This is a genomic window from Microbispora triticiradicis (assembly GCF_005864065.1).
Taxonomy (GTDB): domain Bacteria; phylum Actinomycetota; class Actinomycetes; order Streptosporangiales; family Streptosporangiaceae; genus Microbispora; species Microbispora triticiradicis.
Genome location: NZ_VANP01000003.1, coordinates 113,120 through 228,462 on the forward strand (window position 1 = coordinate 113,120; position 115,343 = coordinate 228,462).

The following is a 115,343-nucleotide window of genomic DNA, read 5'->3' on the forward strand; positions in this document are numbered from 1 at the left end:
ACAGCGTGGCGTCGTCCAGCATCGCCGCCAGCCCGGTGCCCCCACGCGTACGGCCCTCCGCCGGAACGCGGACGAGCCCGGCGAGGTCGAGCAGCCCGCGCTCGGCCTGGCGGTGCAGTTCCAGCAGCAGGGGCAGCTTGAAGACCGACGCGAGCACCACCGGCTCGGCGGCCCGCAGGCCCACCTCGCGCCCGCCGTCGACGTCGACGGCGTGCAGCCATCCGGTGACGCCGGCGTTGCGGAAGACACGCTCCAGCGGATCCACGCCGGGGCTCACGCGAGGAACCCGGTCGCCGGGCGCGGCGCCACACGGGGCGTGGGCGGCGCTCCCTCGTCCACCATGCCCGCGCTCTCCTTCAGCACCCGTACGGCCACGGCCGTGAAGTCTCGCACGTACGGCCCCGGCTCGGCCCGCCAGGCCGGGAGGCAGCGCCAGGCCAGGGGCGTGCCCGCGAGCGGCCGCCACACCACCCCCGGCGTCTCCGCGGGTGCGCCGAACGCGACGGCCGTGCCGGACAGGACCAGGCCGAGGGCGAACTCCACGCGGTCTGTGCAGGTGATCGCGGTGGGGACGAATCCGCCGCGGCGGCAGGAGGCCAGCGTGTCGTCGTACAGACCGGGCTCTGCGTCCCGGGGGAACAGCACCAGCTCCCGCCCGGCCAGGTCGCCGAGGTGCACGGACGCCCAGGCGGTGAGCTCGTCGTCCTCGGCCAGCAGGACGCCCGGATGACGGACGAGCACGGGCCCGTAGGCGAGCCCGTCCGCGGCGACCGGATGCCGCAGCAGCCCGACGTCGAGCCTGCCCTCCAGCAACGCGGCGACCTGCGCGGCCGTGCCCATCTCGGCGGGCGACAGCCGTACGTCGGGGCGCCGGTCGCGGAACCCCGCGATGAGCGCGGCGAGCACGGGTGCGCCCAGGTCGGCAGGCACGCCCGCACGCACGACCGCCGCGTCGCCGCGCGCCAGGTCGGCCATGAGGTCGCGCATCCGCTCCACCCTGGCGACGATCTCACGGGCCTCGGGCACCAGCAGCCGGCCCGCCTCGGTCAGCGCGACCCGGCGGCTCGACCGCTCGAACAGGCGCATGCCCAGCTCCTCCTCCAGACGCCTGATGCGCTGGCTGAGCGGCGGCTGGGCCATGCCCAGCCGCGCGGCCGCGTTCCCGAAGTGCAGCTCTTCCGTCACGACGAGGAAGTAGCCGAGATGCCGGACAAGGTCCACGAGCTGGGAGCATATCCAAATCGCACATGAAGCGCGTTCATATCCATATTGGACATACTCCCGGCCGGTCTGCTGCCCTTGACGCGCACTCGACTCGAAGGGGGACGCATGAGAGAGCGAAGGCGGTGGCCGTACGTCACGGCGGGGGTGCTCGTTCCGGTGGTGGCCGCGGGGGCGACCATCTGGGCGCTGCGGACGAAGGGCTCACCCGAGGAGACCGCGCGGGACTTCCTCGCGGCCTGGTCACGCTCGGACTACGCGGCGATGCGCGCGCTCACCGCCGGCCCGCCGGCCTCTTTCGAGAGCACCTACCGCCGCTTCCACGACGACCTGAAGCTGACCGGGCAGCGATTCCAGGTGAGGGACGTCCAGGAGGAGACCGTGCGGTTCCGGGCACGGCTCACCGGCCCGCTGCCCATCGCGTACGACGGCAGGCTGCGGCTGGTCGAGAGCGACCGCGCCTGGAAGGTGGCCTGGACCCCGGCGGCCGTCCACCCGCGGCTGACCGGCGGCGTGCGGGCCAGGCTCACCACGGTGCCCGCCGAACGTGCCCCGACGACCGCCGCGGACGGCACCCGCATCGACACGCCGGACGCTCCGGGCTCCGTGCAGCAGATCGTGGAGGCACTCCGGGCTCAGTACGGCTCCCGCCTGGACGGCACCGCGTCCGCGCGGGCCGACCTCGTCGACACGCGGACGGGCTCGAAGGTCGTCACCCTCGCCGAAGGCGGGGCGAAGCCCGGCGAGCCGCTGCGGACCACGCTCGACCTGCGGGTGCACCGGGCGGGGGCGCGGGCCCTGGACGGCGTGGCCAAACCCGCCTCGCTCGTCGCGCTGCGCCCGTCCACGGGCGAGGTCCTGGCGGTGGTGAACAAGCCGGGCGGCTACAACCGCGCCCTGCTCGGCGCGTACCCGCCCGGCTCCACCTTCAAGGTGGTTACGGCCTCGGCCCTGGTCGCCGGTGGCGTCACGCCCGGCCAGACCGTCGAGTGCCCCGCCGAGAAGACGATCGGCGGCTTCCCGTTCCACAACGCCGAGCACCACGACTACGGCACGCTGCGCTTCGTCGACGCCTTCGCCCATTCGTGCAACACCACGTTCGGCGCCATGGCGGTGGACCGCCTCGGCGCGGACCGCCTGACCAAGGTGGCCGCCGACTTCGGGTTCGGCGCCACCATCAAGATCGGCGTGCCGGCCGTGGACGCCGCCTTCCCCGCGCCGCGCGACGAGACCGACCTCGCGTCCGCCGCCATCGGCCAGGGGCGCGTCCTGGCCAGCCCGCTGAACATGGCCGCGGTCGCGGGCGCCGTCGCCGCGGGCACCTGGCGCCAGCCCCGGCTGGTCCCGGCCTCACTCGTCCCGGACGCCACTCCTCCCCGCCGGCTGGAGCCTGCGGTCGTGTCCGCGCTGCGGAGGCTGATGCCCGCCGTGGTCAGCGAGGGCACGGCGAGCGGTGTCTCCTTCCCGCCGGGCGCCGCGGGCAAGACCGGCACGGCCGAGTACGGCTCGGGTGAGGCGGGGTCGGGCGAGGCGGGGTCGGGCAACGAGCCGCCCACCCACTCGTGGTTCATCGGATACAGGGGCGACCTGGCCTTCGCGGTGGTGGTCGAGGGCGGCGGCACCGGCGCGGAGGTCGCCGCCCCGGTCGCCGCCCGCTTCCTCAGGGCGCTCTGAGCGACGACCGTACGCTCGTCGGCCTCCTCCGCAGCGGCCGGAAGGCCGGCTCCGATCGTCGGAACCGGCCTCTCGGCCCGGCAGGCGAGCCGGGGTGGTTCAGTACACCTCGCTCCTGTTGTTGTTGATCTCGTCCAGGATCCGGATCGCGTCGCCGTAGCGATCCCCGTTGCCCGCTACGGGAAGGGCGAGCGTTCCGGCGGCGAAGAGAGCCGCGTCACGGACGGTGTGGACGCCGTTCCGGAGGCCCGCCGCCGAGGAGACCGTCGTGTCGGCGTTGACGCGCCGGGTGGCCAGGTTGAAGTAGCCGGCGAGAAGCTGGGTGCGCAGGATGTTCACCTGCGGGCCGCCCGCCGTCAGGACGGCCGTGACCTCGGCCGGCGACAGGGCGCCGTCTGCGGTCGAGCCGTCCGCCCTCTCGAAACGCTGGTCGGTCGCCTGGATGCGGGCGAGGATCTCGCCCGTCCACTGCTGCGAATGGTTCTTCCAGTACCCCTGGCTCAGCGGGTCGCGCGTCGCGGGCACCTGGGTGATCCTCGTCGTGGCCGACGCGGTCACGGGCGCGTACGTGCAGCCGTTGGCGTTGGTGAACGTCACCCGGGCCGTGTTCGCGACCGTGCTTCCCGGCGCGGCGAGCAGGCTCGGCCGGGCCGTGTACTCGATCGCCTTGCGGCCCGAGGCGCCGGCGACGCCGCCGACGTGCCAGACCAGGGTGCGGGTGCCGTCCCCGTTGAGGGTCACCTCCGGCGCGGGCCCGGCTCCCGTGTCCAGCGCCCTGCTGTAGTACACCCCGGCGGGGAGGACGTCGGTGACGACCACGTCGTCCGCGCCGCCGCTGCCCGTGTTCTCGTACGTGATCCGGTAGGTGATCGCCTCGCCCGCGTTGACCGACGGGGTGGCGGTCTTCGACACGGCGAGCACCGGCGCGTGCACGGTGGTCGTGACCGTGCCGGAGCCGGAGAAGGCGTTGCCGAGCATGTCCTTGGCCGTGGCGGAGGCCCTGTTGGTCAGGACCGTGCCGTCCTCGGCGGTGCACGGCACCTCCACGCTCACGTGGCGCGTCGCACCGGCTCCGACGGGGAGCAGGCCGATGTCGAAGACGGCGCGCGTACCGTCGGGTGCGACGTCGGTGAGTTCGGTGGAGAGCGCCGGGCCGCGGCCCGTGTTGGCGACCTTCGCGTCGTAGCCGACGGTGTCACCGGGGTTGGCGCCTGCCGGGCCGGTGGTGTCCACGGCCGGTTCCGGCCGGACCAGCGGGGCGAGGAACGCGCGGTTGTCGCGGACGGCGTCGGGGTCGGGCTCGCCCTCGGTGGGCCTGCCGGCCGTCGGGAAACCGTCGATGGTCCGGAACCCGTAGAAGATCCTGTTCCAGTCCTCGGAGCCGTTCAGTGTTCCCAGGATGGCTGCCTCGCCGGGGTCCTGGGTGCCGTTGCCGTTCGCGTCGTTGAAGTCGCCGTTGATGTTCGCGGACACGTTGGCGGTCGGCAGCGGCGGCCCGCACGTCGCGCCGGACAGTCCGCCGCCGTCCCAGTCGTTGCCGCCCGCGCCGGCGACGCCGATTCCCGCGCACTCGTCCAGGCCGGGCGGCAGCACCTCGTTGAGCGGCGAAAGGGCGACGCGGGAGTAGTCGCAGCCTCCCGGGACGACTCCGGGGAACGCCGGGACGCTGCAGTCCTGGAAGGTGTAGTTCATGAGGCTCAGGTAGTTGGGTTTGTTGTTGACGCTGTCGCCGCCGCCGTGCTGCAGGCCGAGGGTGTGGCCGAACTCGTGCATGAGCGTGCCCGCCTGCTCGTTCTGCGTGCCGACCGAACGGCCGCCGGCGTCGGTGCCCCAGCAGGCGCCGCCCCCCGCGTTCGTGCCGCCCAGGGCGACGATGAAGTTCACGCCGGGGATGCCCTTCGCCCAGCCGCTCGTGCAGTCGTTGGCCGCGGACCGGTAGTTGGTCTGGTGGACGAACAGCGCGTAGCGGAAGAGGAGGTCGCGGGCCTTGTTCATGTTCTTCAGGGTGAAGAAGTTAGTCGCCGGCCTGCCGGCGGCTCCGTCCCAGTCGACCACCGTGTTGCCGGCCTCCGCGATCCGGTCGCCGCCGCCTCCGTAGTTGCCGAAGGTCCCCACCGGTGCCGCCGTCCCTGCACGCGGCACCGTGGTGGCGGTTCCCGGGGCCTGGCGGAACATGTTGCCGACGTCGACGTGCAGTTGGAGCCCCTTGGTGCCGTCGGCGTTGTCCACGGGAGCGTCGGCGAACGCCTGGACGACCGATTGGACCGCCCCCTGAGCCGGGCAGTGGTCGTGGTCGGCGGCGGCCAGGCAGTCGACCTCCAGGAACAGGTCCTTCCGCAGCGGGTCGGCGCCCATGCCGGGGAGATCGACGTCCACGGTGCCGTCGCCGTCCGCGTTGTAGCCGTTGCGCTCCCATCCGTCGAGCAGGAAGTCGCCGTCGGAGTCGCCGCTGGTCGACTCGGTGCTGACGTCGAAGCACACCTTGACGCGGGGTTCGTCGTCGTCTCCGCCGTCCCCCGTCGAACACGACTGGGGCCAGTTGACCTGGTCCTCCTGGCCGGTGTGGTCGATCCACTTGCCGTTGTAGTAACTGACCCTGAAGTCGAGGTTGTTGTCGTCGTCGCGCGGGCTCGCGTCGCCGAGGTCGTCGCCGGAGCTGTCGTCCCTGTCCCAGATCTGGATGGTGACCGGCACGTTCACCACGCTGTCGGGAACCTGCGTCGACACCACCCAGAACGGGTCGATGCTCCCGTTGTTGTCGATGATGGGGGTAGACGGGTCGTCGTCGCTGCTACCCGGTGGCTGTTTTACGCCGTTTATCCACACTTTGGCGTAGAAATCGGCGTGGCCTTCCAGCGCGGCCTCCAGCCCCTCCTCGTCACAGTCGTCCACGCACTCCACATGGGTGATGGTGACGGAGAAGGGGCGCGTACCGGCGGCTCGGGCGGTTCCACCGGCAAGGTTCATCGCGAGCATCCCGAGGAGAAGCACCGCGACGGCTGAGATTCGACTGATCATCGCGAATCCTTGCGTAGGAGATTTGCGCTCAGGATCGATCGCGTGATCAGGCCTGCCAAGAGTATCCGTATACTCACCTAACTCTGCGGATCACCCGCATTCCGCCTAGTGCTCCAGTGACACATCGAGTTCGTGTTCGGACCTGCGCTGGTAGAGGAAGGCCAGGGCGAGCGTCACCCCAGCCTGGCGGCCAGGTTCCCGGTGAGCTCACGTCACCTGTCACCGCTGCCTGGTGGACGGGTGTTCAGCCGCCGATGCCGACGACGTCGACGTGTACCCGCCACAACCTCTGCGGAAGTGCACACCGGGGCGTGGTGTGCAGGCAGGCGTAGTCGGTCATGGTGCTCACGTCGGCGGAACCGGCGGTGCCGGTGCGGTACACCTCGAACAGCGGCTGATCGGTCGGGTATCCGCCGCGGGTCAAGGCCTTCACGAGAGCCGGTCCGCTGACGGCGGTCGGGCGGTACGCCGCGGGGAGGGAGATGCCGAGGGTCTGTCCGATGCGAAGGGTGATCGTCTTGCCGTTGTCGGCCTCGGTGAGCGTGACGCTCGGCTCACCGGTGATGGCGTCGTCGACGCAACTCGCCGTCGGGGCCGGTCCAGTGCCGGTGACGTGCGTCCCGGAGGTGGTGGCGGCGCACCCGGCCGGCTGGGCGGCCGCCACCGCCGCTCCTCCGGCGACTGCCGGTGTGGCGAGCATGGTCAGCAGGCCGACGATCGTGCTCAGGCCCAAGGTCATCCGTCTTGTCCAAGCCACGGCTACGCACCTCTCAGCGCACGCGGGACGGTGCCGACCCAGGCCGGGACACCGCACGATGGAATTCCGGCAGACGCATAGTCAATGACGACCTTGCTGGTGTCAAGGATCGGTGAATATTTCAGGAATCGCCCACTCGCGGCTCGCCCCTTGACCGGCACCTGCCGCTCTGACGTGCACGTTCGTTCTGCCGGGCAGGAGAACGCGGCTACCGGGATCAGAACCCGGCCCAGTACTCCAGAGGCAGGGTCGTGCCGGGCACCGGCACACGCCGACGTCTCAGCGGCCCGTACGGCCGGCCGGGGTGGTCAGGCGGGCGACGGCCGCGACGACCTCGGAGGGGTTGGCGAGGTCGGGCAGCACGATGTCGGCGCCCGCCTCGTGCAGCTCGGCCGGGGTGGACCGGCCCGAGGCCACGGCGATCATCGCCGCGCCGCCGATCCGCGCCGCCTGGACGTCGCGGGCGGAGTCGCCGACGAGCACGGTGTTGCCCGCGGTGAAGGCGGCGCCGTGCCGCTCCCTGGCCCGGCCCTGGGCGACCTGCAGCAGGGTGGCCTTCGGATAGACCTCCTCGCCGTACCCGCCCACCTCGAAGTCGATCCACTTGTCCAGGCCGAAGGCCTTGAGCTTGTGGACGGCGTTGCTCTTGACGGTCCCGGTGAGCACCGACTGCACGACGCCGTCGAGACGGGAGACGGCCTTGAGCGCGTCCCGCGCCCCGGGCATCGCACGCCCCTCCCTGGTCAGACGGTCGCGCCGTTCGGCGAAGCAGACGGCCAGCGCGTCGAGGAACCTCGGCAGGTGGTGGTCCTCGACGGCGATGCCGTTGACGGCCAGGGTCTCGAAGACGATCTCGGAGTCGGGGCGGCCCGCCGCCGGCGCGAGTTTCACCAGCGGCCGTCCCGTCACCATCCGGAAGGCTGCCGCGTAGGCGTCGCGGGTGACGATGGCGACGTCGACGAGCGTGAGGTCGACGTTCCAGAGAACGAGGCGGTTGATCGCGGCCTCCGTGGGGGGGTGCGTCGGGGATCGTGCCCAGCGTACGGCCCACGGGCGGGGCAGACGATGCCGCGGCCGTCACCGGCATACCGAATGTGCGATCCGGCGCCCGCGGGTACGCGACCCGGACCGGCACGGCGCCGCGCCGTGCCGGGCTTCGATGGCTCCTCGACGTGGAGGAACGCCAGGCCCGCCGGGACGCGTGAGCCCGGGCGGCCGTCAGACGAAGTCGAGTGCGTCGGCCAGCGAGTCCACCACCGGGACTCCGACGCCCTCCAGGTCGGACCGCCGCGTCATGCCGCCCGTGTAGAGGACCGCGCGGGCGCCGACGTGCAGTGCGGCGTGGGCGTCGTCCACGCTGTCGCCGATGACGACGACCTTCGCCGAGTCGATGCCCAGCGCGCGCAGGTGCTCGACCATGTGCTCGGCCTTGTGACCCCCGGACGCCGAGCGCAGTCCGTCGACCCGCCGGAAGTGACCGTCGATGCCGAACTCGCCGACCTTCCGGACCAGCCGCTCGTGGCCCCACATGGACAGCAGCGACTGCGTGCGGCCCGACTCGTCCCAGGCGCGCAGGCTCGACAGCGCGCCCTCGGCGAGATTGCAGACCTCCATCAGCCGGTGATAGTGCTCGTGGAAACCCGTGTCGAGCAGCTCCCACTCGCCCTCGCGCAGCGGCCGGCCGAGCATCCGCTCGTACGCCACCCAGATCGGGCGGGTGTAGACCTCGCGGAAGCCCTCCACGTCGTACGGACCGAGGCCGTACGACTGGAAGAGCTCGTTGGTCGCGCCGATGACGGCGTCGACGTCGTGGAAGAGCGTCCCGTTCCAGTCCCAAACAATGTGTGTCATCGCGTCTCAAGCTTAGACGGCGCCTGTGACGAAATCGTGAACTGCGCCGGTCAGGTCAGCAGATCGGGGATCTCCTGCGTGGCGTACCAGAGCAGTTCGTGGTCCTCCACGCCGTCCACGACGAACCGCGCGTCGTCGTCCCCGCCGTCGGCGGCGGGCAGCACCGCGATCGCCGCCTCGACGTCCGGCACGGCGGCCGGATCGTCTACGTGCACCGCGGCGAGCAGCTTCAGCGGAACCGGCTCGACCACCCGGACGCGGGCGCGCTCCTCCAGGCCGCCCCCGGCCTTCACGGTCTCGTCCGGCACGTCGGCCGCGAGGACCACCCGCCGGGCGGCGCCCTCTCCGTCACCGGCCGCCGGGCCGGCGGCCAGCAGGCGCAGCGAGGCGCGGGCGGCCTCGGTGAGCGCGACGTACTCCAGTTCCTCGGTGTCCCCCGAGGCGTACCACTCGATCAACGCGGGGGTGACCGCGAAGCCGGTCAGCGGAGCCGGACCCAGCTCACCGGCGGCGACGACGCGCGCCAGCGCGGGCAGCGTGGACGGCAGATACACGCGCATGCGTTCCTCGACTCGATATCGGTGCGGCCGGGACACCCCCGGCCCGTCCCTGCGGCTGAATCTACAGACCGGGCGGCTGCTCCGCGGAGCGTGCCGCGCGCAGCGGCACGCCGAACAGGCGCTCCATCTCGGCGATGGTCGCCGTGGGATCGGTGTGGTGGACGCCGACCAGCCCGAGGGCCCGCGCCGCCGTGATGTTCGCCTCGATGTCGTCGACGAACACGCACTGCCCCGCCTCCAGCGCGAGCAGGCCGAGCGCGTGGTGGAAGATGCGCTCCTCCGGCTTGCGCATGCCGACCTCGCCGGAGATGACGACCGCGTCGAAGATGGCCTCCCAGCCCTCGCGCGTGTAGTGGTCGCCCCACGAGTTCGACACCAGGCAGGTGCTCAGCCCCGCGACGCGGGCCAGGCGCAGCATCTCGTTCATCTCCTCGACCGGCCGGAACCCGGCGAACATCCGGGTCAGCAGGCCGTCGGCCTCGGGCTGGCCGCCGTCGAGGGTGACCAGGCGGGCGGCCAGCTCGCGCTCGAAGTCGAAGATGGGGATCTCGCCGCGCTCCAGCGCGTGGATCGGGTTCTCTCCGCCTGACTGGACACCGGCCTGGTAGGCCTGGGTGACCAGCGCGCGCATGACCTCCCGGTAGTGCCGGGGGTCGATCCGGTCGGCCTCGATCCACTCCACGATGGACTCGGTCAGGCTCGTCGTCAGAACCCCGCCCCAGTCGATCAGCACACCCTTGAGCACCGCGCCTCCCAGCCGACGTGCCTTCCAAATATAGGTCTCCCCCGGCGACCGCCCCGCCCAAGCCCGCGCGAGACCAGGCGGCCAGGGGCTCAGGCGCGCAAGGGCTCAAGCGGGCAGGGCTCAGGCGGGCAGCGCTCAAGCGGGCAGCGCTCAAGCGGGCAGGGGCTCAGCGGGACTGGGCGAAGACGCGCTGGGCCACCTTGAGGTGCTCGGGGGACCGCAACGCGCCGGGGTCGGTGCGGATCGGCCCGAAGAGGCCGCGCCTCTCCTTCAGCCGCAGGATCCGCAGCACCGACTCGTCGATCCTGCTTTCGGAGATCCGCCCCGACCTGACCGCCTTGAGGATGGCGTCGTACGCCTTCGGGAGGTTCGGCGGCATGAGGAGCATGTCGGCCCCGGCGAGGACCGCCCGCACGACCACCTCGCTGTCGCCGTACTTCTTGCGCACCCCGGCCATGTCCAGCGCGTCCGTGCTGATCACGCCGCCGAAGCCGAGTTCGTCGCGGAGCAGGCCGGTGAGGATGCGGTGCGACAGCGTCGCCGGGTCGCCCGAGGGGTCCAGCTGCGGCATCACCACGTGCGCCGACATGACGACGTCCACGCCGTGGGCGATTGCCGTGCGGAACGGCGGCGCGTCCAGCGTCCGCCACTTGGACATCGTGTGCTTGATGACCGGGAGGCCGGTGTGGCTGTCGACGGAGGTGTCGCCGTGGCCGGGGAAGTGCTTGGCGACGGAGGCCACCTTCGCCGCGTGGAAGCCGTCGACGGCCGCGCCGACCATCGGCGCCACCTTCTTCGGGTCCGAGCCGTAGGCGCGCGGCCCGATGACCGGGTTGCGGGGGTTGACGTTGACGTCGGCGACCGGGGCGAAGTCGAGGGAGATGCCGAGGGCGCGGAGTTCCTCACCCGTGACCCGGGCGACGTCCCGCGCGTTGGCGGGCTGGCCGGTCGCGCCGATCTGCGCCGCGCCGGGAAGCTTGGTGACCAGGGCGCGGAGCCGGGAGACGATGCCGTTCTCCTGGTCCACGCCGATCATGAGCGGCGCGCCGCCGTCCTCGCGGGCCGCCTCGCGCAGGCCGGTCGTGAGCGCCGCCACCTGCCCGGCCCCCGACACGTTGCCCGCCCAGTCGAACAGGATCACCCCGCCGGGCCGGAACTTCTCCACGACCTCCGCCGGTGTCGCCACGCCGTACCGCGCCTGGTTCTCCTTGCTCGGCCCTCCGGCCTTCGCGCCCCAGACCACGACGGTGAACAGCTGCGCGACCTTGTCCCGCAGGTTCATCGAGGAGAGCGTCCGCTCGGCCAACCCCTTCGACGCCCCCTCCGCCGACGCCTCCGACGACGACGCGGCCGGGGTGGCGGCGGTAGAGGCGGCGGAGGATGCCGCCGCGGACGCGGACACCGGCGCGGCCGCACCCCGCGAGGCCTGCGCGCCGGCGGCGCCGGTTCCGGACGAGCATCCGGCCACGAGGAGGGCGGCGAGCATGACCCCGCCTTGTCTGAGTCCTGGCACGCCTTTTACCGTAACCGCACCTCCGGCCTGCTCACCCACCGGCTCGCGGACTGGCATGGGCGGCGGGACGAGGCGCCCGCCGCCCACGCCGTACGGATCAGAGCCCGAGGTCCTCCAGGCCGGGCAGCACCGCACGCGCGGCGGCCTTGGCGTCCCGCGCGGAGGTGGCGGACCGGGCCGCGGCGGCGGCGGAACGGCACTCGCCGAGTGTGTGCCGGGCCAGTGCGGCACGCACCCACGGGAGCGCGGGAGCGCCCATCGACAGCGAGGTCACCCCCATGCCGACGAGCACGCAGGCGAGCACCGGATCGGCCGCCGCCTCGCCGCAGACCCCGCAGCCCTTGCCCGCCTCGGTGGCGGCCGAGGCGGCCATGGCGATCAGGTCGAGCACCGCCGGATGCCACGGGTCCTGCAGCCCGGCGACGGCGCTGACCTGGCGGTCGGCCGCGAGCGCGTACTGCGTGAGGTCGTTGGTGCCGATCGAGAAGAAGTCGGCGGCCCGGATGAGGTCCGTCGCGCGGAGCGCCGCCGACGGCACCTCGATCATGATTCCCGCGCTGTCCAGCCCCGCCGTACGGCAGGCCTCGGCGAACCACTCGGCCTCCTCGGCCGTGGCCACCATCGGCGCCATGACCTGGACCTTGGCGGACGTGCCCGCCGCGGCGGCGGCCAGCGCGCCGAGCTGGGCGGCCATGATCTCGGGGTAGCGCCGGAACATGCGCAGGCCGCGTTCCCCGAGCGCCGGGTTCGGCTCCTCCTCCGGCGGCGGCAGGAACGCGAGCGGCTTGTCGGCCCCGGAGTCGAGCGTGCGCACCACCACCCGGCCGCGGGGGAACGCCTCGAACACCGCGCGGTAGGCCTCCTCCTGCTCGTTCGCGGACGGCGCCGACGCGCGGTCGAGGAAGAGGAACTCGGTGCGGTAGAGACCGACGCCCTCGGCGCCGTGTTCGAGAGCGCCGGGCAGGTCGCGCGGGCCGCCGATGTTGGCGAGTAGCGGCACGGGGTGACCGTCGGCGGTCGCGCCGGGGCCGTCGGCCGCCGACAGCGCCGCGCGCCGAGCCTCGACGGCCCGGCGGGCCGCCGCGACCCGGTCCGGGCCGGGGGAGAGCAGCACCTCACCCGAGCCGCCGTCCACCAGCACGGGAGTGCCGGGGGCGATCGCGGTGGCGCCCGCGCAGCCGACGACGGCGGGCACGCCCATCGCGCGGGCGAGGATCGCGGTGTGGCTGGTCGGCCCGCCCTGCTCGGTGACGAACGCGGCGACCACGTCCTTCGACAGCAGCGCGGTGTCGGCCGGGGCGAGGTCCCTGGCGACGAGCACGAACGGCTCGGCGGCGCTCGCCGGCACGCCGGGCATGGGCAGGCCGGTGAGCACGGCGATGGTCCGGTCGCGGATGTCGTCGAGGTCGGTCACCCGCTCGGCGAGGTAGCCTCCGGCCGCGGCGAGCAGGTCGCGGTACTTGCCGAAGGCGTCGAAGACGGCGCGCGGGGCGGCCACGCCCCGGTCGATCAGCGCGCCCACCTCCGCCGCCAGGCTGGGATCGCGGGCCATCAGCGCCTGCGCGCCGAGCACCTCCTGGGCCTCCCCGCCCGCCCTGGCGCCGCGCGCCTCGAGGTCGGCGGCCACCTCCTCGACCGCCCGCTCGGCGCGGACCCGCTCGGCGGCGGCGTCGCCGCCGTGGCGCGACTCCTTGTCCGGCTCGGGGATCTCCCCCGCCAGCACGTGGGCCGGGCCGTATCCGGCGCCGGGGCTGACCGCCGTGCCGGTGAGCGACCCCGGGCCGGTCACCGTCCCTCCCCTGCCGGGCGCCTCCCGGCCCGTCTCCCCGTCCCCCGTGAGGGCCGCCGGACCGGTCACCCCGTCCCCCGCTCCCGCTCCCGTGCCCGTCGCCTCGCCGCCCGACGGCGTCCGCCGTGTGCTCACCGCGCGTCCGCCGGCGTCAGGGGGCCGCGGCGATCTGGGCGAGTTCGTCGAGCAGCGCGTCGGCCCCCTCGCCCTCCGCGCTGATGACGATCGACTCCCCCTGCCGTACGTCGAGCGCAAGCACCGACAGGATGCTCTTCGCGCTCACCGGCGCGCCGCCCGCCTTGGCGATGGTGACGTCGAACGACGCCTTCGCCGCGGTCTGCACGAACGTCGCCGCCGGGCGGGCGTGCAGCCCGACCTCCGACGTGACACTGACTCTGCGCTCGGCCACGTTCTCTCCTCACTCCGCGCGGTGGTCTAGACCGCGGGTGGTTCCGTCAAAGGCCAGTCAATACCCGACATGTCTGGGATTACCAGATCAGCATGCGACAGTTCATCCGGGTGATGCGTGGTGGCCACCGCGACGCAGGTCATACCCGCCGCCTGGGCCGCCTCGATACCCGCGAGCGAGTCCTCGAACACCACGCACGCGGCGGGGTCCACCCCGAGAAGGTCCGCGGCCAGAAGATAGCCGGACGGATCGGGCTTGCCCACGGTCACGTCCTCGGCGGACACGATGGTCCGGACCACCTCCAGGACCCCGATCTCGGTCAGCCGTTCCACCGCCCAGTCCCGATCCGCCGAGGTCACCAGCGCGAGCGGCGACCCGTGCCCGGCGACCCGCAGGACCAGGTCGGCCGCGCCCGGCACGGGCACGATGCCGGGCAGGTCCGGATGGCCGTAGTAGGAGGAGATCTCGTCCATCAGCACCCGCGCGTCCATGTCGGGGAACACCTCGGGGATGACGTCGGAGCCGCGGCGGCCCATGAAGCGCCGCAGCAGCGTCTCGTCGTGGGCGATCCCGTGGCTGTCCAGGAGCATCCGCCACAGGGCCCGGCTGCGTATCTCCGTGTTGATCAAAGTGCCGTCGAGATCGAAGAGCGCGGCCTTCACGACGGCCTCACGCCCACTCGAACAGCGTGTCGCCCGCGTTCACGCTGCCCTCGGCGATCCCGCCGACCGCGTCCCGCACCGCGTCGAGCGCCACTACCGGGCAGACCGGCGACCGGCCGCCCGCCTCCACGACCGCGGGGTCCCAGGCCACCACCGGCTGACCGGCCCGTACGCGGTCGCCCTCGGCGGCGAGCAGGCGGAAGCCCTCCCCCTTGAGCTGGACGGTGTCGATGCCGAGATGCACCAGCACGCCCCTGCCGTCGTCGCCCACCACGACGTACGCGTGGGGGTGCAGTTTCACGATCGTGCCGTCGATCGGGGCCAGGGCCTCGACGGGCTCCCTGCGGGGATCGATCGCGGTGCCGGGGCCGACCATCGCCTGGGAGAACACCGGATCGGGCACGGCGGACAGCCCGATGGCCGCCCCCGCGACAGGGGCGAGAACAGTCGTCAATGAAGCGCCCTTCCCTGAGGTTCCGGGCAGGCGTCACGCAGGGGCCGCCGGAGACCCGTGAGGGACGGGCGAGGGACCGGCGGGCCCGTCGTGACCTGCCGGTTCAGCCGATGATGTCCTCGATGTCGCTGGCGATGGTGTCGGCCTCGGGGCCCACCACGACCTGGACGACGTTGCCCGCGGCCATCACTCCGTGGGCGCCGGCCGCCTTGAGCGCGGCCTGGTTCACCTTCGACGCGTCGTGCACCTCGGTGCGCAGCCGCGTGATGCACGGCTCCACCTCGATGATGTTGTCGGCGCCACCGAGCCCGGCGATGATCGCCTCGGCGTCTGCAGCCATGGGGGTCCTCCTGGTATTCGGTCGGTCCGTCGTTCAGTCGGTCTGGGTGACCTTCTTCAGACCGCGGGGGGAATCGGGGTCGATACCGAGCCTGCGCGCGAGCGCCTCGGTGAGCAACTGCCCCGGGACGATGAGTCCCAACGGCGCCACCCACTCGGGCAGGTCCGGACCGTTCAGCGCGGCGGTCGAGGCCGCGGCGAGCCGCTCGCCGCCCCCGACGCCGTACGCGGCGGCGCCCGCGCCGGTGACCCGCTCGGCCAGCGCGACGGTGCCCGCGAGTGTGGGGCCCTGTCCGGACGCGACCAGGATCGCCGGGGTGTCGGCGTCCACGACCGCGATCGGGCCGTGCAGCAGGTCGGCGTACGAGAGGCCCATCGCGTGCAGGTAGCACGCCTCCTTGAGCTTGAGCGCGAGCTCCAGCGCGGTCGAGAACGCCAGGCCGCGGCCGGAGACGACGACGCCGGGCTTGTCGGCCAGGCCCTCGACCACGGCGTCCAGGTCGCCGGGGTCGGAGACGAGCTTCTCCACCGCGTCCGGCACCCGGCGCAGGTCGTCGGGGTCGACGTCGGCGCCGAGGCCGATGGCGAGCACGGCCAGCGCGGCGAGCTGGGTCGTGTAGGTCTTCGTGGCCGGGACGGCCTTCTCCTCGCCGGCGAGCGTGCACAGCGCGAGGTCGGCCGCCTGCGCCAGCGGCGAGTCCTCGCCTCCGTTGGTGACGGCGACGGTCCGCGCGCCGCAGTCCTTCGCCCACTGGAGGGTCTCGACGATCTCCTCCGTACGGCCGGACTGGGACAGGCCCACGGCCAGCACGCCGTCGAGGTCGAGTCTGCGGCGGTAGGTGGTGGCGATCGAGGGGGCGCCCAGCGCGGCCATCCGGCCCGTCCGCGCCTCGATCAGGTAGCGGCCGTACACGGCCGCGTTGTCCGAGGTCCCGCGGGCGACGAAGAGCAGGTGCCGGGTGCCGCGGGCGACGGCCTCGACCTCGCCGGTCCGCGGGAGCAGGGCGTCCAGCGTCGCCCGGATCGCCGCGGGCTGCTCGGCGATCTCACCGCGCATTCTGGTCGTCATCAGTGATCATCCCCTGCTTGGCGAGATTTGTCTGTTATGGATCCGTCGCCGGCCCATACATTGACACATATTTCCCGGCTGTGGTCTAGTCCGGACTAGACCAGTAAGAACCTTAACTTATCCACACGATCCGGAGCGAGAGGGGAGGGATCAGTGGCCCAGATCGATCCGGACAGCCCGGTGCCGAAGTATTTCCAGCTACGGGAGATCCTGCTCGACCTCATCGAGAACAACGAGCTGCCGATCGGCGCGGCGATCCCCTCCGAACGCGACCTGAGCCAGCGCTTCGACCTGTCTCGTATGACGGTACGGCAGGCCGTCGACCACCTGGTGTCCGAGGGGCGGCTGCACCGTGTGCCGGGCAAGGGCACGTTCGTGGCGCGGCCGAAGATCGAGCTGGCCCTCCAGCTCACCTCCTTCACCGACGACATGCGGGCGCGCGGCATGGAGCCGGGCTCCCGCGACCTGGACCGGCGGGTGGTCCGGGCCAGTGCCCACCTCGCGCGGCAGCTCGGCATCCAGCCGGGCGACGCCGTCCACTTCATCGAGCGCCTGCGCACGGCGGACGGGGAACCGCTGAGCATCGAACGGGCCCACATCCCGGTCAAGCTCGCGCCCGGCCTCGATGAGTTCGACCTGACCGGACGATCCCTGTACGCCCTGCTCGAGTCGCGCTACGCGCTCGTGATGGACGCCGGGGAGCTGACCATCGACGGCGGCGTCGCCGATCCAAGCGACGCCGACCTGCTCAAACTGCCCCGGGGCGGGGCCGTGCTGCTGCTGCAGCGCCGGTCCTTCGCCGGCGGGGTCTGCGCCGAACTCGGCGTCTCGACCTACCGGGCCGACCGCTACCAACTCCGGACGCTCCTCGGAGCCCCGGCCAGACGCCTCTAGCTACCCCCATCCTGGAGGAACAGCCCATGAGTTCCACCTCCGCCGACGCGGGCCTGCCGGCCGCACCCTCGGGCCAGAACGCGGTGATGACCGCACTCTCCCGCATCGGCCGCTCCCTGATGCTTCCGATCGCGGCGCTGCCCGCCGCGGCGCTCCTCCTCCGGATCGGCCAGGACGACCTGCTCGGCCGTACGGACAACGCGACCCTGGACAAGATCGCACAGGTCATCGGCGGCGCGGGCGGCGCCCTGTTCGACGCGCTGCCGCTGCTGTTCGCGGTGGGTGTCGCGGTCGGCTTCGCCCGGCGGGCCGACGGCTCGACCGCCCTGGCGGCCGTGGTCGGCTACCTCGTCTGGGACCGGGTCACCCACCTGATGTTCTTCGACGCCGCCGCGGACGCGGCGGTGCACAAGAAGGTGGCGCAGTCCGTCCTGGGGGCGGACGGCAAGCCTGCCGAGGCGCTCAACCTGGCGTCGGCCAACCCGACCGGAGTGCTCGGCGGCATCCTCATGGGCCTCGTCGCGGCCGTCCTGTGGCAGCGGTACTACCGCACGAAGCTGCCCGCCTACCTGGCCTTCTTCGGCGGGCGGCGCTTCGTGCCGATCCTCACGGCGCTGGCCGGGCTCGTCCTCGGCGTCGTCTTCGGCCTGATCTGGCCGCCGATCGGTGAGGGGCTGTCCAACTTCGGCAGCTGGCTGGCGAACAACTCGACGCTCGGCGCGGGCATCTACGGGATCGTGAACCGGGGCCTCATCCCCTTCGGCCTGCACCACTTCGTCAACTCGATCGTCTGGTTCACCGTGCCGGAGTGCACCGTCGGGGCCACCCACGCCGCGGGCGACCTGAACTGCTACTTCGCCGGGCAGGACGGCGCCGGCGCGTTCATGGCGGGCTTCTTCCCGGTCATGATGTTCGGCCTGCCGGCCGCCGCCATCGCGATGTGGCGGGCCGCCCCGCCGCACCGCCGCGCCACCGTCGGCGGCATCATGATCTCCTCGGCGCTGATCTCCTTCGTCACCGGCATCACCGAGCCGATCGAGTTCGCGTTCATCTTCGTGGCGCCGGTGCTGTTCGCGGTGCACGCGCTGCTCACCGGCGTCTCGATGGCACTGGTCGCGTTCCTGGACGGACGCCTCGGCTTCGGGTTCTCCGCCGGAGCCATCGACGCCGCGCTGAACGCGACGAAGGACAACACGCACAACTTCTGGCTGATCATGCTGATCGGCGTCGTCTACTTCGTCCTCTACTACGTGATCTTCAGCTTCCTCATCAAGAAGCTGAACATCCTGACGCCCGGCCGGGAACCCGAGCCCGATGTGGACTCCGGGGAGAGCGCCGAGACGGCGCGCGCCCGCGCCTGACGCGTCACACCCCCTTGCGGGGAGCAGGGGCGCCCGGCGATCCCGGGCGCCCCTGTCGCGTTCTCCACGAATTCCGGATGACCTCAACGTTCTTCGCCATGTTCCGGTAACAGGGGATGTTCCCCCAGCTCCGCCGGATCTTCCCGGACGAACGGCGGCACACGGCGGCGATTCTCGGCAAAGTTGGCGACCCCGGTATCAGGCGGGATGACCGAAATCTCTATTAGGCGTCAGAACCCGGCGCGCGAGAGCGGAGTCCCGATGCCCAAGCCCGTCCCCCTGCCACGGCTCGCGTCCGTCCCCCCGGCCGATCCTCCGTACGACGACCGGGACGGCGGCCCGGTCACCTACGGCGCGCTCGCCCTCGCCCCGGCGACCCTTCCGGCGCCGCCCGTGTCCTACCCGTACGGGCGGCCGGGGGGCTCCCTCACCGACGAGCGCCGCCTGCGCGGGCTCGGCCAGGCGCTGGCGGAGATCCTGGCGGGCCGCAGACCGCCGGAGACGGTGGCCGGCCGGCTCACCGAGCGGGCCTACCGCGAGCTGGTCCGGGCGGGAAAGATGATCGACACCGAGCGGCCGCCGCTCACCGGGCTCCCGCACGTGCAACGGCCTCTGGAGGGGGTCATCGAGATGTGCCTGCTGGTCAACTGCGGGCCGCGCAGCCGCGTGCTCGCCGTGCGGCTGGAGCGGCAGGGCATGCAGTGGCTGGTCACCGACTTCGAGACCGCCTGACCCCGCGCGTCCCCGGCCCCCGACGCCCGGTCATGAGAGGACCCCGCCGGACATGTCCGGCGGGGTCCTCCTCAGCTCAGGTCACACCCGGCGGTCAGGCCTGCTGGTTACGCGGGTCGCCGTGGCAGCGCTTGAACTTCTTGCCCGAGCCGCAGGGGCAGGGCGCGTTGCGCTCGACGTCGCCGTACGCGGCGCGCTGCTCGGGGGTCGACCTGACCCGGCTGACCTCCACGTCGCCGCTCTCGCCAGGCGCGGTGTAGACCATCTCGGTCGGCCGCGACGGCTGCCGCAGCGCCCTGGCGATGATCGACCCGGTCTCCGACAGCGCCGTGTCCTCCTCGGCGTTCTCCTCCACGATCGGGTTGGCCTGCACCTCGACCTCGAGGTTGAACAGGTAGCCGACCGACTCCTCCTTGATGCCGTCGAGCATCGCGGAGAACATCTCGAAGCCCTCGCGCTGGTACTCGATCAGCGGGTCCTTCTGGGCATAGGCGCGCATGCCGATGCCCTCCTGGAGGTAGTCCATCTCGTAGAGGTGCTCGCGCCACTTGCGGTCGAGCACCGAGAGGATGACCCGGCGCTCCAGCTCGCGCATCGCCTCGGGGCCGAGCTGCTCCTCGCGGCGGTCGTACGCCTGGAGCGCGTCTTCCTTGATCTTGTCGGCGATGAACTTGGCGTCGAGGTCCTCCTTGGCGCCGCCGGCCTCCTCGACGAGCTGCTCGACCGTCACGGAGACGGGGTAGAGCTGCCCGAAGGCCTTCCACAGCTTGTCGAGGTCCCACTCCTCGGCGAAGCCCTCGCCGGTGGCGCCCTTGACGTAGTCGTCGACCACGTCGACGACGAAGGTCCGGACCTGCTCGTGCAGGTCGGCGCCTTCCAGCACCCGCCGCCGCTCGGCGTAGATGACCGTGCGCTGGCGGTTCATCACCTCGTCGTACTTCAGGACGTTCTTGCGGATCTCGAAGTTCTGCTGCTCGACCTGGTGCTGGGCCGACGCGATGGCCTTGGACACCATGCCCGACTCGATCGGCACGTCGTCCGGGATGTTCAGCCGCGTCATGATCATCTCGACCCGGGCGGCGTTGAACAGGCGCATCAGGTCGTCTTCGAGCGACAGGTAGAAGCGCGACTCACCGGGGTCGCCCTGACGGCCGGAACGGCCGCGGAGCTGGTTGTCGATGCGCCGCGACTCGTGCCGCTCGGTGCCCAGCACGTAGAGCCCGCCGGATTCGACGACCTGCTCGTGCTCGGCCTTGACGGCCTCCTTGGCCTTCTCCAGCGCCTCGGGCCAGGCCTTCTCGTACTCGTCCGGCGTCTCGGACGGCGACAGGCCGCGCTGCTGAAGCTCCAGGTCGGCGCGGAACTCGGGGTTGCCGCCGAGCATGATGTCGGTGCCTCGACCGGCCATGTTGGTGGCCACGGTGACCGCGCCCTTGCGACCCGCCTCCGCGACGATGGCGGCCTCACGGGCGTGGTTCTTGGCGTTCAGCACCTCGTGCGGCACGCCCTGGCGCTTGAGCATGCGCGACAGCTTCTCGGACTTCTCGACGCTCGTGGTGCCGACGAGGACCGGCTGGCCCTGCTCGTAGCGCGCCTTGATGTCGTCGACGCACGCCTGGAACTTGGCGTCCTCGGTCTTGTAGACGACGTCGGCCTGGTCCTGACGGATCATCGGCCGGTTGGTCGGGATGGGGACGACGCCCAGCTTGTACGTCTGGTGGAACTCGTTCGCCTCGGTCGCGGCCGTGCCGGTCATGCCCGCGAGCTTCTCGTACAGGCGGAAGTAGTTCTGGAGGGTGATCGTGGCGAGAGTCTGGTTCTCGTCCTTGATCTTCACGCCTTCCTTGGCCTCGATGGCCTGGTGCATGCCCTCGTTGTAGCGGCGGCCGTGCAGCACGCGCCCGGTGAACTCGTCGACGATCAGGACCTCGCCGTCGACGACGATGTAGTCCTTGTCCTTCTTGAACAGTTCCTTCGCCTTGAGCGCGTTGTTCAGGAACTGCACGAGGTGGGTGTGCTCGGGCTTGTAGAGGTTGTCGATGCCGAGCCAGTCCTCGACCCGCTCCACGCCCGCTTCCAGGATGCCGACCGTGCGCTTCTTCTCGTCGACGACGTAGTCGCCGGTGCTCTCCTCGCCGTCCTTGCCCTCGGTGCCGCGGCGGAGCCTCGGCACGATCTTGGCGAACTCCTGGTACCACTTGCCCGACTGCTCACCGGGGCCGGAGATGATGAGCGGGGTGCGGGCCTCGTCGATCAGGATCGAGTCGACCTCGTCGACGATGGCGTAGTTGTGGCCGCGCTGGACGCACTCCTCCATGGACCACGCCATGTTGTCACGCAGGTAGTCGAAGCCGAACTCGTTGTTCGTGCCGTACGTGATGTCGGCGTTGTACTGCCTGCGGCGCTCGTCCGGCGCCATGTTGGCCAGGATGACACCGACCTCCAGGCCCAGGAAGCGGTGCACGCGGCCCATCGTCTCGGCGTCGCGCTTGGCCAGGTAGTCGTTGACCGTGACGACGTGGACGCCCTTGCCGGAGATCGCGTTGAGGTAGGCGGGGAGCGTACAGGTGAGCGTCTTGCCCTCACCGGTGCGCATCTCGGAGATGTTGCCCATGTGCAGGTTGGCGCCGCCCATGAGCTGCACGTCGAAGTGGCGCTGCCCGAGGACCCGGCGGGCGGCCTCGCGCACGGTCGCGAAGGCCTCCGGCATCAGGTCGTCGAGGGACTCGCCGTCGGCGTGCCGCTGCTTGTACTCGGCGGTCAGCGCGCGGAGCTCGGCGTCGGACAGGCTCTTGAAGTCCTCTTCGATGGAGTTGACCTGCTCGGCGATGCGCTTGAGCTTCCGCAGAGTCTTGCCTTCGCCGGCGCGAAGGATCTTGTCGAGAATGGCTGGCACTTTTAGTAAAGCTCCTCGCAGGTCTCACCCCGGTCGATCACCGGGGTGTGAGGACGAGACATACTTCCCCGCTAACCATCGTAGGCGGTTCCATCACCAGACACAGCCACCCTCAAACGACGGAGCGCCGCGCAACAATCCCCTATCTCATAAGGAGAAAACCGCCCAGAAGGTTCCCCCGATGTCCCGACCGCCCGGCCCATCAGGTAGAAAACGGGGTATGGCACAGAGCGGACACCAGGGCAGCCACGCGGGAAGCGCCAAATCATGGCTCGCCGTCAGCATCATCCTCATCGGCTTCACGATCGGGGGCGTGGCGCTGACCCTCGGCCCGAACTGGCTCTTCGTGTGGATCGGCGCGGGCGTCTGCGCCGTGGGCGGGCTGCTCGCCCTCGCGTTCGACATCTTCTCGGACGTGATCGTGGACGCGCCCCGGGAGATCAACGTGCAGGAGCACCACTCCCCGTTCGAGCACCGGTCCATCGGCTCCTGAAGCCGGAGAGGAGGCCGCTGAAGCTTTCAGCGGCCCATCCGCCCCCGAACCGCCGTAGGCGTTTTGTCGGTCACCGCGTCTACCATCTCCTCCTGTGACCGACCTGACCGCCGACGAGGCCCGCAGGATCATCCTCCGGGCCCAGGGTTTCCTCGGCGCCGCCGCGCGCGCCGGCGGGGTTCCCGCCATGCTGCGGCGCGTCGGCGCCGTCCAGCTCGACACCATCTCCGTCCTCGCCCGCTCCCACGAGCTCGTCGCGTACGCGAGGCTCGGCGCGGTCGGCCGGGACGCGGTCGAGCGCGCCTACTGGGACGCCCCCGCCCGCGCCTTCGAGTACTGGTGCCACGCCGCCTGCGTCCTGCCCATCGAGCAGTGGCCGCTGTACGACTTCCGCCGCCGCGCGTTCCGGGAGCGGCGGTTCCGGTGGCACGAGGTGCCGCCCGTGGTGGACAAGGTGCTGGAGCAGGTGCGCTCCGACGGCCCGCTGACCACCGCCGACATCGGCGGCGCCAAGAACGGGGACCCCTGGTGGGACTGGTCGGACACCAAGATCGCCATTGAGTGGCTGCTCGACATCGGCGAGGTCGTCTGCACCCGCCGTGTGGGCTGGCGGCGGGTCTACGAGCTCGCCGAGCGCGCGATCCCTGCGGAGCTGCTCGGCCGGGACCTGTCGGACGCCGAGTGCGTGACCCGGCTGACCGGCATCGCCGGACGCGCGCTGGGCGTGGCCACCCGGGCCGACCTCGCCGACTTCACCCGCGTCAGGGGCGCGCACGCCGCCCTGCTCGACGAGGCCCTGCTCAGCGGGGCGGCCGGTCTCGTGCCCGTACGGGTGTCGGGCTGGCCCGCCCGGCGCGGCGCGGGCGCGGGCGGGCCCAACGCCTGGGCCGACCCCGCGGCGCTGGACGGCGAGCCGCGCGGGCGGCACCGCACGACGCCGCTGTCGCCGTTCGACTCGCTGATCTGGGAGCGGGCGCGGGCCGAGCGCGTCTTCGGCCTCAGCCACCGGCTGGAGGCCTACGTGCCGAGGGACAAGCGGGTCCACGGCTACTTCGCGATGCCCGTGCTCGCGGGCGGCCGGATCATCGGCCGGGTCGACCCGGCCCGCGAGGGCGCCACCCTGGTCGCCCGCCAGGTCGGCTTCGAACCGGGCGCACGGGCCCGCCACGCGGAGGCGATGAGCGACGCCCTGTGGGAGGCCGCGAGCTGGGTCGGCTGCACCGGCGTACGTGTCGAGCGCGTCGGAACGCCCGAACTGGAGGCCCCGCTGCGCGCCGCCGTGGCCCGCGGCTCTCACCGGTGACAGTGATCAGGTGACAGTGATCAGGAGTGCTCCACGGCTCCCCGCACCGAGGCGTTCACGCACGTCGCCCGTCCGGCGGGCTGCCGGACGGCGCACCTGTCAGCGGGGGTTGAGAACCGGCGCGGGGCCGGACGCCTGGTGCTGATGCCGCACCAGGTGCGCGTAGTGGCCGTCGTGGATCATCAGCTGGCGGTGGGTGCCGGCCTCGATGATCTGACCTCGGTGCAGCACGACGATCAGATCGGCGTCCTGGATCGTGGACAGCCGGTGGGCGATGACGATCTGGGTCTGGCCGAGCTTGAGCAGGTTGCGGCGGATGCGTTCCTCGGTGACCGCGTCCAGCGCGGCGGTGGGCTCGTCCAACAGCAGGATGCGGGGGCGGTGGACCAGGGCGCGGGCCAGCGCCAGGCGCTGGCGCTGGCCGCCGGACAGGCGCGTGCCGCCCTCGCCGATGTGGGTGTCGTAACCCTGCGGGAGGCGCACGATCTCGTCGTGGAGTTCGGCCAGGCGGGCGGCGTGCTCGATCGCCTGGTGGCTGAGGTCGGTGAAGCCCGCGATGTTGGCGGCGATGGTGCCGGCGAACAGATGCGGCTGCTGGGTGACCACGCCCACCTGCCCGCGCAGCCACTGCCGGTCGAGTTCCCGCAGCGGGACGTCGTCGAAGCGGATCTGCCCGGAGACCGGCTCGACCAGGCCGATGAGGGCGCGGCCGAGGGTGGTCTTGCCGGATCCCGACGCGCCGACGATGGCGACCCTCGCCCCGGGCGGGATGCGCAGGGAGAGGTCCCGGAGCACCGGCGTACGGGCGTCGTAGCCGACGCTGATCTTGGTGACGGTGACGCCGCCGCGCAGTCCGCCGTCCGGGCGGAGGCCGCCGGTGCGCTCCGGCGGCGTGCCCATGAGGTCCGCGATGCGGCCGAGGTGCGCGGCGGCCAGTTGCAGCTGGTAGACGATGCCCAGGAGGGACGCGAGGGGGGTGGTCGCGGCGACGGCGAGGGAGACCAGCGCGAGCCGGTCGCCCAGCGTCCCGCCGGTCGAGGCGAACACCGTCACCAGCAGACCCAGGTGGAGCGCGGTCTGCAGGGCGGTGGTGGCGGTCTGGACAGTGGCCACGTGCCGGTCCCGGGCCGCCCCCGTGGTCAGTTCCTCCTCGTGGTGGACGCGCCAGCGGGCCACGGCCGCCGCCTCTCCGCCCGACGCCTTGACCGCCTCGATGCCGGCCAGGCTGTCGACCATGGTGGCTTGGGTGGCGGCAGTGGTGTGCAGGGCGGCGAAGGCCAGGTGCATGCCGCGGCGTGCGGTGGCCAGCACCACACCGGCCTGCAGCGCCGCCGCCACCAGCGTCACCAGCCCGAGCCCGGGCGCGGCCACGACGAGCAGGGTCAGGTACGACACCGCGGTGGCCAGGTCGAACAGGAAGGCCAGCGACTGTTCGGTGAGCAGATCGCGGAGCATGGCCACGCCGCTGAGCCGGTTCAGCAGGTCGCCGCTGGAGCGGCGCTGGAAGAAGCGGTACGGCAGCGCCAGAGTGTGGCCGACGAGCGCGCGCATCCCCTCGGCCGCGACCGAGGTCTGCAACCGGATCAGCGTCCGGGCGCGGATCCAGGACGTCAGCCCGTACACGAGCACGACGCACAGCGCGGCGGCCGCCAGCGTCGTGACGTCCATCGCCACCGGGCGGTCCACCACGAGTTTGGTGAACAGCGGCACCGCCAGCCCGAACAGCTGCGCCGCCAGCGAGGCCAGAACCACCGCGGCGATCAGCCGCCGGTTGGCGAGCGCGGGTGCCAGGAGCGGGCGCAGCACGCGCCAGGGCCGGTGCCGGGCGGCGGGCGCGAGCCCGGCGGGGGCGTCGGCCAGCAGGACCTTGCCGGAATAGCCGGCCCGGAACTGCCGCTGCGACAGTCGTCGCCGGCCCCGCGCCGGATCGACCACGGTGGCGCCGCGTGGGCCGGCGTGCTCGACGACGACGAAGTGGTTGTTCTCCCACATGGCGATGAAGGGCGCGGGCAGCGCGCGGACGGTGTCGATCGGGGCGCGGCAGGCCCGTAGCCGCAGTCCGAAGCGGGCTCCCGCCTGGATCATCTCCCGCAGGCTCACCCCGTCCACGCCCTCGGCCAGATGCTCGCGCACCTCCGCCAGGCCGGTGCGGCGGCCCAGCGCGCTGAGCACCATGGCCAGGCACGCGGCGCCACAGTCACTGCGGGCCAGTTGCATCCGCAACGGCACGCGGCGTCTCACCGCCGCACCTCCCCTATCTGGGCCGCCAGCAGGAACCGTCTGATCTTCCTCACCGTCGCATCCGCCCGATCACGCTCAGAGCCAGAACCACCGGATCTCCGCCGTGCGCCGCCGCTCGTCCAGCCACGCCTGGAAGGCCGCGTCCCGCGCCGCTTCCATCACCTCCGGCGCGTCGGGGTCGGGCGCGACGACCTCGTAGACCACCCCGGCCAGGTGACCGCCCTCATAGGGGACGGGCCCGATCGCCGTCTTCTCGGGCACCGTCCGCAACGGCTCGGGCAGCCGTGGGCTGAGCGCGGTCGCGGCGTGCAGCTGCGGTGTGTCGCCGTACGGCCCGGCCGGGAGTTGGATGGCGGCCAGGCACCGGGCCGCGAAGTCCTCCACCGGGCCCTCCAGCAGGGCGCCCAGGTCATCGGCATGGCGGCCCGTCACCCACACCGCGCGCCGCACCGTGAAGTCCTCCGGGTGCTCGGCCAGACGGCGGCGGGCGGGCTCGCCCGCGAAGCGATCCCGGACCCGGGCGACGAGTGCCTGCGTGCGGGCGTGGGTCTGGAACATCTCCGGCGACATGCCCGCCTCGGCCAGCCACTCCAGCGTCTGCGCCCGGCCGGTGAGGCCCCGGCGCCGGCGGAACTCGTCGGCGGCCGCCTGGATCTCGGCCGTGGTCGGCTGCTGCAGGGCGCCCTCCAGCTCGTTGAGCACGATGCGGTGGTCCACCAGCCGCTCGTGGAGCTGCCGGTCGCGCACGCCCAGAGCGCGGATCGCGGAGAGGGCCCCCGCGATCGACAGGCCGGCCCCGTCCACGCTGAGGATGTTGGCCGCCGCCCAGTGGGTGGAGTGGTCCACCAGCCACGGGATGCCGTCGTCCACCTCGGCCGACAGCGCGACGGTGCCGCCCTCCGGGTGGTCGAGGAGCAGGTCGTAGCCGACCCGGGTCGTCCCCGGCGGCTCGTCGACGGCCAGTTGAGCGCGCAGGTGCGGCCGCGCGGCGGCCCAGTCGAGCACGCTCCGCCGTGCCTCGCCCACCGCGTCGCGCGCGGTCGGCAACCCCCGCAGGAGCACGACCGCCTCGGCGAGGTCGTCGGCGAAGGAGGCGGTGCTGGTGGAGGGAGAGGTGGCGGCCGCCGGGCCGGACGGGCTCCGGTCAGTGAGCATCGGTGAGTCCTTCGGGTCGGGACGAGGAGCGGCCTCCCGGCTGGAGCCCGGCGCTGGTGGCGAGCCAGTCAGCGATGGCGTCGCTGATGGGCATGCCGGTGCGGAGCTCGACGAAGGCCCATTGGCCGTTGACGTTGAGCTCCAGGAAGACGTAACGGCCGTCCGGGGTGACGATGAAGTCCAGCGCGCCGAAGCTCAGACCCAGCCCGGCCACCAGGCGGACACAGCGGTCGGCGACGTCCTGAGGCAGGTCGTAGGCCGTGTAGCCCACGTTGGTGTCGTGGTAGTGCCGCCAGTCCACAGCGGTCGACCGTGAGGCCTGGGAGTCGATGCGGGCGGCGAACACCCGCTCGCCGACCACCGTGACCCGCAGCTCGTACGCCTTGGGCACATTCGGCTGCAGCATCGCCGGGCCGTGCCGGAGCCGGTGCCGCCCGGTCAGCCGCCGCCTGGGCACCGTCGCGGTGAACAGGTGCCCGGCCTCCCCGTCCCGCTCGAACGGGTGGAATCCGAGCGTCTTGGTGATCACCCGGCCGCCGGCCCGGTTCCACAGCGGCACCAGGGCCTCCGGGTCGTTGGTCACCACCGTGTCGGCCACGGTCAACCCGAGCTCGGCGGCCCGGTAGAGATGCAGCAGCTTGTTGTCGACGGCCGCGGCGTGCTGCGGCGGAGCGGGCATCCAACGGGCCCCGACCATGAGGTCGTACGCGCCGGTGACGGCGATCCTGGCGGTGTGCTCGGCGAAGGCGCGCTGCGACGGCTCCGGCACCTCGACCGCGGACGGCGGGTCGGGGCGCCGGTCCCACACCGCGCTCACCTTCGACAGATCGTAGGTCTCGCCCCGATAGGTCAGCACCTGGTGCCAGCGGCCATCGAGACAGCTGGTGGTGAGGGTGGAGTTGCCGGGGTAGTCGGCCTCGTCCCACCACAGCAGCGGCACGCCGCGCTCTCGCAACTTGGGCAGCACGACGTGCACCGAGTCGTCGCGATGACTGCTGATGATCAGTAACACGGTCGTATGGTCCTTCGCTGTCGCAACAGCGGGGAGCCGCTCGATGGGCTCCCCGCTGCTCACCAGGCCGCGGTCATCGCGGTCGGATCAGGTCTTCCAGCAGTCGCCCTTCTGGCTGGCGGTGCACACGTAGGTGCTCCAGTCCGGCTCCATGCCTGCGATCAGCTCCAGCTCCTCGCCGTCGAGCTGGGAGACGCCGGCGGGAAGATCCTCGATGTTCAGCATGCCTTCACCCCCCTTCTGGTTTCGCGGGGCCGTGATCGGCGGCCCTGCGAGGGATGGTGGTGATCACGACTTGTGATCCACTGCAAAGGGAGCTGGAAGTGACTGCGGAACCCGGTCGGCGGCCCGCGTCAGCCCGCGGCGGGGGTGGCGGTACCGCCCGGCTGGGCATGGACGCGCCAGGACGAGCCGGTCCGCCCGGCAACCGCCTGGAGCCGGGGTCGAAGGCTGAGGCGTCGGTCCTCGTCCGCGCCCGGCCTCGGCTCCGGAACCGCAAGACGCCGCGCCGCGCGCCCACACCGCGCCCACACCGTGGCCTGCCGCGACGACGGTGGCATGGTTCCGCTCAGGTGTGACGACGGCGGCAGGGTTCCGCCCACGGCGCCCGGCACGCGGCCCTTCGGGGCGGCTCGGTCAGGTGATCTCGAGCAGGCGCTCGCGTACGGCGTAGACCACGGCCTCCATGCGTGAGTGGAGCTGGAGCTTCTCCAGGATGTTGCGCACGTGGTTCTTCACGGTGTTCTCGGAGATGAACAGGTCCTTCGCGATCTCGCGGTTGTTCATGCCCTTCGCCACCAGGCGGAGGACCTCCATCTCGCGCTCGGTCAGGCGGGGGACGGGAAGCTGCGGGGGCCGCTCGGCCTCCTTGCGGCTCATGTTCGCGAACTCGGTGATCAGCTTGGCCGCCATGGCCGGGTTGATCAGCGACTGCCCCTCGTGCACCCCGCGCACCGCGTCGGGCACCTCGTCGATCTGGACGTCCTTGAGCAGATAGCCGGTCGCACCCGCCTTGATCGCCTCGAAGAGGTCCTCCTCCTCGTCGCTGACCGTCAGCATGATGATCCGGGTGCTCGGCACCGATTCCTTGATCTTCCGGGTCGCTCCGATGCCGTCCAGCTTCGGCATCCGGACGTCCATCAGCGCCACGTCCGGCATCAGCCGGTCGGCGAGCTCCACCGCCTCCTGGCCGTCGCTCGCCTCGCCCACCACCTCGATGTCCGCCTCCGCGGCCAGCGCGAGCTCCAGGCTGCGGCGGATCAGTGCGTGATCGTCGACGATCAGGACACGGATCGGCTCGCTTCTACCGGCTGCTCGAGCCGCCTCGTCGGGTCGGGACACGGAACCTCCTTGCGGGGGCCAAGGACGCTGGATCGCCATCATTACACGGGTTCCGGAGTGTTAGGGATCTTCGTCGCGCCGGTCCGGCCCTCGACAGGGGGTCGCACGGCGCCCCGGCCCGTGTCCGTCCGGGCCGGGGCACGGCGGCCACGCCGGCCGGAGCGGCCGGGGACCGCGCGACGACCTGTGTCAGGGCTCGACGAGCCTGAGGAGCCCGTAGTCGTAGCCGCGCCGCCGATAGACGACGCTGGGCAGGCCCCCCTCCTTGTCACGGAAGAGGTAGAAGTCGTGACCCACCAGCTCCATTTCCAGGAGCGCCTGGTCGATCGTCATGGGGTCGGCCTTGTGGAACTTCTCGCGTACGATCAGCGGTCCGTCGCCGTCCATCTCGATGGGCACGATGGGCCCGGAATCCTCGACCCGCTCCGGCTCCGGCTCCCACTCGGCGACCGCCTGGACCGCCTGGACCTCCGCGACCGGCCCGGGCTCCTCCCGGGTGGTGCGGACCACCCCCTGCGCGTCCTCCATCACCGCCGTGAGCTCGGCCGTCGAGGGCGGGCAGTTCTTCCCGTGGTGGATCTTGCGGCGGTCGGCGAGCCGCCTCAGCCGCTCTTCGAGCTTGCCGATGGCGATGTCCAGCGCCGAGAAGCGGTCGTCCGCACACGCCTCGGCGCGGATGACGGGGCCACGTGAGTGGATGGTGAGCTCCACCCGTTCGCGTTGCCCGCTCTGCCGGTGGTTGGACTCCTTGGAGACCTCCACATCGGCCTGGATGAGCTTGTTGTCCAGTCGTTGGATTCTGGCCAGCTTGGACGTCACATGATCACGGAAACGGTCACTCACTGTGGTGTGCCGTCCCTTGACGATGATTTCCACGCAAAGCCTCCCTTCGCACATCGACTGCGTTGCACGGCTTACGGAGCACCCGTCCGGCCGACCTGGTCTTCGTCCCCACATCCGCCTGCTGAGGGGTTCGCGGCTCAGTCGCCACTACTGCCCTTCTCCTCTGGCGGGGGACATCTGGACCCCCGGGAGGGCAGGACTTACCTCTAAGCCGCACCGTGATCGGTCGACCAAGAGTCGCCTTACGTGGGCCGTTTCGCCTGCGGCTGGCATCGGCTTGCCAGGCCGGACCCCACGAGGGAGTCGGCCCGGCGCAACCACGGACCCGGACGGGTGCCATGTCTGAACGCTAGTCGCTGCCGACAGGAATGTCAGCCAAGAGGAGAGCCGGACGATCACTTTGCGTGATCCGGGTTGCCGTCTCACCCTTGTAAAACTCGCGGTCATATTCCTGGAATCCCCGCCGATCCGGGGTCCACACCTCTGTGGAGCAGGTGGGTCGCGGAATCCGCCGTCTCGTCCACCTACGCGGCGGCGAGGAGCGATCCTGCCTCAGGATTTACCATCCGTGATTATCGCGAATGTGGTGCTTCCGGCGTGTCGCGACGTACGGAACGCGCCTGGGGGTCGCGGCGATCGTCACCGCCGCGGACGGCGTGACGCCCGCCGCGCGCAGCGCCCGCGCCGCCTCCGCCAGCGTCGCCCCGGTCGTGACGACGTCGTCCACCAGGACGACCCGGAACCCCACAGCACGCCCTGTACCGCTGTGAGGCGGCCACAGCGCCCCCACGGCGCGATCCCCGACCTCGAAGGCTCCGGAGAGGTTGGCGGCCCGCTCCAGCGAGCCCAGGCCCGCCTGGTCGGCCACCCGTCTGCGCTGCCGCAGCAGCGGCGCGAGCACGGCGGCGCGGCCCCGCCCGCGCAGCTCGCGGACGGCGGCCGTCGCGACGGCGCGCACCGGGTCGTGACCCCGTCGGCGGACGGCGGCCCGGGCGCTCGGCACCGGCACCAGCCACGTGACGGCCGCCTCCCCCTCCGCCTCGGCTTCGGTCTGCCAGGCGGCGACGCAGGTCGCCACGCAGGCGGCCAGGGCCGGCACGAGAGCCGTACGGCCGCGTTCCTTGCAGGCGAGGATCATCCGGCGGGCCGCGCCCTCGTAGGCGGTGGCCGACCAGCAGTCCGGCAGCCCGGGCGGCGCCGGGTCCGGCGGCCGCGGAGTCGGCTCCCCGAGCAGCTTCACCAGGCAGGAAGGGCAGGCCACCGCGCCCCACGCGCCGCATCCGGCGCAGCGGGGCGGGAGGATCAGATCGAGCAGCGCCGGCACCACGCGCCCAGCATCCCGCCCGCCACCGACATTCCGGCGGACGGGCCGGTCAGCCGAGGGGATAGACGGGAGTGGTGGCGCCGTCCTTGGCGAGCTGGTTCCAGGCCTGCTTGTCGGTGCTGTAACTGATCACCTGGCCCTCGTCGGCTCCGGCGATCACGTGGTCGGGGGCGGCGGCGATCGAGTCGATCTTCGAATCCAGCTTGATAGGCCCGGCGTCCGGGTCCGTCCTGCCCTCCATCACCGACCACGGCGTCAGTTCCTGGCCGCTCTTGACCTTGGACAGCACGAGCAGATCGGTGGCGTCCCGCCAGGCGATGTCCTCGATCTGCTGGTCGTCGCGGGAGTCGATGAGCGTACGCACGTCGTCGATCCGCACCTGCTCGCCGAGACGGAGAATCGTGCCGATCCGCACGGAGGTGCCGAGCCCGTCGTCGAGGATGGCGGCGACCCTGGCCCCGTCGCGGGAGACCCGCAGCTTGATGATGCGCCCGTACGACAGTTCCTCGGAGATCTCGACCCTGCGCGGCTGGCCGCCGACCGCCGTCCAGACCCGGCTCTCGTGCGCGCTCACCTTCTCGGCCGACCAGACGGCGCCGTACCGGTCCCAGGAGGGCGGGCTCATGTTCTTGCCGGCGATCCACCGCTGCCACGCGCTGCCCGCGGTCATCGGCGCGACGTAGACGCCGTCACCGTTGACCAGGGCCGCCACCAGGACCGGATACTGGGTCAGGACGGCCGGCTCGGTGAACTTCCCGGGCTGCTCGCCCGCCGCGCCCGGCACGGGGGTGCCGGCGCCCTTCTCCTTGTACTGCAGCAGCCTGCCGCCCTGCATGTAGTAGGCCTGCGGCGAACCGGTCAGCACGTTCGGGTCGTAGGCGTCGTAGTCGGCGGGCCGGAACCGGACGCCGGAACCGCCGCCGTTGACGCGGATCTCCACCGTGCGGCCGGTGACCAGGTCGCCGAGCGTCCAGACGAGCTGCGCCTTCAGCGCGTCGAGGCGGTCGGACGGCACCGCGTCCACCTGCGAGGTGAAGTCGACCACGACGGTGTCGCCCTCGACGGAGATCCGGTTGAGATCGGTGCCGGCGGGGAAGGCGCTGCGCACCGCGCTCGCGATCGACGAGGTCGGCCCGGCGAGCAGCCGGCGGACCCGTGTCTCGGGCACCCCTCTGCTGGGCTCGATGGGCACCCACACCCGGTCGGCCACCAGCCCCGTCGCCGGGGTGGCCGGGGGGTAGTAGAGGTCCACCCGCCGGTAGGCCCGCCGCACGTCGTCGCTCGACAGCAGGCGGGCGTCCGGCGGGATGTCGATCCGCCACTCGGCGCCCACCTTGACCAGGGTGAACGGCTCGACCAGAGCGCCGGTCGCGGGGGTGTACCTGCCCTCGGAGTCGATCGTGGCGACCTTCGTCCCCTTCAGCGTCACCGTCGTCCGGGTGGCGTGTTCGAGGTCCTGCGTACGGTCCGGCTCGATCTTGCCCTCGTAGACGCGGGTCTGCCGCCTCGGGTTCCAGCGCTGGGACGCGCCCGGGGTGAGGTACTGCTTGGCGACCCGCAACTCGGCGTCGTCGAAGGAGGCCATGGCGGCCTGGAAGCCCTTGACGATGTCGTCGGGCGGCGCGCCCGGCTTCGGCGGCTCCGCGATGATCCGCACGTACGGCTCGCTGAGCGTGTCCTTGCTCTTGTCCTCCTGGGCGACCCGGGGGCCTCCGCTCGTCGGCACGGTGGCACAGGCCGTCCCGCCGCCGGCCAGCACGAGAACCACGCCCGCGAACGCCGCGAGGCGGCGGGTCACCGCGGCGCGCCGCTCAGTCCGCATCGAAACCGCCCGCCTCGGCGCTCTCCCGTACGCGGGGCCCGGCCTCGGAGATCGCCCCGACGGCGGGGGTGAGCACCGGCGTGGCGTGGCTGCGCCAGGTGCGCCGCATCTCCACCTCCGGCGGGACCAGCGGGAGCGGCGATCCGCGCAGCGGCGTCCCCGCGACGCGCGGCAGCGACAGGCGGAACTGGCTGCCCTCACCGGCCGCGCCCCACGCCTGGAGCCAGCCGCCGTGCAGCATCGCGTCCTCCCGCGAGATCGCCAGCCCGAGGCCCGTGCCGCCGATGGTGCGGGCACGTGAGGGATCGGCCCGCCAGAAGCGGTCGAAGACCAGGTTCTCCTCGCCCGGCTTCAGGCCGACCCCGTGGTCGCGTACGGCCACGGCCACGGCGTCGCGGTCGGCGCCGAGGGTGACGACGACGTCCCGGCCCTCGCCGTGCTCGATGGCGTTGAACAGCAGGTTGCGCAGGATGCGCTCGACCCTGCGGCTGTCCACCTCGGCCATGCACGGCTCGTTGGGCAGGCGCAGCTCGAACCGGGTGGCCTGCCGTTCCGCCAGCGTCTCGGAGTCGCCCACCGCGCGCAGCACCACGTCGCGCATGTCGACGGGGTCCAGGTCGAGTGTCGCGGCCCCCGCGTCGTAGCGGCTGATCTCCAGCAGGTCGGCGAGCATGGACTCGAAGCGTTCGAGCTGGTTCTGCATCAGCTCGGCCGCCCGCGCCGACGAGGGGTCGAAGTCCTCGCGGCCCTCGTACAGCAGGTCGGCGGCCATGCGGACGGTCGTCAGCGGCGTGCGCAGCTCGTGCGAGACGTCGGAGACGAACTGGCGCTGCACCTGGGAGAGCTCCTCCAGCTGGTGGATCTTGAGCGCCAGGTTGGAGGCCATCTCGTTGAACGAGGTGGCGAGCCGGGCGAGGTCGTCCTCGCCGCGCACCTTGAGCCGCTCCTCCAGGCGGCCGGCCGCCAGCCGTTCCGCCGCCTGGCGCGCGAGCCGTACGGGGATGACCACCTGGCGGGTGACGAGCGAGGCGACGCCCGCGAGCAGCAGCACGAGCGCGGCGCCCGCGCCGATCAGCATCCGCTGGACCGCCTGGAGCGTCTTCTCCTCGTCGCCCAGCGGGAAGACGTGGTAGATCTCGTAGCTCCCGTTGACCATGGCGCCGACCACCAGGGCGGGCCCGGGCTGCTTCGCGCCGATGTAGCGCACCGTCACGGTCTGGTGCCACAGAGGGTGGTCCTCGTCGCTGTTCCGGACGTCCGCCCGGAGAGAGGCGGGGATGCTCGACGGGTCGATCTGGCTGGAGACCCTGCCCTGCCCGACCATGCTCGTGTTGTAGATGACGACGTCGTAGCGGCCGCCGGAACGGTCCGCCAGCGCCTGGGCCGCCGTGTCGACGGGATCGCCCACCGGGCCGGGCGCCGAACCGTCCTGCCCGCCGTCGCCGATGTCGGAGAGCCGGCTCAGATAACCGCTCGCGGTGGCGTTGTTGGCCTGCGACTCCGCCACCGCGGACACCTCGCTGGCGTTGTGCACCGAGGCGTAGATCGATTGCATCAGGAACACGCCGAGGACGACCACGACGGCCATCGACAGCACCAGCGTGCTGGTGACGACGCGGAGCTGGAGCGAGCGCCGCCAGACACCCCGCAGCCGGCCCGCGAGACGGCGCGCGCGTCTGCGGACCCCACGGGCGATCTGGCCAGGGGTCCGGCGGCGGGACTTTCTCGCGGGTACCGGCATGGTCGGAGCGGGCGCCTACGCGGGGCCGGCCTTGTAGCCCACCCCGCGCACCGTGACGACGATCTCCGGGCGCTCCGGGTCCTTCTCGATCTTCGCGCGGAGGCGCTGGACGTGCACGTTCACCAGGCGGGTGTCGGCGGCGTGCCGGTAGCCCCAGACCTGCTCCAGCAGCACCTCGCGGGTGAAGACCTGACGGGGCTTGCGCGCCAGCGCGACCAGCAGGTCGAACTCCAGCGGCGTGAGGTTGATGGTCTCCTCGCCGCGCTTGACCGAGTGACCGGCCACGTCGATCGTGATGTCGCCGATCTGGAGGATCTCGGGGGTGGGCTCGTCGGTGCGGCGCAGGCGGGCGCGCACCCGGGCGACGAGTTCCTTGGGCTTGAACGGCTTGACGATGTAGTCGTCGGCGCCGGACTCCAGGCCGAGGACCACGTCGATGGTGTCGCTCTTGGCCGTCAGCATGACGATGGGGACCCCGGACTCGGCGCGGATGCGGCGGCAGACGTCGATGCCGTCGGCGCCGGGGAGCATCAGGTCGAGCAGGACCAGGTCCGGCCGGGTGTCCCGGAAGGCGTCGAGTGCCTTGTCGCCGTCGGACACGAACGACGGTTCGAAACCCTCCCCGCGCAAGACGATGCCGAGCATCTCGGCGAGAGCGGCGTCGTCGTCGACGACCAGCACGCGACCTTTCATGGCCCCTCATTCGTACGCGTTTGGGAGATTTGGGCGTTTGTCACAGGTACCCCCGCAGGCTACCGGTGGCCGCCACTCGGGTGTTACACGACCATGACAGAGGTTGGAGTTTAGGCGGGATGGAGTTTAGGCGCAGCACACCAAGCGCGCGATTATCTGACCAGATGCGGTCACACCGGGGGGAATCCCGTGGTGCGGTCACGTTCCAAGTGTGCTCCCGCGCCCCGGTTTCGGCCATCCCCCGCCGGGGCTCGCTTCCGCCCGCGAGGGGACACCGGCGCCCCACCTGCCTGCCCGCCGGGCAACCCGGCGGTGGCGGCACTTGGTGATCGCGCGGCACACGCACGTACATCATGCCAGGATTGGGACATGACAGACGGCCCCGGCTCCTCCCCCGACGTGCCCTCCGGCTGGGCGGCCGAGCAACCTCCGCCGTACGGCGGAGCCGCCGGGACCGGCGGGACGGGCGAGTCCTGGGCCGCCCCCGGCGGCCGGGAAGGCCCGGCCGGCCCACAACCCGGCCCACAACCCGGCCCGCAACCCGGCCCGTACGGCCAGCCCATGTCCCATGAGCAGTATGGCCAGCCCGGTCAGTACGGCCAGCCCGGCCCTTCCGGCCCTTCCGGCTCTTCCGGCCCGTACGGCCAGCCCGGACAGTATGGTCAGCCCGGCTACGGCCAGTACGGACCGTACGGTCAGGGCCCGCAGGCGGGCGGGCCGCACTACGGGTCCGGTCCCTACGGCCAGGGCCCCTACGGCCAGGGTCCCTATGCGCAAGGTCCATACGGACACCGGCCGCCCGACGCGCCGCGGCCGGGGATCATCCCGCTGCGCCCGCTGACGCTCGGCGACATCTTCGACGGCACGATCAAGCTGATCCGCTCGAACCCGAAGGCCACGCTCGGCCTGTCGGCGATCGTCGCGGCCGTCACCGCGATCCCCGGAGCGCTCGGCCAGGCGGTCGGCCTCGGCATGTTCGGGACGGCGCTGGACGGCTACGGCTCCGGCTCCTACGAGACGGCCGCCTCGCCCGCGCTCCCGGTCGTCGGCCTGGCCGCGCAGTACATCGGCGCGATCATCACCTATGTCATGACGTTCCTGGGCACCACGATCCTCACGGGCATCCTCACCCGGGTGCTCGGCCGCGCCGTGTTCGGCGGCCGGATCACGGTGGGCGAGGCGTGGCAGCTCGCGCGGTCGCGGGTGCTCGCCCTGCTGGGGCTGGCGCTGCTGCAGGCCCTCATCCTCATGGCGCCGGTGCTCGTACTCGCCGCGCTGCTCGTGGCCCTGGGGCTGGGCGACGCGACGGCGGGCGCCTTCGTGGCCGTCAGCCTGCTGTTCGTCCTGGCCTACATCCCGTACGCCGCCTTCTTCTACACCCGCTTCTCGCTGGCGGCCCCCGCGGTCGTGCTGGAGGGCCGCGGGGTCACCGACGCGATGGCCCGATCGTGGCGGCTGGTGAAGGGCGGCAGCTGGCGGGTGTTCGGCATCCTGGTGCTCACGGCCGTGCTCGTGGGCATCGCCTCCAGCGTGCTGGGAGTCCCGTTCACGATCGGCGGTTCCCTGCTCGGGATGTTCGGCGGGGGCACGGTCGCCGCCACGGCGCTCACCACGATCCTCCTGGCCGCGGGCAGCGTCGTCGCCTCCATGATCACCTATCCCTTCCAGGCGGGCGTGGCGGGGCTCCTCTACGCGGACAGGCGGATGCGGGCCGAGGCGTTCGACCTCGTGCTGCAGACGGCGGCCGCGCAGAACCAGTCGCAGGGCTGGGTCCACACCGGCGTCGACGACCTGTGGCACCCGAGTCACGCGGCGGCGACGGGACCGGCGCCCGGCCCCGGCTCTCCGCCTTACGGGACCCCGCCCGGAGCCTCGCCCTACTACGGAACCCCGCCGTACGGACCCCAGGCGTGACGGCGGTGCTGCTCGCGCCGCTCGCGTCGTCGCTCGCCTCCTTCTCGTCGCCCGTCGACGTCGGCCGCGACCAGGCCGCGGACGAGGCGGCACGGGAGCTGTCGAGGGCGGGCTACCAGCACGAGCCGTTGTTCGACCGGTTGCGGCGGGAGTTCTCCCAGTTCATCGGTGACCTGATGAGCGGCGACGGCACGGGCACGGGCGGCGTGCTGTCGCTCGTCGTGATCGTCGTCGTCCTGGTCGTCCTCGCCGTGCTGCTCCTATGGGCCCTGCGCCGCTTCTCCGGCTCCGCGAGGACGGAGCCGGGAGCCGTGTTCGGGCGGAGCGAGCGGACGGCCGCCGAGCACAGGTCGGAGGCCGAACGCCTGGCGGCGGCGGAGGACTGGGCCGGGGCCATCCGGGAGCGGTTACGCGCCGTCGCCCGCGACCTGGAGGAACGCGCCGTCGTCGCCCCCCTGCCGGGCCGTACGGCGATGGAGCTCGCCGAGGCCGCCGGGCAGGCGCTGCCGTCCCACGCGGCGGACCTGCGGGCGGCGGCACGCCTGTTCGACGACGTCACGTACGGCGAGGCAGACGGCACCCGTGAGGGGTACCTGACGCTCGCCGCCCTGGACGAACGCCTGCGATCGGCCCGCACGGGCGTGACGGCATGACCGCGCCCACAAGCCTCCGAGTCCGGCGGCACACACGAGGGATACCTGACCCGCGCCGCTGTGAACGTCCTGCAGCCGGCCCGCACGGGCGTGACGGCATGACCGCGCCCACAAGCCTCCGAGTCCGGGGGACGGCGAGGACGGCACCGATGACGCTCGCGCCGGACGTGACCCCGTGACCGCGACCACAACCGGGACCACGACCGGGGCCCGGCGGGGCCGGGGGCGGGAGGCGGCCTGGATCTCGCTGGTGGTGCTGCTCGTGCTGGGCGCGGCGGCTCTGCCCGCGTTGCTCGCGCCGGACCGGCCCCCCGGGCGGCTCCTGGACCCGGCCGACACCTCGCTCGGCGGGAGCGCCGCCCTCGCCCGGCTGCTGGAGGCGCACGGGGTGGAGGTCGTCCGGGTGGAGACGCCCGGCGCGGCGGTGGCCGCCGCGGGGCCGGAAACCCTGCTGCTGGTCACCGAGGCGAGCATGCTCGGCGACCATGACGCCGCCGTCAGGCTGGCCGAGGCGCCCGGCGACCGGCTCATCGCCGGGCACGCGTCCTACCTCGACGTGCTCGCCGCGGGCCTGCACAGGAAGGGCGTCGAGCGCACCCGCTCCCGGCCGCCCCGGTGCGCGCTGCGGGAGGCCGTGCGGGCCGGCGACGTCTACACCGGCGGACTCTCCTTCTCCGGCCCGCCCGGATCCACGGGCTGCTATCCGGCGGGCGACGGCCACACGCTGGTCCGTTACACCGAGGACGGCCACACGGTGACCGCGCTGGGCGACGCGTCGTTCCTGACCAACCTGCGGCTCGCGGACGACGGCAACGCGGCGCTCGCGCTGAACCTGGCCGGCGCGCGGCCGAAGCTCGTCTGGCTCACCTGGCCCGACGATCCCGACGACGCCGCCGACGGCGGAGACGGCGCCACAGGGGCGGACGGCGAACCGGCCAGGTCGCTCGGCGACCTCATCCCGGGCGGCGTCAACTGGGCGGTCTTCCAGCTCGTCGTCGCGGTGGCCGTGACCGCCCTGTGGCGGGGGCGCCGCCTCGGTCCGGTCGTGACCGAGCGCCTCCCCGTGGTCGTACGGGCCTCGGAGACCGTGGAGGGGCGGGGCCTGCTCTACCGGTCGCGCCGGGCCAGGGACCGCGCCGCCCTCGCCCTGCGGGCCGCCACCGCCGACCGGCTCGCCCCTCTCCTGGGCGTGCCGCGTACGGCGACGGCCGAGGAGGTCGCCGACGCCGCGGCGGCGCGTACCGGGCAGGACCCGGGACCGGTGCGGGCGCTGCTGTGCGGTCCCGAACCGGCCGACGACGCCGCGCTGGTGGCCCTCGCCGCCCATCTGGACACACTGGAAAGGCAGGTTCGAGACTCGTGACCACCCCCGGACCGGGCGCCGCCCCCTCGGCGTCGTCCCCCGTACCCCCGGCCGCCTCGCCGCCGCCCCCGTCGGGCCCTTCGGCCCCGTCGCTTCCGCCGCTGCCGGCGACTCCCGGGGCCGACGCCGCGCGGGAGGCGCTGGCGGCGCTGCGCGCGGAGGTCGGCAAGGCGGTCGTGGGCCAGGACCCGGTCGTCACCGGACTGGTCATCGCGCTGCTCTGCCGGGGTCACGTGCTGCTCGAAGGCGTGCCCGGAGTGGCCAAGACCCTGCTCGCCCGCACGTTGTCGGCCACGCTCTCGCTCGACTTCAAGCGCGTGCAGTTCACCCCCGACCTGATGCCGGGCGACGTGACGGGATCACTGGTCTACGACGCGCGGACGGCCGAGTTCGAGTTCCGTGAGGGGCCGATCTTCACCAACCTCCTGCTCGCCGACGAGATCAACCGCACGCCACCGAAGACCCAGGCCGCCCTGCTGGAGGCGATGGAGGAACGGCAGGTGAGCGTCGAGGGGGCGGCCCGCGCGCTGCCCGATCCGTTCATCGTCGTGGCGACGCAGAACCCCGTCGAGTACGAGGGCACCTACCAGCTTCCCGAGGCGCAGCTCGACCGGTTCCTGCTCAAGCTCACCGTGCCGCTGCCGCCGCGCGAGCAGGAGATCGCCGTCCTCGAACGGCACGCGCTCGGCTTCGACCCGCGCGACCTGTCGGAGCTCAGGGCGGTGGCGTCCGCGACCGACCTCGCGGCGGGACGGCGGGCGGTCGCCCAGGTCCACGTGGGCCCGGAGGTGCTCGGCTACATCGTGGACCTCGCCCGGGCCACCCGGCAGTCGCCCTCGCTCCAGCTCGGCGTCTCGCCGCGCGGGGCCACCGCGCTGCTCGCCGCCGCGCGGGCCTGGGCCTGGCTGTCGGGCCGGTCGTACGTGACCCCCGACGACGTGAAGGCCCTCGCGCGGCCCGCCCTGCGGCACCGCGTGGGGCTGCGCCCGGAGGCCGAACTGGAGGGGGCCACCCCGGACGGCATCCTGGAGGGCATCCTGTCGGCCGTACCGGTGCCCCGGTGAGGGCCGCGTGGCGCTGACCGGGCGCGCGGGACTGCTCGCCGCCCTCGCCGCGATCGTGGTGCTCCTCGCCCCCGAGCCCGGCCTGGTCGTGCTGGCCGCCGCGCTGGTGCTGGCCGCGCTCGTGACGGCCGACCTGCTGCTCGCGGGCGGTGTGCGCGGGCTGCGTTTCCACCGGGACGGCGACCGGCGCGTACGGCTCGGCCAGTCGCTCGTGATCGGGCTGGTCGTGGACAACCCCGGCCCGCGCCGGCTGCGGGGCGTGCTGCGCGACGCCTGGCAGCCCTCGGCCGGGGCCGCCCCGCGGCGGCAGGCGCTCGACGTGCCGCCCGGCGAGCGTCGGCGGCTGGTCACGACGCTCACGCCCGTACGCAGGGGTGACCGGGAGGCGGTGGCCGTGACGGTGCGCTCGGTCGGGCCGCTGGGCCTGGCGGCGCGGCAGCGGACGTTCGAGGCGCCGTGGACCGTGCGGGTGCTGCCGCCGTTCCTCAGCCGCAGGCATCTGCCGGCGCGGCTGGCCCGCCTGCGGGAGCTGGACGGACGGCACCCCGCGCTGGTGCGCGGCCAGGGCACCGAGTTCGACTCGTTGCGCGAGTACGTGGTCGGCGACGACGTCCGCTCCATCGACTGGCGGGCGAGCGCCCGGCGCAGCGACGTCGTCGTGCGCACCTGGCGGCCGGAACGCGACCGCCGCGTGCTGATCGTGCTCGACACCGGCCGCACCTCGGCCGGCCGGATCGGGACGGCGCCACCGGGCTTCGGGCCGGGCTTCGCGCCGGACTCCGGTGCGCCAGGCTCGGAGGCGGACGCGGGGCCGGGCCCGGGACGAGGTCGGGGGGCCGGTTCGGGTGCCGGTTCGGGGGCCGCCGGATGGCCGCGGCTGGACTGGTCGATGGACGCCGCGCTGCTCCTCGCCGCGCTCGCCGCGCGGGCCGGCGACCGGGTGGACTTCCTCGCCTACGACCGGGCCGTACGGGCGCAGGTGTCCGGCGCGTCACGCACCGAACTGCTGTCGTCGATGGTGAACGCGATGGCGCCGATCGAGGCGGAGCTGGTCGAGTCCGACGCGGCCGGGATGGCGGCGGCCGTGCTGTCCCGGGCCCGCCGCCGCTGCCTGGTGGTGCTGCTGACCGACCTGAACACGGCGGCCATGGAAGAAGGGCTGCTGCCCGTGCTGCCGCGGTTGTCGGCGCGTCACCTGGTCCTGGTCGCCGCGGTGGCCGACCCGCGGGTGGCCGAGATGGCGGCGGGCCGGGGCACCGCCGAGGCGGTGTACGACGCCGCGGCGGCGGAGCGGCTGCGCGGCGAGCGGCGTGAGGTCACGGCGACGCTGCGCCGCCAGGGTGTGGAGGTCGTCGACGCCCTGCCCGAGGACATCGCACCCGCGCTCGCCGACGCCTACCTCGCGCTCAAGGCCGCCGGCCGGCTGTGACCCGTCAGGCCGTGGGGGCCAGGTCGGGGGCGCGTTCGATGTCCCCCGTCTCGTTCCGGCGCTCCGCCCGGCGGCCGAAGACGACGACGTACGTGAGGAACAGCGCCTCCGCGAGCGCGCCGATGGCGATGCGCGCCCAGGTCGGCAGGCCCGAAGGGGTGACCCCCGCCTCGATGAGCCCGGAGACGAACAGCACCACGACCAGGCCGAGCGCGACGCTCATCACGGCCCTGCCCTGCTCGGCCAGCGCCTCCGCCCGCCGCCTCGGGCCGGGGTCGACGACCGTCCAGCCGAGCCGCATGCCCGCTCCCGCCGCCAGGAACACCGCGGTGAGTTCCAGCATGCCGTGCGGCAGGATCAGCCCCCAGAACACGTCGGCCCTGTCGTGGGCGTGCATCAGGCCGCCGAGCACCCCGACGTTGGCCGAGTTCTGCCACAGAATCCACGGGATGGGCAGGCCGAGCAGGATCGCCGACACCACCACCTGCATGGACAGCCAGGCGTTGTTGAGCCACACGTGGCCGGCGAAGGACGCCGCCGGGTTCTCGGAGTAGTAGTCGGCGAAGTCGTGCTCGACGATCTGCCGGATCTCCTCCGGCGTGCCGACGACGCCCTGCACCGCCGGGTCGGTCGCCACCCACACGCCCATGACGTACGCCACGACGAGAGAGGCGACCGTGGCGCCGATCCACCAGCGCCGAGCCCGGTAGGCGACGACCGGGAACGACACGGTGAAGAAGCGGACCACCTCCCGCCAGGCCGGGCTGTGGGCGCCGGTGACGGCCGAGCGGGCCCGCGCGACCAGCGACGACAGGCGACCGGCGAGCAGCGCGTCGGTCGACGCCGACCGGACGATGGACAGGTGCGTGGCCGCCTGCTGGTAGAGCTCCACCAGTTCGTCGATCTCCGCGCCGCGCAGCGTGCGCCGCCGCCGTACGAGGTCGTCCAGCCGGTCCCAGGACGGCTTGCTCGCGGCGACGAACGCATCGATGTCCACGGATCGGACCCTATCGACCACGGCGCAGTAGGGTGCGCAGTGTGTCCGAAGTCGTGACCGGTGAGGCCGTCGTCGTCGAGGTCCGCGTGGCCCAGCTGCCCAGCCGCGCCCTGGCCTTCCTGATCGACTTCGTCGTGCAGTGGACCGTGATCATTGTGGCGTCCGTGCTGGTCTCCCACGCCTCGTCGCTGACCGACGACTCGCTGTCCGTCGCGCTGCTCATCCTGTTCATGGTGCTCGTCACGGTGGGCTACCCGGTCGCGTTCGAAACGCTCACCCGGGGCCGCTCATTGGGCAAGCTCGCGCTGGGCCTGCGGGTGGTGAGCGACGACGGCGGGCCGGAACGCTTCCGGCAGGCGCTGTTCCGCGGGCTCGCCGGGTTCCTGGAGTTCTGGACGCCGTTGTTCGGCGCCCCGGCGCTCATCACCTCGCTGCTGAACCCGCGCGGCAAACGCCTGGGCGACGTGTTCGCCGGGACGATCGTCATCGGCGAGCGCGGGCCGGGCGAGACCCCGCCCCCCGAGATGCCGCCGGCGCTGGCGTCCTGGGCGGCCACGCTGGAGCTTTCCGGCCTGTCCGGCGAACTCGCCGCCACCGCCCGGCAGTACCTCGTGCGGTGGCACCAGCTCAGCCCGCCGATGCGCGAGGAGATGGGGTTGCGGGTGGCCGGTCAGGTGAGCGCCCGCATCGCGCCGCCGCCCCCGCCCGGCGTCCCGCCGTACGCCTATCTGGCCGCCGTGCTGGCCGAGCGCAGGCGCCGCGAGGAGGCGCGGCTCGCCGCGATTCGCGAGAACCGCGCGCGGTACGGCGCGCAGAGGCACGGCCCGCGTGTGTACGGCACGCACGCGGAATCTCCCCTGGTCAGCCGTGGGGTGGAGGTGCGTCAAGCCGCGCCTGTCACCCCTCGGGGAGAGGCGCCGGAAGGGTCTGCGACGACATCCGGCGGATTTGTTCCACCGATTTAGGTGTAGACCCGCGATTGGGGGGCACCTGTGGCAATTGCAGGTCATGGGGCATCCTGCAGTGGGGTTGAGGCGGGCGCCGCCGGTGTGTTGAGGGAGAGGTCACACCGACGGTGCCCGCCTCCGTGTCGTCCCGGCCGCCACGGTCGCGGCGCCGGGCTGGTTCGGTGTTGTCGGCGATCAGGTATTCCCGCTCGGTTCTCCAGCCGCGCTGTCGGCGATCAGAAATCCGGTGCCGTCGAGGCCCACTTCCAGATGCCACCCGTCCGGCCACACGTGGTCGCGCGTAGGCGTGGCCCTCGCACCGGTGAATGTGGCCTCGGAGAAGGCTTCGCCGCTCTGCCAGGTCGTGAAGAAGGTCTGATCGTCGGCCGCGGCGCCCCGGGAGAATGCCACCCCGCCGAAGTTCGCGGCTCCGGAGAAGACCGCGCCGTCGAACTTCGCGTCCTCGGAGAAGACCGCCGAATCAAACCACGTATCCTCGGAAAAGCTCGCGTCCCCAGAGAAGACCGCCCCGTCGAACCGGGCGGCCCGGGAGAACATCACCCCGCCGAACCTGGCCTCCCCGGAGAACGTCACCCCGTCGAACCGGGCGGCCCGGGAGAACGTCACCCCGCCGAACCTGGCCTCCCCGGAGAACGCCGCCCCGCCGAACCTGGCCTCCCCGGAGAAGATCGCCCGAGCGAAATCGGCGTCCCCGGTGAAGGTCACCCTGTCGAATCCGGCGTCCCCGGAGAAGGTGACGAAATCGAATCCGGCCCTTCCGGAGAAGGTCACTCCGTCGAAACTGCCGGTGAAACGGGCACGGGTGAGCTCGAAATCGATCAGGGTGGCCCCGGTCAGGTCGAGTCGCATGCCCTCCCAGTACCGAGGGCTGGGTGGGGACTCGTCCCAGGTGCTGAGAGGGCGGTCGTCACGCAGGTGCTCGGCGAGGACGCGCTGAGCGGTGAGGCGGACCTGCAGTTCGCCTTCCCGGTCGGTCTCCTGCCGGGGTGCGTGATCAGGAACGGCGAGGGCGCCGAGACGAGCGGCCCGGTAGCGGCGTCGGGCCGCCAGCAAGGCCGCCTTGCGTTCGCTCTCGCGAGCCGAGGCCGATTCCGGCGCGGCGTACGGCATGCGTAGATAGGCGCAGATGACATTGACGATGGTCTGCCGGTGGAGTGGGTTGTCCTGCGCGAGACGCTCCAGGGCGTACAGGCCGGCCAGACGTACGGCGGCTCTGTCGTGACCGAGTTGTTCGGCGGCCTTGGTGTACAGGTCGGTGACCCGGCGTTCGGCGGCGTCGTGCTCGGTGGCGGTGGCCACCCGCTCGGCGTGCCGGGCGGTGATGAAGCTGTGCAGCTCCTGATGGTTCTGCCGCCGGAAGGCCAGCGCGAGGGTGATGGCGGCGCCGACTCCGGCGCCGGCGGCCAGCGCGGTACGCAGTATCTCCCCCCGTGCGCTACCGGCCCCGGGAGCGGATTGCCCGGCGGACTGATGGGCCAGGTCGGCCAGCAGCCACCACAAGGTGCCGCCGACGGCGGCACCGACCAGGAGGACGGCCAGCACGATCCACCAGGCAGCAGCACGCGGAGGACGCAACGCCGGAGGAACCGGCACGGGATCGTCCAGCGGACGGGCTGCGCGGCGGTGCGGCAGTAACGGCATACCTCCCATTGCAGCCGCACCGGGCCCGCCCCTGCCTCATGCAACACCTGATCGTTACCGGCGCGGCCCCTGACCGGTCCCGGCCGTCCGGCCGGAATAGTCGTCCCGACCGCGCGTCAGTACGTCACTGGTCGGTGGTGCGACGGCGCCGGGTACGGCGCGGATAGGCCTTGGCCGTCTCGGCCAGCCGTGCGGCGTGCTCGGCCTGCTTGCGCCAGTGCCCGTAGGCGTCGCCGCGCTGCGCGAGCCGGTCCAGTTCGCGCATGGTGGCCAGCGGGATGAACGCGGGTTCGGCGTCCCGCCACGGCGTGCCGGGCAGCGGCATGAACGTGTGGGTGTGGATGCGCGCCCCGAGGTCGGCGAGGTCGGCGGCCAGCCGCAGAGACGCCTCCTGGTCCTCGGCCGACTCGCCGGGCAGCCCGAAGATGAAGTCGACGTTCGGCCGGAAGCCGAACTCGGCGGCGATGCGGACGGCGTCGCGGACCGGTTCTGCGCCGTGACCGCGACCGGCGGCGGCCAGCACCCGGTCGGAGCCCGACTGCGCGCCGATGATGATGTTGTCGTTCGCCACGTACCGCTTCAGCAGCCGCATCGCCTCCGGCGTGACGTGCTCGGGCCGGATCTCGGAGGGGAAGCTGCCGAAGAACACCCGGCCGCCGGCGGGCAGTTCCTCCTTCACGCCCGCCAGCAACTCCTCCACGGCGTCGAGCGCCGGGTCCGGCCCCTGCGTGCCGTACGAGAGCGAGGTGGGGGTGATGAACCGGACGTCGCGCAGGCCGTGCGCGGCCATCCGCCGGACGTGCTCCCGCACACTCGCCACGCCGCGGTGCCGGAACCTGCCCCCGAACATGAAGGGCGTCTGGCAGAAGCGGCAGGTGTACGCGCAGCCGCGGGTGATCTCGATGGGCCCGAAGGCGCGGCGGCGGTCGGGGAAGGACGGGAAGGCGTCCAGCGGCAACTGCGGCGCCGGCGGCGTGCGCAGCGCCATGCCGTCCGCGTCGCGCACCGCCAGGCCGGGCACGGTGGTGAGCGGCGCGTCCGCGCGCAGCGCCTCGACCAGGGCGACGATCGTCGTCTCGCCCTCGCCGATCGCGGCAAGGTCCCAGCCTGCGTCGATGACCTGCTGTGGTTCCGCGGTCGCGTGGACGCCCCCCGCGATGTGCAGGACGCGCGGGTCGTCGGCGAGGGCTCGTACGGCGGCCAGTTCGGCGGCCATCGCCTCGGCGTCCGGGGAGTAGAACGACCACAGCACCAGGACACGATCGGCGGTGCTCGCCGCGATGTGCGCGGCGGTCTCCTCGGCCGTGACGCCGAACCGCAGATCGCATTCCGCTTTGGCGGTCTCCAGCGCGCCGAGCAGCGCGTGTACGCCGTACGTGACGGCCTTGCGATAACGGACGACCACCGACACATCCACACTCACCCTGGCAGGGTAGTGCCGGCGCGCCCTGAGAGGGGCCCGGGCGACCCGCCCCAGGCGGCGCGGGCGGTCCGGGGAGCGGGTCAGGACCCGAGCCGCCAGGAGTGGAGATACTCCTCCTGCTCGGCGGTGAGCGCGTCGATCGAGATACCGGCGGCGGCGAGCTTCAGACGGGCCACCTCCACGTCGATGCCGGCCGGGACGTCGTGGACGCCGGGCGGCAGCCGGGACGGCTCCTCGACCAGCCAGGCCACGGTGAGGGCCTGGGCGGAGAACGACATGTCCATCACGGCGGCCGGGTGGCCCTCGGCGGCGGTCAGGTTCACCAGGCGGCCCTCGGCGAGCAGCAGCAGCCTGCGGCCGTCCTCCAGGACGTACTCGTCGGTGTTGGGCCTGATGCCGAAGCGGACCTCCCGGGCCATCCCCTCCAGTGCCCGCACGTCGATCTCGACGTCGAAGTGGCCCGCGTTCGCGAGGATGGCGCCGTCCTTCATGACGGCCAGATGCTCGGCGCGGATGACGTCGCGGTTGCCGGTGACGGTCACGAACACGTCGCCGATCTCGGCGGCCAGGCTCATCGGCCGTACGTCGTAGCCCTGCAGGGCGGCGTCGAGGGCCTTGACCGGGTCGATCTCGGTGACGACGACCCGCGCGCCGAGGCCCTTGGCCCGCTCCGCGACTCCCCTGCCGCAGAAACCGAAGCCCGCGACGACGACGGTGCGGCCCGCGAGCAGCACGTTGGTGGCGCGCATGATGCCGTCGAGCGTCGACTGGCCGGTGCCGTAGCGGTTGTCGAACATCCGCTTCGTCCGGGTGTCGTTGACCGCGACGACCGGGAAGCGCAGCGCGCCCTCCGAGGCCATCTGACGCAGCCGGATGATCCCGGTGGTGGTCTCCTCGCAGCCGCCCATCACGCCGTCGAGAAGCCCGACCCGCTCGGTGTGCAGGATGTTGACGAGGTCGCAGCCGTCGTCGAGGACGACGTGCGGCTCGATGTCCAGCGCCTGGTTGATGTGCCGGTAGTAGGCCGCCCTGTCCACCCCGGCGCGGGCGTGCACGGCGATGCCGTACTCCCCCAGCGCCGCGGCGACGTCGTCCTGCGTGGACAGGGGGTTCGAGGCGGCCAGGGCGATCTCGGCTCCGCCCTGCCGCAGCGCCCCCATGAGCACGGCCGTCTCGGCCGTCACGTGCAGGCAGGCGGCGATGCGCAGGCCGTCGAGCGGCCGGTCGGCGCCGAACCCGGCGCCGATGGCCTGGAGGACCGGCATCGACCGGGCCGCCCACTCGATGCGCCGCTCCCCGGCCTCGGCCATGTCCGGCTGGATCACGCCGGCCCTCCGTCTTTCGTGCAAGCTCTCGTGCAGGCTTTCGTGCGAGCCTTCGTGCGGGCTTTCGTACGGGCCGTGGGGGCGCGGCGCCCCCACGGCCGTCCCCGCCGTCAGTAGCGGTAGTGGTCCGGCTTGTACGGGCCCTCGACGTCGACGCCGATGTACTCCGCCTGCTTCTTGCTCAGCGTGGTCAGCTTCACGCCGAGCGCGTCGAGGTGGAGGCGGGCGACCTTCTCGTCGAGGTGCTTGGGCAGCACGTACACGCCGGTCGGGTACTCGTCGGTCTTCGTGAACAGCTCGATCTGCGCGATGACCTGGTTGGTGAACGAGTTCGACATGACGAACGAGGGGTGGCCGGTGGCGCAGCCGAGGTTCATCAGCCTGCCCTCGGCGAGCACGATGATGGAGTGCCCGTCGGGGAACACCCACTCGTCGACCTGCGGCTTGATGTTGATCCTCTTGATGCCGTCGATGCGGCCCAGGCCGGCCATGTCGATCTCGTTGTCGAAGTGGCCGATGTTGGACACGATCGCCTGGTGCTTCATCCGGGACATGTGCTCGGCGGTGATGATGCCGTAGTTGCCGGTGCAGGTGACGAAGATGTCCGCGATGCCGACGACCTCCTCCAGGGTGGTGACCTGGAAGCCGTCCATCGCCGCCTGGAGCGCGCAGATCGGGTCGATCTCGGTGACGATGACCCGGGCGCCCTGGCCGCGCAGCGCGTCGGCGCAGCCCTTGCCCACGTCGCCGTACCCGCAGACCACGGCGACCTTGCCGCCGATCAGCACGTCGGTGGCGCGGTTGAGACCGTCGATCACCGAGTGGCGGCAGCCGTACTTGTTGTCGAACTTCGACTTGGTCACCGAGTCGTTGACGTTGATGGCCGGGAAGAGGAGCGTGCCGGTCTTGTGCATCTCGTACAGGCGGTGCACGCCGGTCGTGGTCTCCTCGGTGACGCCCTTGATGTCCTCGGCGACGCGGGTCCACCAGTTGTCCCCGGAGACCGTGCGGCGGAGGGTGTCGAGGATGACCGCCCACTCCTCGGGGTCGTCCTCACCGGCGACCGGGACCGCGCCGGCCTTCTCGAACTCCACGCCCTTGTGCACCAGCAGCGTGGCGTCGCCGCCGTCGTCGAGGATCATGTTGGGGCCGGAGCCGTCGGGCCAGCGGAGCGCCTGCTCGGTGCACCACCAGTACTCCTCCAGCGTCTCGCCCTTCCAGGCGAAGACCGGGACGCCGGAGGGGTTGTCGGCCGTGCCGTCCGGGCCGACGACCACCGCGGCGGCGGCGTGGTCCTGGGTGGAGAAGATGTTGCAGCTCACCCAGCGGACGTCGGCGCCCAGCGCGACCAGCGTCTCGATCAGCACGGCGGTCTGGATCGTCATGTGCAGCGAGCCCATGATCTTCGCACCCCGCAGCGGCTGCGCCGCGGCGTACTCCTCCCGGGTCGCCATGAGGCCCGGCATCTCGTGCTCCGCGAGGCGGATCTCTTTGCGGCCGAACTCCGCGAGCGCAAGGTCGGCGACCTTGAAGTCCATGAGTGTGTCCCTCTCCGTTGTCTGTCGGTGCGAGTTTAGGCGTCGCGGGACGCGGGACGCATACGCGAGAGCGCAAACCTGACACAAGAATGTGAGATTCGGTCGTCCGCGGGTGCCGGAAGGCTCCGGGACTGTCTAGCGTGGGGTCCGGGAACGTGGACCGGAGGCATGATGCGCATCACCGAGGCGGCACGGCGGCTCGGCATGTCCCCCCGCATGCTGCGCTACCGGGAGGCGCTCGGCCTGCTGCCGCCCGTACGCGACAGGGGCGCCCACCGGCGCTTCGGCCCGGACGAGATCGAGGCGGTGCGGCAGGCGGTGGACCTGGAACGCCGCTTCGACGTCTCGCCGGCGGAACTGGCCTTCGCGCTCCGGGCGCTGTCCGAGCCCGCGGTGGCCCAGGCCGTACGGGACCTCGGCGTGCGCATCGGCCGCATCCAGGCGCCGCGCCGGGCGCTGGACTTCGAGAAGGAGAAGGCCCTGCGGCTGCTGCGGCACCGCTGAATCCGGCACCGGCGGCCCAGTGGCGGCGGCCCAGTGGCGGCGGCTCAGTACCGGCGGCTCAGGCGCCGACCACCAGGTGCAGATCGTCCGCGCGCAGGGAGTCGGCCGTGACGTACGGCTGCTCGCTGACGACGTCGGTCATCGTCAGCGGGACGTTCAGGGACGGCACCAGCTTGAGCGCCCGGACCAGGATGTTCGGGTGCTCGGCGGTGAACTGCTGGGGCACGCCGAGGAGCTTCGCGGTCATCTTCGTCGTGCAGATCACGACGTTGCCCTCGAAGGTGAAGGTGCTGCCGACCAGGGTCGTCGAGCCCATGGTCTGCACGGGCCGCTCCAGCACGGCCTTGTGCATGGTGAAGCGGAGCATCTTGACCGTGCCGGTCGCGGTGGGCATCTCCACGACCCCGGTGAACTTCATGCCGGTCATGGTGAGGGAGGGGGCGCGGACGGCGGCGGGCTCGACCGCCACCCTCGCCTGACCGCCCGCGGATCCGGAGGGCGGGCCCTGGCCCTCCTGGTCGTCCTCGCCCGGGGACGGCGACGCGCCGGGCGAGCGGGACCGCCCCCCGGTGAGGGGGGCCAGCGGGTTCGCCGATCCCAGGGCTCCCGGTAGGTCGGTGGGCACGACCGTGGGCACGACGTCCGGGACGACGTCGGAGACGGCGCTGGGCACGGCACCGGGAAGCAGGCTCGGCACCGCGCGAGCAATCGAGTCGGACCCGCCCCGGTGTCCGGCTTCGGGCACCGCGCCCCGAGCGGCCGCGGGAGCGGCGCGGGAAACGGCGTTCTGTACGCCCCTGGGGGCGACAGCGGGAACAGCGCCGTAAGCGGCGGCGGGCACCGCACCGTGAGCGGCAGCGGGAACGGTGCGGGAGACGGTGCCGCGCTGGGCGGACACGCCGGGGTCCGCATGTGGCACGCCCGTCCCCGTCACCAGGAGGACGGGCAGCATCGCGATGGCCAGCGCCCTGCCCGCCGGACCCGGACCCTGCCCAGCACCCGGATCCCCGCTCCCCTCGTCGCCTACCCGCGCGCCCTCGTCACCCCCGTCACCGCTGTCGCCGTCCGAGGCACTGTCGCCTGGACCGCTGTCCGGGCCCACGTGCCCGGGGCCGGAGCGGGCCCTGGTTTCCTCCGCCCGCCTGTCATCGGCGGGGACAGCGGCGGGAGAGGAGGAACCCGCGGAGCACCCGCTGCCCGCACCGGCCTCCGGGCCGGAGGCGGGGCGGACGCGGCCGACGAGGACCTGAGGGCCGTCGCCGGTGGGCGGCGCAGTGGGCGGTGCGTCGGGCAGCCCCGGCCGGGCCGACGTGTCGGTTCGCGGGCCGGGCTCGGCGGCGGGCGGCTGGGGCTGGGTCCTCGTTTCGGCCTGCGCGCCGGTCCGCGAGTCGTCCTGTGCGACGGGCGGCTGGGGCTGGGTCCGTGGGCCGGTTTGGACGTCCGCCGGCCGCAGGTGCTCGTCGCGGCCGACCACCCGGCGGGCGGTGAAGGTGATCTCTCCGCCGGCGGACGCGGGCGGGGCGGCCGCGCCGGAGGGCTCGGCGTCGGTTCCGGAGACGCGGGGGGCCGTCTCCCCCGGAGCCCAGGCGACCGCGAGCGCGCCTCCCACGAGGCCGAGCAGCATGCCGATCAGGAAGCCGCCCAGGTTGGCGTAGACGAACGACGCGATCGAGACCAGCACGGCGACCACGCCGAGGAAGGCCCGCTGGCCGGGCTGGAGCCAGATCATCAGGCCCAGGATGACCAGCACGAGCGCGACGAGGTAGGTGGCCCCGACCGTGCCCGACTGGATGACGAGCGGCAGGGCCTTCGTCACGAACGGGATGCTCAGCAGTTCCAGGCCCGCGGCCAGCACCAGCAGGCCGCCCCAGAACGGCCTGGACCTCCGCCAGGATCCGTTCATCGCCGCCCGCCGGGGAATTCGACCGGCCTCCGCATCAGAAGCACTCGTGCTCGCCGGGTTCGACGGTCAGCTTCAGCCCCGGCAGCTTGAAGGTCGCCGCGTTGACCGACCAGGAGACCTGCCGGAAGTTCTCGATGGAGACCGCGCTCGCCTGCTGGCCGAACATGCCCGCGGCGCCCTGCGCCTCCGGCACCTGGTCGAGCGTGCTGGCGTCGCGACCGGCCTCGATGTCGGTGAAGACCGCGTTGCCCTGGATCTGCGAGGCGTCGACGATCATGTTCTCGGCGGTCACCGGGTCCTTGCCGGTCCCTGCGGTGATCCGGAGCGTCACGGCGCCGACCGGCGACTTCATCAAGACGGTCTGGCACATGTTCGTCAGGGTGGCCTTCCGGATGCCGGAGACCGCGACGGGGATCTTCTGGCCCTTCTTGTTCTCGGTGACGCTGCCGTACTGCACGAAGCCCTGGCCCTGCAGCTTGTCGGCGGAGACCTTGAACGTGTCGCCCGAGACCACGAACGATGCGCCGATGGCGCCCTGGGCGGTCGCGCCGACGAGCACGGAGGCGACCGCGAGCGCGGGTACGAAGACGAGCGCGAACCGTTTCCAGCGCACGCGTCCCTGCTGAATCATGAGTCACCTCCGGAGGGGGGAACCGGTCGGATGCCTATGTAAAGTTACCGATGGGTACCACAGAGGTTGAAGTGACTCAGGATCACATTTCAATCACGGTGCGCAGTGGGAAAGTGACCGGGCGAAAAGACGATCACGCGCCGGCGGGCTGCGCCGAGGCGGCGTCGGCCCGGTAGAGGTCCGGCTCCAGGTAGATCACGCGGGCCATCGGCACGGCCTCGCGGATGCGCCGTTCGGCCTCGTCGATGCCGCGGGCCACCTCGCTCGCGGTGTCGTCGTGCTCGACCGCGATCTTGGCGGCGACCAGCAGCTCCTCGGGGCCGAGGTGCAGGGTGCGCAGGTGGATCACCCGGCTGACCTCGGGAGCCGACTCGAGCGCCGCGCAGATCTTCTTCTCCATCTCGGGAGTGGCGCTCTCGCCGATCAGCAGCGACTTGGTCTCGACGGCCAGGATGACCGCGATCACCGCGAGCAGCAGGCCGATCACGAGGCTGCCCACGCCGTCCCACATGCCGTTGCCGGTGATCACCGCCATCGCGACGCCGAACAGCGCGAAGATCAGGCCGAGCAGCGCGCCGAAGTCCTCCAGCAGCACGACGGGCAGCTCGGGCGCCTTGGCCCGGCGGATGAAGGACACCCAGGACTCCTTGCCCTTGTGCTCCCTCGACTCCCTGATCGCCGTGCGGAACGAGAACCCCTCGGCGACGATCGCGAAGATCAGCACGCCGAACGCCCACTGCGGCGACTCCACCGGATGCGGGTCGGCGATCTTGTGCCAGCCCTCGTACAGCGAGAACAGGGCACCGATCGTGAACAGCACCACCGCCACGACGAACGCGTAGAAGTACCGCTCGCGCCCGTAGCCGAACGGGTGCTTGCGGGTGCTCCGCTTGGCCGCCCGCTTGCCGCCCAGCATCAGCAGCGCCTGGTTGCCGGAGTCGGCCACGGAGTGGACCGACTCGGCGAGCATGGACGACGACCCGGTGAAGAGGAACGCCACGAACTTCGCCACAGCGATCGCCATGTTGGCGCCGAGCGCCGCGAGGATCGCCTTGGTACCGCCACCCGCACTCACGTTGAACTCCTCATATCTACCGGCCGAAGCGATCCTAGTGCCCCTATTGGGAAATCCGGGCTCGGAGTTCCGTGGATACGGCCACCGACGCCGGGTCGATCCCGTACCCGAGAGCAAGGTAGACAGTCGCGTAGTCGACCAACCCGGCCAGGGCAGCGAGCCGCTCCAGCGGGCGCACGCCGTCGGCCGTGATCTCCGACACCGGAACCCCGCGGTCCTCGGCCATCCGTACGGCGGCGGTGCGGGACCTGGTCACCTGCGGGTGTTCCTCCACGTCACGCAGCAGGAACAGGCGAAGCCGCGGGCCGCCTCCCGGCTCGTCGGCGAACGGGTCGGCGAAGATGTCACGCCCGGCGAGGGGACCGTCGAACGTCCCGATCTGGTTGTGCGCCGCCTCGGGCAGCTCACCCCAGATCGCGGGATATCCCGCGTACGCGCCGAGCCGGGCGGCCAGGAGGTGGGCCGCCACCGCGGCCATCGGAGAGGTGCCCCAGACGACCGGGACCGTGCCGGCCAGTTCCATGGCCAGCGTCTTGCCGGGGTTGATGAACGACTCGCTCGACGGGCGGCAGCGGTGCGCGAGGTCCTCCAGCCGCCTCGCGACCGACTCGAACTCGTCCTCGTCCACCGAGACCAGCCCGAACGCCGCCGCCGCGAGGATCGGCGGCACCATCAGCGACCACAGGGTCGCCTCGGGCCGCCCGGCCACCCCGCCGACCGGCACGTACGGCCCGCCGGCCCGCGCGACCAGGGCCGCCAGCGGCGTGTCAGGCGCGCCCACGCCGACGAGCCCGCAGCCGCGCCGTACGGCCTCGGCGGTCACGGCGACGGTCTCCTCGGTCGTCCCCGAGCGGGAGACGGCCACGACGAGATCGGCGGCGCCGACCCAGCCGGGCAGCCGGTAGCCGCGCACCGTCACGACCGGACCCGGGGCTCCGTACCGGCACAGCGCTTCGAGCACCTCGCCGGCGAGCCCGCTCGCGCCCATGCCCGCCACCACGATCGCCCGCGGACGTCCGTCGCGGCCGATCCGCGCGAGGCCGCTCTCCACGGCCGCCCGGTACGCCGTGCGTACCTCGGCGGCCGAGGAGGCCACCGTGCGGAGCATTCCGGAGGGGTCGCCCTCCACCAGGTACGCCTGGTCGTCGAGCCGGTCGGGCTCGAACCGGGCCCCACCGGCGCCGGTCATGCCCGGCGGGCCTCGTCGACGAGGAGGACCGGGATGTCGTCACGCACCGGATAGACCAGGCCGCACGACTCGGAGGAGCACGCCAGCTCGTCCGCCTCCGGCACCGCGCGGAGGGGGGACTTGCACGCCGGGCACGCGAGGATGTCCAGCAGCCAGTCGTCGATCTTCAACTCGTCAGCTCCTTACGACGGCGAGCACTTCGTCGCGGACGGCGGCGACCTTCTCCTCGTCCGAGGCCTCCGCGTTGAGCCGCAGCAGCGGCTCGGTGTTCGACGGACGCAGGTTGAACCACCAGTCCGGACCGCTGACGGTGAGTCCGTCCAGCTCGTCGAAGGTAACACCCTCCCGCGCCGCGAAGGTCTCCCGTACGCGGGCCAGGGCCGCCGCCTGGTCCTCGACCCTGCTGTTGATCTCTCCGGAGGCGGCGTAGCGCGAGTAGCGCGAGAGCACCTCCGAGAGCGGCCGGTCCTGCTCGCCCAGCGCGGCCAGCACGTGCAGCGCGGCCAGCATGCCGGAGTCGGCGAACCAGAAGTCGCGGAAGTAGTAGTGGGCGGAGTGCTCGCCGCCGAAGACCGCGCCGGTGCGGGCCATCTCGGCCTTGATGAACGAGTGGCCGACGCGGGTGCGGACCGGCCTGCCGCCGTGCTCGGCGACGATCTCCGGCACGCCCTTCGACGTGATCAGGTTGTGGATGACCGTGGCGCCGGGGTCCTTGGCCAGCTCGCGCACCGCGACCAGCGCGGTGATCGTGGACGGCGGCACCGACTCGCCCCGCTCGTCGATGACCCAGCAGCGGTCGGCGTCGCCGTCGAAGGCGATGCCGATGTCGGCGCCCTGCGAGACGACCGCCTTCTGCAGGTCGCGCAGGTTCTCCGGCTCGATCGGGTTGGCCTCGTGGTTGGGGAAGCTGCCGTCGAGCTCGAAGTAGAGCGGGGTCAGCTCGATCGGCAGGCCCTTGAATACCTCGGGGACCGTGTAGCCGCCCATCCCGTTGCCGGCGTCGACGACCACCTTCAGCGGGCGGATGCCCGACAGGTCGACCAGGGTCTTGAGGTGGGCGGCGTAACCCTCCAGCAGGTTGCGTTCCGTCACCGTGCCCGCGCCGGGAGTGCCGCCCAGCCCGCTGTCGAGCAACTCGGCCGCGCGGTCACGGATCTCCAGCAGCCCGGTGTCGGTGCCCACGGGAACGGCTCCGGCGCGGCACATCTTCATGCCGTTGTACTTGGCCGGGTTGTGGCTCGCGGTGAACATCACGCCCGGCAGGTTCAGGCTGCCGCTGGCGTAGTAGAGCATGTCGGTCGAGCCGAGGCCGGCGTTGACGACGTCGGCGCCCCGGGAGGTCGCGCCCCGCGCGAACGCCGCGGCCAGCGGGCCGGAGGAGGTGCGCATGTCGTGAGCCATCACCACCGACGTCGCACCGGTCAGCTCCACGAACGCCGCCCCTACGGCCTCCGCGATCTCCTCGTCGAGCTCGTCGGGCACCACACCGCGCACGTCGTACGCCTTGAAGATTCTGCTGAGGTCGGCCACTGCACGCCCCTAAAAGTCGTTAAGTCTTCGCACCTGAGCCTATAGCGCCTGATTGCCCCCACAACGGGCGATCCAACGCGGTGCGCGCGATCTCGTCGCGCGGGGTCTGATCGCGCTTCCTCAGCGCTCCCGATTGGGCTGTGCCGACTTGAGCACGCGCAGATGGCCCCGGCGTCCCACCTCGACCGCCTGGCCGACCGGCTCTCCCGCAGCGGGGGCGGGGCGGGCGGCCTCGCGGACCGCGTTCGCCAGGGCCTCCAGGTCGTCTCCGCTCGGGGACGCGGCCTCGGACGGAAGGCGCACGACCTCCCAGCCCCTGGGCGCGGTGAGCCGTTCCGCGTGCTCCGCGCACAGGTCGTAGCAATGGGGCTCGACGTACGTCGCCAGAGGGCCGAGTACGGCGGTCGAGTCGGCGTAGACATACGTGAGTGTGAAGACGGCAGGCTGCCTGCAGGCGGTACGGGAACAGCTGCGGACGGGGCTCACGGAGGGACCGTATCCGGTCCGCGTTCACATTGCCACCACCCCGCCGCTCTTATCGAGCGTGTCGCCACAATTCAGCGTTCTGAGAAGTCCTCATGAGATTGTCGGGCAAAGCGGACACAACGCCGCGCAGTCCGTCGTACCTGCGGAAGGTGCTCAGGCGGTGTCCCTCGGATCACGCCGGTCACGCCTTAAGCTGACTCCGTGAGCGATCGGAGCGGTGACAGGCCGGACCCTCGGCGGCGGGTACGCCGGCGCGACCGGCACGGTCGCGGCATGCGCGGCCCGCTCGCGCCCTCGCACGTTCCCATCGCCAAGTCCCGCGGGGAGCGTTTCGACGACCTGGTGCTCGACGCGGTCGACCGGCTCAAGCCCCGGTGGGGCGCCCAGCTCGCTTCCGTCGAGTTCGCCGTCGAGGAGGTGCCGCCGGCCGACGAGCTGGTGGACGGCCCGGCCCGGTTGTCGTCGGACCCGATCCCGCTGGGACGGGCGGACTCTGCCTCCGGGGACGACCCCGCGACCGTCGTCCTGTATCGCAGGCCGCTCGAAGCGCGGGCCCGCGACCGGGACACGCTCGGCACGCTCGTGCTGGACGTGGTGGTCGAGCAGGTGGCGAGCCTGCTGGGCCTCACGCCGGAGACGATCGACCCCGGCTACGACGACCGCCACTGACGCACCGCTGATACCACCACTGAGACCGCCCGAGACCGGCACAGGCACCCGGCACCGGGGTTCGGCCCTGAGGTCGGCATTGAGGGTCGGCATGCCCCTCAGCCTGATCGGCTTCGGCGTGCACTTCAGCGGTGACCGGGTGCAGGGCGATCGGCTACACAACCCGTCAACGGCGTAGGCGGCCGTGACCTCGGCGGGTTGCCCCAGATGCTCGGTTCGCAACGCGGCTTCGATCCGCGAGGCCCGCTCGGCAAGGTCGCCACGGCGACGCGCCCGCTTCAGCACGGTCGTGATCTGCCCGATGGTGAGCCTGGCCGCCACAGCCGGATCGGGTGCCTTGGCCAACAATTCCAACATCGATCTCATCCGGCCCGCAGCCGCGGGAGAACCGTCTGCGACCTGGGCGTCGCGCCTCTGGTCGCGGTGACGTTGCGGGGCCGTCCTCGTCGCGGGTTGCCGCGACGAGGACGGCCCTCGACCGTGATCGTGGTCGAGGGCCATACGCGGGTCATGGCAAACGGCCGGCGCCCGGCTGGATTCAGCGCTCGGCCACGAAGACGTGCGCGGCGGTCTGCGTGGGGAGTTCGGCGGCCTTCCCGCTACTGCCGACCATCACGCGGCCGGGTGACGACGTCACGCTCACGACCGCGCCGGGCCGCACCCCGGCGTGGCGCAGGGTGTACATCAGCTGGGGATCGGCCTGAATCGGCTCCCCGATGCGCCGTACGACCGCACTCGCGCCGTTCGGCCCGGGCTTCAGACAGTTGAGGCTGACGATGCCGTCGTCGAGGAACGGATCCGCGACGCCCTCCTCGCCGAGCTCCTCCAAGCCCGGGATCGGGTTGCCGTAGGGCGACTCCGCCGGGTGTCGCAGCAGTTCGAAGACGCGGCGTTCGACGGCCTCGCTCATGACGTGCTCCCAGCGGCAGGCTTCGGCGTGGACCTGCTCCCAGTCCAGCCCGATCACGTCGACGAGCAGGCACTCCGCGAGCCGGTGCTTGCGCATCACGCGCGTGGCGATCCGCCGGCCCTCCTCCGTCAGCTCCAGGTGCCTGTCGCCGGCGACGTGCAGCAGACCGTCGCGTTCCATGCGGGCGACGGTCTGGCTGACGGTGGGGCCACGCTGGTTCAGGCGCTCGGCGATGCGGGCACGCATGGGGATCACGCCTTCCTCCTCGAACTCCAGGATGGTGCGCAGATACATCTCTGTGGTGTCGATGAGTCCGGACATGCTGTTCGTCAGGCGGGGGTTTCGGCGGTGGCGGTCAGCACCGCGCGGCCGAGGGTGTGGCCGGCCATGGTGAAGCCGAGGAGGGCCGGGGTGGCGTCGGCCGGGACGCCGATCGATTCGATGTCGAGGGCGTGCACCACGACGAAGTAGCGGTGCGGGCCGTGCCCGGCCGGCGGGGCGGCGCCGATGAAGCGGGCCGCGCGGACGTCGTTGGGCAGTTGGAAGGCACCCTCGGGCAGGCCAGAGCCGGTGTCGTCGCCGGCGCCCTCGGGCAGTTCGGTGACGGCGGCGGGGATGTCGGCGACCGCCCAGTGCCAGAAGCCGGACCCGGTGGGGGCGTCGGGATCGTAGACGGTGACGGCGTAGCTCTTGGTGCCCTCCGGGGCGCCGCTCCAGGACAGCTGCGGGGAGATGTCCTTCCCGCCGGGGACGCCGGAGGAGAACTGCTCGCGCCCCCAGGCGGCGCCGTCGGTGACGGTGGTGCTGGTGACGGTGAAGGAGGCCGCCTCGGGGAGGCGGGCGAAGGGGTCGTTGGCGCTCATCGCGTCGTTCCTTTCAGGCCGTGCTGCGGGCTGGCGGTGCTGCGGTCGGCGGAGAGCCCGCGGTTTGCGTAGAGGCATCGCCGTCGCCTCTTGCCGACCAGCGAATCGACTCTAACACGAAAAATCGATTATCTATCGAATCCTCTATGATGACCGCATGACCCAGACGGTCCACCCCCCGAACTCGTCGGGGAAGCAGATGCTCTCCGAGCAGGTCTACGCGTACCTGCGGGATGCGATCATGCGCGGGGACTACGCCCCCGGTGACGCTCTCAAACCGCAGGGCCTCGCCAAGGAACAAGGCGTGAGCCTGGCCGTCGTGCGCGAGGCGCTCGTACGGGTGGTCGGCGAGGGCCTCGCCGACCGGCTGCCCAACCGCGGCTTCGCCGTCCCGGCCTTCTCCGACCGCCGCTGGCAGGAGATCGCGGAAGCCCGCAGGACCATCGAACCGGTCGTGCTGCGCATGTCCATCGAGCGAGGCGACGTCGACTGGGAGGCCCGCGTACGAGCCGCTCACCACCGTCTGGCCCGCACCCCGGCGTTCGTGCCCGAGGAGGGCGAGCACTACAGCAGCGCATGGTCCGAAGCCCACCGCGTCTTCCACCGCACCCTGCTGGAGGGCTGCGGCAACCCCGTCCTACTGGAGACGTTCGACCGGATGTGGACCGCGAGCGAGCTCGCTCGCCGCTGGGCGGCGCAGCGCAACCCGAACCGGGACGCCCTCGGCGAGCACCGCCGCCTGGAGGAGGCGGCGCTGGCCCGCGACGCCGACACCGCGGCCGAGGTGCTGGCCCAGCACCTCACCCTGACCGCGGCCGCACTGACCGGCTGTACCCAGCGGCAGGGCTGAGCATGCCCAGGGTCGAATGGCGGCGGCGGGGGTTGTAGAACCCTTCGATGAAGTCGAAGCAGGCGGCCTCGGCCTGGGCACGGGTGACGAGGTGATGCCGGTCGAGCAACTCGGCTCGAACGTCGTGATCAGATCGCGACCCATCTCACCATCAGGCCCAGCCCATCGGGTGATCTTGGAACGCCGTGGGGTCGGCATTGAGGGTCGGCAGAGACCCCGTGCCGGGAGCCCGGACCGCCGCCGTTCAGGGGAGGCCGTCAGGGGGGACCTCAGGGGAGGACAACTCCTGGTGCGTCGACGGCCGGGGGCACCAGGGCCCAGATGCGGCCCACGGCCAGCGGCTGCGCGGTGACCAGCTGGCCGTCCTTGGTCGCCTCGTCCAGGACGCGGCCGCCGTACACCTGGCCGGAGCCGGGCAGGGGACGCACGACGACGCTGAAGGCGTCCTTGCTCCCACGCGGCGTGAGCCTGATCTCCTGGGTGTGGGCTGCGGCCAGCTTCACCTCGACGGGGGCCGGCGCCTCTCCCTTGGCGGGCAGCAGCCGCACCTCCACGGTGGCGGGGGCGAAGGGCGCCGACAGCACCAGCCGCGAGACCTGCTTGCCTCCCGTCGCCTGGGCGTCCGCCACGACGCTGCCGAGATCGATGGAGTCGGCGCCGGCCGTGAAGGCGACGTCCTGCCGGGCGCCGGTTCCGGTGATCTTCAGACCCGCCACGATCGGCACGTCCGACTCCAGCACCAGCGCGGCGGGCTGCCCGCCGATGCCGGTGGACAGGTCGAGTGAGGCCGTCGATCCGGCCGGGACCTCGATCGTCTCCTTGTTCTTCAGCGCGTAGGAGCCGTCCTCCAGCACGGCCTTGATCCGTACGACCGTGTCGCGCTCCCCCGGCGCGGCGACGTACAGTTCGCGTTTCCCCGCGGTGCCGGGGATGCCGGGGACGACGACCCGGGTGGCGGGGGCGGCGGCGACGGGCAGCCAGTCGGCGCCCCGGCCCTCTCCGAGCACGGCCTTGACGGCGGCGGCCACCCGGCCGCTGCGGGTGCTCACCCGCAACGCCATGATCAGCGGAGACGGCGCCAGGTCGCGCAGCCTGATCACACGGTGCCCGCCGGGCTTGACGACCGCGCCGTTGCCGCGCTCGCTCAGCACCGGGCCCTCGCCCGAGTAGACCATGAACGTGATGTCGGCCGGGGCGGAGTCGGGGTTGGCGAGGTAGAGGGTCATCTCGGCCGCGGCGGGTCCGGGCCCGATGAACCACGTGTCGGCGCCCGGCTCGACGCAGCGCACCCCGGCGAGGCCCCGCTGGGCGCCCGAGGTCTCCCTGGCGGTCTGCGCGCTCTCCAGCCCGGCGGCCATCGAGCCGGTGGCGTCGACCATGAGAGGGCCGCCTCCGGAGGCGATCTCCCGCTGCCACAGCAGGCCCGGCCGGTCGATGACGGCGTCCTTCTCCCCCGGGTCCTTCCCCCCTGAGTCCTTCGCGTCTGTGCCCTTCGCGTCCGGGGCGGCGATCGCCGACAGGGTGGCGCTCCCGGGTCCACCGGCGCCGGGCGGGGTGATCACGCTCACCCTGCTGCCCGCCGGAGCCGGGCACACGGCCGTGACCGACTCGACGGGCGCCCTGACGGCCTGCGGCCGCACCTGGGCCACCGGCGCGGGCCTGCTGACGAAGGCCACGCCGAAGAGCGCGCCCGACGCGATCAGCACGAGGGCGAGCAGGCCGAAGCGGTTCTCGATCAGTCTTCTCACGCGGGCACCGTTTCTTCCCTGCCCTTGTCGTTCCGGCCCTTGCCGTCCCGGCCCCTGTCGTTCCGGGACTTGTCGTCCCGGGCCCGGCGGCGACCCCGCGTCCCCTCCTCGGCGGAGGCGTCGGCGAAGTCGCCGTCGGGCTCCGTCGTACGGGCGCCGGGCGAGGCCAGCACGAGCACGAGCACGAGCAGCGCGCCCTGCGCCCACAGCCACCCACGGTGCAGGGCGCTCGCGGGCGCCGCGGGCGGCGGCACCGTGACCTCGCCCGACATGCGCCACAGGCCGCCCGCCTCCGACAGGCTCCTCCTGGCCAGGGCGGGCTCGGAGTCGAGCGCCCGTTGCAGCGCGGGGTCCACCGGAGCGGGTACCGACACGAAGCGGACGCCGAAGGACGCGAGCGTCCGCGCGTACTCGCCGCCCCGCCCGGACGCGAGCCCGGCGACCGCCGCCCCGAAGCGGGTCCTCGTCTCCCCCGGCGGTTCGAGGTCGGACTCGCCGATCAGCGGCCCCCGGCCGGGCAGCAACGTGTAGCCGACCTCGCCGCCCCTGGACCGCAGGAGCAGCGTGCCCTCTCCCGGCGCCGACTCGACCGCGGCGAGCAGCGGCACGGGATCGGTCACGTCGTGCCGCAGCGGGCCGTCCGCGCCCCGGGCGACCCACAGCCCGGCGGCGGCCAGCGGGGTGGCGAAGGCGACCACGACGATGAGCATCGCGCCCAGGCGGCGCAGCCCCCGGGCGGCGCGGAACTCGGTGATCCGGTGCGCGGGGTGCGCCGCCGCGACCAGCAGACCGGTCGCCGCGAACGCCAGCGGCACGCCGGGCCAGACGGGGACGGCTCCTCCGGCGGCCTCCCCGATGACCCCTCCCACGTGGACGGTGATCCGGCTGACCACGATCGCCACCAGCAGGCCGAAGAGCATGACGCCCCAGCCGATCGCGACGACCATCTGGTGACGCCGCAGCAGCAGGGCGGCCAGCGCCACCGCGACCAGGCCGGCCGTCGCCCACACGGGCGGCACGCCCGGGCCGCCGGGGCTCAGCATGAGCAGCGACTCCGCGGCGAGCCGGGGGTCGGAGAGCCGGGGATCGTGCAGGCCGGACTCCAGCAGGATGCGCCCCGGCTCCTGAGCGATCTGGACCAGCCAGGGGAACAGCAGGACGACCGGGGTGCCGAGGCCGATCGCGAGCGATCTTCTGACTCCCCTGCGGATGCCGCCGAACGACACCGCGGCGAGGCCGCCGAGGATCGCCACCAGCACGTACACGAGCGGGACGAAGGCCGTGCCCACCGCCAGGAGCAGGCCGAACCCCCAGGCGGCCCGGCTCGACCCGGCCATCACCCGGATGGCGAGCGCCGCGTAGACGGGCAGCAGCACGATCACGATCGCGGTGCCGAGCCGTCCGCCGGACACCACGCCCGTCGTGACCGGCAGCAGCGCGTAGGTGGCGGCCAGCCAGACCCGCGCCGGGGTATAGGGGATCATCCGCTTCGTCGCGGCGTACGCCGAGAGCCCGGCCAGCGGCACGCAGGCGAGCAGCAGCACGCCGACGACCAGCCACGTCTTACCGAGCGCGAGCGCCGACAGGCCGGCCAGCACGGCGACGTACGGCGGGGCCCAGGTGCCGGAGCCGAGCCCGGCGGCGTGGTGGTCCTCGACGTAGAGCCGCCAGAGGTCGGCCGCACCACCGGTGACCGGCACCAGCGCGCCACCGCCGAGCAGGCCGTCCGGCAGCAGCGTCCGTTCGGCGGCCAGCGTGATCGCGGCCAGGATCAGGCAGAGCACCACTCCGGGGCTGCTCAGCAGGCGCTGGACGCCGCCGGAGTCGGTGAGCAGTTCGTCGCCGTCCTCCTCCCCCGTGTCGGCGGCGGCGTGGTGGCGGCCCGCGGAGTCGACCGGGCCCGTCCCGGCCAGGAAGCCCTGCACCATGTCGGCGAGCCGGCGCAGCGCGGCGCCGGGCGGGGTGAGCTTGCGCCTGATCGCGGGCCAGCTCTGCTTCCTGCCGTTCCTCCGCGCCTTCCGGGCCCGCAGCAGACGCCACGGATGGCCGAGGACCGAGCCGAGCGCGGCGAGTTCGTCCAGGGCGTTGGCCGGCTGCTTGGCCAGCAGGAACAGCAGGGCCCGCAGCGCCGACCCGAAGACGTTGCGCACCACCGATCGCGCGAACGCGCCGAACGGGAGGTTCGCCATCAGGACGAAAAGGCCGTTGCGCCGGTCGAGCCTGCGCGGGTGCTCCTCGCTCGTGGCGATGCGGCGGCGCCGCCGCGCGGACGCCTCGGCGTGCCAGGCCACCGCGTCGCTCACGTTGAGCACGCGGTGTCCCGCCGCGCGGGCGCGCCAGCACAGGTCGAGGTCGTCGCGGAACAGCGGCAGGCCGGTGTCGAGGCCGGACAGCTCGTCCCAGACGTCCCTGCGGATGAGCATGCCCGCCGTGGAGACCGACAGGACGTCGGCGATCTCGTCGTGCTGGCCCTGGTCGTACTCCCTCGGCTCCAGGCCGGTGTCGCGCCGTCCGGACCTGCTGACGGTCACGCCCATCTCCAGCAGCACCCGCCGGTCGAGCCAGTCACGCAGCTTGGGGCCGAGGATCGCGGCCTTCGGGTCCTGCTCGGCGGCCCACAGCAGGGCCTGCAGCGCGTTCGCGTCGGGAGCGCAGTCGTCGTGGAGCAGCCAGACCCACTCCTGGCCGGGTGCGGGCGGCAGCCGCCGCAGCACCTCGTGGACGGCCTCGCCGAATCCGGTGGACCTCGGCATGGTCAGCACGTTGTGCGAGCCGAAGGCCTCGGTCAGCAGCTTCGCGCTGCCGTCACGGCTGCCGTTGTCGACACCGACGACACGGTCGAGAGGCCGGGTCTGGCGCGGCAACGCCGCCAGCGTCTCCTTGAGCCAGCGGGCGCCGTCGTGAGCGACGACGATCGCGGTCACCGAGTGCACGTCGAGTCCTAAGGGGGTCGTACGGCTGAGCGCCGACCACGATACGGCAACCCGGACTCACCCGATCACATCCAGGCGAAACAGGATGTCAGCACGAACTTCGGAGAAACCCCACTGACGCGGATCGCGGGACGAACCACCGGTCACGAACCCCGCCGGACCCCGTACGGAGGACCATTCGGAGGACCATTCGGAGGACCGTACGCGGGCATTACCCGACATCAATCATGGTGCAGACGAACGCCGCCGGACATGAACGCGGGGCCGCGCGCCGAGCGCGCGGCCCCGTTCGCGTCCTCAGACGGCCTGGCGCTTCATCTTGCGTCGCTCGCGCTCGGACAGACCACCCCAGATGCCGAAACGCTCGTCATGCTGAAGCGCGTACTCAAGGCACTCCGCACGAACCTCGCACGAACGGCACACCTTCTTGGCTTCCCTGGTGGAGCCGCCCTTCTCAGGAAAGAACGCCTCAGGATCGGTCTGCGCGCACAGGGCGCGTTCCTGCCACCCAAGATCTTCACCATCGAGCGCCTGTGCCATGACCAGCTCGGTCATTGCACACCTCCCTGTCGCTCGCCCGCCCACATGAGGCCCCCCATAAAAACGCCTGCCCCATACCCACCGTTGGGAAGGCGTAACAACATGTCTGTAATTACACGCGCGTGGCGCGTGTGGCGTCAAGCGGCATAACGATACCCGGGGAAAGACCTGCTTGCCCCGGTTCGTATGCCCCGTTGTTCGGTCCTGTCAGCGTTCGGAACCATACCAAGGGAGGTTGGGGTCGGTTCCGCGGCCTGCCTGATCGGGGGCGGAACCTTCCTCATACTTTGCCTGCGACCTGTCGGGGGTGTAAATCGCCGTCGGGTCGATGGGCTCCTCCCTCCGGAGCGGGTCGGTGAGCGGGTCACCTCGGTAGCCGGAGGGGTCGAAGCGCAGGGTCTGCTCGGCGGCGCCCGGCGGCGGGGCCTGGAACGGCGCGGGCTCTGAGCTCTGGGGGTGGCCGAGCGGGTTGTCGTAGTACTCGGGCAGGTCCTGCGGACCGGTGGGGTGGTCCGGCAGGGCGATCTTCTGGTAGCTCTGCGCCTGCTGGTAGGCCTGCGCGAGCTGCTGTTCCCTCGGGTCGGCCGGACTCTCGTACGCGGGGGGAGCGTCGAAGGCCGGGCCGCCCGCCGTGTGCTCGGCGGGCTGCGGGGCGAACTCGGAGCCGGAGTAGCCGGAGTGGCCGTACGGCTGCTCCGGCTCGTACGGCCTGCCTTCGGCGCCGGCCGGGGGGATGCCGGGGCCCTCTGGCGGGTTGGGGAAGCGGCCGTAGCCGCCGGTCTCGCTCTGCTGACCGGCGTAGCCGTACTGGTCGAACACCGGGCCCTGCGGGGGCGCGGAGTAGTCGGGGCGCTGGTGGGCGGGGAGGGCCTCCGGCTGCCTGCCGTAGGCGCCGTTGTCGCCCTGCTGACCATAGGCGCCGTTGTCGCCCTGACGGCCGTAGGAGCCGCCGTCGCCCTGGTGCCCCTGGGAGGCACTGCCGGGCTGCTGACCGTAGGCGCCGTTGTCGCCCTGCTGACCGTAGCCGCCGTTGTCGCTGTGCCGGCCGTAGGAGCCGCCCTCGGGCTGCCGGTCGTAGGAGGCACCGCCGGGCTGGCGGCCGTAGGGGGCGGCCTCCGGCTGCCCGCCGTACCGCCCGCTCTCGGGCTGGCCCGCGTACTGGCCGGTGGAGGGCTGCTCCTGCTGGTGGCCCGGCGCGCCGTAGTCGGAGTAGTGCGCGCCGGTCTGGACGTCCTGCATCGACGGCCGGGCCTGCTGCTCGGCCTGCCACGGCTGCTGGCCCTGCGCCTGGGACTGCGCCTGACCCTGTGCCTGCCCCTGGGGAGCGGCCGGTGTGCCGGGCTGGCCGAACAGCGGAGGCTGCGGGGCGGTCGCGGCGGGGTTGTAGGCGGCCTGGGGCTCGTAGACGTCGCCCTGTCCCGGAGCCGCGCCGTACGGCTCGCGCGGGTGGTCCTGGCCGTAGACGTCCTGCGGCCGCTCCTGGCCGAAGGCGCCCTGGCCGCCGCGTTCCTGGGAGTAGGACGCGTGCGGCCGGTCCTGCGGAGCGTACGACTCCTGGCCGTAGTGGTGCTCCGGCGCCGTCGCGGGCTGCGGATGGGCGGGACCGCCCTGGGCCTGCCCCTGCTGCGCCTGTCCCTGCTGCGCCGCCGGCGCCTGCTGGGCGTGCTGGGCCTGCTGCGTCTGGGGATCGCCGTACGCCGGGGCCTGGACGGGGCCGCCGCCCGGCGCGGACATCCCGGCGTGCTGACCCGCGTGCTGAGCGACGTGCTCACCGAAGGGCGGCTGGCCGGAGTGGTGGGGGTCCTGCGCGCCGTTCTGCCGGCCCTGGTCGGGCTCGCCGTGGACGTTGTGGGCGACAGGCTGCTGACCCTGCCCGTGCTGGCCCGGACCGTGCTGGCCCTGCTGGCCGGGACCGTGCTGGCCGTACGCCTGCGGACCGTGGCCCTGCTCACCCGGCCCGCCGGAACCGTGTTGAACCGGGCCCTGCTGCCGGTCGGCGGGCATGCCGTTGTGGGCCGTGCCGTTGGGAACCATGCCGTTGGGAACGACGCCGTTGGGAACCGCGCCGTTGACGACCGGGGCGCCCTGTGCCTGTGCCTGGCCCTGCGGCTGTCCGTAGGACGACGGGCGGCCCTGGGCGTCGCCGTACCCCTGCGGCAGCGCCGGGACGTTCGTCCGGGGCGGATAGGCGTCGTCGCGCCGGCCGAAGAAGTCGCCGGCGGGCCGCTGCGCGGACTGGAGGGCGGCGGCCGTGCTCATCGCGAACAGCGCCCCGAAGACGGCGAGAGCGAGCATCGGCAGGCCGGTGATCAGGTATTCGAACCGGTCGCGGAAGGTCGGCAGGTCGCCCACGAGGACGCCCAGCACGCCGATCACACCGAAGACGACGCCGAGGCCCAGCGACCCGGCCGCGCCCAGCGCCACCAGGCGGGCCCGGGGCGTCGGGGCGCCCGCCTTGGCCACGAGCAGCACCGCGCCGGCCGCGAGCACGGTCGACAGGGGGGAGGCGAGGGTGTGCAGGCTCGTGGCCGCGCGTACGCCGAACGTGCCGCCGAGCGAGGAGGAGCTGATGAGTAACCGCGCGACACCCACGAGAACGCTTGTGATCACCACCGCGAGCATCGTCCACGCGGCCGGCTCTCTGAGCCGGTCGGTATCGACCTTCAGCACAGCTACCCCCAACGGTCCAGATGGCCCTCGGGGAAGTTTTGCACATGCTGGACTTAAGTGTCGGCAGTCCCAAGAACCTCACAAGCCAGACACACACTACATTTCGCTGGTTATCGCAGTATGTGGGGTGGGGTGGGAGGCCCGCCAGCCGCCCGATGGAAGACTGGCGGCATGCGCATCGTGTCCCTCGCCGGAGGTATCGGCGGCGCCCGCTTCCTCCGAGGTCTCAAGGCTGCGGCGCCCGGTTCGGAGATCACCGTCATCGGCAACACCGGCGACGACATCACCCTTTTCGGACTGCGGGTGTGCCCCGATCTCGACACCGTCATGTACACCCTGGGCGGCGGCATCAACGAGGAGCAGGGCTGGGGCCGGGCCGGCGAAACGTTCACGGTGAAGGAGGAACTCGCCGCGTACGGCATGGAGCCGCAGTGGTTCGGCCTCGGCGACCGCGACTTCGCCACCCACATCATCCGCACCCAGATGCTGGCCGCCGGTTATCCCCTCTCCCAGGTGACCGAGGCCCTGTGCGACCGATGGCGGCCCGGCGTACGGCTGCTGCCGATGTCGGACGACCGCACCGAGACCCATGTGGTGATCGCCGACGACGCGGGCCGGCGGGCCGTCCACTTCCAGGAGTGGTGGGTGCGGCTGCGCGCGTCCGTACCGGCCGAGCAGATCGTGCTCGTCGGCGCCGATGAGGCCCGCCCGGCCCCCGGTGTGCTCGACGCGATCCGCGACGCCGACCTCGTGATCCTCCCGCCGTCCAACCCTGTCGTCAGCATCGGCACGATCCTGCAGGTCCCGGGCATCCGGGCGGCGCTGGAGGACAAGACGGTCGTCGGCGTCTCCCCCATCATCGGCGGCGCTCCGGTGCGCGGCATGGCCGACGCCTGCCTGACGGCGATCGGCGTCGAGACGAGCGCCCAGGCCGTGCTCGAACTGTACGGACCGGCTCTGCTCGACGGCTGGCTGGTCGCCGAGGAGGACAAGGGAGTGGCGCTCGACGGCGTGGCGGTGGAGGCGCGTCCGCTCCTGATGAGCGACCCCGGCGCGACAAGGGACATCGCCGCCGCGGCCCTCGCCCTGGCCGAATCCCTCCGGTGACATCCCTCCCGTGACCCGATCCACGAAGCATCGAGGCAGTTCATGACCCACATCACCGTAAGCGGCGTCACCGGCATGCCCGAGGTCGCGCCCGGCGACGACATCGCGCTGCTCGTGGCCGAGGCCGCGCCCGCCCTGGAGGACGGCGACATCCTGGTCGTGACCTCCAAGATCGTGAGCAAGGCCGAGGGCCGGATCCGCCGAAGCGGCGCCGGTGCGGCGTGGAACGGCGGCGGAGCGCCCCCGCACACACCAGGCGCGACGGCGGCGGGGCGCGGAGCACCGCCGCGCGACAGCCGTACGGCCGCGATCGAGGAGGAGACGCAGCGCGTGGTCGCGCGGCGCGGCGACACGGTGATCGCGCAGACGCGGCACGGCTTCGTCATGGCCGCGGCCGGCGTGGACGCCTCCAACACCGCCCCCGGCACCGTGCTGCTGCTCCCCGAGGACCCGGACGCCTCGGCGGGCCGGATCCGCCGCGGGCTGCGCGACCGGCTCGGCGTACGGGTCGGGGTGATCGTCTCCGACACGTTCGGCCGGCCCTGGCGGCACGGCCTCACCGACGTCGCCATCGGCGCGTCCGGCGTACGGCCCCTGGACGACCTGCGCGGCGGCGCCGACGCCTACGGCAACCCGCTCAACGCCACGGTGGTCGCGCTGGCCGACGAGATCGCGGCGGCGGGCGACCTCGCGAAGGGCAAGCTGTCCGGCGTCCCGGTGGCGGTCGTCCGCGGGCTGGGCGGCCTGGTGACCGGCGAGGACGGGCCGGGCGGGCGGGCGCTCGTCCGGCCCGCGGACGAGGACATGTTCCGGTACGGCTCGGCCGACGTCGTCTTCGCCCGCCGCACGATCCGCGAGTTCTCCGGGCGGGAGGTCGACCCGGCGGCGGTGCGCCGGGCCGTGGCCGCCGCGATCGCCGCGCCCGCCCCGCACCACACCACCCCGTGGCGGTTCGTGCTGCTGGAGACCCCGCGGGCGCGTGCGGAACTGCTCGACGCGATGCGGGACGCCTGGATCGCCGACCTCCGCTCCGACGGGTTCTCCGAGGAGTCGATCGCCCGCCGGATCCGGCGCGGCGACGTGCTGCGGAACGCGCCCTACCTGGCGGTGCCCTGCCTGGTCATGGACGGCTCGCACACCTACGGGGACGAGCGCAGGAACGCCGCCGAGCGGGAGATGTTCGTCGTCGCCACCGGCGCCGGCGTGCAGAACTTCCTGGTCCAGCTCGCCGTGGAGGGACTGGGCTCGGCCTGGGTGTCGTCCACGATGTTCTGCCGTGAGGTGGTGCGCGAGGTGCTCGGCCTGCCGGACGACTGGGACCCCATGGGCGCCGTGGCCGTCGGCCACCCCGCCGCGCCGCCCAAGGACCGCCCGCCGCGCGACGCGGCCGACTTCTACGTCACCCGCTGACCACCGTCTCCGGGCCGGACCCGGCGGCGGGTGTGGGCGCGTGTGCGGGCGTGGGCGCGGGCCGCGCGGGTGCGGGCGTGACCGTGAGCAGCGGCCTTCGCACCGACCCGCAGACCCCGTCGCTGCGCCGGGCCGCCGCGGTCCGCTCCTCGCTCGGCCGGCCGTACGCGGTGGTGCGCTGGCGGAGCGGGCGGCCGGTCGGGGCGACCATGGCCTCGATCTCGCTGATCGTCTTGTAGGACCCGTTCTCCGAGCCGGCCATCCTGCTGATCGTCTCCTCCATGAGCGTGCCGCCGAGGTCGTTCACGCCACCGGCGAGCACGTCCCGGCACAGGTCGTCGCGCAGCTTCACCCAGGAGCACTGGATGTTGCGGATCGCGCCGTGCAGCATGATCCGCGCCAGCGCGTGGACGGCCCGGTTCTCCCGCGCGGTCGGCCCCGGCCGGGCGATCCCGGCCAGGTAGATCGGGGCGCTGTGGTGGACGAACGGCAGCGGCACGAACTCGCTGAACCCGCCCGTCTCCTCCTGGATCGACCGGATCAGCCGGATGTGGCGCACCCAGTGCTCGTGGGTGTCCACGTGGCCGTACATCATGGTCGAGGTCGTCGGGATGCCGACCCGGTGGGCGGTCGTGATGACCTCTACCCACTCCCGGGTGGGCAGCTTGCCCTTCGTCAGCACCCACCGGACGTCGTCGTCGAGGATCTCGGCCGCCGTGCCGGGCAGCGAGTCGACCCCCGCCTCCCTCGCGGCGTGCAGCCACTCCTCCACCGACAGGTTCGTACGGCTCGCGCCGTTGACGACCTCCATCGGCGAGAACGCGTGCACGTGGATCTCGGGACAGCGCTCCTTGACGGCGCGGGCGATGTCGAAGTAGGCCGTGCCCGGCAGGTCGGGATGGATGCCGCCCTGCATGCACACCTCCGTCGCCCCGGCGTCCCACGCCTCCCGCGCCCGGTCGGCCACCTCGCCCAGCGACAGCGTGTACGCGTCGGCGTCCGTGCGCCGCTGGGCGAACGCGCAGAACCGGCAGCCGGTGTAGCAGACGTTGGTGAAGTTGATGTTCCGGTTGACGACGTAGGTCACGTCGTCGCCCACCGCCTCACGACGCAGCCCGTCCGCGATCCGGCACAGCTCGTCCAGGCCCGCGTCGTCGGCGCCCGCGCCCGTCTGGTCGCCGGCGAGGCCGAGCAGCGCCACCGCCTGCTCGTCGGTCAGCCGCGCCGGGTCCGTCTCCGCCCGCCGCAGCGCCTCCCGCACGCCGCCGTCCACCCTGCCGTACGGGTGACCGCTGGATGAGCCGTCGGCGGGGGTCGTGTGCGCGCCGCCGGGCAGGCGCTCACGCAGCGCGTCCCAGTCGCCGTACACGCTGTCGAAGTCGTCGCGGCGGTCGCTCGCTCGGCCCTCGGCGTCGACGGCGGTGTGCAGATCGGCCCGTCCGCCGGTGACGAGACCCCCCAGGCCGCCGTCGGGCTCCTGCCAGGGACGGCCGCGCGGCACGGCGCCCTCCCGGGCGAGCCCGGTGGCGGGGTCGGCCAGCGCCGCGACGTGCCCGGCGAGCCGGGGATCGAGCCAGGGCTCCCCCGCGAGCACGTACTCCGGGTAGATCGTCAGGCGCTCGCGCAGCGTGAAGCCGGCGGCGGCGGTCCGCGCGGCGAGATCGTCGATCTGCGGCCACGGCCGCTCGGGGTTGACGTGGTCGGGGGTCAGCGGGGAGACGCCGCCCCAGTCGTCCACACCCGCCCGCAGCATGAGGGCGTACTCCTCGCCGATCAGGTTGGGCGGCGCCTGCACGCGGACCTTCGGCCCGAGGACCAGCCGCGTCACCGCGATCGTCGCGGCGAGTTCGTGCAGGTCGGCGTCGGGCATGCCGCGCATGGCCGTGTCGGGCTTGGCGCGGAAGTTCTGGACGATGACCTCCTGGACGCCGCCGTACTCACGGGCCACCCGGCGGATCGCGAAGATCGACTCGGCCCGCTCCTCGATCGTCTCGCCGATGCCGATCAGCAGGCCCGTCGTGAACGGCACGCTGGAGCGGCCGGCGTCCTCCAGCACGCGCAGCCGTACGGCGGGGTCCTTGTCAGGGGAGCCGTAGTGGGCCTCGCCCTTCTCGGTGAACAGCCGCCGGGAGGTGGTCTCCAGCATCATGCCCATCGACGGCGCGACCGGCTTGAGCCGCTGGAGGTCCCGCCAGGTCAGCACGCCGGGGTTCAGGTGCGGCAGCAGCCCGGTCTCCTCCAGCACGCGGATCGCCATCGCCCGGACGTACGAGAGGGTGTCGTCGTACCCGTGCGCGTCGAGCCACTCGCGCGCCTGGTGCCACCGGTCCTCGGGGCGGTCGCCGAGCGTGAACAGCGCCTCCTTGCAGCCCATCGCCGCGCCCTGGCGGGCGATCTCCAGCACCTCGTCCGGCGACAGGAAGGCGGCCGGCAGCCGGTGCGGGGCGGTGGCGAACGTGCAGTAGCCGCATCTGTCCCGGCACAGCCGCGTCAACGGGATGAACACCTTGCGGCTGTAGGTGACGACGCCGGGCCGGCCGGCGGCCTCCAGGCCCGCGTCCCGGACCCGCGAGGCGTACGCGAGCAGCGCGTCCAGGTCGGCGCCGCGAGCGCGGAGCAGGACCGCCGTCTCGGCGAGGTCGAGCGTCTTGCCGTCCCGGGCCCGCGCGAGTGCCCGGCGTGTCCCGCTGCCGGAGGCCGAGCCGGCGTTCGAGCCGGAGGTGGCCGAACCGGCGGAGGCCGAGGTCGAAGGGGTGCCGTCGAGGTCCGGGGGTCGCTTCGCCGTCATAGTCCGCAGCCTATGAGCCCCGGGTACGGACGGCGCGGCCGCCTCCGGACCATCTCTTGGGTCACGGCCGGCTCGATCTTGCCGGGCGGCGGGGTATCAGCCGGTGGTGTACTTCCGATCAGCAGCGATCCGGCGGCTGGTCGTCGTGACGCTCGTCCTCGGTACGCCGGGACCGCCGGCGGCCCCGGCCTTCGCGGCACCGGCGCCCCGGGCACTACCCGTGGCCGACCACGGTGGCCACGGACGCCATACGAGCCACGGCGGCCACGGGCGGCTCCCCGGGGACGCCCCGCGTGCGCGACGGGCGCGAGAAGGGACGAAGGCGGTGCGGGCCCGAGGAACGGGGCAGGCGCGGGAAGGCACGCGGGCGCGGCAGGTGGGGCGTGGTGATGGCGGGCCGGGCGGCGCCTGGCAGGTCACGACCGGCGTGAACGCGGCGAACTCGCCCCAGATGGGCAGCCCTGTCCGGCAGGTGTCCACGGGCAGGCGCAACGTGAACGCGCCCAGCGGCAACAGCGGCTCCGCCCTCAACGGCCTCCAGCAGGTGGCGGGCGACAGCGTCTTCCTCAACACCCTGAACGGCGGATGCCTGCCGACCGTGGTCGACTGCGGGATCAACCAGACCCTGAGGTCGTCCCGGTCCGGTGGCCGATGACGGGCGGCGCGCTCAGAAGGAGCGGTAGTCGCGTGCGGCCATGCGGGGGCCGCGGGCGGGCGGCCTGATCCCGCTGAGCTCGATCAACTTGATCACCCGGTGGCGGTGACCGCGGAACGGCTCCAGCAGTTCGAGCATGCCGTCGTCGTCGGTCTTCCGGCCGGTTAAGGCATAGCCGACGATGCCGGGCAGGTGGAAGTCGCCCACACTCGGCGCGTCCGGGTCGCCGTGGGCGCGCTGACGCACCTCCGCCGAGGTCCACACGCCGATCCCCGGCAGCGCCCGCAGCAGCCGGTCCGCCTCCGCCGAGCCCTCCACACCCGCCGAGCCAGTCACACCCGCTGAGCCTTCCACGCCCGCCGAAGCCCGCCCGCCCGTCGCGACCTGTGCAGCGTCCGGTGTGCCCGCTGAGCCTGGTGTCGCGTCAGGTGTCCGTGCCGGGTCCGGTGCGTCCACCGCGCCCAGGACTCCTGTCGTGCGCTCCAGTTTCGCGGCGTGGCGTGCGGCGTTGACGATCGTCCTGGCCCGTACGGCCTCCGCCCCGGCGCGGTGCCAGTCCCAGGACGGGACCACGCGCCACACCTCCGGCGACGGGACGACGTACATGCCCTCGGGGGCCGGGCCGGGAGCGGGCTCGCCGTACCGGCGCAGCAGGAACCGCCAGGCCCGCCACGCCTCCCTGCCGACCACCTTCTGCTCCAGGACGGCGGGGGCGAGCGCCTCGAAGACCCGCAGGCTGCGCCCGATCCGCAGCCCGCCGGCGCGTCCGGCCAGATCGGCGACGAACGCGGCTGCGCGGACGTGCCGTGGATCGCCGGAGCGGGCGAGCCGCGCGAGCAACGCGGCGAAGCCGGCCACGTCGTCGTCGGCCCCCAGCATCGAGGGAAGCATCTCCAGGAGCCACCCGGCCCCCGGGCCCCACGCCTGTCCGAGGATCTCGCCGTCGCGGCTTCCCGTCACGCGGAGCGTGCCGGGGCCTTCGGGGGTTCGCGAGGTGCGCCAGAACGCGCCGTCGGGCGTACGGCGCCAGGCGGGGTCTCCTCCCCCGCGCCGGTGCGGCGACAGCGTCAGCGCCACGTCGACCGGCGCGGCCGGCCGCCACCGCCGCTCGCGCGTCTGCGCCGCCGGGCCTCGACCGGCAGCAACCACCCCCATGGAAGCCACACCCCAAGGAGCCACGCCGGAAGGAACGACGCCCGGAGGAACGGAGCCGGAAGTGGCCGCGCCCGAAGTGACGGTGCCGGAAGAAGCGGTGCCGGAAGAAGCGGTGCCGGAAGAAGCCACGCTTGGAGGAACGGCGCCGGAAGGTGCGGTGCCGGTGGAGACCGCGCAGGACGGAGCGGCGCCCGTCGTGACGGACACGTCGCCGGGCGCGGACGATCTGGGCATTCGGCTCGCCTCCACCCGCCCAGTCTGCCGCTCCCCCCGATGACGGGTGGGAGCGGGACCGGTCATGTCACACGTCGCTGGAGAAGCGGACGGCGCACTCGGGCAGCGTGACCCCGGGCCAGACGCGCATGCCGGCCGTGAGTTCGTTGCCGGGGCCGATGAGCGCGCCGTCGCCGACCACGACCTCGCGCAGCACTGTGCCGGAGGCGACGCGGGCGCCCACGCCGACGACCGAGTCCACCACGGTCGCGCCGGACGCGACGTGACAGCCCTCGGAGAGCACGCTGCCGCGCACGCTGGCGCCCGCCTCGACGGTGGCCCGGGGGCCGACGACCGTGCCGCCGGTGACCTTGGCCTCGGGCGACACGACGGCCCCGTCGAGCAGGAGCCGCTCCCCGACCGGGCCCGGCAGGGCGGGCGAGCCGAGCTTGCCCAGCACCAGATCGGCCGAGCCCTGCACGAACGCCGCGGGCGTGCCCACGTCGAGCCAGTACGACGCGTCGGCGAAGCCGAGCACCAGCTCACCGGCCGCGATCAGGCCGGGGAAGGTCTCCCGTTCCACCGAGACCACCTGGCCCTCGGGGATCGTGTCGATGACCGAGCGCTGGAACACGTAGCAGCCGGCGTTGATCCGGTTCGTCACGGGGTTGGGCGTCTTCTCCAGGAAGGCGGTGACCCGGCCGTCGTCGTCGGTCGGCACGCAGCCGAACCTCGACGGGTCGTCCACCTCCGTGAGATGGAGGGTCACCGCGGCCCCGCGCGAGACGTGCAGGCCGACCTGCGCGGCGATGTCGTGGCCCGACAGGATGTCGCCGTTCAGCACGAGCACCGGCGCCTCGGGCGGGCAGGTCAGGGCCCGCGCGGCGTTGCGGATCGCGCCGCCGGTCCCGAGCGGGGTGTCCTCGGTCACGTACACGATCTCCAGGCCCAGCCCCGCCCCGTCGCCGAAAGCCTCGGCGAACATCGAGGCCCGGTAGGACGTCGCGAAGACCACCCGGCGCACCCCGTACGCCCGCGCCTTGGCCAGCTGGTGGGCGAGGAAGGGCACCCCGGCCGTCGGCAGCAGCGGCTTCGGCGTGCTGAGCGTCAGCGGCCGGAGACGCGTGCCCTGGCCGCCCACGAGAAGGATCGCCTCAAGACCGTCCGGCGACCGCACAGAACTGTCCCTCACAGCCGCGAGAGTAGCCTAGACAGAACCTCCGTATGGTGTCCCGCCGCACACCGCTGTCCGGATATTTCCTGGCAGGCGCGGTATCTCCAAGCGCGAACTCTCAAACCGGACGGCACATAGGGCCACAAACGGACGCCCGAAAATGAGCCCGCCATAATTCCCTTTTCGCCGACCGTATCGTCGGCCCCATGCCGGGAGCCCGGAGTTTCGGCACGCATTTCTCTCCCGCTCACGGCGGCGTGGCGGCATATCCGATCGGACATACAGCCCTAACCTGCCGCCGGTTCCCGAATCCCCGCCACTCGCGCACACAGCAGCGCATCACTGCTGGTCGAGCCAGGAAACGGTGAAGCGACGGAACTTCGGCACATCCGCCCCCGAGTAGCAATCCGCACCACACGTTTTGACATACCACTTAACCGGCGCATTACATGTGTCGGCGCGGCCAGGAGCTCCCTATCGGCGCGCCAATCCTCTTTCACCCCTATTCGGGGCCATCCTCCTTTTTCTGGAGTCCTGCTTGAGGCTGCACCGTGCCATGCCCGCGTTCGTCCTGATCGCCGCCGCGTTGTCACCGCTGACGCCCGGGAGCCGTGCGTACGCCGAGCCGGTTCCGGCGGCGCAGCAGGACGAAGCCGCCGCGCTGCGCGCCGCCCGGACCTCCGGGCAGCCGGTCGAGGTGCTCGACCGGCGGACGGAGAACCGGACCGTGTACGCCAACAGCGACGGGACGTTCACGCTCGAACAGAGCCCGTTGCCGGTCCGGGTCCGCCAGGGCGCCGGGTGGGCCGCCGTGGACACGACGCTGCGGGCCGAGCCCGACGGGACGATCGCACCGGTGGCGACGGCGGTGGGCCTGTCCCTGTCGGGCGGCGGGGACGGTCCGTTCGCGACCATCTCCGACCAGGGCCGTGAGCTGTCGATGAGCTGGCCGGGCAGGCTGCCTGCGCCGGAGATCGAGGGGGCGTCGGCCACATATCCGGAGGTGCTTCCGGGGGTCGACCTGCGGGTGACGGCCTCGGTCACCGGCTTCTCCGAGGTGCTCGTCGTGAAGGACGCGCAGGCGGCGGCCAACCCGGCGCTCGCCACGATCACCTTCGGCCTGGGAACCAAGGGGGTGGCGGTCAGCGAGGGCGCGGAGGGGGCGGCCCAGGCGGTCGCCGAGGGCGGGGCGGTGGTGTTCCACTCCCCCACGCCGCAGATGTGGGACTCGTCCGCCGCGGGTGCCACCGCGGGGCGGCAGGCGTCGTCCGCCGATGCCCCGGAAAGCGGGAGCAGGCGCGCGACGATGCCCACCGACGTGACCTCGTCGGCGATCTCGATCACTCCGGACCGGGCCATGCTCACCGACTCGGGGACCACGTTTCCCGTCTTCATCGATCCGGAGTGGACGGGGTCGAGGCTCGGCTGGGCGATGGTGTCGTCCGACGGCTCCTACACCGGCTGGAATCCCAGTCACCGGTCCGAGGCGGGCTCGTACAACGGCTCGGTGAAGCGTCGTTCGTTCTACCGGATGCGAACCGACCACGTGGCGTACAAGCACATCCTCAAGGCGACGTTCCGGATCACCGAGACCTGGTCCTGGTCGTGCAGCGCGCGGCCCGTCCAGTTGTGGTTCACCGGGCCGATCTCCCAGTCGACCACCTGGGCCAAGCAGCCGGCGCTGCACCGGAAGCTGGACGAGCTGAACGTCGCGAAGGGCTACTCCCCCGGCGGGTGCGACAGCGGCGGGATCGAGTTCGACGCGACGGACGCGGTGGTCAGCACGGCCGGGCGCGGGCTCGACGACACCACTCTCGGCCTGATCGCGGGAGACGAGACCGACAACTACGGCTGGAAGGGATTCGACCAGGACACCGCCAAGCTCGTCGTCACCTACAACAGCGTGCCCAGCCGGCCCGCCGCGATGGGCACCGCCCCGGCCACGCCCTGTGCGACGGGCTCCGGGCGGCCCGCGGTCAACTCCCTGACCCCGGCGCTGAAGGCGAAGATCTACGACCCGGACAAGGCGGGTGACGGGGTCCGGGCCGAGTTCGACGTCAACGTCCACAACCCCTCAGCCGGCACCTGGGGCGACCTGTACACCATGACCACCGGCTACAAGGCGTCCGTCGACCCGGTCGAGCACAAGGTGACGCTGTCCGGCCTGGTCGAGGGCGGCGTCTACTCCTGGCGCGTCCGGGCGTACGACGGGACCGACGGCGGGCCGTGGAGCGCCTGGTGCGAGTTCCGGGTCGACACCGCCGTCCCCGCGGGACTGCCCGGTGTCTCCTCGGCGCGCTATCCGGGGGACGAGCCGGCCGATCCGAGCCTGTGGCACGACGGAATCGGCCGCCCGGGCGCCTTCACGTTCACGCGGAACGCGGCCGACCCGGACGTGGTCGCCTTCGACTACGCGGTGGACGACATCACGGCGCGCCGCCGGGTGCAGGCGTCGTCCGGCGCCGCCACCGTGCAGATCGCCCCGTCCCACGACTGGCTGAACACGGTGTACGTGTGGCCGGTCGACCAGGCGGGCAACCTCGGGCCGTACGCCGCCTACCAGTTCTACGTCTCCTTCACGGCGGCCGGGCCGGTCTCGCACTGGACGATGGACGAGGCCGCCGCGTCGGCCACCGCCGCCGACGCGGTCGGCGGCAGGACGCTGACGGCGACCGACGTGTCCTTCGGCGGCGGCCGTTCGGTCAAGGCCGCCTACCTGAACGGCACCGGCAGCCACCTCGCGACGAGCGGCCCCGTGCTGGACACCGGCAAGGCCTTCACCGTCTCCGCCTGGGCGCAGGTCACCAACGACACCCACGTCAACACGGTCGCGGCCCAGGAGGGGAACCGCGCCGCCGGCTTCCAGCTCTACTACAACCACGGCGACAAGAAGTGGAACTTCGGCCGCCGCCCCTCCGACGCGGACGGCGTCTCGCCGGTCAAGGCGGTCTCGGACGCGCCCGCCCGGCTCAACGCCTGGGAGCACCTCGTCGGCGTGTACGACCCGGCCGCGGCCCAGCTGCGCCTGTACGTCAACGGACGGCTGCAGTCGTCCCAACCGGCCTTCACCACGCCGTGGAACGCGACCGGCGCCTTCGAGATCGGCCGCATGAAGATCGACGGCGTGCTCGGCAACTACTTCGGCGGAGTCGTCGACGAGGTCCGGGTGTGGGACCGCATCGTCTACCCGTCCGAGGTGGCCGACCTGGTGAACCGGCCGCCGCAGCACCAGGGCCGGTGGCGGTTCGACGAGGGAAGCGGCACGTCCGCCGCCACCTCCACCAGCCACACCGGGCGCGCCGCGACCCTGTCCGGCGGGGCCGCGTGGACCACCGACGGGCATGACCTCAACGCCCTGGCGCTGCCGGGTTCCGGCCAGTACGCCGCGACACCGGCGTACGTCACCCGGACCGACGGCAGCTTCACCGCGGTGGCCTGGGTCCGGCTCACCGGCGCGGGCAGGACGGCGACCGCCGTGAGCCAGGACGGCGCCCGCCGCAGCGCCTTCACGCTCGGCTACCGCGTCTTCGGCACCACCGGTAAGTGGTCGTTCGACCTGCCGGACGCCGACACCGACACGGCGAGCCTGTTCAGCGCCTCGGCGGACCCCGCGCTGGCCCCCGTCGACCCGGAGCAGTGGACGCTGCTGACAGGCGTCTACGACTACCCGCGTCAGGAGCAGCGGCTGTACGTCAACGGCCAGAAGGTCGCCGTCGCCGCGTTCGGCTCGCCCTGGAACTCCACCGGCGCGCTGCAGGTCGGCCGGGCCAGATCGGCGGGCGCGGCGACCGGCTACTGGCCGGGCGACCTGGACGACGTCCACGTCTACACCGGCGTCCTGACCGACGAGGAGATCCTCGGCCTCGCACTGGGGCTCGCGTGACCACTCCCCCGACCGGCGCGGCCGGTGACGACCGCGCTCCTTCCCCTCGTTCTCCCGGCTCCGCCCGTACTCACGGAGGCTCTGAAGTGATCGGCAAACCCGTGGTCCCCCTGTCCCGCAGGTGGACCACCCGTCTCGCGGCGCCGGTGGCGGCGGCCGTACTGCTCGGCCTGTTCCAGGTGCCGCGTGCGGCGGAGGCGGCGCCGGAGGGCCCGCACCGGCCCGGCGACGTCTCCTCGGTCTCCGGCCGTACGGGGAGCGCGCGGCCCGCCGGGAAGGACCCCGAGGCGGGCACGGCGTGGCGGGCACGTGCGGCCGCCTGGCCGGAGCCCGGCACCGCCACCGTCCGCCCTTCCGGCACCGGCAGTGCCCGCGCGGGCGGTCTTCCCGTCTCCGTCGGCGTGCCCGCCGATCAGGCCGGCGGCGCAGGGACCGGCGCAGGGACCGGCACCGTCGCCGTGCAGGTGCTCGACCGCAAGGCGACGGCCGGGCTCGGCGTGGACGGCGTGGTCGTGCGGGTCGCCCGCACCGACGAGCAGGCGGCCGGACGGGCCGACCTCGAGGTGGACTATTCGAGCTTCGCGGACGCCTACGGCGGTGACTGGGCCTCGCGGCTGCGGCTGGTCCAGCTGCCCGCCTGCGCCCTGACCACCCCTGGCACCCCCGCGTGCCGGGCCGCGACTCCCGTCCGTAGCGAGAACCACGACGGGAAGGTCACCGCCGTCGTCCAGGCCGCGCCCGCAGCGGTGTCGGGCGGCTCGGTGTACGCGCTGACGGCGGCCCCCTCGGGCGGGTCGGGCGACTTCACCGCGAGCTCCCTGTCGCCGTCGGCGACCTGGTCGGGCGGCGGCTCGACGGGCGAGTTCTCCTGGTCGTACCCGCTGCGCACGCCCCCGGGGCTGGGCGGGCCGATGCCGCAGCTCGCGCTGTCCTACTCCTCCGGCAGTGTGGACGGGCGCACCGCCTCCACCAACAACCAGACCTCCTGGATCGGCGAGGGCTGGGACCTCGCCTCCGGCGGGTTCGTCGAGCGCCGCTACAAGTCCTGCGCCGACGACGGGGTGACGCCGAAGACCGGCGACCAGTGCTGGGCGTACGACAACGCGACCGTCACCCTGGGCGGCAAGGCGAGCGAGCTGATCCGCGACGACGCGACCGGCGTGTGGCGGATGAAGAACGACGACGCCGCCAAGGTGGAGAAGCTCACCGGCGCCACCAACGGCGACGACGACGGCGAGCACTGGAAGATCACCACCACCGACGGCACGCAGTACTTCTTCGGGCTCGCCCGGCTGCCCGGCTGGGCGTCCGGCAAGCCCGAGACCGACTCCACCTGGACGGTCCCGGTGTTCGGCGACGACTCCGGCGAGCCCTGTCACGGCACGACGTACGCCGCGTCCTGGTGCAGGCAGGCGTGGCGGTGGAACCTCGACTACGTCGTCGATCCGAACGGCAACGCCGCCACCTACTGGTACGCCAAGGAGACCAACTACTACGCCCGCAACCTGGCCACCGCCACCTCCTACGACCGCGGCGGCTATCTAAGCCGGATCGACTACGCGCAGCGGACCGACAGTCTGTTCTCCGCCTCCGCGCCGGCCCGGGTGACCTTCGGGGTGGCCGAGCGGTGCCTGCCCGACTCGTCGTTCGACTGCGCCACGTCGAAGTTCACCACCGCGAACGCCGCGCACTGGCCGGACGTGCCGATGGACCAGAACTGCGACTCCGGGCAGTCGTGCACCGGCAAGGTCTCGCCGACGTTCTGGTCGCGCAAACGGCTCACCTCGATCACCACGCAGATCTGGTCCGGCAGCGCGTACGCCGACGTCGACACCTGGACCCTGACCCACCTGTTCCCGGGCGCGGGCGACGGCACCGACCCCGCGCTGTGGCTGGACTCCGTCCAGCAGACCGGGAAGGCCGGCGGCAGCGCCGCCCTGCCCGCGGTCACGTTCGGCGGCGCGCAGATGCACAACCGGGTCGACGGCACCGAGGGCCTGCCGCCGTTCACCAAGCGGCGGATCACCGTCGTCTCCAACGAGACCGGCGGTCAGATCTCCGTCACCTACTCGGGCGAGGAGTGCGAGGCCGGTCAGACCCCTGCTCCGGACGCCAACACCAAGCGGTGCTTCCCGCAGTACTGGACGCCCGAGGGCGCGAGCGACCCCATCAAGGACTGGTTCCACAAGTACGTCGTCACCGAGGTCAGCGAGATCGACCGCACCGGCGGCGCGCCCTTCACCACCACAGGCTACGAGTACGTCGGCCCGGCGGCCTGGCACTACGACGACGACGACGGGCTGACCAAGGAGAAGTACAAGACCTGGTCGCAGTGGCGCGGGTACCAGAAGGTCCGCGTCTACGAGGGCGACCCGGACGGGGAGCGGTCGCTCACCGAATACCTCTACTTCCGCGGCATGGACGGCGACAAGACCTCCTCGGGCACCCGCTCGGCGAGCGTGACCGACTCCGAGGGCACGGCCAGCACCGACGACGACTGGCTGCAGGGCGTCGTGCGCGAGGTGACCACCTACACCCGCGCGGGCGGCACGGTCCTGGAGGGCACCATCTCCGACCCGTGGACGCGCGGCCCGACCGCCACCCGGGTCCGTTCCTGGGGCACCAGCCGCGCCTACATGGTCGACACGGCCAGGACCCGGACCCGCACCGCGCTGACCGCGGGCGGGTGGCGCCGCACCGAGACCGCCACCGCCTTCAACAACGACGCGCTCGCCACCCAGGTGAACGACCTCGGCGACACCTCCACCGCGGACGACGACCAGTGCGTGCGCAACACGTACGCCCGCAACGACAGCAAGTGGATCATCGACACGCTCGCCCGGGTGGAGACGGTCTCGGTGGCCTGCTCCGTCACGCCGGACCGGTCGAAGGACCTGCTGTCGGACGCCCGCATGTCCTACGACGATCTCGCCTTCGGCGCGGCACCGACGAAGGGCGACGTCACCACCACCGAGAAGCTCGCCGGCTACGACGGCTCGCCCTCGTACGTCACCGTCGCCACCACGAAGTACGACGCGTACGGGCGGGTGGTCGAGGTCGCCGACGCGGCCCAGCACAAGACGACCACCGCCTACGCCCCGGCCTCCGGGGGCCTGGTCACCAAGACGACCGTGACCAACCCGGCCGGTCACGTGACCACGACGGAGATCCGCCCCGAGTGGGGCGCCACGACCGGAGTCGTGGACCCGAACGGCAAGCGGACCGACGTGACGTACGACGCGCTCGGCCGGACGAGCCAGGTGTGGCTGCCGACCCGGCCGAAGGCGAGCAACTCCACCTCGCCCAGTGCGAAGTACTCCTATCTGGTCCGCACCGACAAGCCGGTCGCGGTGACCACCGAGACGATCCGTAACGACGGCACCTACACCACCGGCCACACCCTGTTCGACGGGCTGCTGCGGGCGCGGCAGACGCAGGCCCCCGCCCCCGGCGGCGGCCGGTTGATCACCGACACCTACTACGACAGCCGCGGCCAGGCGGTGAAGGCCAACCAGCCCTACTTCAACGACCAGGCCCCCGCCACCACCTTGTGGGAGGTGGGCAACGACGCCGACATCCCCGGCCAGACGCGGACGCAGTACGACGGCGCGGGACGGCCGACCGCTTCCATCTTCCTGGTCCACAACGTGGAGAAGTGGCGGACCACCACCGCGTACGGCGGCGACCACGTCGACCTCACCCCGCCCGCCGGGGGCACGGCGACCACCACCTACACCGACGCGCGCGGCCGGACGACCGAGTTGCGGCAGTACAAGGGCGCCACCCCCACCGGGGCCTACGACGCCACCCGCTACGCCTACACCCCGGGCGGGCAGCTCGCGAAGGTGACTGACCCCGCGGGCAACCAGTGGTCGTACGGCTACGACCCGCGCGGCCGGCGGGTCCGCGCCGACGACCCCGACAAGGGCCGCACCACCTTCGCGTACGACGACCTCGACCAGCTCACCTCCAGCACCGACGCGCGGGGCAGGACCCTCGCCTACACCTACGACGTGCTGGGCCGCCCGACCGGCAGGTACGACGGGTCGCCCACCGGCACGAAGCTCGCCGACTGGACGTACGACACGCTGGCGAGCGGGACCTCGGTCAAGGGGCTGCCGGTGGCCTCGACCCGCTACGCGGGCGGCCAGGCGTACACGACCAAGGTCGACAGCTACGACGACGCCTACCGCGCCACCTCCACCACCGTGGTCGTCCCGGCCGCGGAGGGCAAGCTGGCCGGCAGCTACCAGTACGGCGCGTCGTACAACGTCGACGGCACCCTGTCGGGGTCGGCGATCCCCGCAGCCGGCGGCATGCTGCGCGAGGTCATGCTGTACGGCTACGACGAGCTCGGCAACCCGGTCACCACGAGCGGCCTGACCAGCTACGTCACCGATACCAAATATTCCAAGCTGTCCCAGCCGCTGTGGCAGACGCTGCGTACGAGCAGCACCGGCAAGCGGGTGATGCGGTACTTCTACTTCGACGACGGCACCAACCGCCTCAACCGCGTCCTCACCCAACGCGAGACCGCCCCCGTCGGGATCAGCGACCTCAACTACGGCTACGACGCGGCCGGCAACATCACCTCGATCGCCGACAAGCCGTCCGGGCAGACCCCCGACGTCCAGTGCTTCACCTACGACCACCTGCGTCGGCTGACCGAGGCCTGGGCACAGGGCGCCGAGGACTGCGCCGCCGCCCCGTCCACGTCCGTCCTGGGCGGGCCCGCGCCGTACTGGTCGTCGTTCGGCTACGACGCGACCGGCAACCGTACGCGGGAGGTGCGGCACAGCGGGAGCGGGGACGTCACCCGCACCTCCACCTTCCCCGCCGCCGGGCAGCCGCAGCCGCACACGCTGCGCACGGTCGCGACGGCCGGCGGCCCGAACGACGGGCAGAGCGACAGTTACGGCTACGACGCGGCCGGCAACACCACCGGCCGCACCGCCGGGGCCGTGCAGCAGACCCTCGAATGGGACACCGAAGGCCACCTCGCCAAGGTGACCGAGGCGGGCAAGACCACCTCCTATCTGTACGACGCCGACGGCAACCGGCTGATCCGCCGCGACCCCACCGGCACCACTCTCTATCTGCCCGGGCAGGAGGTCCGCCTGGACGCCGCCTCCCAGGCCACCTCCTACACCCGCTACTACAGCCACGGCGGGGCGCAGGTCGCGGTGCGGACCAAGGCCGGCCTGTCCTGGTTGGCCCCCGACCCGCAGGGCACCGCAACCGCCGCGGTCGACGCGTCGACGCAGACGGTCACGCTGCGCCGCTTCGACCCGTTCGGTCAGGCCCGGGGGACCGCCCCCACCGCCTGGCCCGGCGAGAAGGGCTTCGTCGGAGGGACGATCGACGCCTCCACCGGGCTCACCCACCTCGGCGCCCGCGAGTACGACGCGGCGGCCGGGCGGTTCCTGTCGGTCGACCCGCTGATCGACCTCACCGACCCGCAGCAGATGAACGGCTACGCGTACGCGAACAACTCGCCGGTCACCTCCAGCGACCCCGACGGCCTCATCCCGGAGGACTACGCCAACGGCCGCAACGGCGGCTACCGGGGCTGGCAGCAGGACGTCGCGGCGGCCAAGGCCCACCGCCCGATACGCTCGCACCCCAGCTACAGGCCCGTCGGCCACTACTCGGCGACCCCGGTCTACCACGCGCCCAAGCCCACCTGCGGCACGTGGAACTTCGGCTGCCACATCCGCAAGGCCGTCAGCACGGCCGGGCAGTGGGTCGCCGAACACAAGACCGTCATCGTCTCCACCATCGTCGCCGTCGGCGTCGGCCTGGCCTGCGAGGCGGTCACGGCGGGAGCCGGCACCGTCGGCTGCGCCATGCTCGCCGGAGCCGCCGCCCATCTGGTCTCCGACGCGATGCAGGACAACATCCACAGCCTGGGCGACGCCCTGAGATCCGCCGCCATCGGATCCCTGGAAGGTCTCGCCGGAGCCGGCATCGGCAGGGCGATCGGCGCCTTGGCGCCGAAGATCGCCGGAGCCGCCGGGAACGTCGCCGGCCGGGGCCGCGCCGGACACGACTACGCGGCCACGGTGCTCAAGGGCGGCCGGCCCGATGGGCAGAAAGTCTTCGCGGGACATGGCGAATATAGACTCGGCGCGGGGGAGACGGTGGTGCCCGAGGGGACCAGCCTGCACGTCTACGCACCCCACGGCGGAAAAATCCCAGACATCGTGGGACTCGGCATCGAAAGCGGGACGGGCCGCAACCCGGTCCGTGTGTACGGGCCTGGAGAAGCAGCGCCCGACTACACGCTCAAACCCCCGGTGGGGCTCACCATCCGTGAGCAGTCCCACACGGTGGACAGCGCGACTCATCTCAGCGAACTACTGAAACCCCGCATGGGGACCTGCCACTGGGCGGCATGTCAGGAGGTCAGATAAGTGGCGACGTACGAGGATCTCTCGCCGTACACCTACTGGAAGGACGCGAATCTGCCCGCACCTCACAACGGCGTGAGGATACAGAACGTCGGATGGCTGGGCAGGGGCCGGGAGTTTGAGACGGGGCGATGCGCTCCCGCGGTCCTTGCCATCCTCAGCCGCCTCGCCGCGACCCCGCAGAATGTCATGCGAGGACTCCACTACTGCGAGTTCTGTGAGGAGGAATCACCGATCAGGATCCCCGTGCCGGGAAGCCGGAGTGGACATGCCTGGTTGGGGACCGGAGAAATCCACGTTGCCGCAAAGGACGGCGTTGTGTACTCAGCTCCGACGCTCATCGTGCACTACATCGACAAGCACTCCTATCTCCCCCCTGCCGAGTTCATCGAGGCAGTGCTCCGCCTACCCTGATCTCACGACGACATCCGGAACCAAGGTCTGGGTGAATCCGAACGCCAGCAAGCACATCTGGGAGGAGACGCGTGGTCTCGCCTTCTCAAGGCCGTATGCGGAACAGGCCCGGCTGAGCAGCCTCGCGGATGCCATCGACAACGTCGAGATCGGTAACTGGGAAAATATGATGCGCTCGGGCGACTGGGAGTTGATCTTCTCGCAGCCTCGCCAGGAAGGCCTCAACGCGGTGCTGAAGCACGCACGCCACCTAGGGGGATTCTGATGCTCTATGCTTCCGCTTTCGCCGGAGTGGAACAGGGCCCCGAAGTGACGTATGACACATACGTGCCGCTGACGCTCACGTGGCCGAGGTACCACCGAACACTCGAACCGCCAGCGGTCGTTCTACTTCGCGGCCCTCAGGGATACCTTGAACTCAAGCTGGACACCCGGAGCGGTGAACTGCTTGAAATAGTCATTCCATCAGCCGCGGCCACCGTCAAGACTCTTCCTGATGATTTCCGGCCGACCTCGGGCCAAAACTATGTCCCGCTCGTACGCGCACCGGAGCAGGACGCGATAGAAGTGCCCAACCTTCATTTCAAAATACACGGCGACCATCTCAGGATAACTTTGCACAAGCAGCCGGAAGAGAGCTACATCGGCGCCGATTCAGTGTCCTTCGGAGTCGGAGCAGAAGGGCTTCTTGTCTCAGTGATTCTGCAGTGGACCCCTCTGGAGAGGGAGCACTTTTTGTCGTCATGCTCCTCGGTCGAGACCGTCTAGGGGACCTTCACGGCAGATGGAATTCCGTACATCTTAACAAGGTCGCCTGAGGTCGTCTTCCAGAAGTCGGGGATGTTCGTCCCGTATCGGAATGAGGACGCGGGCGGAGATCGCAAGGAGTGGCGGTAAGAACTTCACTACCAGGCAGCCGGCATTGGTATTCTGATTCTAGGGTCGGGTGGCATGGACCTGGAGGATGAGGTCGGTTCGATCGTCTCGCGGCGCGAGTGAAAGAGGGTTTCGAGGTCAAGCGGCGAACCCCGACCGGCCTGAGCTAGGAGAACCCTCGCTATAAGCCGTAACGCCGAGAGAGCGAGGATGATGATCGTGCTGAGGAAGCTGTTCCGGCACCGGGCACGGCCGTCCTCGACTCCGAGCGAGGACCAGGTGATCGCTTGGGCGCAAGAGGTGCTCTGGAAGCCCGACGACCGCTGGGTGCTGTTTCGGAACGGCACGGTGGTGTTCCAACGGCACCTACCGCCGGGGAACGTCGAGCAGGAGGCCCGCAAATTCCTTCGAAGCAAGGGGCACGTTGTGCCCGGGACGCACTTGGGCGACTTCTCCGTCTACGACGCCAGGCCGGAGGGATGGCTGGTAGCCGGACACCAGGACGGGATCGCGACTTACGTCCACCCGTCGGAGACCGACACCGACGCCCACCTGCGTGTCGGCCTACTGGGGCGGACGAAGCGCGAAAAGGATGACACATCATCTGCCAGCGGGACGGCGATGGACGGCACCCAGAGGCCGCGGATCGCTGAATCAACCCCTGCCTTCGCAGGTAGCGGTAGGTCGGCGGTTTCTTCAGCGAGAGCTGACCCCGTGTCGGCACGTGCACGTCCAGGGCCCTCGGGCGTGGGACGGGGCAGAAGGATGAGGAACCGCCTCCCTGCCGCACGCGTCTCCACTTAGGAAGGGGTTCCTCGGGGATAGCCATGGACAGAAGAAGCCTCATACAACTCCTGGCAGGAGCAGATGAAGTGCGCCTGCTGGCGGGGGCAGCACTCAGTGCCGGTGCGGACTACGCGCTCTGGCCTGGATCCGTGGCAACCCGAGAGCTGATTTCCATCTACGCGAGAAGGGAGCGGACAGTACACCGCTCCGGCCAGCCGTCAATCGGATTCGGTCCAGCCATCGATCACCTTCGCTCGTATGGTGGCGCCCAGCTCACGCTGGGATACGTAGATAACACACCCCGAGGCGGGTACTACTTCCAGCTCTTCTTCACCCCAGAGCGCACGAAAGTCATCGCATGTATAGGAGTAAAACCAGGCCGCTGAAAGCACGACACGACTTCACAAATATCCAGGTGCAGAATGTCGTAGGCGACCCAGGCGCCTACACGAACGTCCTGGTCCGCTTCGTAAGGTAGGGGGTTGGGTGGAAGGTGTCGCAGCTGACGTTCGTCAGCGTATTCACGAAGGATGCCGTTTCGTTGATTTGCTCAGCTTTCTCGCACTGGACGAATCCTTCAAGCTGACTCCCTTCAACCTGATGAGGGTTCTCAGTGAAGCGATCGGGCTATCCATGATCGAGTCTCGCGAGATGGTTTCGATGTTCGATGAGAACTTTTATCCGCTGGTGCCGGATGCGGATATCGAACACCAATGGCGAGCGATCCTGGATGGCCGCAGGGGCAGGGCTTGTTATGATCCGCGCCATGACGGATTCTCGCTTCACGGCTGATTGCTTCGCGTGCTGGAGATGCTCAGCTGAGCAGGATCAGATGACGTGAGAGTCGATTGGAAGCCCATGACCGCTGGGCAGACAGCACCCGGTGTGACGATCTGTGCGGACGACTCGGCCTGGGTCGTCCTTGCCGGGTACGGCCGGAGGAGACCATGGACATCCGGAGCATCCGGTCTGCGATTTTGGAACTCCTGGATGCCTCTCCTGTGAACTCCGTCATGGTGCGCGGAGACATCCGGGAATCGGTCGCGGCCGGAGAGGTGGGTCTCGCGTTCGACACGTTGTGCTCGTGGATATACGAGGATTCGTTGCCGATATCGACGAGCTACCACCATAAGCTCGCAACACTCGCCGACGACCTTGACATGCAGCATTGGATTGCCCGCCTTGATGAGCTCGTACGCGAGGACAGCCTGAATGTTGGGCTCCTCTCTCTGTTCAGAGATGAGCTGGGCTCCGTACGAGACATATACGTGGTCGATGCCGACCTTGAGACCTGGGGACGCCTGCTCGCTGCACTGCGCGAGTCCCGCTGGGTCTGCCGGCTCTTCCATGGGCAACGGAGCATCAGCCTCGTATCAGCGGCGACGATCTTCGCCGGAGCTTCGCCGGAGGCCGACACCTACGATCTGCGGATAACCGTGGGGGATGCTTGGATCTGGTGTCACTTCTACTCTGTGAACGAGGTCGAGTTCAGTTTCCAGGCCGGCCAGATAGCGTCGGCATTCGCCCTGGAACAACTTGTGGAGTTCATGCGCTGGCTGAGCGAGTCACTGGCAAGCGATGTGAAACTCACTGTTGAAGCACCATCCGGGGACGCCGCGCCTCCGCTCCTGCTGGTAGAGAGAGGTTCAGGGGAGCTCAGAGCCTTCCCCGCATAGCACTGGCCGCTCCCCAGAAGGCCGGAGCGGATTCGCCTGGCTGGGCATCCGTTGTGCCTGCTAACCCTCGACGGCGCGTTGGTAGGCGGCGAGGTGGGCCTCGGCGGAGTGCTTCCAGGTGAACTCGCGCGAACGGGTGACCCCGGCCGCGGCCAGGGACGCACGCCGTTCCGGCGACTCCAGCAGTGCCCGCAGCGCCCGCGCGATGCTGTCGGCGTCGGGCTCGGTGTAGACCACGGCGTCGCCGCCCACCTCCGGCAGCGAGGCCCGGTGGGTGGTCAGCACGGGCGCCCCACAGGCCATCGCCTCCAGCACCGGCAGCCCGAATCCCTCGCACCGCGACGGCGAGGCGACCGCGAGCGCCCCGCCGAGGAAGCCCGGCAGGTCGGCGAAGGGCAGGTAGCCGGGGCGCACGACCTTCACCCGAGGCGGCAGCGCGGCCACCGCGGCGTCGACCTCCTCGTCCCAGGCCGGACCGCCCGCCAGCACCAGCGCGGGCGGGTCGGACAGGTGCGCGACCGCACGGCCGTAGCCGGTCACCAGGTTCGGCACGTTCTTACGCGGCTCCAGCGCGCCCAGATAGGCGACGTACGGCCGGCCGTGCAGGCCGATGCGGCCCGCCACCCGGCGCACGTCCTCGGGCGCCGGCGGGTGGAACAGCGCCGAGTCGACCCCGTGGTAGGCGACGTCGATCCGGGTGGGGTCGGCGGCGAGCACCCGGACCAACTCGTCCCGGGTGGCCTTCGACGGCACGATCACCCGGTTGGCGTGGCGGACGGCCGTACGGGTGGCCGACCGGAAGAACGAGGCCCTGACGGGGTCGTGCAGGTCGGGGTCGGTGAACGAGGTGGCGTCGTGGACGGTGACCACCGTGGGCAGGCCGGAGCCCAGCGGGATGGAGTAGTAGGGGGCGTGGATCACCTGGGCCCCGGCCTGCCGGGCGAGGACGGGCAGCCCCGTCTGCTCCCAGGCCAGCCGCTTGTCCCGGTTGGTGATCGCGGGTGGTCCGGAGAGGATCCGCGCCGCGGGCGCCAGCGCCGCGTACCGCTCGGCGTCCGCGCGCTGGCAGACCAGCGCGAGATCGGCGCCCGCCTCGTGCAGGGCCGCGACCAGACCGTCGACATACCTGATGAGGGCGCCGCGGTCGGCGGGGACGGCGGCGGCGTCGACGAGCACTCGGGGTGTCAAGTGAATCGCTCCCCTCACTGGGCCCGCTCCGGCGGAGCTCCCCCCGTCCTCGCGGTCCCGCTGTTCCGGCAGGTGTCCGGCAGGGACCCTCGGGCCCACGCCACGCACGGACGCCTGCCCAGCATCCCTCCCTTGTCACTCTATTTCCGGCCTCCCCCGAAACGTGAGTGATATCACATGGGGGTTGTCCTCAAGGATGCGCAAATCCGCACCCAATCCACGGAATCAGGCTCGGATGACGGGTTCCTCCCGCGTACGGGTGGATCGGCGGGCAGCGAGTCCGGCGGCCCCGGCGCACACCAGGTCGCCGAGGGACACGAGCAGCCGGGAGCACAGCGCGGCGGCGATGGCCGCGGGCCGGTCGAGCACGGGCGCGAGCGCCGCGACCATCGCGGCCTCGCGCACACCCGCTCCGGCCGGCGCCACGATGAAGACGAACCCCAGGCACCAGGCGAGCGCGAACGCGCCGACGCTCAGGACCAGGGCCGGCGTCCCCTCCGCGCCGAGACCCCGCACGATCAGCGCCAGATGCGCGCCGTACGCGGCCCAGCCGGCCAGGGCCCAACCCGAGGCGACGAGCAGGCCGCGGCGCGAGAGCGGCCGTTCGAGCGGCTCCCTGCGCAGTTTGCGCAGCCCGAAGGCGATGACCCGGTTGACCACGGCGGGATGCAGGGCGGCGGCGAGCACGGGCACGAACAGCAGGAGCCAGGCATACCGGGCGACCGACTGCCCCGCGAGCACCGGCAGCGTGACGGCGGACACCAGCAGGCCGGTGCCCAGGTAGACCGGGTAGGTGAGGAAGAAGGCGGCCGCGCTCCGCGAGCGGGGCACGCCGTGGTCGCGGCCCATCTCCATCTGCGCGAGCATCGGCCACACCGACCCGGGGATGTACTTGCCGAGCTGGCCCACGAAGAAGATCTTCGCCGCGTCGGTGAACGCGAGCGGCGAGCCGAGGTCGGCGAGCAGCGCCCGCCACATCAGCATTCCCGCGAGCAGCGCGCCGAGCACCGCCGCCAGGGAGCCGGTGAGCGCCGCCCAGTGCAGCCGGGCGAAGCCGTCCGCCACGGCGCTCCACTGGCCCGCGACGGCCCAGATCCCGAAGCCGAGGGCGACCAGCAGGAACAGCGTGCGTACGAGCTTGCGGCGGTTCATCGCGACGTGCGCACCGGCTCCGGCGGCTGCGGAAGCGCCGCGCCGAGCGGACGGCGGGGCGTCTTGGTGGCCACCCACAGATAGGTGGGGACGACCGGCAGCAGTGCCCGCAGCGCCGGGCGCGGGGTGCGCTCCAGCGTGGCCTTGGCGGCGCGGCCCACGGCGCCGGGGAACAGCTCGCCCCCCGCGAACCGCTCGGGCGCGGCCAGCACCGGGAACGTGTAGTCCCACACGTGGAAGTCCGCGAGCATCCGCCGCAGCCCCGTGCGGGTGCGGAAGCGCTCGTAGTAGTGGTCGGCCCGGCCGGACGCCCGCACGTACCGGTCGGCCGCGGCGGGCGGCAGGTACGACAGGAAGGGCAGCTTGTAGTGCGGCTCCATCACGCCGAGCCGGTTGCCCAGACCGAGGTAGAGCACGCCGTCGTCGGACAGCACCCGGTGCATGTCGGCGATCACGGCGTCGGGGTCCACGACGTGCTCGTAGATGTGGTTGAAGACCAGCACGTCGACCGACCCGTCCGGCAGCGGCAGCCGGGAGCCGTCCGCGCAGACGAACCCGACCCGGGATCCGAAGCGGTCGGCCGCCCTGCGCAGCCCGGGGACGTCGATGTCGAGCCCGAGCGTGCGGCGCGCGCCCGCGGCGGCCAGTTCGTCGGCGATGAACCCGGCCGAGCACCCCACGTCGCCGACGGTCAGCCCGGACAACGCCTCCTCGGGCTTGCCGGCGTCCCTGCCGAGGAAGTGCGCGAGCACCGCGATGATCTTCGCGGCCTTGCGGCGGCGCTTCTCCTCGTCGAGCATCGCGGCCTGGAACTCGGAGTACTCCAGCTGGGCCGCGCGTTCCCCGCTCACCGGTCGATCACCCTCGCGTCCTGACGGTCGTCCACGCTGCCCAACAGTACCCGTGCCCGCCCCGCCCCCGTCGCCGATCAACCGACCCTGTGGACAACCGCGCGGCGGACCTACCCGCGGGTAGCGTCAGGCCGTACCCTGTGCCCGTGCCGCGCCTGCCGAACCGCCTGCGCTCCGGCCCGCTGCCGCGCGTGCTGCTCGCCCTGGCCGCCCTCGCCTTCCTGGCGTACGGCCTGGCCCGGAACGGGACGGAGACCTGGGCCGCCCTGGAGCGGCTGTCGTGGTGGTCGCTCGGGGTCTCGTTCCTGGCCGTGCTCGCCGGGCTGGCGTTCATGCTGGTCGCCTGGCGCGACATCCTCGCCGGGCTCGGCTCCCCGCTGCCGCTGCGCGTGGCCGCGCGGGTGCTCTTCGTCGGCCAGCTCGGCAAGTACATCCCCGGCGCGGTCTGGGCGTTCGCCGCGATGATGGAACTCGCCCGCGACCACGGGGCGCCGCCCCGGCGGACGTTCGGCGCCACCGCACTCGGGCTGGTGACCTCGCTGGGCTGCGCGCTCGCCCTCACCGCGGCCACGCTTTCGGGGCAGATCGCGCGGGAGGCGTGGTGGCTGCTCGCGCTGGTCCCGCTCATCCTCGTCGGCCTCCACCCGCGCGTCCTGGCCTGGGGCCTCAACCTCGCCCTCCGCGTCGCCCGCCGGGACCCGCTCGACCGGGTGCCGAGCGGTGCGGACATGACCAGGGCCGCCGCGTGGACGATGGCGGGCTGGCTCGTGTACGGCGTGCACCTGTGGGCGCTGGTGGGCGGCCTGCGGCCCGGCGGCGTGTCCCTCTACGCGATCGCGGCCGGGGCGTACGCGCTGGCCTGGTCCACCGGCATCCTCACGGTCGTGGTCCCGGCCGGGATCGGCGTGCGGGAGGGCGCGATGGTCGTGGCGCTCGCCCCGCTGCTCGACACGCCCAGCGCCCTGGTGGTCGCCGTGGTGTCCCGGGTGATGTTCACCCTCGCCGACGTCACCTGGGCCGGCCTCGGCTTCCTCCTCGCCCGCGGGGTCCGCGCCGAAGCGCCGGGCGACCTCTCCGCCCGCACTCAATGAGCCACGCGGTCCCGCTGAACGGCTCGGCCCCCAGCGGCTCGCCCGCTGAGCGCCCCCGCTGAGCAGGCTTCGCGGCCCAGCCCCGAGCCGCCTGCTGGCTCAGTCGCGACGAGTCCCCTGGCCGCTCAGGCCGGCGGCCCGGCGGCGAGCAGGGTGTCCAGGTAGGCGGCCCAGTGCGGCTCGGGATCGACGGGCGCGACGCCCGCCCGCAGCCGTTCCGGGGTCCCGGGCTCGTAGAACCTCTTGATCGCCTCGGCCAGCGCCCCGGCCGAGCCCGGCTCCACCAGCAGGCCGTCCACGCCGTCGCGGACGTTGTCCGGCAGCGCCCCGACCCGGGTGGCGATCACCGGCGCTCCGTGCTCGTGCCCGAGCCAGACGTTCTGGCTGGCCGTCGCCGAACGGTAGGGCAGCACCAGCGCGTCCGCCTCGGCGAACAGCCCCGGCACGTCGTCGGCCGCCACGTACCCCGGCCGCAGGTCGACCCGTCCGGCCAGGCCGAGGCGGCCGATCAGGGCGCGGGTCTCCTCCAGACCGCCCCAGAACTCGCCCGCCACGGTCAGCCGCACGTCCGGCACCTGCGCGAGCGCCTCCAGCAGCAGGTCGAGCCCCTTGTAGGGCCGGACGATGCCGAAGAAGAGCAGCCTTCCGTACGGCTCGCGGCCCTCCCCGTTCCGCGCGCCGCGCGCAGGCAGGTGCGGCGCGAGCGCGGCCACCCGCACCGGCGCCGCGGTGAGCCCGCGGGCGAGGTCCGCCTGCTGCTCCGAATGCGCGAGCACGCCGTCCACCCGGCGCAGCAGCGCCTTCACCAGCGGCCGGTCGTAAGGCTTGCTCTCGTGCGGCAGCACGTTGTGACACAGTGCGACGACCCGGGCCCGGCGGCGCAGGCCGTACAGGATTCCCAGGTAGGCGGGCACCTGCACCGGGCTGAGCACGGCGAGCACGACGAGGTCGGCCCCGCGCAGCCGCCGCCCGCAGGCGACCCAGCCGTCCGGCCTGCGCCAGTCGAGGTCACGGCGGGTGCCGGGGTACGGCTCGCCCTCCGGGCTGTCGATCGTCTGCTGCCCGGGATACAGGAAGGACGGGTACTGCGCCCGCCACGACTCGATGACGACGTCGTGCCCGGCCGCCCGCAGGCGGTGGGCCAGTTCGGTGGTGTGCTGCGCCCCGCCGCCCTTGTACGGATACGTCGGGCCGACGATCGCGATCCTCAAACGTCACCCCTGGATCGCACGATCAGGTCGGCCAGCAACGCCACCGCCCCGATCAGCATGCCGGACAGGAAGGTCACGACGGTGTTGCTGGTGAGGTAGAAGGCCAGGTGGCTGATCATGTCGTACACACCCTTGACCAGGCCGATGCCGACCAGCCAGAGCGCGGGCGGCATCAGCACCTTGAGCGGGTTGAAGTACATGATCATCCGCAGCACCTGCAGGATGTAGCGGTAGGCGTCGGAGACGAAGTTGAACTTCGACTTCCCGGCCCGCTTCGCGTACTCGATGGGCAGGTAGTAGACGTCGTGCTGGTTCGACATGAACGCCAGCGTGATCGTCGTGACGCAGGAGAAGCCGGGGGGCAGCAGCCGCAGGTACGGCTTGGCCACCGACCTGCGGAAGGCCCGCAGGCCCGAGTTGAGGTCGGGGATCTTCTGCCCGGCCAGCCGCTCGGCGACCTTGCGGATGAACCACTTCGCGGGCACCCGCAGGAACTTGTGCGAGCCCTCCTCGGTGGTCCGCGCGCCCACGACCTGGTCGATCGTCTGGTCCTTCTCCAGGATCTGGACCAGCTCGGGGATGCGCTCGTTCGGGTAGCTCATGTCGGCGTCGGTCCACACGACGATCTCGCCGCGCGCCTCCTGGCTGCCGATGCGCCGTACGGTGCCCGACCCGCCGTTGCGGTGGAACGCCCTGATCCGCATGTTCGGGAAGCGCGGCGCGGCCTCCTGCAGGCGCGCGAGCGTCTCGTCCGTGGAGCAGTCGTCCACAGCCAGCAGTTCGTACGTGTAACCGCTGGCGTCCATCGCGGCGGAGATACGCTCGACCTCGTCGACGACGTGGTCCTGCTCGTTGTAACAGGGCAGGACAATCGTGACGTACGGTGTCTGTGCGGGAGTCACGGCGCTTCCAGAGGTCTCGGGCGTGGTCACGTCCGGCAAGGGTACTCTGCCCCGCCAAGTGACGGTCTCACTTCGAACCGCTCGGCCTCGGGGCCGGAGGGCGGTTCCTCGGTCACAGGGGAGCCCACACGCCGAACCCCGGATCTATCCGGTGGGAACGGTCGTCCAGACGTCGATGCCGAGCGACCAGGTGCCGTTGGGCGCGTCGGCCAGCGACCGCTCGTCCTGCCGGGTGTGCAGGCTCATCACCCGGCTCGCCGGGCCGTACGCCATGAGCTGTTCAGGCTCGGCCGCGAGCAGCACGGGCACCCGGCCGGTACGCCGGACGGCTCCCGCGAGGCGCAGCACGTCGGCGGGGCGCGGCACGTCGGAGCCCTGGGGGTGGCCGACCCGGGCCACCGGCAGGCCGCACTCACCCCGCACGACCTGCGTGAGGCGGTCGCCCGTGACCCGTTCCACGATCAGCACCGAGGCGTCCCTCGGCAGCGCGCCGCACAGGCCCGCCACCGCCGCGGCCTCGCCCCGGTTGACCGGCGTGAACGCCGTCCCGATCGAGGTGATAGCGGGAGGCACGACGAGCAGCAGCGCTCCCGCCGCGGCGGCCGCCCGCGAGCGCCACGGCCGGGCGGCGAACCACCCGAACGGCCCTGCGGGCTCGCCCGCGAGCCGCTCCCGCAGCCGTCCGGAGAGCCAGCGGAGCCCCCAGACGGCCAGCAGCACCAGACCGGGGATGACGACCGGCACCAGCCTGCGGGAGGCGAAGGGATGGTCGGGGGTGATCGCGGGACGCCAGAGCGTCGTCACCGTCGTCCAGCCGATCACGGCGAGGGGCAGCAGCCAGGCGAACTCGCGCCCCCTGACCAGGCGGTGGGCGAGCACCGCCGCCGCGACGGTCGCGAGCACGACGACGGGAACGCCGACGTACCAGAACAGCCAGTCGAGGGAGTGTTCGTAGTACAGCCGTGAGCCGTCGGGCGCCAGTCCGTTGGCGATCTGCGTCTTCTCGATGAACTCCGACGTGAGCCGGTCCTCGGGCGTGACCGCGACGCGCCGCACGGTCTGCACCCACGGCCGTACGGCGAAGCCCGCCATGACCAGCACGACGAGGGCCGCCGCGGCCCCAGGCAGCCACCGGGCACGGGGGACGGACGACCCCGTACGCGACGCGAGCCACGGAGCGAGAGCGGCGCCGGCGGCCGTGAGGACCACGACGACGGCGCAGATCGCCAGGAGGGGCTTGAGCGAACCGGACAGATAGGCAAGATAGGGCCGGGCGAGGACGTAGCCATCCGTGAAGCCCCACGTCGCACCGACGGCCAGGCCCAGCAGGAGGGGCACGCCGAGCCGGCCTTCCGCCCTCCGGTTCCCGGTGATCCTGGCCAGCGCGACCAGCACCCCGGCGAGGACCAGGACGGGCAGCACGTCACGCAGGCCGTCGATGCGGACCAGCAGCGCCAGCCCGAACGACAGTCCTGCGAGCACGGCGGGCACGAAGCCCGGAGTCGGCCGCCTGGCGGGCGCGGCCGGCTCTTCGTCAGGCTCCGGCTCCGGGCGGGAGGGCGTGGCCCGGAGCCGGGTCCGCGCGTCGAGCAGCAGGTTCATCCCGCCGAACAGCAGGATCAGGGAGGGGATCTCGCTGAAGGTGGTCCGGGACGTGTAGAGGATCGGCAGGCTGACCGCGAAGACGAGGGCGGCCAGGGGCGCCGAGCGCGGGCCCGCCAGCCGCGCCGCGGTCCCCGCCACGGTGAGCACCGCGAGCGCGCCCAGCACGGGCGGCACGAGCAGCAGGCCGGACACACCGCCCAGCCAGTGGCCGATCGCGTGGATCATGGGTGGTCCGGCCATGAACTGGGGGACGATCCCGCCGTCGACCAGGTAGAAGCCCATGCTGCCGAAGCGCAGGGCGGGATCGGGGCCGCCGAAGTCGCCCACCGGGATCGGCAGCGACCCGTGCCGGGCCAGCCAGACGGCGTACTGCGCGTACGTCGCCGGATCTCGCCGGACGATCAGTTGCTCACCGTGCAGGAACCCGTTGAGGACCCCCGACCCGAGGGCCACGGCGAGGACGGCCGCCGTCGCCCATCGGTGCGCCGTCACGGCCCCCGGGAGGCGACGCAGGCGGTACGCGCACAGCAGGATGGCCGCTCCACCGCCCAGCAGCGCCATCGGCAGCGGCCGGAACCAGCCGAGCAGCAGCAGCGGCAGCCCGGCGAGCAGCCATCCGCACAGCGCGAGCGCGGGCACGACGGAGACGGCCGCGAGCACCCTGCCCGCCGCCCTCCCTGCCACTCCGTCGGCCGCCTTGCCCGCCACCCCGTCCACGGGACCGCCGCCCGGCAGCCGCGTACGCCCACGACTGTTCGCTGGAATGCAGCCGAGACTATCGGTCCGCCCCGGCACACGCCCTCTCCCGGCCGTCCCCCCACCACACGCGTCGCCGTCGTCCACAGGTGCGTACGCGACTCGCGCAGAGGAGGTTGCGGAGCCGGTAGCGTACGCCGGAAAGCGGGCAGGGGGGCGAGTGCAGGTGTCGGACAGCGGGAGCGGGTCTCCCGCGCAGGGGCGGCTCCCCAGGCAGCCGCTCCCCGCGGAACCGCTCCCGAGCGGACGAGAGGAATCGCTGCCCGGCGATCCGCACGTGAGCAAACCGGGCGTAAGCGAACCGGGCGTAAGCGGACCGGGCGTAAGCGGACCGGGCGTGAGCGGGGCGCTCCGGGGCGAACCGGCTGAATCGCTCCCCGGCGCAGTAGGCGTGAACGAGGCGTTCTGGGGTGAGGAGCGTCCGGGGTGGGGTGAGCGGCTCCGGCGCTGGGGGCGCGGGCGGCTGGCCCCCCGGGACCCGGTGCGTCCGATGGCCTGGGCGCGCGAGGACCTCCCGGGATGGGCGCGCCGGCACCGGTGGTTTCTCGGGGTCTTCGGGCTGGGTGCGCTGCTGCGGCTGGTGACCGTGCTCGGCTACCGGCCCGCGCTGTGGTTCCCCGACTCCTACACGTACGTGGTCACCGCGATGCGGCCGAGGCCGGACCTCGTCCGGCCGGCGGGCTACTCGATGTTCCTGCGGCTGTTCGAGGCGTTCCACAGCTTCGCCCTGGTGGTGACCGTCCAGCACGTGCTGGGGCTGCTCGTCGGCGTGATGGTCTACGTGACCGTCCTGCGGCGCGGAGGCCGCGCGTGGGCGGCCGTCCTGGCCTGTGCGCCGGTGCTGCTCGACGCCTACCAGATCGAGCTGGAGCACCTGCTCGTCTCCGACTCGCTGTTCACGTTCCTGCTCGTCGCGGCGGTGTGCCTGGCGATGCGTCGGCGGCTGACGGCACGTGCGTCCGCCGCGCTCGGCCTCCTGCTGGCCGCCGCCACGCTGACCAGGACCGTCGGGCTCCCGCTGATCGCCGTCTTCGCGCTGTTCCTGCTCGCGTACGGCATGCGGCGGGCGGGCGCCGCGGCGGGGACCACTGCGGAGACCACGGCGGGGACCGAAGGAGCGGCGCGGCCGAGCACGGTACGGCCGGGCAGGGTGGTGGCCGCGATCGTCCTGCCCTTCCTGGTGACCGCGCTCGTGCCGGTCGCCGCGTACGCGGGCTGGTTCTACGCGAGCCACCAGCGGCTCGGGATCATCGGCTCGAACGGCGTCTTCCTCTACGCCCGGACGATGTCGTTCGCCGACTGCGCGGTGATGGACCCGCCGGCCGACCTCGCCGTGCTGTGCGATCCCCGGCCGCCCGCGTCCCGCCCGGTGTCCCAGGAGTACATCTGGGACGCCGCGTCGCCCCTGGTCCGGCTGCCCGGCATCACGTTCACCAAGGAGACCGACACGCTGGCCGGGAGGTTCGCCTCGCTCGCGATCCGCAGCCAGCCGCTCGACTACCTCCGTACGACCCTGACCGAGCTGGGCCGGTCGTTCACGCCCGGGCGGCCCGTCTACCCGGACGCCGACACCTACGGCTACTACCGTTTTCCCGCGACCGTGCCGCCGCCGCCCGGCCGGTATCCCGCGCTGGTGGGCAAGGAGTTCGCCCGGCGCTACGAGCAGGGGCCGCTCACCGTCCGCATCTCCGAGCCGCTCGCGGGCTGGATGCGGGGCTACCAGCGGGTGGCGTGGCTGCCCGGGGCCGCGCTGCTGGCCGTCCTCCTGGTGCCGCCAGCCGCATGGACGGCGAGGCGGGCGACAGCGGCCCGAAGGGCTCCGGGCGCCCCGGAACCCGAGGGCTGGGGGCTCGCCTGGGCGACGGCCTGGGCACTGCTGCTCGTTCCCGCCGCGACGGCGCAGTTCGACTACCGCTACACGCTGCCCGCGGTGCCGCTCGCCTGCCTGGCCGCCGCGCTGGCCGTCACACGGCCGGCCGCCTCGGCCGCCCCGATGGCGTCGCGAGGCCGCCGCGAGGGCGCGTGAACGGCCATCTCCTCGGAAGCACCGCCAGGATGTTGTGACCTGCTCGAACAGCTTCGGGAGCACCAAATCGGGGTAAAGACAAACTGATTCTGATACCCAAAATGTCGGTGTTTAGTATGCTCTGGCCCTGGATCATGGGGGGCAGTGGCGCGGCGCAGGCCGGGCCTGGATCCTCCCAATCGTGGCGCCCGCAGGCTCTCCCGTGACCTACGCTCGGAGCGCGCCCTGTGATCGCCAGGCAAGGAGGACAAGTGTGCGAGCGAAACGTTGACCCTGTCTGCCTCTCGCCCACTCGTCCGGCCGCTTCCTGGGCGGGCCCGAGGTGAGCGAGCGCAGGCGTGTCAACCCGCCCGCCGGGCCTCCTTCTCCCGCCTCCGCCGACCAGAGGGTCTGGGGTCCCCCCGGCGACGGCTCGTACGGCGGCGCCTTCCAGCCGCCGGCGCGTGACGGCCGGACGGCGGCCGCTCCCGTGCCCGCCGGCTACGCCGACCTGCCGGCCGACCCCGCGGGCTACGCGGACATGCCGCGCGGGCGCAGGCGGCAGCAGGACGGCCTTCCTCCCGACGCGCAGGAGGGCGGCCGTGGACGCCGCCGCTCCGGCCAGCGCCCCGAGCCCCGTCACGAGCCGGGTAACGGCCCTGGTTATGGGCCGGGTCATCAGCCCGGCTACGAGGCCGGTTACGAGCCTGGTTACGAACCCGTACGCGACACCCGCCGCCCCGCCGGTGACGGCCACGAGAGCGAGCCGTCCGGGCGGCGGGGCCGCAGGCGCGGCGACGAGGAGACCGCTTACGGCGCCTCCCCCGCCGGACCCGGCGGACCCGGGCCAGGGCCAGGTGGACCCGGCGGACCCGTCGAACACGCCGGCCGCAGGCGGCGCGAGTCCGGCGGCGACCGTGGGCGTCGTGGCTCGGGCGGCGACGACCTGCCCCCGGACGACGAGCCGCCCCGGCGACGCGGGCCGGGCGGCGGCCGGTCGCGCCTGAGCATCGCCGGCTGGATCAGCATCGCGATGACCTGCGTGCTGGTGATCGGCACGCTGACGGCCTACAAGGTCTACCGGAGCACGCTCGGCCTGATCAACAGGGGCGCGTCCACCGACGAGCTCGACAAGAACCGCCCCGTGAGCCCGACCGGTGCGATCAACGTGCTGCTCGTCGGCTCGGACACCCGCGCGGGCGACAACAAGAGGTACGGCCAGCACCTGGTCAACGACGGCGAACGCACCGACACGATCATGCTGCTGCACGTGTCGCCCAACCGGGACGCGGCGACGCTGCTGAGCTTCCCCCGCGACTCGATGGTGCTGATCCCCGCCTGCTACTCCCGCAACAAGACGCTGATCCCCGCGCACACGGGGATGATCAATTCCGCGTTCTCCGACGGCGGGATGATCTGCACCCGCCGCACGATCGAGAGCCTCACCAACATCCGCATCGACCACTTCATGAAGGTGGACTTCACCGGCTTCAAGAACATCGTCAACGCGCTCGGCGGCATCCAGATCTGCCTGCCGCAGGCGGTCAACGACAAGAGCTCGAAGCTCACGCTCCCCGCCGGCAAGCAGGTCGTGATGGGTGAGGCCGCGCTGGGCTACGTACGGCTGCGGCACATCGGCGACGGCAGCGACATCTCCCGCATCAAGCGCCAGCAGGTCTTCATCTCCCAGGTGGTGAAGAAGGCGACCAGCAGCGCGCTGCTCAGGGACGTGGGCAAGCTGCAGAAGTTCATCGCCGCCGCGGCCCGGTCCGTCACGATGGACGACGCGCTCAACACCGAGGAGCTCATCAAGATCGCGACGAGCGCGCAGAAGCTCTCGGCCAAGGGCTTCAAGGCCACCACGGTCCCGTGGGAGCCGTACGCGGCCGACAAGAACCGCGTGCAGTGGAAGGAGCCGGCCGCCGGCAACCTGTTCCGGGCCATCGCGAACGACACCGAGGTGACGCCCACCGCCTCCGCGAGCCCGGCCGCGTCCGCCGCCGCCTCGCCGAGCGGCCCGGTGGTCACCAAGCCGCAGCAGGTCAAGGTGCAGGTGTTCAACGGCACCAACAGGTCCGGCCTGGCCAAGGAGGTCGCCGAGGAGCTCACCGGGCTCGGCTTCAACGTCGTCGGCGTCGGCGACGCGAAGAAGCCCGACGGCAGCGACCAGCCCAAGACCATGGTCCGCTACACGGGCCAGGGGTGGAACTACTCGAAGATCCTGATCGGCAAGCTGCTCAACCCCGTCTCCCCGGAGACGGGCAAGGCGGCGACCGGGCCGGTCACGCCGTTCACCCCGGCGTCGCCGCCGCCGGACGCGCCCACGGGCCGGGTGCGCGGGCCGATCGTCCAGCTGGTGATCGGCGCCGACTGGAAGGGCGTGCGGATTCCCCTCCAGGTCGGGGACAACGCGGTCACCTCCGACACCGACATCTGCTCCAGCTAGGAACGGCCGCGGAGGGCCGGACGCGACGGATACACGTGGGTTACGTCCGGCCCCCGGGGCGACACAGGTGTCCAAGAACGTTAGGGTGGTGATCTGGCGAACGCGCCCCGTTCGCCCGTTCGGCTGATGCGCCGGGGCGCCTTCGCTAGTGTCCGAAAGGACGCGGTGCACGCCTCGGGTGCCCCTGAGGCGTGGCCGTCCCCGAGCCTCCCCCGACAGATAGCTGAGCGTTTCTCCGTGAGTGACACCCGCCGTCATCCCCCGGTTCCCGGTTCCCCGCCAGGCGTCGACGACGACGCCGAAGAGGCCCCAACCGGAGTGATAGGCCGCATCACCGGAGACTGGCCCGCTCCGGACGGCGGCCCGGCCCGCCGGGATCCGTCGGCCGCGGGCGCTCCGGAGCAGGGACCCCTCGCGGACCGGACCGGCGCGCCGCTTCACGGCCGCCACGAGGGCGGCTTCCCGGGCTCGCGCCCGGAGGGCGACCCCGATCTGCCCGTGCGCGGCCGCCACGAGGACGGTCAGCCGGGAGACGCGCCGCCGCGGGCGCAGCAGGGTCCGGGAGGCGCCGTTCCCTCGGGCCAGGCGCCGTACGAGAAGCAGCCCCTGCCCGTACGCAAGCCGCGCAGGCCGGGGGCCGCCCGGCTGGGCGCGCCGCCCCCCGAGTCCGCGCCCTCTGCCCCGGGCTTCGACTACTTCTCCGCCGGCCGGGGACAGAGCGGACCCGGCCGGGGGCAGAGCGGGCCCGGCCGCCGGCCTCTCGCGTCCGGCCCGGACGCCCCCGCGCCCGCCCCCGGCGAGGCTCCCGCCTTCCCCGCACCGGCCTTCGGCGGCGGCGAGACCGAGGTCTTCGGAGCTCCGCCCGGCCCCGCTTCCCCGCCTCCGGCCTTTCCCGCGCCGGCCTTCGGCAGTGGCGAAACCGAGGTCTTCGGGACGCCGCCGGCGCCCGCCTTTCCCGCACCGGCCTTCGGCGGCCCCCAGACCGGCCCCGAGACCGGTCCCGAGGCCGGCCCCGACATGTCCGTGAACCCGTTCCTGGACACCCCGCCGACCGGCACCGCCGCGCCCTCCTCGCCGCCGGACGATCCCTTCGGCGCGCCGCCGTTCCCGCAGCGGACCACGTCCGGCGGGCGCGGCGAGCGGCCGTTCCCGGACGACGACCCGCCCACCGCCTTCCAGGCGCCGCTCACCGACTTCCGGACGCCTCCCACCGCCGCCCAGGCGGCGCCCGCCGCCTTCCAGGCCGCGCCCGTGCCGGAGGCCCCGGCGGCCCCGCCGTGGCCCGGCCCGGAGGGCGACCCGGGTGACTGGGACCCCTGGCGGCGCGCCCAGGACGGCGGCGTGCCGGACCCCCGCCAGACGGGCCCGCTCGGCAGGCCGCTGCGCGCTCCGCTGCCCGCCTGGGCCGAGGCGCCCAGCCGGTCCGCCGACCCGTTCGCCGACCCCTTCGCCCGGCGTACGGACCGGCAGGACGGGATGGAGGGCGGCGAGCCCGAGCAGGAGCCCGCGCCCCGGGCCAGGAAGCCGCGCGATCCCTACCTGGACAACGTGAAGTTCGTCGGCATCGCCATGGTGCCGATCGGGCACGCGCTGGTCCCGACGCTCGCGGCCGACTCGTCCCGGGCGGCGTACTTGTTCATCTACGTCTTCCACATGCCGCTGTTCGTCATCATCAGCGGCTACCTGTCCAGGAACTTCTGGAACTCCAACGCCAAGACCAACAAACTGGTCGACACGTTCCTCGTGCCGTACGTGATCGTCGAGGTGGGTTACGCCCTGCTGCGCACCGCCTTCGGGCACAAGTTCAGCATCACGATCATGGATCCGGCGTGGTTGAACTGGTATCTGCTGGCGCTGTTGTTCTGGCGGCTGTCCACACCGGTGTGGAAGCGCATGCGCTACCCGTTCGTCATCTCGATCGCGGTGTACCTCTTCGCCGGGTTCTCCGAGCTGACCGGTGACTTCAGCATGGACCGGTTCTTCGGCCTGCTGCCGTTCTTCGTGCTCGGCCTCGTGCTCAAGCCGGAGGTCTTCGACTTCCTCAAGCGGCGCTGGGTGCGGGTGCTGTCGGTGCTCGTCCTGCTCGGCGCGGCGGGCGTGGCCGTCTTCCTCGTGAAGAACTACTCCGTCAAGCTCGGGCCGATCTACTACAAGAACAGCTTCAAGGACCTCCACCTGGTGTGGTGGAAGGGCATGGCCCTGCGTACGGGCCTGCTCGTGGCCGCGCTGGCCATGTCGGCGGCGGTGATGTCGCTGGTCCCCCGGCGGCAGACGTGGTTCACCGACCTCGGCACCCGCACGCTCTACTGCTACCTGCTGCACGGCGTGCCCGTCATGATCGCCAAGGAGATGGGCTGGCTCGACGTGCCCTGGCTGTACGGCCCGCTCGGGGTGGCGGCCATCGCGTGCTCGAGCTTCGCCCTGGCCATCCTGCTGTGCCTGCCGGTGACCCGCACCGCGTTCAAGTGGCTGCTGGAGCCCCGGCTCACCTGGCTCTACCGCAGGCCGAGCGTGCAGGCGAAGTAGCGCCCGCACGGGAAGTTCAACCGCATTTCGGGGAGGGTTCACCCGAGGCATCCGGTCATTTCGGACTGCGCGGCCAGCCTCCCTGTATGAGGGTATGTGTCGCCACGACCGTGCATCACCCGGAGGACGCGCGGATCACCCACCGGCAGATCCGGGCGCTGCTCGACGCGGGACACGAGGTGACCTTCGTCGCGCCGTTCACGCACTGCAACGTGACTCCTTCGCCGGGGATCCGGGCCGTCGACGTGCCCCGGGCGGTGGGCCTGCACCGGAGCAGGGCGCTGCGGGCGTCCTCCTCGGCCCTGCGCAGGGCCACGCGGGACGCCGACCTGCTGCTCGTCCACGACATCGAGCTGCTGCTCACCCTGCCGCGCAGGAGGCCGCCCACGGTCTGGGACGTCCACGAGGACACGATCGCCGCGCTGGACGCCAAGTCGTACCTGCCGGGACCGCTGCGCGGCGTCCTGCCGCCGCTGATCCGGGCGATCGAGAGCCGGGCGGAGCGCCGACTCCACCTGATCCTCGCCGAGGAGGCCTACCGGGCGCGCTTCCCCGGCCCGCACCCCGTGGTGCCCAACCACACGTACGTGCCGCCGACGCCGCCTCCGCCGCCCGGCGACTCCCGCGTCGTCTACGTCGGGCACATCTCCGCGGCGCGGGGCGCCGCCGAGATGATCGAGGTCGCCCGGCGGCTGCGCCCGTACGGCATCCGCCTGGACCTGATCGGGCCGGCCGACGCCGCGGTCCGCCCGATGCTGCGCGACGCGCAGCGCGAGGGCGTGCTCGACTGGTTCGGGTACGTCCCCAACCGGCACGCCCTGCGGATGGCCGAGGGCGCCCTGGCCGGTCTGTCCCTCCTGCACGACCTGCCGAACTACCGGCAGTCGACGCCCACGAAGATCGTCGAGTACATGGCGCGCGGCATCCCCGTCGTGACGACCCCGCTGCCGAACGCGGCGTCCCTGGTGGGACGGGTCGACTGCGGCACGATCGTCCCCTTCGGCGAGGCCGGCGCGGCGTCCGGCACCGTCGCGGACCCGGTGGCCGGCACGGTGTCCGACTCGGTGGCCGACTCGGTGGTGCGGGCGGTGCTGCGCCTGCGCGACGACCCCGATCGGCGGGCCGAGATGGGCGCCCGGGGGTACGTCGAGGCGCTCAACCACTACCACTGGCCCGCGGTGGCCGGGGACTTCGTCGCCCTGCTGGAGCGGTGGGCCGAGGCCCCCGGCCCCGTCTCCGCCCTGTCTCCCGGCCGCACGGTCCCCGCCTGACGGGCCGGCGCCGGCCTCATTCCTCGCCGAGCTCCCGGCGGCGGCGTTCGAGGAAGGCGCGCTCGGCGGCGTTACCGCTGCGGGCGGCCGCCGCCTCGTACGCGCGGGCCGCCTCCCCGGTGCGGCCGAGCCGTCGCAACAGATCGGCCCGTACGGCGTGGAAGACGTGGTAGCCGCCCAGGTCCAGGGGTTCCAGAAGGGCGAGGGCCGCGCGGGGACCGTCGAGCTCGGCCACCACGACCGCGCGGTTCAGCGCGACGACGGGGTTCGGCGTGAGCGCCAGCAGGTGGTCGTACAGGTGGAGGATCTGCCGCCAGTCCGTGGCGGCGGTGGACGGCGCGTCGCTGTGGACGGCGTTGATCGCCGCCTGGATCTGGTACGGCCCCGGCCTGTCGCGGCGCAGGCACGCCCGCACGAGGTCCTGGCCCTCGGCGACGAGGGCGGGGTCCCACCGGCTCCGGTCCTGCCCGGCGAGCGGCACGAGGTCGCCGTCCGCCGTCGTGCGGGCCGCCCGGCGCGCGTGCAGGAGCAGCATGAGCGCGAGCAGGCCGAGGACCTCCGGCTCGTCGGGCATCGACTCGGCCAGCAGGCGCCCGAGGCGGATCGCCTCCGCGCACAGATCCTCGCGGACCAGCCGGTCGCCCGCGCTCGCCGTGTGCCCCTCGTTGAAGATCAGGTAGACGACGGCCAGCACGGCCCGGAGGCGGTCCGGCAGGTCGGCCTCGCGCGGGACCCGGTACGGGATCCCGGCGTCGCGGATCTTGGCCTTGGCCCGCACCAGCCGCTGGGCCATGGCGGGCTCCGCGACCAGGAACGCCCGCGCGATCTCGGCCGTGGTGAGCCCGCCCAGCAGGCGCAGCGTCAGCGCCACCCGGGCGGTGGGAGCGAGCGCGGGATGACAGCAGGTGAAGATCAGCCGGAGCCGGTCGTCGTGCACCGCGCCCTCCTCGTCCGGTTCGTCGTGGTGGTGCGACAGGGCGGCCCGCACCTGCCTGTCCTCCCGCGTGGCCTCCCGCCGGAAGCGGTCGATCATCCGGTTGCGGGCGGTCGTGATGATCCATCCGGCCGGGCGCGGCGGCGTTCCGTCCCGCGGCCAGCGCCGCGCCGCCTCCGCGAAGGCGTCCTGGACCGCCTCCTCGGCGAGGTCGATGTCGCCGAAGTGGCGGACCAGGACCGCGACGGCGCGGCCGTACTCCTCGCGGAACACCCGCTCCACGTCGGGAGGCCCCGTCATCGCCCTCGCCCCGGCGGAGGGCCGACGCGAGCCCGCGCGCCGCACGGCTTGTCAGACACCGCCGTCGTCGTCCCCCACGACGTGCGCGAACGGACGCACCTCGATCGGAAGCGTGGTCGCCCGCGCGAGCCTGCGGCCCCACTCCAGCGCCTCGTCGAGGTCGGACGCCCTGATGATCGTGAGCCCGCCGACGTGCTCCTTGCCCTCGGTGTACGGACCGTCGGTGACGAGTTCCTCGCCGTCGCGCGCCCGGACCACCGTCGCCGTGTCCGGGGCGTGCAGCCCACCGCTGAAGACCCACGCCCCCGCGGCCCGCAGGTCCTCGTTGAGCACCGCCAGCTCCCGCATGATCGGGTCCAGGACCTCCGGCGGGGGCGTACCGCCGCCGGGCTGCCGGATGCTCAGCAGATAGTGCCTCATGGTCTTCCGTACCTCCTCTGGCGGGCAGGCGGGGCGCCGGCCCTCACTCTCTATACGATCGGCCTCCCCGCGCATCGACATCCGATCTGGGACAACCTTGCCGCCGTACGACTGTCCTCCGGCGGCCGGGCTTGCTGTACTGGAGGCATGGCAAGCCATGTCGTGCAGGGGCGCCGGGTCGAGATGCCGGTGGAGGTCCGCGACGCTTCGATGTGCCTCGCCGGGTATCTGGTGCGGGCCGACGCCGCCCGTGCGGTCCTCGCGTACTCCGGGATGGACGTCACCGAGGTGCTGCCCGGCAAGGCCATGTGCATGCTGGCGTTCGTCCGCTACCACGACTCCGACCTCGGCTCCTACGACGAGTTCGGCGTGATGTTCCTCGTACGGCCGGCCGGCGCGAGCGCCCCGCCGAGGCGCGGGCTCCTCGCCGGTCTGAAGGACCTGCGCGGGGCGGGGTCGGGCGCGTTCGTCCACTGGCTCCCGGTCGACCAGGGCTTCACGATGGAGGCGGGCCGGAGCATCTGGGGCTTCCCGAAGGAACTGGCCGACGTCGACCTGCGGCTCGGCTCGCCGTACAAGCGGTGTGTGCTGCGCAGGGACGGCCGGATGGTCGTCGACCTGCTGATCAGGCCGGGGATGCCGGCCGCCCCCGCGCCGCTGGTCGGGAAGTCCGTCGCGGTGCCGGACGCCTACACCCACCTCGACGGGGTGACCCGGCGCGTCTCCTGGGCCGCCCGCGCCAGGGGGATCCGCTGGCGGCCGGGCGGCGCGCTCGTCCGGCTCGGCAACCATCCGATCGCCAAGGAGCTGAGCGAGCTGGGGCTGCCCCGGCGGGCCCTGCTGACGGTCACCGCCGAACACGTGTCGATGACGTTCGAGGAGCCGCGGCAGGCGTGACGCCCGGCCGTGCGCGCGGCGTCAGACGATGGGGGGACGACCGAGGCGGAGCATGCGCCAGGCGGTGCGCCAGGCCATCGGACGGCGCTCTCCCGCCGGTTCACGCAGCCCCTCCACGAAGCCGCCGAACCACGCCTTGACCGCGGGCAGCGACCGCTCCCGCACGAGCGTGAGCACCATCCAGTTGAGCAGGTAGAGCGTGGCGAGCGGCCACGGCAGGTTGCGGCGGGCCAGCCACACCCGGTTGCGGGCGTTCAGGCGGTAGAAGTCCGTGTGCCGGCTCGGCAGCACCAGCGGGTGGTACATCACCGTCTCGGCGTCGTACTCGATGCGGTAGCCCTCCCCGAGCAGCCGCCAGGCCAGGTCGGTCTCCTCGTGGGCGTAGAAGAACCGCTCGGGCAACCCGCCGACCTGGAGGAACGCCGACTTGCGGATGGCGCAGGCGCCGCCCAGGAAGGTCGTCACCGGGGAGGAGCGCTCGGGGTCTCCGGCCCGCAGGCGGGGCACGTGGCGCCGCTGCACCAGGCCGCCCTCGGGGTCCATCACCCGGAAGGAGATCACCGCGAGGTCGGGCTCGTGCGTGAACCGCTCGCGGACGTGCGCGGCCACCTTGGAGTTGGCGTACCAGCCGTCGTCGTCGAGGAACAGGACGATGTCGCCGGAGCACTCCTGCACGCCCCGGTTCCGTCCCTCGGGGATGCCCGCGTTGTGCTCCAGCCGGACCGTCTTGATCGTCGCCGAGCTGCCCGGCGGCGGCGCGGCGGTCAGCTCCGGCACGTCCGCGCCGTTCCCGACGACGACCACCTCGATGTCGCCGTCGGTCTGCGTGAGCGTGGACTCCACGGCCCGGTCGAGCTCGGCGATCCTGTTGCCCATGGTGAGGATGACACAGGAGATCTTCACCGCGTCATCGCCTCGACGCTGGGCGCACTGCACACGACTTCATGTTCACCGAGTCTGTATGGCCGGGCGATCCGGGAGCTGCCTGGTTTACCGTGGCACAAGGGTATCGGAACTGCCACCAAACCCCCACCCAACCGCGGATGTACGGATGACCGGCGTGCCGCCCCGCGGCCGGGCCGCCCATGTGCCCGCTCATGAGAGCCGCCGGGACGCGAGGATGCTGACCAGGTGCAGCACGAGCTGGACCGCGGCGATGACGACGCAGGCGACCATGAGGATCCGGGTGGCGGAGAACCAGTTGTCGAGCACCGCCGCGGCCACGACGATCAGTGACAGCTCGACGGCCTGGATCACCCGGTGGAACCGCAGCGCCGCCGCGGCCCGGCGGGCCAGCGCGAGCCGCGGCGAGGCGAACTGCTGCGCCGCCGCCTCGGTGGTCGCGACCAGGCCGGACCGGGCGCGGGCCACGTCGACCAGGTCGGTCTCCGCCTTGATCAGGATCGCGCCCAGCGCCGCCGCGACGCCCATGACCGTGTACCAGTCGGGCAGCGTCTCCGACGCCCGGAAGCCCAGGCCGATCAGCAGCGCCGCCTCGGCGAAGTAGTGCCCGACCCGGTCGAGGTAGACCCCTGTGATCGAGGTGCGGCCGGTCCAGCGGGCCAGCTCGCCGTCCGAGCAGTCGAGCAGCAGGTAGATCTGGATCAGCAGGGCCGCGGCCAGCGCCGCCCAGAGTCCCGGCAGGGCCAGGACGGCTCCCGCCGCCACCCCGCACAGGATCATCAGCCCGGTGACCTGGTTGGGGGTGATGGGGGTCTTCGCCAGCAGCCACGTGGCGTAGATGGACAGCCGCCGCATGTACAGCAGGCCTGCCCAGTGCTCGCCGCTGCGGCGGTCCATGGTGGTCTGCGGCTGGGCGACCGCGCGAAGCTCAGCTACCGACGGCGCGGACATAGTCCTCAACTCTCGCCCGGACCTCGGGCTCCGACAGCCGGAGGTGCTCAAGGATGGTGTAGCGGCCGGGCCGGGTGCTGGGGGCCAGCATCACCGCGGCCGTGAACTGGTCGGTCGTCAGGCCGACGTCGCCGGGCACGACCGGCAGGTCGTGCCGTCTGAGGCAGCCGGTCACCTGGCCGAGCCGGTGCGCGTCCTCCCGGAGGAAGTAGCAGAACGCCGCGCCGATGCCGGCCAGCTCACCGTGGTTGGAGGTGCCGGGGAAAAGCTGGTCCACGGCATGAAGGATCTCATGATCGCCGCCACTCGCCGGACGACTTGACCCGGCGATGACCATCGACATGCCCGAGAGGATAAGCGCCTCGGCGAGCACGGTCAGGAACGCGTCCGACTCGATCGAGTCCTGCCTGCCCAGGACGGCCTCGGCGGACGTGCGCGACATCGAGATCGCGAGGCCGTCGATGGGCTCGCCGCGTTCGACGTTGCCGAGCTGCCAGTCGTCGATGGCCGACAGGTTGCTGAGCACGTCGCCGATCCCGGACCGGACGAGCGAGGGCGGGGCGTCGTGGACGAACTCCAGGTCCACCATGATCGCCAGTGGCATGGGCACCCCGAACGAGCCCTTGCCGCCCTCGTGCACGAGCGAGGCGACCGGGGAGCAGATCCCGTCGTGGGAGAGGTTGGTGGCCACCGCGACCATCGGGATGCCCGCCAGGGACGCGGCGTACTTGGTGGCGTCGATGGTCCTGCCGCCGCCGACGCCGATCACCGCCTCGTAGTTGCCCTTGCGCAGGTCGGCGCCGAGCGACACGGCCGCGTCGACCGTGCCGTCCGCCACCCGCAGCACCTTGGCCTCACCGAGCGAGGGCGCGATGACCTCCGCGATCCGGTCGCCCTGCCCCACGCCGACCGCGACCGCGACCCGGCCGGAGGTGGCCACCCTGCTGTCGGCCAGCAGGGTGCCGAGCTGCGCGATCGCGCCCCGCCGCACCTCCATCGTGAGGGGGGCGGGGAGCATCCTTGCCAGAATCGGCATGCGAACTCCTCAGAAGGCCGCGCGTCTCAGTAACGGCACGCGATCTCGCGGGCCTTCGCCAGGTCGTCGTGGTTGTCCACCTCGACCCAGTCGACCTTCCCGATCGGGGCGACGGCGATGTTCTCGCCGCGCCGGACCATCTCCTGGTAGCCGTCCTCGTAGTAGAGCTGGGGGTCCCGCTCGAAGGTGGCCCGCAACGCGTCGGCCAGCCGCTCGGCCGCGCCGGGCCGGATCAGCGTGGCGCCGATGTACTCGCCGTACGCCTCGGCGGGGTCCATCAGCTTGGTGATCCGCTTCAGCCGGCCGTCCTCCAGTGTGACCTTCATCTCCTCGTCGGCCAGGGACTTCACGTCGTCCACGGCGAGCAGGATGTCGGAGGTGTCCTCGGCGGCCAGCAGGGTCCGCTCCACCGACACCGGGTGGACGGTGTCGCCGTTGACCAGCAGCGCGCCCTGCGAGAAGTGGTCACGCGCGCACCACAGCGAGTACGCGTTGTTCCACTCCTCGGCCTTGTCGTTGTGCACCAGCGTCAGCGACACCCCGTGACGGCGCTCCAGGTCGGCCTGGCGCTCCCGTACGGCCTGGGCCTGGTAGCCGACGATGACCACGACCTCGCGCAGGTCCACGGCCGCCAGGTTGCGCAGTGCGATGTCGAGGATCGTGGTCTCACCGTCGACCGGCACCAGCGCCTTGGGCAGCGTGTCGGTGTACGGCCGCAGACGACGTCCGGCTCCGGCGGCCAGCACCATTCCGAGCAATTTCCCGCACTCCTTGAGGTCGAGCGTCAGACAGTAACCCCAAAGGTTAGTTGGCCCGGGGCCGCACTTGGGTAATCCGCCGTTGGTCTGACGTTAATCCTGGGGAGCCGGTTCCACCGCCTGGTCGGGCGTACGGGGGGCGGCCAGCCAGCAGGTCAGGCTCTCCCAGCCGAACAGTCCCCACAGGTAGAGCGCGAGCAGGACGAACGCGGGAGCCACCATGTCGAGCAGGCCGGCCAGGGCGACGACCAGCATCCGGCCGTCCCAGCCGAGCCCGGCCGTGGCCAGCCACGGTGGCGGATACACGTGCTGACGCACCCGGTAGACGATGTCGTAGTGGTGGAAGGCCATCGCGCCGAGCAGCGCGAAGGTGATCACGGGCGGCACGGAGCGGGCGAACCCCGCGGAGGCGACGAAGCCGTACTCCGTCAGGCGCAGGATCGGGGGCGCCAGCCAGTCGAGCCGCCCGTCGTGCCGGTGCGCGCTGCCCGCCCCGGCGAGCAGCAGGGCGACCGCGGGCGCGAAGACCGCGAAGTCGTCGGCCCCGGCGATGCCGAGGACCAGCAGCACGGCGGTCACGAACGCCCCCGCGAGCGCGGGCGGCAGGGGCGGCAGCTGCCCGGCGACGAGCAGCCCCATCGCCCGCGACAGCGGGCCGTCGTCACGCTGGGCGACCACGACGCTGCGCGGCACCGGGGTCATGTGTACGGAGATCACGTCGGAGCCCTCCCGAGCGGCGTCGTGGGTGGGGCGGCTCATGCGAACGACCTGGCCATCCGCCCGGCGGCCGTGTAGGCGAGCGCCACCCCGCCCCAGCCGAGCAGCGCGAGGAACGTCACCCGCGCGTCGAACAGCGCCGCCGTGA

At 72.2% G+C, this 115,343-nt stretch carries 94 protein-coding genes (2 of these 94 running past the window's edge); 33 read left to right on the top strand and 61 right to left on the bottom strand.

The annotated features are described in order from the left end of the window. Positions 1 to 277: the beginning of a serine hydrolase gene (locus FED44_RS08700; protein WP_244301799.1), read on the bottom strand. 611 nt of this gene lie to the left of the window's left edge; the window shows 277 of its 888 coding nt (coding positions 1-277); the start codon lies at positions 275 to 277; its stop codon lies off the left edge, out of view. Then, positions 274 to 1,221, bottom strand: coding sequence for a LysR family transcriptional regulator (locus FED44_RS08705; protein ID WP_138460348.1), 948 nt, complete (start codon positions 1,219 to 1,221; stop codon positions 274 to 276). The genes FED44_RS08700 and FED44_RS08705 overlap by 4 nt, the downstream gene beginning before the upstream one ends. 108 nt (positions 1,222 to 1,329) lie before the next feature. Here FED44_RS08705 and FED44_RS08710 point away from each other — a divergent pair, with 108 nt between their 5' ends. Then, positions 1,330 to 2,895: a penicillin-binding transpeptidase domain-containing protein gene (locus tag FED44_RS08710; protein ID WP_138460349.1), complete on the top strand. Its 1,566-nt coding sequence runs from the start codon at positions 1,330 to 1,332 to the stop codon at positions 2,893 to 2,895. 99 nt (positions 2,896 to 2,994) lie between these two features. On the opposite strand, the gene FED44_RS08715 is transcribed toward FED44_RS08710, so the two are convergent. The 13 genes from FED44_RS08715 to FED44_RS08775 all read right to left on the bottom strand — a co-directional run bounded on the left by FED44_RS08715 (position 2,995) and on the right by FED44_RS08775 (position 16,061). Further along, positions 2,995 to 5,913 carry a DUF11 domain-containing protein gene (locus FED44_RS08715; protein ID WP_138460350.1) on the bottom strand — a complete coding sequence of 973 codons (2,919 nt, stop codon included), beginning with the start codon at positions 5,911 to 5,913 and terminating at the stop codon, positions 2,995 to 2,997. Positions 5,914 to 6,157: 244 nt separating this feature from the next. Next, on the bottom strand, positions 6,158 to 6,652 hold the full coding sequence (locus tag FED44_RS08720) for a hypothetical protein (RefSeq protein ID WP_138460351.1): 495 nt from the start codon (positions 6,650 to 6,652) through the stop codon (positions 6,158 to 6,160). A 297-nt stretch (positions 6,653 to 6,949) separates the two neighbouring features. Further along, positions 6,950 to 7,669 (bottom strand): HAD family hydrolase, encoded by a 720-nt coding sequence (locus FED44_RS08725; protein WP_138460352.1) that lies wholly within the window; start codon positions 7,667 to 7,669, stop codon positions 6,950 to 6,952. Positions 7,670 to 7,888: 219 nt separating this feature from the next. Further along, positions 7,889 to 8,521 (bottom strand): HAD family hydrolase, encoded by a 633-nt coding sequence (locus FED44_RS08730; protein ID WP_111699368.1) that lies wholly within the window; start codon positions 8,519 to 8,521, stop codon positions 7,889 to 7,891. A 50-nt stretch (positions 8,522 to 8,571) separates the two neighbouring features. Then, a complete protein-coding gene (locus tag FED44_RS08735) occupies positions 8,572 to 9,081 on the bottom strand; it encodes a DUF6912 family protein (protein ID WP_138460353.1) in 510 nt (169 codons plus the stop codon). A 61-nt stretch (positions 9,082 to 9,142) separates the two neighbouring features. After that, on the bottom strand, positions 9,143 to 9,826 hold the full coding sequence (locus FED44_RS08740; protein ID WP_138460354.1) for an HAD family hydrolase: 684 nt from the start codon (positions 9,824 to 9,826) through the stop codon (positions 9,143 to 9,145). Between the two features lie 166 nt (positions 9,827 to 9,992). Continuing rightward, complete coding sequence (locus FED44_RS08745) at positions 9,993 to 11,339, bottom strand: glycoside hydrolase family 3 protein (RefSeq protein WP_244301800.1); 1,347 nt, start codon at positions 11,337 to 11,339, stop codon at positions 9,993 to 9,995. A gap of 97 nt (positions 11,340 to 11,436) precedes the next feature. Next, a complete protein-coding gene (gene ptsP, locus FED44_RS08750; RefSeq protein WP_138460600.1) occupies positions 11,437 to 13,128 on the bottom strand; it encodes a phosphoenolpyruvate--protein phosphotransferase in 1,692 nt (563 codons plus the stop codon). Between the two features lie 151 nt (positions 13,129 to 13,279). After that, entirely contained in the window at positions 13,280 to 13,537 is a 258-nt protein-coding gene (locus FED44_RS08755; protein ID WP_117410359.1) for an HPr family phosphocarrier protein, read from the bottom strand. A 26-nt stretch (positions 13,538 to 13,563) separates the two neighbouring features. Continuing rightward, positions 13,564 to 14,199: an HAD family hydrolase gene (locus tag FED44_RS08760; protein ID WP_117410360.1), complete on the bottom strand. Its 636-nt coding sequence runs from the start codon at positions 14,197 to 14,199 to the stop codon at positions 13,564 to 13,566. Positions 14,200 to 14,206: 7 nt separating this feature from the next. Beyond that, positions 14,207 to 14,653 (bottom strand): PTS sugar transporter subunit IIA, encoded by a 447-nt coding sequence (locus FED44_RS08765; RefSeq protein WP_117410361.1) that lies wholly within the window; start codon positions 14,651 to 14,653, stop codon positions 14,207 to 14,209. Between the two features lie 103 nt (positions 14,654 to 14,756). Then, positions 14,757 to 14,993 (bottom strand): PTS sugar transporter subunit IIB, encoded by a 237-nt coding sequence (locus tag FED44_RS08770; RefSeq protein ID WP_036329147.1) that lies wholly within the window; start codon positions 14,991 to 14,993, stop codon positions 14,757 to 14,759. Positions 14,994 to 15,026: 33 nt separating this feature from the next. After that, a complete protein-coding gene (locus tag FED44_RS08775; RefSeq protein ID WP_117410362.1) occupies positions 15,027 to 16,061 on the bottom strand; it encodes an SIS domain-containing protein in 1,035 nt (344 codons plus the stop codon). 153 nt (positions 16,062 to 16,214) lie between these two features. On the opposite strand from FED44_RS08775, the gene FED44_RS08780 reads away from it, so the two are divergent. The 3 genes from FED44_RS08780 (at position 16,215) to FED44_RS08790 (ending at position 19,048) form a co-directional block, all read left to right on the top strand. Beyond that, positions 16,215 to 16,955 carry a GntR family transcriptional regulator gene (locus FED44_RS08780; RefSeq protein ID WP_117410363.1) on the top strand — a complete coding sequence of 247 codons (741 nt, stop codon included), beginning with the start codon at positions 16,215 to 16,217 and terminating at the stop codon, positions 16,953 to 16,955. Positions 16,956 to 16,981: 26 nt separating this feature from the next. Next, positions 16,982 to 18,316, top strand: coding sequence for a PTS transporter subunit EIIC (locus FED44_RS08785; RefSeq protein ID WP_117410364.1), 1,335 nt, complete (start codon positions 16,982 to 16,984; stop codon positions 18,314 to 18,316). Between the two features lie 261 nt (positions 18,317 to 18,577). Continuing rightward, positions 18,578 to 19,048, top strand: a complete 471-nt coding sequence (locus tag FED44_RS08790) for an Rv3235 family protein (protein WP_117410365.1) — start codon at positions 18,578 to 18,580, stop codon at positions 19,046 to 19,048. Positions 19,049 to 19,142: 94 nt separating this feature from the next. On the opposite strand, the gene secA is transcribed toward FED44_RS08790, so the two are convergent. Then, complete coding sequence (secA, locus tag FED44_RS08795) at positions 19,143 to 21,944, bottom strand: preprotein translocase subunit SecA (protein WP_117410366.1); 2,802 nt, start codon at positions 21,942 to 21,944, stop codon at positions 19,143 to 19,145. A 220-nt stretch (positions 21,945 to 22,164) separates the two neighbouring features. On the opposite strand from secA, the gene FED44_RS08800 reads away from it, so the two are divergent. Together FED44_RS08800 and FED44_RS08805 are read left to right on the top strand one after the other, a co-directional pair. Next, positions 22,165 to 22,437, top strand: a complete 273-nt coding sequence (locus FED44_RS08800; protein ID WP_117410367.1) for an HGxxPAAW family protein — start codon at positions 22,165 to 22,167, stop codon at positions 22,435 to 22,437. A gap of 94 nt (positions 22,438 to 22,531) precedes the next feature. Beyond that, positions 22,532 to 23,740 carry a winged helix-turn-helix domain-containing protein gene (locus tag FED44_RS08805; protein WP_138460355.1) on the top strand — a complete coding sequence of 403 codons (1,209 nt, stop codon included), beginning with the start codon at positions 22,532 to 22,534 and terminating at the stop codon, positions 23,738 to 23,740. Positions 23,741 to 23,839: 99 nt separating this feature from the next. Here the strand turns inward: FED44_RS08805 and FED44_RS08810 are convergent, their stop codons facing one another. From FED44_RS08810 to mtrA, 10 genes are all read right to left on the bottom strand, one after another. Continuing rightward, positions 23,840 to 25,981, bottom strand: a complete 2,142-nt coding sequence (locus FED44_RS08810; protein WP_138460356.1) for a peptidase domain-containing ABC transporter — start codon at positions 25,979 to 25,981, stop codon at positions 23,840 to 23,842. Positions 25,982 to 26,056: 75 nt separating this feature from the next. Then, a complete protein-coding gene (locus FED44_RS08815) occupies positions 26,057 to 27,136 on the bottom strand; it encodes a TIGR04500 family putative peptide maturation system protein (protein ID WP_138460357.1) in 1,080 nt (359 codons plus the stop codon). Next, a complete protein-coding gene (locus tag FED44_RS08820) occupies positions 27,126 to 28,148 on the bottom strand; it encodes an MvdC/MvdD family ATP grasp protein (protein WP_138460358.1) in 1,023 nt (340 codons plus the stop codon). The genes FED44_RS08815 and FED44_RS08820 overlap by 11 nt, the downstream gene beginning before the upstream one ends. 87 nt (positions 28,149 to 28,235) lie before the next feature. Further along, the gene (locus FED44_RS35710; RefSeq protein WP_165900753.1) at positions 28,236 to 28,373 is read right to left on the bottom strand and encodes a hypothetical protein; all 138 of its coding nucleotides are present in this window, start codon (positions 28,371 to 28,373) and stop codon (positions 28,236 to 28,238) included. A gap of 411 nt (positions 28,374 to 28,784) precedes the next feature. Next, positions 28,785 to 29,489 (bottom strand): response regulator, encoded by a 705-nt coding sequence (locus FED44_RS08825; RefSeq protein ID WP_111701573.1) that lies wholly within the window; start codon positions 29,487 to 29,489, stop codon positions 28,785 to 28,787. Positions 29,490 to 29,678: 189 nt separating this feature from the next. Continuing rightward, positions 29,679 to 30,365: a ribosome hibernation-promoting factor, HPF/YfiA family gene (gene hpf / locus FED44_RS08830; protein WP_111701574.1), complete on the bottom strand. Its 687-nt coding sequence runs from the start codon at positions 30,363 to 30,365 to the stop codon at positions 29,679 to 29,681. Positions 30,366 to 30,891: 526 nt separating this feature from the next. Further along, positions 30,892 to 31,659, bottom strand: coding sequence for a ComF family protein (locus FED44_RS08835; protein ID WP_138460359.1), 768 nt, complete (start codon positions 31,657 to 31,659; stop codon positions 30,892 to 30,894). A gap of 46 nt (positions 31,660 to 31,705) precedes the next feature. Then, entirely contained in the window at positions 31,706 to 33,478 is a 1,773-nt protein-coding gene (locus tag FED44_RS08840) for an LpqB family beta-propeller domain-containing protein (RefSeq protein WP_138460360.1), read from the bottom strand. Next, positions 33,468 to 35,219, bottom strand: a complete 1,752-nt coding sequence (mtrB, locus tag FED44_RS08845) for an MtrAB system histidine kinase MtrB (RefSeq protein WP_117410295.1) — start codon at positions 35,217 to 35,219, stop codon at positions 33,468 to 33,470. Before mtrB ends, FED44_RS08840 begins: the two co-directional genes overlap by 11 nt. Before the next feature lie 15 nt (positions 35,220 to 35,234). Next, positions 35,235 to 35,912 carry an MtrAB system response regulator MtrA gene (mtrA, locus tag FED44_RS08850; protein ID WP_117410294.1) on the bottom strand — a complete coding sequence of 226 codons (678 nt, stop codon included), beginning with the start codon at positions 35,910 to 35,912 and terminating at the stop codon, positions 35,235 to 35,237. A 369-nt stretch (positions 35,913 to 36,281) separates the two neighbouring features. Between mtrA and FED44_RS08855 the strand changes: the two genes are divergently transcribed. The 5 genes from FED44_RS08855 (at position 36,282) to FED44_RS08875 (ending at position 42,335) form a co-directional block, all read left to right on the top strand. Beyond that, positions 36,282 to 37,826, top strand: a complete 1,545-nt coding sequence (locus FED44_RS08855) for a DUF7847 domain-containing protein (RefSeq protein ID WP_138460361.1) — start codon at positions 36,282 to 36,284, stop codon at positions 37,824 to 37,826. Next, positions 37,823 to 38,479 carry a DUF4129 domain-containing protein gene (locus tag FED44_RS08860; RefSeq protein WP_244301801.1) on the top strand — a complete coding sequence of 219 codons (657 nt, stop codon included), beginning with the start codon at positions 37,823 to 37,825 and terminating at the stop codon, positions 38,477 to 38,479. Before FED44_RS08855 ends, FED44_RS08860 begins: the two co-directional genes overlap by 4 nt. Positions 38,480 to 38,654: 175 nt before the next feature. Then, positions 38,655 to 39,842, top strand: coding sequence for a DUF4350 domain-containing protein (locus FED44_RS08865; RefSeq protein WP_138460362.1), 1,188 nt, complete (start codon positions 38,655 to 38,657; stop codon positions 39,840 to 39,842). A 101-nt stretch (positions 39,843 to 39,943) separates the two neighbouring features. Then, complete coding sequence (locus FED44_RS08870; RefSeq protein WP_138460602.1) at positions 39,944 to 40,906, top strand: AAA family ATPase; 963 nt, start codon at positions 39,944 to 39,946, stop codon at positions 40,904 to 40,906. Positions 40,907 to 40,913: 7 nt separating this feature from the next. Continuing rightward, positions 40,914 to 42,335 (top strand): DUF58 domain-containing protein, encoded by a 1,422-nt coding sequence (locus FED44_RS08875; RefSeq protein WP_138460363.1) that lies wholly within the window; start codon positions 40,914 to 40,916, stop codon positions 42,333 to 42,335. Positions 42,336 to 42,339: 4 nt separating this feature from the next. Here the strand turns inward: FED44_RS08875 and FED44_RS08880 are convergent, their stop codons facing one another. Next, positions 42,340 to 43,332, bottom strand: coding sequence for a stage II sporulation protein M (locus FED44_RS08880; RefSeq protein ID WP_111701793.1), 993 nt, complete (start codon positions 43,330 to 43,332; stop codon positions 42,340 to 42,342). Positions 43,333 to 43,373: 41 nt separating this feature from the next. On the opposite strand from FED44_RS08880, the gene FED44_RS08885 reads away from it, so the two are divergent. Then, the gene (locus FED44_RS08885) at positions 43,374 to 44,297 is read left to right on the top strand and encodes an RDD family protein (protein WP_111701791.1); all 924 of its coding nucleotides are present in this window, start codon (positions 43,374 to 43,376) and stop codon (positions 44,295 to 44,297) included. A 177-nt stretch (positions 44,298 to 44,474) separates the two neighbouring features. Here FED44_RS08885 and FED44_RS08890 read toward each other — a convergent pair whose 3' ends face one another. The 4 genes from FED44_RS08890 to ahcY form a co-directional block, all read right to left on the bottom strand. Beyond that, a complete protein-coding gene (locus FED44_RS08890; RefSeq protein ID WP_138460364.1) occupies positions 44,475 to 45,941 on the bottom strand; it encodes a pentapeptide repeat-containing protein in 1,467 nt (488 codons plus the stop codon). 124 nt (positions 45,942 to 46,065) lie between these two features. Further along, a complete protein-coding gene (locus FED44_RS08895; protein WP_138460365.1) occupies positions 46,066 to 47,364 on the bottom strand; it encodes a TIGR04013 family B12-binding domain/radical SAM domain-containing protein in 1,299 nt (432 codons plus the stop codon). Positions 47,365 to 47,444: 80 nt separating this feature from the next. Beyond that, positions 47,445 to 48,674, bottom strand: a complete 1,230-nt coding sequence (locus FED44_RS08900) for an adenosylhomocysteinase (protein WP_138460603.1) — start codon at positions 48,672 to 48,674, stop codon at positions 47,445 to 47,447. A 125-nt stretch (positions 48,675 to 48,799) separates the two neighbouring features. Further along, positions 48,800 to 50,227, bottom strand: coding sequence for an adenosylhomocysteinase (ahcY, locus tag FED44_RS08905; protein WP_111701786.1), 1,428 nt, complete (start codon positions 50,225 to 50,227; stop codon positions 48,800 to 48,802). 171 nt (positions 50,228 to 50,398) lie between these two features. Here ahcY and FED44_RS08910 point away from each other — a divergent pair, with 171 nt between their 5' ends. Next, positions 50,399 to 50,731 carry a MerR family transcriptional regulator gene (locus tag FED44_RS08910; RefSeq protein WP_111701805.1) on the top strand — a complete coding sequence of 111 codons (333 nt, stop codon included), beginning with the start codon at positions 50,399 to 50,401 and terminating at the stop codon, positions 50,729 to 50,731. A gap of 58 nt (positions 50,732 to 50,789) precedes the next feature. Here the strand turns inward: FED44_RS08910 and FED44_RS08915 are convergent, their stop codons facing one another. The 7 genes from FED44_RS08915 to FED44_RS08945 form a co-directional block, all read right to left on the bottom strand. Then, positions 50,790 to 52,634 (bottom strand): DUF6114 domain-containing protein, encoded by a 1,845-nt coding sequence (locus tag FED44_RS08915; protein WP_138460366.1) that lies wholly within the window; start codon positions 52,632 to 52,634, stop codon positions 50,790 to 50,792. Positions 52,635 to 52,668: 34 nt separating this feature from the next. Next, complete coding sequence (locus tag FED44_RS08920) at positions 52,669 to 53,265, bottom strand: DUF6230 family protein (RefSeq protein WP_111701782.1); 597 nt, start codon at positions 53,263 to 53,265, stop codon at positions 52,669 to 52,671. Between the two features lie 133 nt (positions 53,266 to 53,398). Continuing rightward, positions 53,399 to 54,340 carry a cation diffusion facilitator family transporter gene (locus FED44_RS08925; RefSeq protein ID WP_111701780.1) on the bottom strand — a complete coding sequence of 314 codons (942 nt, stop codon included), beginning with the start codon at positions 54,338 to 54,340 and terminating at the stop codon, positions 53,399 to 53,401. 43 nt (positions 54,341 to 54,383) lie between these two features. Further along, positions 54,384 to 55,529, bottom strand: coding sequence for an SIS domain-containing protein (locus tag FED44_RS08930; protein WP_111701778.1), 1,146 nt, complete (start codon positions 55,527 to 55,529; stop codon positions 54,384 to 54,386). Beyond that, positions 55,526 to 55,699: a Trm112 family protein gene (locus FED44_RS08935; protein ID WP_111701776.1), complete on the bottom strand. Its 174-nt coding sequence runs from the start codon at positions 55,697 to 55,699 to the stop codon at positions 55,526 to 55,528. The genes FED44_RS08930 and FED44_RS08935 overlap by 4 nt, the downstream gene beginning before the upstream one ends. A gap of 4 nt (positions 55,700 to 55,703) precedes the next feature. After that, positions 55,704 to 57,059, bottom strand: coding sequence for a phosphomannomutase/phosphoglucomutase (locus FED44_RS08940; RefSeq protein ID WP_111701774.1), 1,356 nt, complete (start codon positions 57,057 to 57,059; stop codon positions 55,704 to 55,706). Between the two features lie 120 nt (positions 57,060 to 57,179). Next, positions 57,180 to 57,545, bottom strand: a complete 366-nt coding sequence (locus FED44_RS08945) for a DUF3499 domain-containing protein (RefSeq protein ID WP_111701772.1) — start codon at positions 57,543 to 57,545, stop codon at positions 57,180 to 57,182. A gap of 201 nt (positions 57,546 to 57,746) precedes the next feature. Between FED44_RS08945 and FED44_RS08950 the strand changes: the two genes are divergently transcribed. Next, on the top strand, positions 57,747 to 58,214 hold the full coding sequence (locus FED44_RS08950) for a metallopeptidase family protein (protein WP_111701770.1): 468 nt from the start codon (positions 57,747 to 57,749) through the stop codon (positions 58,212 to 58,214). Between the two features lie 538 nt (positions 58,215 to 58,752). Here FED44_RS08950 and FED44_RS08960 read toward each other — a convergent pair. Together FED44_RS08960 and FED44_RS08965 are read right to left on the bottom strand one after the other, a co-directional pair. Next, positions 58,753 to 59,445, bottom strand: a complete 693-nt coding sequence (locus FED44_RS08960) for a metal-dependent transcriptional regulator (RefSeq protein ID WP_138460367.1) — start codon at positions 59,443 to 59,445, stop codon at positions 58,753 to 58,755. A gap of 8 nt (positions 59,446 to 59,453) precedes the next feature. Next, a complete protein-coding gene (locus FED44_RS08965; protein WP_138460368.1) occupies positions 59,454 to 59,987 on the bottom strand; it encodes a YbhB/YbcL family Raf kinase inhibitor-like protein in 534 nt (177 codons plus the stop codon). A 157-nt stretch (positions 59,988 to 60,144) separates the two neighbouring features. On the opposite strand from FED44_RS08965, the gene FED44_RS08970 reads away from it, so the two are divergent. Then, positions 60,145 to 60,837 (top strand): GntR family transcriptional regulator, encoded by a 693-nt coding sequence (locus FED44_RS08970; protein WP_138460369.1) that lies wholly within the window; start codon positions 60,145 to 60,147, stop codon positions 60,835 to 60,837. A gap of 269 nt (positions 60,838 to 61,106) precedes the next feature. Here FED44_RS08970 and FED44_RS08975 read toward each other — a convergent pair whose 3' ends face one another. The 4 genes from FED44_RS08975 to FED44_RS08990 all read right to left on the bottom strand — a co-directional run bounded on the left by FED44_RS08975 (position 61,107) and on the right by FED44_RS08990 (position 68,728). Further along, positions 61,107 to 62,585 (bottom strand): DUF5719 family protein, encoded by a 1,479-nt coding sequence (locus tag FED44_RS08975; protein WP_111701760.1) that lies wholly within the window; start codon positions 62,583 to 62,585, stop codon positions 61,107 to 61,109. Beyond that, positions 62,582 to 65,518, bottom strand: a complete 2,937-nt coding sequence (locus FED44_RS08980) for a glycosyltransferase family 2 protein (protein WP_138460370.1) — start codon at positions 65,516 to 65,518, stop codon at positions 62,582 to 62,584. Before FED44_RS08980 ends, FED44_RS08975 begins: the two co-directional genes overlap by 4 nt. 297 nt (positions 65,519 to 65,815) lie before the next feature. Continuing rightward, positions 65,816 to 66,073, bottom strand: a complete 258-nt coding sequence (locus FED44_RS08985; RefSeq protein ID WP_111701756.1) for a WhiB family transcriptional regulator — start codon at positions 66,071 to 66,073, stop codon at positions 65,816 to 65,818. 192 nt (positions 66,074 to 66,265) lie between these two features. Beyond that, complete coding sequence (locus FED44_RS08990; protein ID WP_138460371.1) at positions 66,266 to 68,728, bottom strand: hypothetical protein; 2,463 nt, start codon at positions 68,726 to 68,728, stop codon at positions 66,266 to 66,268. Positions 68,729 to 68,899: 171 nt separating this feature from the next. On the opposite strand from FED44_RS08990, the gene cofD reads away from it, so the two are divergent. Both cofD and FED44_RS09000 read left to right on the top strand, forming a co-directional pair. After that, positions 68,900 to 69,835 carry a 2-phospho-L-lactate transferase gene (cofD, locus tag FED44_RS08995; RefSeq protein ID WP_111701752.1) on the top strand — a complete coding sequence of 312 codons (936 nt, stop codon included), beginning with the start codon at positions 68,900 to 68,902 and terminating at the stop codon, positions 69,833 to 69,835. Between the two features lie 42 nt (positions 69,836 to 69,877). Continuing rightward, a complete protein-coding gene (locus FED44_RS09000) occupies positions 69,878 to 71,245 on the top strand; it encodes a coenzyme F420-0:L-glutamate ligase (RefSeq protein WP_138460372.1) in 1,368 nt (455 codons plus the stop codon). Here FED44_RS09000 and FED44_RS09005 read toward each other — a convergent pair. Beyond that, a complete protein-coding gene (locus tag FED44_RS09005) occupies positions 71,235 to 74,033 on the bottom strand; it encodes a bifunctional FO biosynthesis protein CofGH (protein WP_138460373.1) in 2,799 nt (932 codons plus the stop codon). The two genes, FED44_RS09000 and FED44_RS09005, sit on opposite strands and share 11 nt — an antisense overlap. A 325-nt stretch (positions 74,034 to 74,358) precedes the next feature. On the opposite strand from FED44_RS09005, the gene FED44_RS09010 reads away from it, so the two are divergent. Continuing rightward, positions 74,359 to 74,688: a hypothetical protein gene (locus tag FED44_RS09010; RefSeq protein ID WP_138460374.1), complete on the top strand. Its 330-nt coding sequence runs from the start codon at positions 74,359 to 74,361 to the stop codon at positions 74,686 to 74,688. A gap of 12 nt (positions 74,689 to 74,700) precedes the next feature. Here the strand turns inward: FED44_RS09010 and FED44_RS09015 are convergent, their stop codons facing one another. Continuing rightward, a complete protein-coding gene (locus FED44_RS09015; RefSeq protein WP_138460375.1) occupies positions 74,701 to 75,843 on the bottom strand; it encodes a DNA-3-methyladenine glycosylase family protein in 1,143 nt (380 codons plus the stop codon). A 61-nt stretch (positions 75,844 to 75,904) separates the two neighbouring features. Here FED44_RS09015 and FED44_RS09020 point away from each other — a divergent pair, with 61 nt between their 5' ends. Then, positions 75,905 to 76,120, top strand: coding sequence for a hypothetical protein (locus FED44_RS09020; RefSeq protein WP_138460376.1), 216 nt, complete (start codon positions 75,905 to 75,907; stop codon positions 76,118 to 76,120). A 24-nt stretch (positions 76,121 to 76,144) separates the two neighbouring features. Here the strand turns inward: FED44_RS09020 and manB are convergent, their stop codons facing one another. Continuing rightward, positions 76,145 to 77,248, bottom strand: coding sequence for a mannose-1-phosphate guanylyltransferase (manB, locus tag FED44_RS09025; RefSeq protein WP_244301802.1), 1,104 nt, complete (start codon positions 77,246 to 77,248; stop codon positions 76,145 to 76,147). A gap of 520 nt (positions 77,249 to 77,768) precedes the next feature. On the opposite strand from manB, the gene FED44_RS09030 reads away from it, so the two are divergent. From FED44_RS09030 to FED44_RS09065, 8 genes are all read left to right on the top strand, one after another. Further along, positions 77,769 to 81,113, top strand: a complete 3,345-nt coding sequence (locus FED44_RS09030; protein ID WP_138460377.1) for a LamG-like jellyroll fold domain-containing protein — start codon at positions 77,769 to 77,771, stop codon at positions 81,111 to 81,113. Positions 81,114 to 81,199: 86 nt separating this feature from the next. After that, entirely contained in the window at positions 81,200 to 87,526 is a 6,327-nt protein-coding gene (locus tag FED44_RS09035; RefSeq protein ID WP_167521432.1) for a putative adhesin, read from the top strand. Next, the gene (locus FED44_RS09040; RefSeq protein ID WP_138460379.1) at positions 87,527 to 87,937 is read left to right on the top strand and encodes a DUF7919 family protein; all 411 of its coding nucleotides are present in this window, start codon (positions 87,527 to 87,529) and stop codon (positions 87,935 to 87,937) included. 31 nt (positions 87,938 to 87,968) lie between these two features. After that, positions 87,969 to 88,202 carry a hypothetical protein gene (locus FED44_RS09045; RefSeq protein ID WP_138460380.1) on the top strand — a complete coding sequence of 78 codons (234 nt, stop codon included), beginning with the start codon at positions 87,969 to 87,971 and terminating at the stop codon, positions 88,200 to 88,202. Further along, positions 88,202 to 88,705, top strand: coding sequence for a hypothetical protein (locus tag FED44_RS09050; RefSeq protein ID WP_138460381.1), 504 nt, complete (start codon positions 88,202 to 88,204; stop codon positions 88,703 to 88,705). The genes FED44_RS09045 and FED44_RS09050 overlap by 1 nt, the downstream gene beginning before the upstream one ends. Before the next feature lie 318 nt (positions 88,706 to 89,023). Beyond that, complete coding sequence (locus FED44_RS09055) at positions 89,024 to 89,617, top strand: hypothetical protein (RefSeq protein ID WP_138460382.1); 594 nt, start codon at positions 89,024 to 89,026, stop codon at positions 89,615 to 89,617. 468 nt (positions 89,618 to 90,085) lie between these two features. Further along, on the top strand, positions 90,086 to 90,391 hold the full coding sequence (locus FED44_RS09060; protein WP_138460383.1) for a hypothetical protein: 306 nt from the start codon (positions 90,086 to 90,088) through the stop codon (positions 90,389 to 90,391). A 155-nt stretch (positions 90,392 to 90,546) separates the two neighbouring features. Next, positions 90,547 to 91,275 carry a MafI family immunity protein gene (locus tag FED44_RS09065; protein ID WP_120322497.1) on the top strand — a complete coding sequence of 243 codons (729 nt, stop codon included), beginning with the start codon at positions 90,547 to 90,549 and terminating at the stop codon, positions 91,273 to 91,275. A gap of 60 nt (positions 91,276 to 91,335) precedes the next feature. Here FED44_RS09065 and FED44_RS09070 read toward each other — a convergent pair whose 3' ends face one another. From FED44_RS09070 to FED44_RS09080, 3 genes are all read right to left on the bottom strand, one after another. After that, entirely contained in the window at positions 91,336 to 92,463 is a 1,128-nt protein-coding gene (locus tag FED44_RS09070; protein ID WP_138460384.1) for a glycosyltransferase family 4 protein, read from the bottom strand. Between the two features lie 225 nt (positions 92,464 to 92,688). Next, positions 92,689 to 93,615 (bottom strand): lysylphosphatidylglycerol synthase transmembrane domain-containing protein, encoded by a 927-nt coding sequence (locus tag FED44_RS09075; protein ID WP_138460385.1) that lies wholly within the window; start codon positions 93,613 to 93,615, stop codon positions 92,689 to 92,691. Next, positions 93,612 to 94,466, bottom strand: a complete 855-nt coding sequence (locus FED44_RS09080; protein ID WP_244301803.1) for a class I SAM-dependent methyltransferase — start codon at positions 94,464 to 94,466, stop codon at positions 93,612 to 93,614. Before FED44_RS09080 ends, FED44_RS09075 begins: the two co-directional genes overlap by 4 nt. 146 nt (positions 94,467 to 94,612) lie before the next feature. Here FED44_RS09080 and FED44_RS09085 point away from each other — a divergent pair, with 146 nt between their 5' ends. After that, entirely contained in the window at positions 94,613 to 95,557 is a 945-nt protein-coding gene (locus tag FED44_RS09085; protein WP_244301804.1) for a lysylphosphatidylglycerol synthase transmembrane domain-containing protein, read from the top strand. A 125-nt stretch (positions 95,558 to 95,682) separates the two neighbouring features. On the opposite strand, the gene FED44_RS09090 is transcribed toward FED44_RS09085, so the two are convergent. The 3 genes from FED44_RS09090 to FED44_RS09100 all read right to left on the bottom strand — a co-directional run bounded on the left by FED44_RS09090 (position 95,683) and on the right by FED44_RS09100 (position 99,992). Beyond that, a complete protein-coding gene (locus FED44_RS09090) occupies positions 95,683 to 96,768 on the bottom strand; it encodes a glycosyltransferase family 4 protein (RefSeq protein ID WP_138460386.1) in 1,086 nt (361 codons plus the stop codon). Next, entirely contained in the window at positions 96,765 to 97,700 is a 936-nt protein-coding gene (locus FED44_RS09095; protein ID WP_244301805.1) for a glycosyltransferase family 2 protein, read from the bottom strand. Before FED44_RS09095 ends, FED44_RS09090 begins: the two co-directional genes overlap by 4 nt. Positions 97,701 to 97,814: 114 nt before the next feature. Continuing rightward, entirely contained in the window at positions 97,815 to 99,992 is a 2,178-nt protein-coding gene (locus tag FED44_RS09100) for a hypothetical protein (protein ID WP_244301806.1), read from the bottom strand. 430 nt (positions 99,993 to 100,422) lie between these two features. Between FED44_RS09100 and FED44_RS09105 the strand changes: the two genes are divergently transcribed. From FED44_RS09105 to FED44_RS09120, 4 genes are all read left to right on the top strand, one after another. Next, positions 100,423 to 102,057, top strand: coding sequence for a phospholipid carrier-dependent glycosyltransferase (locus FED44_RS09105; protein WP_244301807.1), 1,635 nt, complete (start codon positions 100,423 to 100,425; stop codon positions 102,055 to 102,057). A 322-nt stretch (positions 102,058 to 102,379) separates the two neighbouring features. Beyond that, positions 102,380 to 104,482, top strand: coding sequence for an LCP family protein (locus FED44_RS09110; protein WP_138460387.1), 2,103 nt, complete (start codon positions 102,380 to 102,382; stop codon positions 104,480 to 104,482). A 237-nt stretch (positions 104,483 to 104,719) separates the two neighbouring features. Next, a complete protein-coding gene (locus FED44_RS38045) occupies positions 104,720 to 107,008 on the top strand; it encodes an acyltransferase family protein (RefSeq protein WP_167521433.1) in 2,289 nt (762 codons plus the stop codon). 86 nt (positions 107,009 to 107,094) lie between these two features. Further along, a complete protein-coding gene (locus FED44_RS09120) occupies positions 107,095 to 108,279 on the top strand; it encodes a glycosyltransferase (RefSeq protein WP_111701722.1) in 1,185 nt (394 codons plus the stop codon). A 16-nt stretch (positions 108,280 to 108,295) separates the two neighbouring features. On the opposite strand, the gene FED44_RS09125 is transcribed toward FED44_RS09120, so the two are convergent. Together FED44_RS09125 and FED44_RS09130 are read right to left on the bottom strand one after the other, a co-directional pair. Next, the gene (locus FED44_RS09125; protein WP_138460389.1) at positions 108,296 to 109,513 is read right to left on the bottom strand and encodes an RNA polymerase sigma factor; all 1,218 of its coding nucleotides are present in this window, start codon (positions 109,511 to 109,513) and stop codon (positions 108,296 to 108,298) included. Between the two features lie 51 nt (positions 109,514 to 109,564). Next, complete coding sequence (locus tag FED44_RS09130; RefSeq protein WP_111701718.1) at positions 109,565 to 109,933, bottom strand: YciI family protein; 369 nt, start codon at positions 109,931 to 109,933, stop codon at positions 109,565 to 109,567. 147 nt (positions 109,934 to 110,080) lie between these two features. Here FED44_RS09130 and FED44_RS09135 point away from each other — a divergent pair, with 147 nt between their 5' ends. After that, complete coding sequence (locus tag FED44_RS09135) at positions 110,081 to 110,830, top strand: acetoacetate decarboxylase family protein (protein WP_111701716.1); 750 nt, start codon at positions 110,081 to 110,083, stop codon at positions 110,828 to 110,830. Between the two features lie 21 nt (positions 110,831 to 110,851). Here the strand turns inward: FED44_RS09135 and FED44_RS09140 are convergent, their stop codons facing one another. The 6 genes from FED44_RS09140 to FED44_RS09165 form a co-directional block, all read right to left on the bottom strand. Beyond that, positions 110,852 to 111,733, bottom strand: a complete 882-nt coding sequence (locus FED44_RS09140) for a glycosyltransferase family 2 protein (RefSeq protein WP_111701714.1) — start codon at positions 111,731 to 111,733, stop codon at positions 110,852 to 110,854. A 192-nt stretch (positions 111,734 to 111,925) separates the two neighbouring features. Beyond that, entirely contained in the window at positions 111,926 to 112,684 is a 759-nt protein-coding gene (locus FED44_RS09145; RefSeq protein ID WP_138460390.1) for a CDP-alcohol phosphatidyltransferase family protein, read from the bottom strand. Next, a complete protein-coding gene (locus FED44_RS09150) occupies positions 112,662 to 113,702 on the bottom strand; it encodes an iron-containing alcohol dehydrogenase family protein (protein ID WP_165900762.1) in 1,041 nt (346 codons plus the stop codon). Before FED44_RS09150 ends, FED44_RS09145 begins: the two co-directional genes overlap by 23 nt. Before the next feature lie 44 nt (positions 113,703 to 113,746). Continuing rightward, a complete protein-coding gene (locus FED44_RS09155; protein WP_111701708.1) occupies positions 113,747 to 114,478 on the bottom strand; it encodes a phosphocholine cytidylyltransferase family protein in 732 nt (243 codons plus the stop codon). Between the two features lie 93 nt (positions 114,479 to 114,571). Next, positions 114,572 to 115,237: a DUF5941 domain-containing protein gene (locus tag FED44_RS38050; protein WP_262367133.1), complete on the bottom strand. Its 666-nt coding sequence runs from the start codon at positions 115,235 to 115,237 to the stop codon at positions 114,572 to 114,574. Then, positions 115,234 to 115,343, bottom strand: the 3' portion of a protein-coding gene (locus FED44_RS09165; RefSeq protein ID WP_262367135.1) for a CDP-alcohol phosphatidyltransferase family protein. It continues 1,456 nt past the right edge of the window; 110 of the gene's 1,566 nt are visible here — the last part of the coding sequence; the start codon falls outside the window, past its right edge; it ends in the stop codon at positions 115,234 to 115,236. The genes FED44_RS38050 and FED44_RS09165 overlap by 4 nt, the downstream gene beginning before the upstream one ends.

Coding starts and splice junctions, on each gene's coding strand:
- FED44_RS08710 (WP_138460349.1), top strand. CDS start 1,330: ATGAGAGAGCGAAGGCGGTGGCCGTACGTCACGGCGGGGGTGCTCGTT.
- FED44_RS08715 (WP_138460350.1), bottom strand. CDS start 5,913: ATGATCAGTCGAATCTCAGCCGTCGCGGTGCTTCTCCTCGGGATGCTC.
- FED44_RS08720 (WP_138460351.1), bottom strand. CDS start 6,652: ATGACCTTGGGCCTGAGCACGATCGTCGGCCTGCTGACCATGCTCGCC.
- FED44_RS08730 (WP_111699368.1), bottom strand. CDS start 8,521: ATGACACACATTGTTTGGGACTGGAACGGGACGCTCTTCCACGACGTC.
- FED44_RS08735 (WP_138460353.1), bottom strand. CDS start 9,081: ATGCGCGTGTATCTGCCGTCCACGCTGCCCGCGCTGGCGCGCGTCGTC.
- FED44_RS08770 (WP_036329147.1), bottom strand. CDS start 14,993: ATGGCTGCAGACGCCGAGGCGATCATCGCCGGGCTCGGTGGCGCCGAC.
- FED44_RS08775 (WP_117410362.1), bottom strand. CDS start 16,061: ATGACGACCAGAATGCGCGGTGAGATCGCCGAGCAGCCCGCGGCGATC.
- FED44_RS08785 (WP_117410364.1), top strand. CDS start 16,982: ATGAGTTCCACCTCCGCCGACGCGGGCCTGCCGGCCGCACCCTCGGGC.
- FED44_RS08790 (WP_117410365.1), top strand. CDS start 18,578: ATGCCCAAGCCCGTCCCCCTGCCACGGCTCGCGTCCGTCCCCCCGGCC.
- FED44_RS08800 (WP_117410367.1), top strand. CDS start 22,165: ATGGCACAGAGCGGACACCAGGGCAGCCACGCGGGAAGCGCCAAATCA.
- FED44_RS08815 (WP_138460357.1), bottom strand. CDS start 27,136: ATGCTCACTGACCGGAGCCCGTCCGGCCCGGCGGCCGCCACCTCTCCC.
- FED44_RS35710 (WP_165900753.1), bottom strand. CDS start 28,373: ATGCTGAACATCGAGGATCTTCCCGCCGGCGTCTCCCAGCTCGACGGC.
- FED44_RS08840 (WP_138460360.1), bottom strand. CDS start 33,478: ATGCGGACTGAGCGGCGCGCCGCGGTGACCCGCCGCCTCGCGGCGTTC.
- mtrB (WP_117410295.1), bottom strand. CDS start 35,219: ATGCCGGTACCCGCGAGAAAGTCCCGCCGCCGGACCCCTGGCCAGATC.
- mtrA (WP_117410294.1), bottom strand. CDS start 35,912: ATGAAAGGTCGCGTGCTGGTCGTCGACGACGACGCCGCTCTCGCCGAG.
- FED44_RS08855 (WP_138460361.1), top strand. CDS start 36,282: ATGACAGACGGCCCCGGCTCCTCCCCCGACGTGCCCTCCGGCTGGGCG.
- FED44_RS08890 (WP_138460364.1), bottom strand. CDS start 45,941: ATGCCGTTACTGCCGCACCGCCGCGCAGCCCGTCCGCTGGACGATCCC.
- FED44_RS08900 (WP_138460603.1), bottom strand. CDS start 48,674: ATGGCCGAGGCCGGGGAGCGGCGCATCGAGTGGGCGGCCCGGTCGATG.
- ahcY (WP_111701786.1), bottom strand. CDS start 50,227: ATGGACTTCAAGGTCGCCGACCTTGCGCTCGCGGAGTTCGGCCGCAAA.
- FED44_RS08910 (WP_111701805.1), top strand. CDS start 50,399: ATGCGCATCACCGAGGCGGCACGGCGGCTCGGCATGTCCCCCCGCATG.
- FED44_RS08915 (WP_138460366.1), bottom strand. CDS start 52,634: ATGAACGGATCCTGGCGGAGGTCCAGGCCGTTCTGGGGCGGCCTGCTG.
- FED44_RS08920 (WP_111701782.1), bottom strand. CDS start 53,265: ATGATTCAGCAGGGACGCGTGCGCTGGAAACGGTTCGCGCTCGTCTTC.
- FED44_RS08930 (WP_111701778.1), bottom strand. CDS start 55,529: ATGACCGGCGCCGGTGGGGCCCGGTTCGAGCCCGACCGGCTCGACGAC.
- FED44_RS08960 (WP_138460367.1), bottom strand. CDS start 59,445: ATGTCCGGACTCATCGACACCACAGAGATGTATCTGCGCACCATCCTG.
- FED44_RS08965 (WP_138460368.1), bottom strand. CDS start 59,987: ATGAGCGCCAACGACCCCTTCGCCCGCCTCCCCGAGGCGGCCTCCTTC.
- FED44_RS08970 (WP_138460369.1), top strand. CDS start 60,145: ATGACCCAGACGGTCCACCCCCCGAACTCGTCGGGGAAGCAGATGCTC.
- FED44_RS08985 (WP_111701756.1), bottom strand. CDS start 66,073: ATGACCGAGCTGGTCATGGCACAGGCGCTCGATGGTGAAGATCTTGGG.
- cofD (WP_111701752.1), top strand. CDS start 68,900: ATGCGCATCGTGTCCCTCGCCGGAGGTATCGGCGGCGCCCGCTTCCTC.
- FED44_RS09000 (WP_138460372.1), top strand. CDS start 69,878: ATGACCCACATCACCGTAAGCGGCGTCACCGGCATGCCCGAGGTCGCG.
- FED44_RS09005 (WP_138460373.1), bottom strand. CDS start 74,033: ATGACGGCGAAGCGACCCCCGGACCTCGACGGCACCCCTTCGACCTCG.
- FED44_RS09015 (WP_138460375.1), bottom strand. CDS start 75,843: ATGGGGGTGGTTGCTGCCGGTCGAGGCCCGGCGGCGCAGACGCGCGAG.
- FED44_RS09050 (WP_138460381.1), top strand. CDS start 88,202: ATGCTCTATGCTTCCGCTTTCGCCGGAGTGGAACAGGGCCCCGAAGTG.
- FED44_RS09055 (WP_138460382.1), top strand. CDS start 89,024: ATGATGATCGTGCTGAGGAAGCTGTTCCGGCACCGGGCACGGCCGTCC.
- FED44_RS09065 (WP_120322497.1), top strand. CDS start 90,547: ATGGACATCCGGAGCATCCGGTCTGCGATTTTGGAACTCCTGGATGCC.
- FED44_RS09075 (WP_138460385.1), bottom strand. CDS start 93,615: ATGAACCGCCGCAAGCTCGTACGCACGCTGTTCCTGCTGGTCGCCCTC.
- FED44_RS09120 (WP_111701722.1), top strand. CDS start 107,095: ATGAGGGTATGTGTCGCCACGACCGTGCATCACCCGGAGGACGCGCGG.
- FED44_RS09125 (WP_138460389.1), bottom strand. CDS start 109,513: ATGACGGGGCCTCCCGACGTGGAGCGGGTGTTCCGCGAGGAGTACGGC.
- FED44_RS09130 (WP_111701718.1), bottom strand. CDS start 109,933: ATGAGGCACTATCTGCTGAGCATCCGGCAGCCCGGCGGCGGTACGCCC.
- FED44_RS09135 (WP_111701716.1), top strand. CDS start 110,081: ATGGCAAGCCATGTCGTGCAGGGGCGCCGGGTCGAGATGCCGGTGGAG.
- FED44_RS09145 (WP_138460390.1), bottom strand. CDS start 112,684: ATGTCCGCGCCGTCGGTAGCTGAGCTTCGCGCGGTCGCCCAGCCGCAG.
- FED44_RS09150 (WP_165900762.1), bottom strand. CDS start 113,702: ATGCTCCCCGCCCCCCTCACGATGGAGGTGCGGCGGGGCGCGATCGCG.
- FED44_RS38050 (WP_262367133.1), bottom strand. CDS start 115,237: ATGAGCCGCCCCACCCACGACGCCGCTCGGGAGGGCTCCGACGTGATC.